Here is a 106,441-nt window from a genome sequence, read left to right as displayed (position 1 = left end):
GAGCGCGTTCCGCCAACTGATCGAGGCCCAGGGCGAAAACGGGCAGCCGCATTCCCTGCGCCAGGTGATTTTCGGCGGTGAAGCGCTGGACACGGCGATGCTCAAGCCCTGGTACGCCCGGGAACTGAATAGCGGCACGCAACTGGTGAACATGTACGGCATCACCGAGACCACGGTGCATGTGACCTATTACCCGTTGCAGGCCGAAGACGCTCAACGCCTGGGCGCCAGCCCGATCGGTAAACGCATTCCCGACCTGCAGCTCTATGTCCTTGATGCCCGTCGCGAACCGGTACCGGTGGGTGTGGTCGGTGAACTCTATGTCGGTGGCGCCGGGGTTGCCCGGGGTTATTTGAACCGTGCCGAACTGAGTGCCGAGCGTTTCCTCGACAACCCGTTCAGCGCCGAGGCGAATGCCCGCATGTACCGCACCGGTGACCTCGGCCGCTGGCTGGCCGACGGCAGCCTGGAATACTTCGGTCGTAACGACGAGCAGGTGAAGATTCGCGGTTTCCGGATCGAACTGGGTGAAATCGAAGCCCGCCTGGCCGCTCACCCAGGGGTCAAGGAAAGTGTGGTCCTTGCACGGGAAGACAACCCGGGTGAAAAACGCCTGGTGGCTTATGTCATTGCGCAGCAACCGGAAACCGTGCTGGAGATCGAAAGCCTGCGTGGCCATCTGCAAGGCGCACTGCCGGAGTACATGGTGCCAGCGGCTTACGTGCAGCTCGGTGGCGTGCCGCTGACGCCGAACGGCAAGCTCGACCGCAAGGCTCTGCCGGCGCCGGACCTCGACGCGGTCATCAGCCGTGACTACGAAGCACCCGAAGGCGAGATCGAGATTGCCCTGGCCCTGGTCTGGCAAGAATTGCTGGGCCTGTCCCGGGTCGGTCGACACGACCAGTTCTTCGAGCTGGGTGGTCACTCGTTACTGGCGATGCGATTGATTTCGCAAATCCGCCAGCAACTGGGAGTCGAGGTGGGCCTGGCGTCGTTGTTTGCCCATCCCGAGCTGACGGCGCTGGCCCAGGTGATTGCCCAGGCCGGGCGCAGCACCCTGCCGAAGATCCTGCCGGTGGCGCGGGATCAGGCCTGGCCGTTGTCCTTCGCCCAGCAGCGCCTGTGGTTCCTCGCGCAGATGGAAGGCGCCAGTGCGGCCTACCATATGCCCGCCGGCCTCAGCCTGCGTGGCACCCTCGACCGCGTGGCCCTGCAACGGGCGCTGGAGCGCATCGTCGCGCGCCACGAAGGCTTGCGCACGACCTTTGCCCTCGGTGATGACGAACAACCCTCGCAGCGGATTGCGGCGGCGGATGCCGGCTTCAGCCTGCAACTGCACGATTTGCAGGGGCTGGCGGCGGCCGAGGAGAAACTTCAGGTCCTGGCCGGCGAGGAGGCCGTGCAAGCCTTCGACCTGGAACAGGGGCCGTTGATTCGTGGTCGTCTGATCCGTATGGCCGAGGACCACCATGTCTTGCTGGTGACCATGCACCACATCGTCTCCGATGGCTGGTCGATGACCGTGCTGACCCGTGAACTGGCCGCGCTTTATGCGGCGTTCAGCCAGGGTCAGGACGATCCGCTCGCACCGCTGGAACTCCAATACCTGGACTACGCCGTATGGCAGCGTCGCTGGCTCAGTGGCGAGCTGCTGCAGCAACAATGCAGCTACTGGCAGCAGACCCTGGCGGAGGCGCCGGCACTGTTGATGCTGCCTACCGACCGGGTCCGTCCGGCGCAGCAGGATTATGCCGGCGCCGCTCTGCCGGTGGCTTTCGACGAAAACCTGACCCGTGGCCTCAAGGCCCTCGGCCAGCGTCACGGCACCACCTTGTATATGACCGTCATGGCCGCCTGGGCGGCGCTGTTGGGCCGCCTGGCCGGACAGGACGACGTGGTGATCGGTTCGCCGGTGGCCAACCGCATGCGCAGTGAAGTCGAAGGGCTGATCGGCCTGTTCGTCAATACCCTGGCGATCCGCGTTGATCTCAGCGAGCAACCGACGGCCCAGACGCTGTTGGCGCGGGTCAAGGCCGCCACCCTGGGCGCCCAGGCGCATCAGGACCTGCCGTTCGAGCAAGTGGTGGAAGTGATCAAGCCGGTGCGCAGCCTGGCCCACAGCCCGGTCTTCCAGGCGATGTTGACCTGGCAGGACATGGGCGGCGGGGATTTCGCCCTCGGTGATCTGCAACTCGAAGGCCTGGGTGCAAGCCATACCCTGGCCAAGTTCGATATTTCGCTGGACCTGGGCGAGGCCCAAGGCCGTCTGCTCGGTTCGCTGGAATACGCCACGGCGCTGTTCGACGAAAGCACCATGGTTCGTTACCTGGGTTACTTCCAGCGCCTGCTGGAAGCCATGGTTGCCGACGACCGTCAGGTGCTGGAACAGGTGCCGTTGCTCGATGCCGCCGAGCGCGAGCACCTGCTGGTGGACCTCAATGCGACCGAGGTACCTTATCCGCAGGACAGCACCATTCATCAATTGTTCGAAGAGCAGGTCCGCGCGCAACCGGACGCCATCGCGGTGGCCTTCCAGGCTCAGCGCCTGAGTTATGCCGAACTGAATCGCCAGGCCAACCGCCTGGCCCATCACCTGATCGGCCTGGGCATCGGCCCGGACGATCGGGTGGCGATCTGCGTCGAACGTGGCGTGGAGATGATGGTCGGCCTGCTCGGCGTGCTCAAGGCCGGTGCCGCTTATGTGCCGCTGGACCCGGCCTATCCGGCCGAGCGTCTGGCCTACATGATCGAGGACAGCAAGCCGTCGGCGTTGCTGACCCAGCGTGCATTGCAGGGCCGTTTGCCGGTGCTTGAGCTGCCGCTGGTGTTGCTTGACGACGATCAGCGCCAGGGCCTCAGCGAGCGTGACGACAACCCGCAACCAGCGAACCTCGGTGCGCGCCACCTGGCCTATGTAATCTACACCTCCGGTTCCACCGGTAATCCAAAAGGGGTGATGATCGAACACCGTGGCCTGGTCAACTACAGCGTCGACGCCGCACGCCTGTTCGGCTTGACCCCGGCGGACACCGTGCTGCAACAGAACACCCTGAACTTCGACCTGTCGGTGGAGGAAATTTTCCCGGCGCTGCTGGCCGGTGCCACCTTGGCGCCGAGCCAGGAGATCTTCGGCAGCGAGGGCTCTCAGGATCACGGCGTTCGCCCGACCTTCCTGCATATGACCGCTGCTCACTGGCACACCCTGGCTGCCGAATGGCACAGCCAGCCACAGGTCGCCGCGCAACGTCTGGCCGATGTGCGTTTGATCAACGTCACCGGTGATGCGCTGTCGGCGCAGAAGCTCAAGCTCTGGGATGAAGTACGTCCCGCGCATACGCGCTTGATCAACACCTATGGTCCGACCGAGGCGACGGTGTCTTGCACCGCTGCTTATGTCACCCATGATGCCGTGGCCGGCAGCGAGGGCAGCGGCAACGCGACCATCGGCAAGCCGATGGCCAACACCCGGATCTACCTGCTCGACGCTCACCAACAGCCAGTGCCGTACGGCGTGGCCGGGGAGATCTTCATCGGCGGTGACGGCGTGGCACGGGGTTACCTGAACCTCGAGCAGGTCAACGCCGAGCGCTTCCTCGTCGATCCGTTCAGCGACAAGCCCGATGCGCGCATGTACAAGACCGGCGACCTGGCGCGCTACATGGCCGACGGCCGTATCGAGTACCTGGGCCGCAATGACTTCCAGGTCAAGGTCCGTGGTTTCCGTATCGAACTGGGGGAAATCGAGTCGCGCCTCGGCAGTTGCGCCGGGGTCAAGGAGGCGGTGGTAATCGCCCGGGAAGATCGTCCGGGGGAAAAACGCCTGGTGGCCTATGTGGTCGCCCAGCCTGAAGCGAGCCTGGATGCCGCCGGTTTGCGCGCGGAACTGGCACCGCAACTGGCCGAATACATGCTGCCAGGTGCCTTCGTGATCCTCGACGCCTTGCCATTGACGCCGAACCGCAAGCTCGACCGCAAGGCCCTGCCGGCCCCGGCGGACGACGCTTTTGCCAGTCGCGAGCATGTCGCTCCGCAAGGCGCCACCGAGACGGCCCTGGCGCAGATCTGGCAGAACCTGCTGAACCTGGAACAGGTGGGGCGTCACGACCACTTCTTCGACCTCGGTGGGCACTCGCTGCTGGCCATGCGCTTGATTTCCCAGGTGCGTCATCGCCTGGGCGTCGAGCTGAGCCTGGCGGATATCTTCGCCCAGCCGGAGTTGGCGGCATTGGCCCAGGTGCTGGCGCAAGCCGCCGGCAGCAGCCAGCCGCCGATCGTGCCGGTGTCCCGTGACCAGGTCTTGCCGTTGTCGTTTGCCCAGCAGCGCCTGTGGTTCCTGGCGCAACTGGACGGCGGCAGCTCGGCCTATCACATTCCAGCCGGGCTGCGTTTGCTCGGTGCCCTGGATCGTATTGCCCTCAAGCGGGCGCTGGATCGTATCGTCGCTCGTCACGAGTCGCTGCGGACCACCTTTGTGCAACTGCAGGGGCATGATGCGGAACAACGTATCGCCCCGGCCGATATCGGCTTCAACCTGCAATTGCATGTGTTGGCCGGGCAGGCGGAGGCGGAAGAGGAACTGCTGTCCATCGCCGCCGAAGAGGCTCGCGAGAGTTTCGACCTGGTCCGTGGACCGCTGGTGCGTGGGCGTCTGGTGCGCATGGCCGAAGACGACCATGTGTTGCTGGTGACCCTGCACCACATCATCTCCGATGGCTGGTCCGCTGGAGTACTGACCCGCGAACTGGGTGTGCTCTACGAGGCCTTCCGCCAGGGCGCGGAAGATCCGTTGCCGGCCTTGCCGGTGCAGTACGCCGACTATGCGGTGTGGCAGCGCAACTGGCTGAGCGGCGAAGTGCTGCAACAGCAAGGGCACTATTGGCAACAGGCCCTGGCCGGTGCGCCGGTCCTGCTGGCCTTGCCGAGCGACCGGCCACGTCCGGCGCAGCAGGACTACAGCGGGCATCTGTTGGGCCTGGCCCTCGATGCCGAGCTGACCCGTGGCCTCAAGGCGCTGAGCCAGCGTCAGGGCACCACTTTGTTCATGACGGTCATGGCCGCCTGGGCCGCGGTGCTGAGCCGGCTGTCCGGCCAGGATGACGTGGTGATCGGTACGCCGGCGGCCAACCGCCTGCGCGCCGAGGTGGAGGACCTGATCGGGTTCTTCGTCAATACCCTGGCGGTGCGCGTCGACGTTTCGGCAACGCTGAGCGTCGAAACCCTGCTGCAACAGGTCAAGCATCAGACCCTGGCCGCCCAGGCCAACCAGGACTTGCCGTTCGAGCAGGTGGTCGAGGTGGTTCGTCCGCAGCGCAGCCTGTCCCATAGCCCGATTTTCCAGGCGATGTTGTCCTGGCAGAACACCGAGGAGGTCGATCTGGCGCTCGGTGATATGACCCTGCAAGGCGTCGCGGTGACCAGTCGCACGGCCAAATTCGACGTGCTGCTGGACATGACCGAGGTGGGTGACCGTCTGCTCGGTACTCTGGAATACGCCACGGCGTTGTTCGACGAGTCGACCATGCAGCGTTACCTGGGTTACCTGGAAGCCATGTTGCGTGGGATGGCGGCCGATGAGCGGGCGCTGATTGCGGAAATTCCATTGCTGGACGAGGAACAGCGTGGGCAGTTGCTGGAAGGTTTCAATGCGACCGCCGTCGACTATCCGCAGGATCTGACCCTGCATGGCCTGTTCGAGGCACGGGTTGCCACTGGTGGTGACGCGGTAGCGGTCGTCGATGAGAAGGGCAGCCTGACTTATGACGCGCTCAATCGTCAGGCCAACCGTATCGCCCATCGCCTGATCGGCCTGGGCATCGGTCCGGATGACCGGGTGGCGATCTGTGTCGACCGTAGCCTGGAAATGGTGGCGGGGCTGATGGGGATTCTCAAGGCTGGCGCGGCTTATGTTCCGCTGGATCCGGATTATCCGATTGATCGTCTGACTTACATGCTGGAGAACTGCGCCCCGACGGTGGTCCTCACTCAGGAAGCTTTGCGTGCGGTGCTTCCAGCAAGCAACGTACCGGTGCTGTTGCTCGATCCTGAGCATGCCGAGCGCGAAGGTTTCCTCGCACAACCAGATAGCAATCCGCTGCGGGCCGAGGTGCGTCCCGAGCATCTGGCTTACGTGATCTACACCTCGGGTTCGACCGGCCAGCCGAAAGGCGTGATGAACGAACACCGTGGCGTGGTCAACCGCCTGCTGTGGATGCAGGACGAATACGGTCTCGACGCTTCGGACAGTGTGCTGCAGAAGACGCCGTTCAGCTTCGACGTCTCGGTCTGGGAGTTCTTCTGGCCGCTGTTCAATGGCGCCCGGCTGGTGATGGCGCGTCCGGGTGGTCATCGTGACCCGGGCTACCTGCGCGAAGTGATTCGTGAGCAGAACATCACCACCTTGCACTTCGTACCGTCGATGCTCGACTTGTTCCTGGCCCATGGCGAGGCCGGGGACAGTGGCTTGCTGCGGGTAATGTGCAGCGGTGAAGCCTTGCCAGGGCATCTGGTACGGCGCTTTAAACAGCAACTGCCGGAGGTTGGCTTGTTCAACCTGTATGGCCCGACCGAGGCAGCCGTAGACGTCACGGCCTGGGATTGTGCCGGGCCGCTGGAAGAAACCCCGGACAACACGCCGATCGGCAAGCCAGTGGCCAATACGCGGATCTACCTGCTGGACGCCAACCGTCAGCCGGTACCGCTAGGTGTGGCCGGCGAGCTGTATATCGGTGGTGTGCAGGTGGCCCGCGGTTACCTGAACCGTCCTGAACTGAGCGCCGAGCGTTTCCTCGACGATCCGTTTAACACCGGCCGCATGTACCGTACTGGCGACCTGGGTCGCTACCTGCCGGATGGTACGGTGGAATACCTGGGCCGTAACGACGACCAGGTGAAGATCCGTGGTTTCCGTATCGAACTGGGCGAAATCGAAGCGCGTCTGGCCGCTTACCCTGGGGTCAAGGAAAGCGTGGTCTTGGCACGGGAAGACAACCCGGGTGAAAAACGCCTGGTGGCCTATTTCTCGGCGCAGCAGCCTGAAACGGTGCTGGAGATCGAAAGCCTGCGCGGTCATCTGCAAGGCGCACTGCCGGAGTACATGGTTCCGGCGGCTTACGTGCAGCTTGATGTTCTGCCACTGACGCCTAACGGCAAACTGGACCGCAAAGCGCTGCCGGCCCCGGATGGCGCGGCACTGATCAGCCGTGAATACGAAGCCCCGCAAGGCGAAACCGAAACCGTGCTGGCGCAATTGTGGGCCGAGTTGCTCAAGGTCGAGCGTGTAGGGCGACATGACAACTTCTTCGAACTCGGCGGTCACTCGCTATTGGCCGTGACGTTGATCGAACGTATGCGCCAGGTCGGCCTGAGCGCCGATGTACGGGTGCTGTTCGGCCAACCGAGCTTGTCGGCGCTGGCGGCGGCGGTGGGCGGCAGCACGGAAATCGTGGTACCGGCCAACCTGATCCCCGAACACTGTGAGCACATCACCCCGGACCTGTTGCCACTGGTCAGCCTGACCCAGGCGCAGATCGATCGGGTGGTGGCAGCAGTGCCAGGCGGCGCGGCGAATATTCAGGACATCTACCCGCTGGCACCGTTGCAGGAGGGGATTCTTTATCACCACCTGGCTGCGGAGCAGGGCGACCCCTATGTGCAGCAGGCGTTGTTCTACCTGGAAGACCGCGCACGGCTGCTGGCCTTTGTCGACGCCTTCGAGGGCGTGATCGGCCGCCACGATATCCTGCGCACCGCCGTGTTGTGGGAGGGCCTGGACGAGCCGCTGCAAGTGGTGCTGCGTCGGGCGCCGATGGTGCTGGAGGAATTGACCTTTGCGCCTGAGGCCGGTGATATCGCCAGCCAGTTGCGTGGCCATTTCGATCCGTTGCACTACCGGCTCGATGTGCGTCAGGCACCGTTGCTGCGCCTGGCCTGCGCCTACGACGCCGCTCAGCAGCGCTGGGTCGCCTTGCTCCTGTTCCATCACATGGCTCTCGACCACACCGCGCTGGACGTGGTGCGCCACGAGATGCAGGCCTATCTGCTGGGGCAGCAGGCGCAACTGGGTGCGGCGGTGCCGTATCGCAACTACGTGGCCCAGGCCCGCCTGGGTGTCAGTCAGGCGGCTCACGAAAGCTTTTTCCGCGACATGCTCGGCGATGTCGACGAGTCGACCCTGCCATTCGGCTTGGCCGATGTGCAGGGTGACGGCAGCGCCATCGACCAGGCCCACCTGGTGGTCGAGGACACCCTGAGCCTGCGCTTGCGCCAGTCTGCACGGCAGCTCGGCGTCAGCGTCGCCAGTCTGCATCACCTGGCCTGGGCGCAGGTGGTCGGTGCGCTCAGCGGTCGCGAGGATGTGGTGTTCGGCACCGTGTTGATGGGACGGATGCAGGGCGGCGAGGGTGCTGATCGGGCGTTGGGAATGTTCATCAACACCTTGCCGCTGCGCATCGAGGTCGGCGCACAGGGTGCCCGGGCTGGTGTCCGGGCGACCCATGCCCGCCTCAGCGCCTTGCTCGGCCACGAACATGCTTCCCTGGCCCTGGCCCAACGTTGCAGCGGCGTGGCCGCTCCGGCGCCGCTGTTCAGCGCCTTGCTCAACTACCGGCACAGCGGCGGGCAGCTCGACAGCCAAGCCGTGACGGCGTGGAGCGGGATCGAGAGCCTGGGGGGCGATGAGTGGACCAACTACCCACTGTCCCTGAGTATCGATGACCTCGGCGAAGCCTTTGTGCTGACCGCGCAAGTGGTGGCTGAAATCGGTGCCCAACGCATCTGTGGCTACATGCATGCGGCGCTGGACAACCTGGTGGAAGCGCTGGAACGCACGCCGGAAATGCCGTTGCACGATCTGTCGATCCTGCCGCTGGCGGAACGTCGGCAACTGTTGCTCGACTTCAACCGGACCGAACGTGCCTATCCCCACGGCCAACTGATTCACCAGCTGTTCGAGGCCCACGCGGCGGCGCGGCCACAGGCAATCGCGGCCCGTCAGGGCGAGTTGAGCGTGAGCTACGGCGAGCTCGATATCCGCGCCAATGCCCTGGCCCACTGCCTGCGCGAGCAGGGCGTGGTGCCGGGTACCCGGGTGGCGATCCTGCTGGATCGTTCGATTGACCTGCTGGCGAGTCTGTTGGCGACCCTCAAGTGCGGCGCCGCTTACCTGGCGCTGGATCGCCTGGCCCCCGAGGACCGCATTCGCTTCATGCTCGAGGACAGCGAGGCAACGGTGCTGCTGACCCGCAGCGACCTGTCGGCCCCCGAAGGCACGCCACGGTTGAACCTGGACATCCTGGAACCCGCAACGCTGTCGGTGAACCAGGCGCCGCCCGCACTTGAGGACAACACCCTTGCCGAGACGCCGGCCTGCATCATCTACACCTCCGGTTCCACCGGTCAGCCCAAGGGCGTGATCGTCAGCCACAACGGTCTCGCACGCCTGGTCCAGGACAATGGCTACTACGATTTCTCCCCCGAGGATCGCGTGGCCTTCTCCTCCAACCCGGCGTTCGATGCCAGCAGTCCGGAAATCTGGGGGGCTTTGCTCAATGGTGGGCAGTCGGTGATTGTCGAGCATCAGGTGCTGCTTGAGCCCCAGGCCTTCGCCGAGTTGCTGGGGCGCAACGAGGTGACGGTGCTGATCATCTCCACCGCGTTGTTCAACTTGTATGCAGGGTTGATTCCGGCCGCACTGGCGCGCTTGCGCATGGTGATGTGCGGCGGTGAGCGGGCTGATCCGGCGTCGTTCCGACGGGTGCGCGAGCATTCGTCAGCAGTGCGCCTGTTCAACGGCTACGGGCCGACCGAGGCCACCACCTGCGCCAGCCGGTACGAGGTGTTCGACGTGCTGCCGGGTACCCTCGGCCTGCCGATCGGCCAGCCCAACGCCAACGTGCGCATCTATGTGCTCAACGCCCGGCGCGAGCCGGTACCGGTGGGCGTGGTCGGCGAGATGTATATCGGCGGCGCCGGAGTGGCGCTGGGGTACCTGAACCGGCCGGAACTGACCGCCGAACGCTTCAGCGACGACCCGTTCACCGAGCATCTCGGCGGCCGGCTCTATCGCACCGGTGACCTGGCGCGCTGGCTGCCGGACGGCAACCTCGAGTATCTGGCGCGCAACGATGGCCAGGTGAAGATCCGTGGTTTCCGCGTGGAATTGGGGGAAATCGAAACCTGCCTGCATCACTGCGCCGGGGTGCGCAACGCCGTGGTGGTGGCGCGCGAGGACAGCCCGGGCGACAAGTACCTGGTGGCTTATTACACCGTGCAACCCGACGGCGAAGCACCGGAGTCCGAAGCCCTGCGGGCGCAACTGGCCGCCGACTTGCCGGAATACATGGTCCCGGGTATCTGCATGCGCCTGGATGCCTTGCCCCTGACGCTCAACGGCAAGGTCGATGTGCGGGCACTGCCGGCACCGGAGGCGGAGCGGTTCGCCACCCACGCTTTCGAGGCGCCGCACGGCGATCTGGAGCATCGTCTGGCGCAGGTCTGGGCCGAGGTGCTCGACCTGGAACGGATCGGGCGTCATGACAGTTTCTTCGCCCTGGGCGGTCATTCTCTGCTGGCGGTACGGCTGGTCAGCCAACTGGCCCTGGCCGGGTTGCCGGTGTCGTTGGCCGAGCTGTTCCAACACACCAGTGTCGCCGCGTTGGCTGCGCTGCTGGAGAACCGCACGGCCGAGGCCCGCTCGGACGAGCAACTGGTGCCGGTGCGCACCACGGGGAGCCAGCGTCCGTTGTTCCTGGTCCACGAGTTCACCGGCCTGGACCTGTACTTCCCGACCCTGGGGCAGCATATCGACAGCGATATCCCAGTCTACGGCCTGCCTGGCGTGGCTCTCGGGCAGACGCAGTTGCAGACCATGGAATGCCTGGCGACCCGTTTGCTGAACCTGATGCGCAAGGTCCAGCCGCAAGGGCCTTATCGTCTGGCCGGCTGGTCGTTCGGCGGGGTGCTGGCCTATGAGATCGCCATCCAGCTGGTTGGCCTCGACGAGGAAGTGGAGTTCGTCGGCCTGATCGACACCTATCTGCCACGCCTGGTGGATCAGGGCCGGGCCCGCTGGAATCCGGACAGCGCGCACAAACAGCATCTGCTGGAGCACTGCGAGCGGTTCTGGACTGGCCACGCCGAGGGTGCGAATCCCCTGGCGCTGCTTGAAGGGCTGCGTGCAGAACTCCAGTCCTTCGATTTCGAGGGTCTGCTACAACGCTGCCGCGAACAGGGCGTGATGCCACCGGAACTCGATGTCTCCGGGACCCTCGATCTTTGGCAGTACCTGGATCGCGAAGTCGCCCACGGTCACGCCCAGGCTCATTACACGGTGTACGCCAACAGCGTGCCGGTGCATCTGTTCACCGCCAGCGAGCGGGCCCATGACGCACTGGCCCACAGCGGCTACCTGGGTTGGGACGAGGTGCTGCCGCTGAGCCAGTTGCACAGCATCAAGGTGCCGGGTGATCACCGGAGCCTGATGCAGGCGCCGCATATCGAAGGTCTTGGGCAGGCGATCAATACGGCGTTGGCCGGTCTGGCCGGTCGTCCCTTGCCGACCCGCGTTGCCCACCAGCCGTTGCTGACGATCCAGGGCGGACGCGGCGATCACACGCCGGTGTTCTGCGTCCCGGGGGCCGGCGACAGTGTCACGGGCTTTATCGGCCTGACCGATGCGTTCGGTCCGCACTGGCCGATCCATGGTCTGCAACCGCGCGGGCTGGATGGTCGTACGGTGCCGTACAGCCTGGTGGAGACCGCCGCCGAGGCCTATCTGCAGGCGATCGACAGCGTTCATCCCGAAGGGCCGGTGCATCTGCTCGGTCACTCCTTCGGCGGCTGGGTAGTCTTCGAAATGGCCTTGCGCCTGACGGCCCGCGGTCGCGAAGTGGCTTCGCTGACCTTGATCGACAGCGAGTCGCCGGGGGGCAACGGCGTGGTGGGTAAACCTTATACGGCGATGGGCGTGTTGGAGCGCCTGATCGAGACCATGCAACTGGCTGCCGGCAAGTCGATGGAGGTCGACCAGGCCGCCTTCGCGGCGCAGGACGACGCCGGCCAGCTGCGCTTGCTGCATGCCGGGATGGTGCGGGCCGGGTTGTTGCCGCAGCGTTCGGCGGCTGACTCGATGCGTGGGCCAGCACGGGCCTTCGGTACGGCCTTGCGTACCCGTTATCAACCGTCGTCGATCTACACCGGGCCGGTTCGCCTGGTGTTGGCCGACGACCCGGTGCTGGACGCGGCGGGCAACCAGCGCGAGCAGCAGTCGATGGTCGCCGGTTGGCGCCGTTGTGCACCGGATCTCAGCGTCTGGCGTGGGCCGGGCAACCATTTCACCATTCTCAAGGCGCCCCATGTGCAGCATCTGGCGAGTTGGTGGCGATCCCACCAATAACGCGGTTTCTTCAAGCCCGGCGGCGGGTCCGTCGGGTCAACCCTCAACACATTCGTGGCTTTCTATGAAAAAGTTGAAGTTTCGCAAAGTGGTAATAGTGGTGGTGCTGCTGGTCCTGGCGGCGATCATTTTCTACAGCATGCAGGCGCCGGCAAAGCCGCCGGAGTACCTGACCGCCAAGGTCGAACGCGCGGATATCGAGAATTCCGTGCTGGCCAGTGGGGTCCTGCAAGGTATCAAGCAGGTCGATGTCGGCGCGCAGGTCTCGGGCCAGCTCAAGTCGCTGAAGGTCAAGCTGGGCGACAAGGTCAAACAGGGCCAGTGGCTGGCGGAAATCGATCCGGTGGTGTTGCAGAATGCCCTGCGCCAGGCGCAGGTCAACGAAGAGAACCTGATCGCGCAGAAACAGGCGGCCGCCTCGCAACTCAAGGATGCCAAGGCCACCTACGAGCGCTACAAGCTGCTGCGGCTGGATGACGCGATTTCCAAGCAGGACTTCGAGACCGCGCAATCGAACTTCGAGGTCAAGGGTGCCAACCTGCTGTCGCTGGAGGCGCAGGTCAGGGACGCGCGGATCCAGGTCGAGACCGCCCGGGTCAACCTGGGCTACACCCGCATCGTCGCGCCCATCAGTGGTGACGTGGTGGGTATCGTGACCCAGGAAGGCCAGACCGTGATCGCCAGCCAACTGACGCCGGTCATTCTCAAGCTCGCCGACCTGGACACCATGACCATCAAGGCCCAGGTCTCCGAGGCCGACGTGATTCATATCGTCCCGGGTCAGGAAGTGTATTTCACCATCCTCGGGGATGCCGACAAACGTTATTACGCCAAGCTGCGCGGCACTGAGCCGGCGCCGCAGAACTTCCTGGATGCCCAGGCCACCAGCGCCAGCAAGCAGAACACCGCGGTGTTCTACAACGCCCTGTTCGATGTGCCGAACCCGGATCACCGCCTGCGCATTTCCATGACCGCCCAGGTGCATATCGTCCGTGACCAGGCCAAGACCGTGCTGACGGTGCCGGTCGCGGCCCTGGGTGACAAGAACCAGGACGGTACATTCCCGGTACGGGTGGTGGATGATCAGGGCCAGGCGCAGATCCGCAATGTGCAGACCGGTATCAACAACAATGTCCGGGTCGAGATCAAGAGCGGCCTGGCCGAGGGTGACAAGGTGGTGATCGGCGAGCCGTCGGCGACGCCTGCGGTAGCGGGAGCCTGACCATGAGCCGACCCCTGCTGGAACTCAAGGGCATTACCCGGCGTTTCGTCGCCGGTGAGAAGGATTTCATCGCGCTCAATGACATCAACCTGACGATCAATGCCGGTGAGCTGGTGGCGATTACCGGTGCCTCGGGCTCCGGCAAGTCGACCCTGATGAACGTGCTGGGTTGCCTGGATCACGCCAACAGCGGCAGCTACAAGGTCGACGGGCGTGAAACCAGTACCCTGAGCGACGACGAGCTGGCGGAGTTGCGCCGCGATCACTTCGGCTTCATTTTCCAGCGCTATCACCTGTTGCCGCACCTGGGGGCGACCCACAACGTCGAGATGCCGGCGGTCTATGCCGGCACCGGCGAAAGCAAGCGCTACAGCCGTGCCCAGGAGCTGTTGGCGCGCCTGGGCCTGGCAGGACACCTGGGCCATCGGCCCAGCCAACTGTCGGGCGGCCAGCAACAACGGGTCAGTATTGCCCGGGCGCTGATGAATGGCGGCGAGATCATCCTCGCCGACGAACCCACCGGGGCCCTGGACAGCGTCAGCGGCAAGGAGGTGATGAAGATCCTGCTGGAGCTCAACAGCGCCGGGCACACGGTGATCCTGGTCACCCACGATGACAAGGTGGCGGCCCATGCCGAGCGCATCATCCAGATGCGTGACGGCGAGATCGTCAGCGACCGGGTCAACGCCAATCGCCCGGAGGTCAACGAAAAAGCGACCCAGCGCCTGCCGTCCAAGCCGAAACAGGGCAATCGCCTGATGGCGGGCCTGGCGTTGTTCCAGGAAGCCTTCGTGATGGCCTGGGTGGCGCTGATCTCGCACCGCATGCGCACCTTGCTGACCATGCTCGGGATCATTATCGGTATCACTTCGGTGGTGTCGATCGTGGCCATTGGCGAAGGGGCCAAGCGTTACGTGCTCAAGGACATCCAGGCCATCGGCAGCAACACCATCGAGATCTTCCCCGGCAGCGACTTTGGCGACAACAAATCGGGGTCCATCGAGACCCTGGCACTGTCCGATGTCGCGGCCTTGAGCGGCTTGTACTATATCGACAGTGCTTCGCCGAACATCGGGCGCAACCTGTTGGTGCGCTACCGCAACCTCGATGTGACGGCGACGGTCAGTGGGGTCAGCCCGAGTTACTTCCAGGTGCGGGGCACCAAGATGGGCTCGGGGGTGTCGTTCACCAAGGACGACGCCAGGCGCCAGGCGCAGGTGGTGGTGATCGACTACAACACCCGCATCCGCCTGTTCGGCCCGACGGTGGACCCGCTGGGCCAGGTGATCCTGGTGGATAACCTGCCGTGTACGGTGATCGGCGTGACCGAGGACAAGAAGAACATCTTCAATACCAGCAAGAACCTGAATATCTGGATGCCCTACGAAACCGCCGCCGGCCGCGTGCTGGGCCAGCGCTTTCTGGACAGCATCACGGTGCGGATCAAGGACGGCCAGCCGAGCAAGGTGGTCGAGGATAACGTCAGCAAGCTGTTGGAAAAGCGCCACGGGACCAAGGACTTCTTCACCTACAACCTCGACAGCGTGATGCAGACGGTGCAGAAGACCAGTCAGTCGCTGGCCTTGCTGTTGTCCTTGATCGCGGTGATCTCGCTGGCGGTGGGGGGCATCGGGGTGATGAATATCATGCTGGTGTCGGTGACCGAGCGGACCCGGGAGATCGGCATTCGCATGGCCGTCGGTGCACGTCAGTCGGATATCCGCCAGCAGTTCCTGGTGGAGGCGGTGATGGTCTGCCTGATCGGCGGGGTGATCGGCATTACCCTGTCGTTCGGTATCGGCTATGTGTTCTCGCTGCTGGTCAAGGAATGGCAGATGGTGTTCTCGGTGGGCTCGATTGTCACCGCGTTCATCTGCTCGACGCTGATCGGTATCGTCTTCGGCTTCGTGCCGGCGCGCAATGCCGCCCGGCTTGATCCGATCGAGGCGCTGGCGCGGGATTGAAAAGAAGGGCCCGTAAGGGCCCTTGTAGCAACTGTGTTCCTCACACCCAATGCGCGCAAGCCTGCCAGGCTGCGCGCATTCGTGCTTTCAGCCTACTGCGCTGACGCTGGAAACCCGTGCCGCGCTGCTGCGCTTGAGGGCCTGTTCGAAGCGATCGAGGACCATGCCGACTTCCGACTCGGTAATGGTCAGCGGCGGCAGGAAGCGCAAGACTGCGCTATGACGCCCACCGGTCTCGATCATCATGCCGTTGTCGAAGCATTCCAGCTTGATCGCCCGTGCCCGCGCGCCATCCCCCAGCCCCGGACGCGAGCCGCTGCCCGGCTTGACGATTTCCACCCCGAGCATCAGGCCGCGCCCGCGGACGTCGCCGATGAACGGGAAGTGCCGGGCAATATCCTCCAACCCGCTTTGCAACTGCTCACCGCGGCGCGCAGCCTGGGCCGCCAGGTCGTGCTCCTTGATGTAGCGCATGGTCGCCGCCCCGGCGACCATGGCCACCTGGTTGCCGCGGAAGGTTCCGGCATGCATGCCCGGGCCCCAGGTATCCAGGTGCTCGGCATAGACGATCACCGACATCGGGTAGCCACCGCCGATGGCCTTGGACAGCACCAGAATATCCGGCGTGATCCCGGCATGTTCGATGGCGAACAGGCTGCCGGTACGCCCCAGTCCGGTCTGCACTTCGTCGATGATCAGCAGGATTTCCTGCTCCCGGGTGATCTCGCGCAGGGCCCGGAGCCATTCGGCCGAGGCCGGGATGCAGCCGCCTTCGCCCTGGACCACCTCGACCACCACCGCTGCCGGCTTGGGTACACCGCTTTCAGGGTCACCGAGCACGGTACGGATATAGTCGATGGAGAGCCGATCGGTGTGCTCGCCATCGGTACCGAATGGGCAGCGAAAGCGGTAGGGGAACGGCAGGAAGTGGGTGCCCTGGGTCACCAGGCCGACCTTGGGGTTGAGGTTGCCCATGGCCGACAGCGCCCCGGCGGTCATGCCATGGTAACCGCCATGGAAAGCCATCAGCGGCGAGCGCCGGGTGTAATGGCGGGCCAGCTTGATCGCCGCTTCGATGGCGTCCGAGCCGCTGGGGCCGCAGAACAGGATCTTGCTGTGGTCACGCAGGCCGGCCGGCAGCGTCGTGAACAGTTCCTGGACGAACGCGTGCTTGGCCGGTGTGGCCAGGTCCAACGCCTGCTGCAGGTGATCGCTGGCGAGGAATTCGATCACCGCATCACGCACCACCGGTGGATTGTGACCCAATGCCAGGGTGCCGGCATTCGACAGGCAGTCGAGGTATTCCTGACCGTTGGCATCCTTGACCCGCATGCCCTTGCCGCTGACGAACAGGCGCTGGAATGTCGCCGCATACGTGCGCGCGTTCGACTCCAATTGCTTGAGATTACTTAACTCTTCCATAGTCGATCACTCATTGGCACAGGTGCGGATTCATTGGCTGCTCATTCCGAGCTGGGCCCGATTCTGGAAGAGCCCCGCGGCGACCGCCACTTTATCGCGCCCGGGATGTCCCCGTTTTCCACGCCAGACAGGCCGCCGCTGCTGGGGTTAAATGCGTGCCACGAAAGGACTTTATGACGCGGGAGCAGATCTCTGTTGTCGCCGTCGTCCCCCCTGCGGTACCCCGTGTCTACCCATTTTCCAGGGCCCCGGTGTTCAGGGTGCCTCAGAGAGCGTTATGCCTATCGCCAAGCCCGTTGCCCACCGCCTGCTGCCGATGCTGTTCGCGACGCTGCTGGGCGGGTGCACGCTGGGACCGGACTACCGTTTGCCAGCAGTGGCAGTGCCCGGCCAGTGGTATGCGCCGCTGCCCCATGGCGCCTCGGTGGTGGGCTTGAACGATTGGTGGCAGCAGTTCAACGATCCGGCGCTGGCGACCCTGCTGCGTCTGGCCGAGGCGGACAGCCCGTCCCTGGACCAGGCGCTGGCGCGTATCGCCCAGGCCCGGGCGACTCTGGACGGCAGCGTTGCCGACGCGCGGCCGCAACTCAACGGCGGGCTGACCAAGGCGCGGGCCGGCGTCAGCCAGCGCGGGCTGGGCAAGACCGGCACCACCTCCGGAGCCACCCTCGACGCCGCTTGGGAACTGGATCTGTTCGGCAAGCTGCGGCGCAATGACGAAGCCTCGCGCAATCAGCTGGAGGCGCGGGTCGATGACTGGCATGACGCCCGGGTGTCCCTGGCCGCCGAGGTCGGCGATGACTTCGTGCAGTACCGCGGTTGCCAGATGCTGGTGAACGCTTACCGCGACCAGGCGCAATCCCAGGAGCAGACCGCACGCCTGACCCGCCTGTCTTTCCAGGCCGGTTTCACTTCCTCCGCCGACGCCGCGCTGACCGATGCCAGCGCCGCCGCCAGCAGCGCGACCCTGATCAATCAGCAAAGTGCCTGCGATGTGCTGCTCAAGAGCCTGGTGGCCCTGACCGGCAGCCGTGAGGAACAACTGCGCGAGGTGCTTGGCCACACCCCGGCGCGCCTGCCGGAGCCGGCGCTGCTGGACGTCCGGGAAATTCCCACCGACCTGGTGCGCCAGCGTCCGGACCTGGCCTCCAGCGAGCGCGAGCTGGCCGCGGCGAATGCGCGGATCGGCGCCGCCCAGGCCGATCGCCTGCCCAGCCTGGGCCTGGTCGGCTCCTTTGCCGTGGGTAACACCTCGGGGGCCTACAGCCGGACCTGGAGCCTCGGCCCGCAGTTGAGCGTGCCGTTGTTCGATGGCGGCAAGCGGCGGGCCGCGGTGGACTCGGCCCGGGCCGGCTATGACGCGGCCCTGGCGACGTATCGGCAGACCCTGCGCACGGCGGTGATGGAGGTCGAGCAGTCGCTGGTGCGCCTGGACGCGGCGCGGCGCTCGGAAGCCGATGCGCAGCGCGCCACCGAGGGTTACCAGGAGTATTTCCAGGCCATCGACCGTAACTGGCACGCCGGCAACGCCAGTCTGCTCGATCGCGAGCTGGCCCGCCGCTCGGCGCTGTCGGCGCAGATCGAACTGATCACCTTGCAGCAGAATCAGGTGCGCTACTGGATTGCGCTGTACAAGGCCCTGGGCGGTGGCTGGCGGGACGGTCGCGACGGGCTGGCCGCTGCGGCGTCGACGCGAGGTGGGGCATGAAACCGGCTCTGGGCTATGGATTGCTGGCGGTTGCCGCGCTGATACTCTCGGGATGGCTGCTCTTCGGCCGCGCCGCACCAGTGCCGGCGGCCGCGCCCGTGCCGGCCACCAGCCTGAGTGTCGAGGCGGTTCAGCCACGCCGCGAAGACTGGCCGCAGGTGCTGGTCGCCAGCGGCGCGCTGGCGCCCTGGCAGGAAGCGGTGATCAGTGCCGAAACCGGCAGTTTGCGTATCGCCAGCCTGAACGCCGATATCGGCGATCGGGTGAAGAAGGGCCAGGTACTGGCCACCCTGGCCGATGCCAGCGTGCTGGCCGAAGAGAACAAGCAGAAGGCTGCGGTGGCCCAGGCCCGTGCACAATTGCAGGAAGCGCGTTCCAACGCGCGGCGTGCGGCGCTGGTCGGGCAGAGCGGGGCCTTGTCGGAGCAGCAGCTGGAGGAGTATCGGGTCAAGGTACAGACCGCCGAGGCCAACCTGGCCGCGACGAACGCCGACCTGCGCAGCACCCGCATCAAGCTCACGCAGACCCGCATTGTCGCGGTGGACGATGGGCTCATCTCCGCGCGCAAGGCCTTGCTCGGGGATGTGGTGGCGGCCGGCACCGAACTGTTCCGGATGATCCGTGCCGACCGTATCGAATGGCAGGCGGAGCTGGATGCACGGCAACTGCCGCGGGTGCGGGTCGGTCAGTCCACCCAGTTGGAGCTGCCGGGTGGGGCGCAGGTCGAAGGGCGGGTGCGACTGGTCTCGCCGGTGCTCGACAGCAAGACCAGCCGGGCGCTGGTCTATGTGTCCTTGCCCGCCGGGACCCCGGCGCGGGCGGGCATGTACGCCAGCGGCCGCATCGAACTGGCGCCCAGCACGGCGTTGGCCGTTCCGGACACCGCCGTGGTGCTGCGCGATGGTCGCTCCTACGTGTTCGTGCTCGGTCCGGACCTGCACGTCAGCCAGCAGGGTGTGGAAGTCGGGCGACGACGCGGGCGGGCGGTGGAGATCGTCGGCGGCCTGACGGAGCAGGCGCAGGTCGTTCGCAGTGGCGGGGCCTTTCTCAGTGACGGGGCCAGCGTGACCCTGGTCCGGGCCGAGGCGGATGCCCGATGAATATTTCCGCACTGTCGATTCGCTATCCGGTCCCGGCGGTGATGCTGTTCGTGCTGCTGAGCCTGTTCGGTGCATTCGGCCTGGACCGCCTCGGTATCCAGGACTTTCCCGACACCGACCTGCCCACCGTGGTCATCAGTGCCTCGCTGGAGGGGGCGGCGCCCGAGCAGCTGGAAACCGAAGTGGCGCGAAAGCTCGAAGACAAGCTGACGTCGCTGCGCCTGCTGCAACATGTCACCACGCTGATTACCGACGGCAGCGTGAGCATCAGCGTGACCTTTGCCATCGACAAGGACGGCAACGAGGCGCTCAACGAAGTGCGCAATGCGGTGGACAGCACCAAGGCGGAGTTGCCGGCGAACCTCGATACGCCATCGGTGTCGCGTCTGACCACCAATACTTCGGCGTTGCTGACCTATGTCGTCGAGGCCCCGCGGATGAACGAAGAAGCCTTGTCGTGGTTCGTCGACAATGAATTGAGCAAGCAGCTCCTGGCGGTTCGCGGTGTGTCGAAGATCGTTCGGGTCGGTGGCGTGGACCGGGAGGTCCAGGTCGACCTCGACCCGGCGCTGATGGCCGGCCTGGGTCTGAGTGTGACGGACGTGGCCAGTCGCTTGCGGGCGATGCAGAAGGACAACTCCGGCGGCCAGGGCGACCTGGGCAGTGGCCAGCAGGCGTTGCGCATCCTCGGCGCCATCGACGATCCGGCGGCGCTCGGGGACATCCGGATTCCCATTGGCGAGGGGCGCATGCTGGCCTTGCAGCAGTTGGCCACGGTGCGTGACACCCATGCCGAGCGCAGTACCCGGGCCTATCGCGACGGCAAGCCGCTCATCGGCTTCCAGGTGATCCGCTCCCTGGGCTTTTCCGATGTCGGGGTGACGGCGGATGTGCGCCAGGCAATGAACCGGTTTGCCCGGCAACACGCCGATATCCGGGTCGAAGAGGCGAGCAATACCGTCGCGCCGGTGCTGGACAATTATCGCGGCTCCATGGCGCTGCTGCACGAGGGCATGCTGCTGGCGGTGTTGGTGGTCTGGTGGTTCCTGCGTGATTGGCGGGCCACCCTCGTCGTTGCCACGGCACTGCCGCTGTCGATCATTCCCACCTTCGGCGTGATGTATTTTGCCGGCTTTACCCTCAACACCATTTCGCTGCTGGCCCTGGCCCTGGTGATCGGCATCCTGGTGGACGACGCCATCGTCGAGGTCGAGAACATCGCGCGGCACCTGCGCATGGGTAAAAGCCCGCGCCAGGCGGCGGTCGAGGCTTCCGGCGAAATCGGCCTGGCGGTGCTGGCCACCACCGTGACCCTGGTGGCGGTGTTCCTGCCCACGGCCTTCATGGGCGGGATTTCCGGCAAGCTGTTTCGGCAATTCGGCGTGACCGCCAGCGCGGCGCTGTTGTTTTCCTTGCTGGTAGCCCGCTTGTTGACGCCGATGATGGCGGCGTACGTGCTCAAGGCCAGGCCGCACCTAGGGCACGACGGCGGCTTGATGACCCGTTACCTGGGCTGGATCCGCATCAGCCTGACCCGACGCCGGACCACCCTGGCGCTGGTCGGCGTGCTGTTGCTCGGCTCCCTGGCGCTGATCCCGCTGCTGCCCACCAGTTTCCTGCCGGCCCAGGACAATGCGCGCAGTACCGTCAGCCTGGAGTTGCCGCCGGGCAGCAGCCTGGCGCAGACCGGCGCGATCGCTCTGCGGGCCGACGCCTACTTGCGTGCGATCCCTGAGGTGGCCCATGTGTTCGCCGTGGTCGGCAGTGGCGATATCGCCGGTGGCGGTAATCGCAAGGCGGTCCTGACCGTCGACCTGTTGCCCCGCGGCGAGCGCGGGCTGAAACAGTCCGCGGTCGAGGCCAAGATGCGTGAGGCGTTACACGGTCTGCCCGGCGTGCGGGTCAATGTCGGCGGTGACAGCAGCGGCGAACGCTTGCAGATTGTCCTCGCCAGTGATGATGGCGATTTGCTCGAACGTACCGCCAGGGCCCTCGAGCCCCAGTTGCGCCAGCTCAAGGGCATTGGCAACGTGACGTCGAGCACGGCGGTGCAGCGACCGGAAATCCAGATGCACCCGGATTTTGTCCGGGCGGCCGAGCAAGGTATCAGTAGCCAGGACATTGCTGACACCTTGCGCATGGCCACCTACGGCGAATATTCATCGGCCCTGGGCAAGATCAATCTGTCCCAGCGGCAAGTGGATGTCCGGGTGCGCATGCAACCGCAGGTCCGTACCGATCTGGACAGCATCGCCCAGTTGCGGGTCAAGGGCCGCGACGGGCAGGTCGCGCTGGCTTCCCTGGGAGAGATCGGCATGGGCAGCGGGCCGGCGCAGATCGATCGGCTGGATCGCCTGCGCAATATCACCCTGTCCATCGAACTCAATGGGCGCAACCTGGGCGAGGTGATGGAGGAGGCGAGGCAGTTGCCGGCGATGCAGCACCTGCCGGCGCAAGTGAGGCTGGTGGAGCAGGGTGAGTTGCAGTTGATGAGCGAACTGTTCGGCAATTTCAGCCTGGCCATGGCCGTCGGCGTGTTCTGTATCTACTCGGTGCTGGTGCTGCTGTTTCACGATTTCATGCAACCGCTGACGATCCTCTCGGCCTTGCCCTTGTCCCTGGGGGGGGCCTTGTTGGCGTTGCTGGTCGGTGGGATGAGCTTTTCCATGGCTTCGGTCATCGGTTTGCTGATGCTGATGGGGATCGTGACCAAGAACTCGATCCTGTTGGTGGAGTACGCGATCATGGCCCGCCGAGAGCAGGGCATGAGCCGTTATGACGCCTTGATCGATGCCTGTCACAAGCGTGCCCAGCCGATTCTGATGACCACCATCGCCATGGGCGCGGGTATGCTGCCGACGGCGCTGGGACTGGGCGGCGAGTCGAGTTTTCGCCAGCCGATGGCCGTGGTGGTGATCGGTGGCCTGCTGGCGTCGACCGTGCTGAGCCTGTTGGTGGTACCGGTGATCTTCACCTATGTCGACGATGGGCTTGAAGGGCTCAAGCGCATTTTTCGCGTACCTCGATAGTCGGCATGGGCTCCTACCGAGGTACGTGAATGAGACCGAGAGATCAGAGGGCGTTTTGCAGAGCAACGGCGTTTTCCGGGCCGGCCTTGGCGTCCGCCGAATGCATCCAACGGATCAACGAGCGACGCCCGCCGATACCCATCTTGATGGAGGCGCGCTTGAGATAGCTTTCCACGGTATTGACCCGCAGCGCCAACTGCTCGGCCAGTTCCGGAGCCGTGCGCCCGGCGAGCAGGCCGACGCAGACTTCGGTTTCCCGGGAGGACAGATTCAACCCGGACATTTCCAGGCGTTCGATAAAGCGTTGGCGCAGCGCATCCATGCCACCGTTTTCCAGTTCCTGGGTGACCGAGAAGGCTTCCAGGCGGACCGGCGCCGGTAACAGGGCCTCGATATGTTCGCCGATCATGGGCAACAGGAGGCAGGAGAACTCTTGCAGGAAGGCGCATTCCTGTGTGGAAAACCCCAGTGATGGATTGGAGCGATAGACAGACAGTGCGTAGCAGCGATGTTTAGTCCGGCAGATCAGGTGCAGGTGGTTGGGGGCGGCGGACAGCGAGGAGGCTCGCTGGCAGCAGGCCAGTTCGGTTTGCGGTGCCGGGCAGATGCCGTCGTCGCCCGGCAGGGCGGACTGCTTCACGGACGAGGCATTCATCAGCGTGTCGGTGCAAATCGGGCTGATACCCACGCCGCCGATACTCGAGGTAATCGACTGTGTGGCATTCGTGGTATCGAGCCGCAGCTCGGTGATGTGTGTGGCGTCGACGGGCAGTTGTGCAACGATCAGATCATGCAGCACGCGCGGAAAATTACGGTTGCCGGTGTGGGCAATCACTTTGCCGACAGATGGGAAAAGTCTTTGCAAGTTCATCCGCTCTCCATTTTTATTCTGGGCACAACGGCCAGCGCCGCCCACGGTTCCATGAGATTTTTTGGTAGGTATCAGTTGATTCAGGTCATCGCGTGATGGGGGGTGATTGAATGGGTCACGCCGTAGTCGACAGCAGGCCATGCAATCATTGGCAGTAGATCGTCGGTCAGGTGCTCCATATGGTTTATCTTGAGCATGTTATCGTAGATCATTGCCGTGCATTCCAGTGTGCCATAGATGACTTTTTCACCTTTGCTGCCTTGCGCAACACTTCGCCGATGGAGGATCCAGCCGGAGCGCCTTAGAACTTTTTCCATCATGGCATCGACAACAACTTCATAAGTGCCAACCTCTTGAGTCCTGGCAAATTGCAGCATGGCGAGGAACAGTGCGGCGGTGCGAAAGTCAACTTTGCTCTTGGTGAAGTCGCTGCCCGAGGTGTCTGTGCTCAACAGGGCAAATCGGGTAGCTTCCCAGCAGTCCATCGGGTTTGGCCGGGGCAGGCCATCGCTGAGCATGAAGTTCAAGGCGCCGCACATCAAGGTGGGCTTATGGGACGGACGAAGTCTGACGCAGCCGGTCACCTGCGAGCCTATGTGGGAATAGATATAGACCGAATCATCATTGTCATACTCATCGAACTCATAGTCGCTGCCCGTGTAGCTTTCAATATCCCATTTTCTCCGGTCAATAAAAGCGGTTTTACGGATGCTGAGTATTTGCTCTAATGCGCGTGAGGGGAGTTCGGAGTAGCTGGCGATGGCGACATGGATGTCGGAGAAGCTGTACGAGTGGTCGGAGAAGGTGTACGAGTGAGGGAAATAGTCAATCATAAATACGTCGCGGAGAGGAGAAAGGTGCTTATTTATAGTGATCCTGTATAAGCGCGGCAACTGTACTTAAGTGCAGGTGGCTAGCGAGAGCAAAGTGCTGTTTAATTGCCATCGTGAGACTTTTATAGCCGCCACGGGTTGATCTTTTCGCTGAAAAAATCGGGCGGTATTCATCAGGTTGAAATAAAAGCAAGGGTGTTCACGCTTTTAATAAGACGGTAGGGAAGAACGGATTTTCCAAATTGGAAAATAAGTCGACTGGAAACTGAGTCTATTCTGGAATTTTTTGGGGGCGGGTCATGTATTACATTGCAATTGCAATGCTCACGGTATTGCTGGTGCCGGGGCCGACCAATTCGCTGCTGCTGCAGTCGGGGGTCAGTCGCGGCCTGGGGCGTTATTCGGTGAAGTTGATTCTGGCCGAATGGGCGGCCTACCTGATCCAGATAACCGCTTGGGGTGTATCCATTGATGCGCTGATGGCAAACTACGGCTGGGTGGTGGTGGCGACGAAGATTCTGGCGGTGATCTTCCTGTTCTACATTTCGTTGAAACTGTGGTTCTCGGTGCAGATGGAAGCGTCTGGAAAGCCTTCTGCCATCTCGGTTTCAGCGCTGTTCCTGGCGACACTGAGCAATCCGAAAGGACTGTTCTTCGCCTCGTTCGTGGCGCCCACCGGGACCTTTGCGAACCTGGAAAGTTATCTTTCGTTCATGGCGATCTTTTCCCTGGTCATTCTTCCCGTGGGTATTGTCTGGGTGGGACTGGGGGCTGTTTTTGGGCGAAATCTTCCCTCGATAATATCGGGTAATCGAGTCAATAGATTTGTTTCATTGGTAATTGGGCTATTTGCCAGTATGGCTTTGTATAGCCTGGCCTCGAACGTGATAGTGGCGTGAAGAGGGCGAGCGAGTCCGCCTCACAAGTGTAAGGCCTGTGAGGGGGGGAGTAGGGTAGGCTGGGGGCGTAAGGTTAAAAGATATTGTGGCGAATGGCCTTGACCATGGCCTGTTTGACATTGGTGCAACCCATCTTCTCGGTGATTTTCTTGGCGTAGAATTTCACCGTCCTTTCCGTGATATTCATGATCAGGCCGATTTCCTGATAATTTTTCCCGAGGGCCAGCCAGTGGAGAAATTCAATCTCCCTGGGACTCAGCGACAACAGTTCTTCCTGGCTGGCCTCGATCGGCCGGTACTGATGGGCAATGGTGCCGATGGCCTTGATCAGGAACATATTCGACTGGACGATACGATCAAAATCAGGGTCGCCTTCGACACAGGGCAAGTGCAGCGAGCCGAAAGCGCTGCCGGGGTCATGAACGGGAATGCTGAAGCCTTGATCAATGCCATAGCGAGCGGATTGTTCGAAGACTCTGTTGGGCGCGTGAGAGCGGTCGTTTACCGCCGCCCAGAAGAACGGCTGCGAAGTGATGGCGACATTGGCCATGACCGGGTCGGACTTGTAGAGCGCCTGTCGGCGATAGGTGTCAACCCACTCGGCGGGGTAGTTGCTATGGATGGAGATATCACCATTGTCAATTAAAAGAGAATCGGCGTAGACATAGGCAAATCGTGTTAGTTCCAGTTGGTAGAATACCCAGGTCAAGACATCTACATAGGTTTTTGTGCTGGCCCCAGGAATGTTGTTCTCAACTTCTCTAACCAAGTCAAACGTATGTTTGATTGTGCGGAGTTTAGGCATGACAAGCGGGCTCCGGTTGGCTGGATGTGCTCTGCTAATTGGATCCAAATGGGGTAAGGCTGACTTATAACATCGCCTGAAAGCCATTTCAATATGTGTCAAATAGAAAGCATCCTTCGACGCAAGGTTGATTGTATCACCCGTTTTTTGACGCTTGGCCCTGTTGTCGAGTCGGCCGGGCGGTCCATTTTTCTTCGATTATTAGGGGGTATTTAGAGGGAAATCCGCCGCCCTCAGTCTCAGCTAAGTTTCCCTGGGTAGTCTTCTCCCTGCGCCGATTGTGGCGCCGTTAAGGAGACGTCCCCACATGAAAGCGCTGACCACAGCCGACTGGCTCAACAAGGTCCCGGAAGTGACGCTGTCCTTCTGGATCATCAAGATCATGTCCACTACCGTGGGCGAAACCGCTGCCGACTACCTCGCCGTCGACGCCGGCCTGGGGCAGGGCCTGACCAGTATCGGCATGGCCGTGCTGCTGGCCATCGCCTTGTTCGGCCAACTGCGCACGCGTGCCTACACCCCCTGGATCTACTGGCTCAGCGTGGTGCTGGTGAGCGTGGTCGGGACGCAGATCACCGATGTGCTCACCGACAAGCTGGGCGTCAGCCTGTACCTCAGCACGGCGATATTCTCGGTGTTGCTGGCGATCAATTTCGGCATCTGGTATGCCCGCGAACGCAACCTGTCCATCAATGAAATCGTCACCCCGCGCCGGGAGTGGTTCTACTGGACGACAGTGCTCTGCACCTTTGCCCTGGGCACGGCGGCGGGCGACCTGGCCACCGAGGCACTGGGCCTTGGTTTCACCCTCGGCTCGATGATTTTCGGCGGGCTGATCGCCTTGACCCTGGTCGCCTGGCGCCTGGGCGGCAATGCCGTCCTGACCTTCTGGATCGCCTACATCCTGACCCGCCCGTTCGGTGCGTCCCTGGGCGACCTGCTGACCCAGGCCAAGACCTACGGCGGCCTGGGCATGGGCGCCGCCTGGACCAGCGCGATTTTCCTCAGCGTCATCCTGATCCTGGTGGTCGTCGCGCAGTTCGGCGTCGGCAACCGCAAGCTCGTCACGCAATAACCCGACCCCGTTCACACACACAAGGAATTATCATGTTCAAGGTTCAAACCGTTATGCGCACCGCCGCCGTTGTTTCCATGATTGCCGTGCTCGGCCTGGCCGCCGGCTGCTCCAAACCTGCTGACGGCGCCAAGGCCGCCGCCCCCGCGGCGAGCACCGCCAGCGCGCCGGCGGCGAGCCAGGGTACGGTCTCGAAACTGGGCGACCTGTCGGCCTTCCAGGGCATTGCCGTCGATGTCGCCGCTCTGGTGCAGAAGAGCGACCTGGCGGGTGCCAAGACACGGATCAAGGATCTGGAACTGGCCTGGGACTCCGCCGAAGCCGGCCTCAAGCCCCGTGCCGCCGGCGATTGGCACGTGCTCGACAAGGCCATCGACAACGCGCTGGAAGCCCTGCGCGCCGGCAGCCCGAAACAGGCCGACTGCAAGGCGACCCTGGATGAGTTGCTGAAAACCTTCAACGCCATGCAAGGCAAATAATGACCTCGTACGACGTGGCGCTGGTTGGGCAAGCCCGATAAATCGCTTCGCCCACGCTCGGACAGGTGCTTCAATGCAGGCTCGGCAATCATCATGCAGGCGTGGTCCGGCATGATGATTGCCGGGCCCGTTTTTTTTCAGCGGAGAGGGACATGCGGATTTTACTGGTCGAAGACGACCCCATGATCGGCGAGGCGATCCGGGACGCACTGACGGATGCCAGCTACGCCGCCGACTGGGTCAACAACGGGATGAGCGCCCTCACTGCGCTGGACACCCAGCACTATGACCTGGTGCTGCTCGACCTCGGCCTGCCGGGCAAGGACGGGCTCGAAGTCCTGGGTTGTATTCGCGCCCGCGACAATGGCGTGCCGCTGTTGATCATCACCGCCCGTGACAGCCTCGACGATCGCTTGCAGGGCCTGGATGGCGGTGCCGATGACTATCTGCTCAAACCTTTCGAGATGGCCGAGTTGCTCGCGCGCATGCGTGCGGTGTTGCGGCGCAAGGGCGGCAGCGCGGTGCCGGTGCTGAGCAACGGCGTGGTGTCGCTGGACCTGATCTCGAAACAGGCCGGCACCGAGGAAAACCCCGAAGTCCAGCTTTCCAGCCGCGAGTTCGCGTTGTTGCAGGCGCTGTTGATCCGGCCCGGGGCGATTCTCTCGCGCAGCGATCTCGAAGACCGGATCTATGGCTGGGGCAACGAAGTGGAAAGCAACGCGGTGGAGTTTCTGATCCACGGCCTGCGGCGCAAGCTGGGGAGTCACGTCATCAAGAACGTCAGGGGCATGGGATGGATGGTTTCAAAAAACGCCTGAGCGAGTCGGTCCAGCTGCGGCTTTCGGTTTCCCTGTCGCTGGCGATCCTGATCGTTGCGCTGCTGGCCGGGGTGTTCGCCTTTGTCTCGGCTTTCGACGAGGCCCTGGAGATGCAGGACAACACCCTGCATCAGGTGGCCGTGCTGTTCGAGCGTCAACAGATGACGCTGGCCTATCCGAAGCCGGAAGGCGGGATCGTTGGCGACGATGAAGAGTCGCGGGTGATCGTGCAGTATCTGGGGGATGGTGGCCGAGCCGCAGCCAATGTCGAGACTGGCGGGCCGCTGCCACTACCGGCGACGCTGGCCGATGGCCTGTCGACTCTGACGGTCGCCGGCGAGCCGTTCCGGGTTCTGGTCAGGACCCTGGGCAGCGGCGCGCGTATCGCCGTGGCTCAGGAAACCGGCGCCCGTGACAAGGACGCCCGTGAGAGCGCCTGGCGCGGCCTGTTGCCGTTCCTTATCCTGTTTCCCGTGCTGTTGCTGGTGGTGGCCGACCTGCTGCGCAAGCTGTTCCGGCCCATCGCGGTGCTGGCGGCCGAGATCGACCAGCGCAGCGAGCAGGAACTGCACCCCATTGACGAAAACCACGTGCCCGCCGAGGTCCGGCCCTTCGTGCTGGCGATCAATCGCCTGCTCGGCCGGGTCGCCCAGTCGATGGACACCCAGCGCCGCTTCGTCGCCGACGCCGCCCATGAGTTGCGTTCTCCGTTGACGGCCCTGTCCCTGCAGGCCGAACGCCTGGCCGCGGCCGAGATGTCGGGCCTGGCCCGCGAGCGCCTTTTTGTATTGCGCCGGGGTATCGAGCGCGGCAAGAGCCTGATCGATCAACTGCTGGCGCTGGCCACCGCGCAAGCGAACGCGACGCGGCCCAGCGCGCCAGTGTCGGTGCACGCGGTCTACCGCCGGGTGCTGGAAGACTTGCTGCCGTTGGCTGAGCTCAAGCAGATCGATATCGGGGTCGAGGGCGAAGAGGACGCGCGGCTGGCGCTCGACGAGATCGACCTGCTGGCGGTGGTCAAGAACCTGGTGGACAACGCCATTCGTTATACGCCCGCCGGTGGACGTGTCGACCTGTCGGTGAGCCGGGAGCAGGGCGGGGCGCTGTTGCAGGTCAAGGACAGCGGTCCCGGTATTGCCGTCGAAGAACGCCAGCGGGTGTTCGATCCGTTCTATCGCAGCCTGGGCAGCCAGGAAGTGGGTTCCGGGTTGGGACTGTCCATCGTCAAGGCCATCGCGGAGCGCACCGGGGCCCGTATCCGCCTGGAATACTGCGATGAGATGGAGCAACGCGGGTTGTGTGTTTCGCTGTGGTGGCCGGTGGCGCCAGCTTAGACGCGGTTGACCTTTCATATCGATAGTCATAGGCGCTGCGGGCCATTGGCTATCATCCCTGCGCGTGTTATAGATGGCTGCGTGAAGCAGAATTTCTCCTGCTTCGATTCGCAGCCTCTGCGACATCAATTCTGTCAAAAAAATACAATAAGATAAATTTCACATACACAAATTAGGGGCATCGATGAAAGGCCAAAACGGTTTCACCTTGATAGAGCTGATGGTGACAGTGGCGATCGTTGCAATTCTGGCCTCTATTGCGTATCCGTCGTATACGAGCTATGTGAATCGCAGCAAGTTGTCTGAAGGGGCTAACGCCCTGGCGGCCTTGCAGGTAAAGATGGAATCCTACTATCAAAATACCCAGACCTACAGTAATGCGGGTGCCTGTGGGGTGCTTCCCGCTAATACGACCAATTTTACGATTGCCTGTGCCATCAATAATACTAATGGTAGTGGGCAAGGGTATACCTATACGGCCAGCGGGATAGGGTCTATAGCGGGAACGAATTACACGATTAACGAGCAAGGCAACAAGACGACCACCGGGTCTTCCAACAAAGCCTGTTGGATCATAACCGGGTCGGAGTGCTGATCTTGAATCGTCAGCGAGGGGTGACCTTGTTGGAAACCATGGTTGCCATTGCGATCATGGGTATCGTGATTGCTTGGGGCATTCCGTCTTTGAGCGATGTCATTTCCAATAACACCGTAAAATCCACGGCGGACGTGGTTTTTTCCGCTCTTCAGGAAGCCCGCTCCGAGGCGCTGAAACGCAATACAGCGGTTTCCGCTACCATCACCGCCACGGCAATCAATCTGTCGGGCAGTAATTATGCCAAGACAATAAGTTTGGCGGGTGCGGGGTCTGGGACGACGATCAGTCAAAGTACAGCCGGCGCGATTACGTTCACCTCGACTGGGCAGATTGTTGCCTCCACCTCGTATACCATCACGATTATAAATACTTCCTGCGCGGCAAATAATGCATGTCTCAATGTTGAGGCTTATGGCGGCGGTTTCATCAAAGTCTGCAACCCTTCGCAAGGTAACAGTAATGCCTCGAATTTTTGCCCATCCTCATCATAAGCAGCGCGGATTCTCGCTGATCGAGTGTTTGATAGCACTCTTGATCATGACGATTGGTCTGTTGGGCAATGCCGCCCTTCAAGCGCAACTGTCGAAAGAGTCCGCCAAGTCGGATGATCGGGTAAAGGCCACCAATCTGGCCAAGATACTCTACGGTCAAATGGTCTCGGACGCTTCGAACCTTGCCAACTATGCTTATCCGGGCAGCGGCACGGCCAGCTCGGCCGCCAGTTGGGCCGTGGAAGTCAAGAAACTGCCGGGGGCGATTGATCCCACGGTGAGCGTGGCGGCTGACGGCACTTGTCTGATCACGATTCAGTGGAGCATGCCTCAAGATAATAGTGTGAATACCTACAGTGTTCCTTTCAAAGTAGATAAAACGTTATGAGGCAAAAGGGCTTCTCGCTCATTGAAGCCATGCTGGCGATGGTCATCGGTCTGATCATGTCGCTCGCCGCCGCCTCGCTGGCGATGTCCTATGACACGGGGAGAATGAGCAACATCGCATCCAACACAGCGAACACCAACGGAACCACCGCAGCCGAGACCATCAACACGGCGCTTGAAATGGCCGGTGCCGGGCTGATCAGCAATCACAGTCAAATCTGTAGCCACCTCTATTCCACGACGGCGACGAATACGAATTCAGGCATCGAACTGGATACGATAAAGCTGGATGTGACGACAGACCCCAATTCCAACCATGTGATTTTTGCCTATGGCAGTGGGGGTAGCGCGGCTTCAATGCTCAAGGTTTCAGTGTCATTGGCCAACCCCAACGACGATATCGGCATTCCCCAGGTGGGGTCGGTGGCGACCGGAGACGATATTCTACTGGCCTATAGTTCTGCCGGGAGTGGAACGGACTGCACCTTGCGACGTGCGACGGCCCCCAACGCGGTGAACGGCAATGCCGGGATGGTGAATATCGGTTTGTCAGCAACGGCCGAACATAATCAAGCGATTGCCGGAGTGCCCACCTACGCGGCTGATTTTTATGTCATTCCTGCGCAGGTTTTCAACTACCAGGAGTGGTACTCGGAAAATGCACTGTTGAAAATCAAGGACAAAATTACCGGTAAGGTGAGCATCGTGGCCGATGGGGTGGTTTTCTTGAGAGCGCAATACGGTGTGAACAGTGGCCTTGGACTGACCTGGCAGGACCAGCTCCCCAGCCAACTCAACAACCTGAAGGCGGTGCGCACGGCGATGGTGATTCGCTCGGGGAATCGAGAAAAACAAGCCAATGCCGCTAATTGCACAAGCACAACGAATTCTACCATCAGTTTCAATGGCTGGCAGAATGCGGCAAACGGTTCAAGCTCGGTCGATGTATCGGCCCTGACCAACACCAGTGGTACCGCCCTGATTCCGGATTGGCGCTGCTATTTTTACAAGACCTACACGACGGTAACACCACTGCGTAGTTTGGCTTGGGCCACGGCCCAGTGAGAAGGCAGCGATGAAAAATAACCAGAAAGGTGCGGTTCTTATCCTCACCCTTATTTTGCTGACGATATTTTTGATCGCCTCGGTTGGATTAATCCGCTCGGTCAACATGAATGTCACCACCGTGGGGAACTACTCCTATCGGGAAGGTGCGCTGGCGGCCTCGGATAGCATATTGCCGACCGTCAAGAGCTATATCTCCGGCAAGGCCGATTTGACCGCGGCTGACCCAGGTATCTACTCCCCAACCATTCTGACCAACAGAGATGCCAACGGTTTACCCCTCCCTTGCGCCACGGGAGATGGCTGGAGTTGCCTGAACCCGGTGGTGCTTTCGAGTGCCTATTCTTCTACCTATTATATCGAGCGTCTTTGTACGGTCACCGTCGTCACGAGCACGGGAACGCAGTGCCAAGTCGAAAAACCGACAGCGGCTAACGGAGGTAGCTACAGCCTGCGGGGCGGGAATCAAGATGGTAAATCGCTCATGTCGTACCCTATTTTATACCGGGTAACGGTAAAAACCACTGGCCCCAAGGGAGCCGTGGTAACGACCCAGACAACCATTTCAAGATAAACGATAAAGTCAGTGTTGTTAAAAAAACAGGGGCTGGGGTGTATGCATAAGTGGGTGAGATCACGGGTAATATTTTTCCTGGCCGGGGTGGTCTCTCCAGCTTTTGCAGCGACGACGGACATTGCTCAGCTCCCATTGGGCATGATGAATGTGGTCGAGCCCAATATGATACTGGGGATTGACGACTCAGGCTCGATGGACACCGAAGTGTTGCTGACGAGTAACGACGGTGCCCTGTGGTATAACTCGACTTCCGGCAAGGCTGGATTTACCGGGTGGAACAGTTCCGATGTTTATAGCGCCACCAACTATGCTCCGAACTATAACTCTGCTGGAGGCACAAGCTCGACGTGGCTAAAGTATGAGTACCTATTCCCTAATAGTTCCCGAAAATACGTAGACACCGCGGCGGCCGGGGAGGGTTACGCCGCACCCTTCATCCCGAGCTACGCCTACTTGCGGGATTATGAATACAACCCCCTGTACTACAACCCCAATACGACTTATGTTCCGTGGGCCGCTGATTATTATAGTGGCACCACGACCACCTACAGCAATTCTGTTCCCACGGCGGCACGAATCCACCCTACGGAATCGCCCACTGTGACCTATGACCTGACCAATACGCTAACCAACGGTACCAGCGGATGGACGTTCAGGTTCTATACCGGGATGGTGATTCCGGGTTCAACGATTTCAGGGATCAAGAATGGCAGTACCAGCATCACCACCGATGTGACGGTGGGCACAAGCTCGGGTTACACGAACTCGTACTACGATATTACGATTCCCTATTACCCAGCCACGTATTGGGTCAAGGATGCGACGTGTACGAACGGGGCGCCTGCATGTGCAACCGCTCCCGATGGGAGCCTGCTTCGTCGATATGAAATCAAGTCGAGCAACACCTTCCCATCGGGTCGCAGCTATGCGGCGGAAATGCAGAATTTTGCCAATTGGTTCACCTATTACCGCAAGCGCCGACTGATGCTGTCCTCTGCCATGTCTGCGGTACTGCCTCAATTGACCAATCTTCGCATGGGCGCCCGCTGGATGGATTCCAGCAACGTGGCCAGTATGGTGGATCTTAACTCAACGACACCGGCTACCAATTACCAGTATCTGCTTGGATTGATCTATCGCGTGTTTGGGGCGGGTGGTACGCCTACCCGTACGCTTTTGAAAGCAATCGGTGATCTTTATAAGAACGACAGCAGCGAGACCTACATTCAGTACGCTTGCCAGCGCAATAGCATCATGATCGTAACTGACGGGTTTGCTGACGCCTCGACCACGACGCCTCCCGCTTACTCGTCCAGTCCGTGGTTCACTTCAGCGCCCTATACCACGACCTACTCAGGTACGTTGGCGGATTTGGCGGCTTCTTACTATAGCAACACCTTGGGCAGTTCCAGCTTTACAGCCGGTCGGGTGCCTTATGATCCGAATGCGACTTCGCCAAGCGCAGACAAGAACCCTAACCTGCACATGAACACGTACGGGATGACACTGGGTGCGCAGGGGACAATCTTCGGGACGGGATCCAATCAAGATAAAGACCCCTACACCTACGCCCCCACATGGCCCAACCCCAACGTGGCGCACAGCCCGACCGCTGTTGATGACCTGTACCATGCGACCATTAATGGCCGGGGCAAGATGCTGTTGGCCACCGACAGCGTGAGTGCCACCACTTCGATCAAGAGCATCATTGCCGATCTGCTGAACAAGTCGGGAGCGGGAGGCGCGATCAGCGTCTCCAACATCAATATCCAGCCGGGTGACAACACGGCCTACATTGCCAGTTTCAATGCGTCCTCTTGGTATGGCGACTTGGTGGCCGCGCCGATCGATCTCACCACGGGGAACACCTCGGCCAGCAGCTCGCTGTGGAGTTTTCAAGCAACGCTGGATGCCTTGAGCTGGACGACCAGAAAGTTTGCTTCTTACACGGGCAGCAGTGGTGCCATTTTTCCCGATGGATTGAGTTCCACACAAACGGCGCTGCTCAATTCCCCGAGCGCCACGGACAATCTCACGGTTGCCAACTGGTTGAAGGGGGATCGCTCCAACGAAGGTACCTTGTACCGTACCCGGACCCATGTCCTGGGCGATCTGGTGGATGCAGAGCCGGTGATGGTGAATAACAAACGCTCCTGGAGCATAACGACTGACAGCACTTATACGACTTTCGGTCAGACTATTGCCGGACGCAAAAGTGTCGTCTATCAGGGCGGCAACGACGGTATGCTGCATGCGATTGATGCCAGCAACGGTGGTGAGCTGTGGGCTTACATTCCAAGCCTGGTGCTTGCAAAACTCAACTCGTTATCCCAGAAAACCTACAATCACACGTTCACCGTGGACGGTACGCCGACTGTTCGTGATGTCAATTCATCAGGGACATGGAAGACCTTGCTGGTGGCAGGGCTTCGCGCGGGGGGGAATGGTTATTACGCACTTGATGTAACGAACCCGGCAGCCACCAGTTCGGCAGACCTGGCCTCGAAGGTGAAATGGGAGTTTCCCAACGCCAGCACCTCGTCGAGCGTGACCAATAACGTGGGGCTTTCTTATGGCCAGCCGTTGATTACCAATACGGCCGCCGGATATGTCGTCATGGTTTCGTCAGGCTACAACAACGGTGGGGATTATGCGGGCCATATGTTCGTTCTGAATCCTGACACCGGTGCCGTGATTCGTGACATCCCTACCGGCTATGGAACCTCACTGTCTCCGGCCGGGCTGGCCCACCTTTCAGCCTATTCCTCTGATGGGATCACCGCCTCGGCGGTCTATGCAGGCGATCTGAACGGTAATGTCTTCAAGTTCGATATCTCGGATCCAAATCCGGCGAACTGGTCTGTTGCCCGCATTGCGCTCTTGCAGGACGGCAGTGGTGCCGCCCAACCCATTACTCAGAGTGTCGAGGTGGGGCAAGTGAACAGCAAGACGGCGATCTTTGTCGGTACAGGTCGGTCCCTGGCCACGTCGGACTTCAGCTCCACTCAAATCCAAAGCGTTTACGCCTTTCTGGATGATGGGACGGTCTACACGGGTACCAGCTCGCCTCGTAGCGTGCTTGTTCCGCAGACAGTCACCGTGAATGCGGATGGGACCCGGACCATTACCAAGAATACCGTCAACTACTCAACGCAGAAGGGCTGGTACTTCGACTTGCCTGGCGGGGAGGGGGTGACGTCGGACATGCAGTTGGCTTTCGGTACGTTGGTCTTGAACTCCAACGCGCCGTCCACGACGGCCTGCAGTTCAAATAGCTATCAGTATCAAGTCGATGAAGGTTCCGGCGGACAGCTGGATAACTCGTACTTCGCCACGGGCATCACCCCCTGGGCGGGTCGGAGCTTGGGAAGCAACCTCACATCTCGCCCGGTGGTCGCTGTGCTGTCCAACGGTACGGTGATCAGCTTTAGTCACGGCTCCGATAACAGCGTGATCAGTCTCGCCTTGCTCGGAAAAGGGGCGACGGCCATGCACAAGATTTTTTGGCGGGAAGTTCGAAATTAGCGTGCAATAAGCTAATGAAACAGCGAATGAATAAAATCGCCGCCATCAAAGACCGTAGTCCCTGATGGCCAGGCGATTTGAACTCGGCGCTACTCCACGCTCCAGCCGCCCCCGAGGGCTCGGAAGGTGGCCACTGCGGCACGCGCATCGTTGGCATTGAGCTCGGCCATCTGGTTGCGTGTGCGCAGCAGTTCGCTGTCCTCGTTCAACACTTCGATCAGGCTCACCGCGCCGCCCTGGTACGCCTCGCTCGCGGCTTGTCGCGCGGTTTGCCTGGAGGTGATTTCAAGGGCCAGTTCCTGACGTTGGGCCTCGAGTTGAGTCAGGGTCACCACGGCGTTCTCCACGTCCTCGCTGGCGCGCAGCATCGACTGGCGGTATTCGGCCAGCGCCTGGGCGTTTGCGCCCTTGGCCTGGGCGACCTCGGCGTCGACACGGCCGAAATCGAACAGGCGCCAATGCAGCCCCAACAGCGCCTGCGGCTGGAAGGCCTGGGCGGTGAACAGCGAGCCGCTGTGCAGGCTGGAGAAACCCAGCAGGCCGCCCAGCGAAACCTTCGGATAGAACTCGGCAACCGCCACGCCGATACGCTCGTTGCTGGCCGCCAGGCGCCGCTCGGCGGCAATGACATCCGGGCGACGGCGCAGCATCTCCCCAGGGGCTATGTTGGCCGGGATCTGCGGAACCTTGTAATCGATTTTTTCCGGTGCCGTGCCGGCCAGGTCGCGGGCATAGGTACCGGGTGCGACGCCCATCAGCACGTCGAGGCGGTTGAGTTGCACCGCCAGTTCGGTGCGCAACGGCGGCAGGGTGGTACGCGCCTGTTGCAGCACCGCCCGGGCCTGGGCGGTCTCGCGCTGGTTGCCCAGCCCCTGGGCCAGGCGGGCCTCGACCAGGGCGAGCAGATCGCCCTGGTTCTTGATCTGCTGTTCGGTCACCTGGATACGCTGCTGGGCACCGCGAATGCGCAAGTAAGCATCCGCCGCTTCGGCGGCAACGGAAACCCGTACGCCGGCCTGGCTGGCTTGTGCGGCCTGGGCGTCGTCCAGCGCCGCCTGCTCGCCGCGCTTGAGCCCTCCCGCCAGATCCAGCTCCCAGCTCGCGCCGGCGCCGATGTTGCTCAGGGTCTGATTGCGCTCGTAGCCGGGCTGATGGCTCGCCAGTTGGCCCTCGGGGCTTTCCAGCGACTGGCGCTGCCGCACCACCTGGCCATCGAGGCTGCCTTGAGGCATGCGCGTCGCGCCGGCCTCCTGGGCGACGGCACGCGCCTGGTCCACGCGGGCCATGGCCACGGCGAGGTCGAGATTCTGCGCCAGGACCTTCTGGATCAGCTGGGTCAGTTGCGGGTCATCAAAGCCTTTCCACCAGCTTTCCAGCGCGGGGGCGGGGCGCCCGGCGTCGCGCTGTTGCAGGGCGTCCTGGGCCATGAACCGGGCGGCGGCCTGATCGGCGGGGCGCTGGTAGTCCGGGCCCACCGTGCAGCCGGCCACCGTGATGGCCAGCGCAGCCAGTACAAAGCGCCCGCGGGGAAGCATGCGATCAAGCAAGGTGTTCATCGAATAATCCTCAAGCGTGATTAATGAGCGTCGGCGGACGGTTGTTTGGGGGGCTGGACCTTGTGCATCAACGGCACCAGCAAGGTGGCGGCGACGAAGCAGACCATGATCATCAGGAAGGCGTCGGCATAGGTCAGCGTTTGTGCCTCCCGCCAGGTCAGGGCCCAGAGTTGACGCATGGCGAGCTGGCCGGCATCGATGCTGTTCTGTCCGAGCAGTTGGGCGTTCGCGGTCAGTTGGTCGAGCCAGGTATTCATGGCTTCGTTGCGGGTATTGAGGTGCTCGGCCAGTCTCAGGAAGTGCAGGTTGGTCCGGTCGTTGAGCACGGTGGCGCAGGCGGCGATGCCGATGGCGCCACCGAGGTTGCGCATCAGGTTGAACAGGCCGGAAGCCAGTTTCAGGCGTGCGGGAGCCAGTGAGCCCAGGGTGAGGGTCACCACGGGTGGCACCGCCATTTGCTGGGCGAAGCCACGCAGGGCTTGTGGCAGCAGCAGTTCCTTGGCGCCCCAGTCGTGGGTGATGGGGGAGAAGTCCCACATCGACAGGGCAAACAGGGAAAGCCCCAGCATGAGAATCCAGCGCAGGTCGATGCGGTTGGCCAATATTGCATACACCGGGATCGCCAACAGCTGGAATATACCGGTGGAAAACACCGCCAGGCCGATGTCCAGCGAGCCGTATCCACGTACCCGTCCGAGAAACAGTGGGGTCAGGTAGATGGTGGCGAAAATGCCGATCCCGGTGATAAAGGAAAACAGGCAGCCCAGGGCAAAGTTGCGATCGCTCAGCGCGCGCAGATCGACGATGGGTTCGGCAATTTCCAGGCAGCGCCAGATGAACAAGGCGCCGCTGATGCCCGCGATCCAGGCGGTGGTGGCGATGGTGCTGTCGCTGAACCAGTTCCAGCGCGGCCCTTCTTCCAGGGTGTACTCCAGGCAACCGAGAAACACCGCCATCAGGAACATGCCGATATAGTCGGCGCCCTTGAGCAAGGCCGGGTTGGGGCGGTCGACCTTGACCAGCATCGGCACGACGAAGGTCACGAACAGGCCGGGTACCAGGTTGATATAGAACAGCCAGTGCCAGGATGAAACGTCGGTGATCCAGCCGCCCACCGCCGGGCCCAGGGTCGGGGCCAGCGAGGCGATGGCGCCGATGGTGGAGGCGGCGATCACCCGCTGCTTGCCGGTGAAATACATGAATGCCGTGGTGAACACCAGCGGGATCATCGAGCCGCCGAGAAAGCCCTGCAAGGCGCGAAAGGCGATCATGCTCTGGATGTTCCAGGCCAAGGCACACAGCAGGCTGGTCAAGGTGAAACCGGCTGCCGACACGGCGAACAGCCAGCGCGTACTCATCACCCGCGAGAGCCAGCCGGACATGGGGATCACGATGATCTCCGCGATGAGGTAGGCGGTCTGCACCCAGGCCGTGTCGTCGGCGCCGGCCGAGAGGCCGCCGCCGATGTCCTTGAGCGACGCGGAGACGATCTGGATATCGATCAGGGCGATGAACATGCCGACGCACATGGTGGCGAAGGCCGCCACTTTCTGTGCCATGGTCAGTGTGGGCAGTGGGATGCTCATGGCTGGCCTGCCACTGCAGCGTTGTCGGGCTGCAACGCCTCACGGGTGTTCACTTGGGTCACCACCGACAACCCGGGGCGCAGTGCCCCCAATTGAGCATCGACACCGTCCAGACGTACCCGCACCGGCACGCGTTGGACGATCTTGGTGAAGTTGCCCGTGGCGTTTTCCGGTGGCAATACGCTGAACTGCGCACCCGTGGCCGGCGCCAGGCTTTCGATGTGACCGTGGAACTCACGGCCGGGCAGGATATCGGCCCGAACGCTGACAGATTGACCCACCTGCATGCGGGCTAGCTGGTCTTCCTTGAAGTTGGCGTCGACCCACAGTCCCTTCGCCGGTACTACCGAGATCAGTTGGCTGCCGGCGGCGGCGTAGGTGCCGACCCTGGCGCGGCGGTTACCGACGTAACCATCCACGGGGGCACGCAACTCGGTATAGCCGATGTTCAGTTGGGCCTGTTCGCGTTCGGCTTGCGCCTGTTGCAGGGCTGCCCGGGCCTGGCCGCGCTGGCTGTCGATCACGTCCAGTTGCCGGCGTGCCGCCAGCAGCCCGGCTTCGGCGCGGGCGTGGTCGGCACGCGCGGTCTTCCAGGTGGCATCGACTCGCTGGGCACTTTCGACCGATACGGCCTGGCTGCGAACCAGGTTCTGATAGCGCGCATGATCGTCTCCAGCCCGTTGCGTTTCGGCATCCGAAGCGTCGATCTGCGCCTTGGCCTGGTTGATCACCGCCTGTTGCAACTGTTCGGTCGCATCGAGATTGACCAGGGTGGCCTGCTGTGCCGCCACGGCGCCATCGGCCTTGGCCAGGGCGGCGCGGTAATCGCGTACATCGATACGGGCAAGCAGGTCGCCGGCTTTGACAAACTGGTTGTCCTGCACCGCCACCTCACTGATATAGCCCGGCACCTTGGCGCTGATGACCGTGACATCGGCGCCTACGTAGGCGTCGTCGGTGTCTTCGATGTAGCGGCTGACCAACCACCAATGGCTGCCATAGCCGACGGCGCCGATCACGGCGAGGCTCAGCAGCCCCAGGCGCAAGGCTTTCTTGCGGCTAACGCGGGTGTAGGAGACGGGGGTGTCTGCTGATTCGGGCGCAGTGCCGACTTGAGCTGTCATGGCGAAATGACCTTTTTGAGAAAAATTAATTGGGAAAGTGGCTGACCAGAGCATCGCTCTGGCGGTAGGCCTGGCCGGTACGGACACGCCATTGGGTCAATGCATCGGCATCGTGTGACACATGGACCCGGTGGCCCTCGCGGGTGATGGGTTTGCCGGTATTGGCATCCATCAACGCCAGCGCCACGGGTTGTCCGGTTGTTTCGTCCGCCAGGAAAACCTTGTCCGAGCCGCTGGCGTGGCGGGCGCCCCAGGCCATCAGCGTGAGGATCACCGGACGCAGATCCAGGCCGGCTTCGGTGAGGTGGTACTCATTGCGTGGCGGGTTGTCCTGGTAGGGACGGCGCTCCAGCAAACCGGTAGCGACCAGGTCATTCAGACGGCGGGTCAGGGTGTTCGAGGCGATACCCAGGCTGTTGAGGAACTCGTCGAAACGGCGCAGGCCGTAGAAGGCATCGCGCAGGATCAGCAGGCTCCAGCCGTCACCGATGTGCTCCAGGGCATGGGCGACCGGGCAAGGCATGGGTTGGAAGCTGGCTCTTTTCATCGGGGTCTCCGAATCGGCGTTCGTTTGTATTACGGTCATAATATTTCATAGTGAATTTCATAATGAAAGTGACTTTTGAAAAAAATCTCTGCCGATCGTCGGCTAGCGCTCGGCGCCGGGGCGGCGCGATTGCCTGCTCATTCGATGGCGTAGGGGGAGGGAGTCAGCTGGGACGGGGCTGGGCGCCCCGGTTTCAATGGGCTGGGCCGGACTTGAAAACACCGCTGAGGACAAACGCGTAGCGTTCCGGGCGGATAAAGAAGGTGGTCCGATCGCAGCAGCGGCCATCGGCGAAGTACGAGGTGCGCTCCATCACCAGCAGCGCCGCGCCACGTTTGACCTTCAGGGTCTGGGCCAGGTGCCTGTCGGCTTCCTGGGCCCGAATCGTCATGTCGGCGCGGGTGACCGGGGAGCCGATGATCGACTCCAGGATCGAATAGATCGGCCGGTGCTCGGCCTCGCGCCACAAGACATTCGCCAGTTCGGCCGGCAGGTGGCTGCGACCCAGGGCAATGGGTTCGTCGTCGACAAAGTGCAGGCGCTCCAGCAGCAGGCAGTGCCCGGCATCGGCAAACAAGCCGGATAATGCCTCGGGAACCGGCTGCAGCTGATGGTCGAGGACGCGCATGCTCGGCTTGAGACCTTGCAGCAGCAACGCCTCATGAAAACTGCGCAGGGCATCGAGACCATGCCGGACCTGCTTGGCGGCAACGAAGGTGCCTTTGCCTTGCTTGCGTTCCACCACCCCGTCGTCGCTGAGCTTGCCCACGGCCAGGCGGATGGTCACGCGGCTGACCGCGAAGCGCTGGCCCAGCGCGGCCTCGGAGGGCAGCTTGCCGCTGGGCTCGTAGGCGCCACGCTGGATCTCCTCCAGCAACTGGTGGGCGATCTGTTCGTAGAGCGAGGTGCTGCTGTCGCGAAGAATGGGCGTGGACACTGCCGGGTTCCGTGATCGCAGAAGCGCGGTGCTCCTCGTGAGCCTTAGCTTCTAAGGTTATAAAAACAGATTATTGGGACAACTTGTATTAATACGTATTATGTCAGGCAATCTCATTTTAAGCGATCTGACGACACGTGCCATGCCAGAAACCTACCTTCGTGTGCAGCCTGCGGCCGATGCGCTGAGCGTCGAGCAAATCAGCTTCAGCTACCCCAATGGGCAGCGGGTGTTTTCCTCCTTCAGCCTGGGCGCCGCTCCCGGCGAGTTTGTCGCCATCCTGGGGCCGTCCGGCTGCGGCAAGACCACCTTGCTGAACCTGTTGTCGGGTTTCGTCCAGCCGCAGGCGGGGCAGATCCGCCTGAACCAGGCCCCGGTGAGTCCGGAGCGCTCGGAGCTGGGTTATGTGTTCCAGGCGCCGCAGTTGTTTCCCTGGCTGACGGCCCTGGAAAACGTCCGTTTCGGCCTGCGCATGGCCGCCGATCTCAGCGAATCGCAACAGCGCGAACGAGCCTTGCAGTACCTGCGCCTGGTCGGGCTTGGGCAGGCCGCGCAGCGTTTGCCCCATCAGCTTTCCGGCGGCATGCAGCAGCGGGTCTCGTTGGCCCGTACCTTGGCGCTGGAGCCCGAGGTATTGCTGATGGATGAGCCGTTCGCCGCGCTGGACGCGATCAGCCGCAGCCACATGAATGAAGAAACCCTGCGGATCTGGGCCGAACTGGGCCAGACCGTCTTGTTCATTACCCACGATATCGACGAGGCGGTGTTTCTGGCTGACCGGGTCATCGTCCTCAACATCGCTCCGGGCGGTATTCACAGCGAACTGAAGATCCAGCTGCCACGCCCGCGTTCCAATCTGAAAACCCGCCGCCTGCCGGCTTTCCTCGATTACCGCAATGAGCTGATGGAGCGTATTTCCCAGGTCATGGCGCTGTCGGAGGCCCGCGTTTCCCCATCCCTTTCCCTGGTCCTTGAAACCGAGTCGATCCCATGATCAAACGTACGCTGCTTGCCCTTTCATTGTCGGTTGCCGCGGTGGCCGGCAGCCCATCGGGTGTCGCCAACGAAACCAGGCCGCTACGGGTGGGGTATGTGTTTGCCATGGCCAATGCCCCGGCGCTGATCGCCGACAAGCAGGGCTACTACCGCGATGAAGGCCTGGTGGTGGATCTCAAGGCGTTGGGCGATGGTCCGGTGATCCAGCAGGCGTTGGCCGCCGGTGAACTGGACATGGCCTATGTCGGTACGCCGCCGGTGTACCAGTGGTTTTCCCGAGGGTTGCAGAGCCGGATCCTGGCCAAGGTCAATTACGGCCAGGCGGCGGTGATCGTCGACAGCAAGAGCCCGAGCAACTCCCTGGCCGACCTCAAGGGCAAAAAACTCGCCGGGGTGAAGAAGGGCAGTGGCATGGACGTGCTGCTGAGAGGCTATGTGCTCAAGGAAAAGGCCGGACTCAATCCCGACGCCGACCTCAACATCATCGACATGCCTCCCGGCAACATGAACGCCGCCCTGGAGCGCGGCATCGTCGATGCGGCGTTTTCCTGGGAACCCTTTGTCAGCCAGTCGTTGCTGCGGGGTTCCAGTCGGGTGCTGTTCGACGTCAACCAGGCCTTGCCGCAATACCCCTGGTACGTGGTAATCGCCTTGCCGAAAACCTTGCAGGAGCGACCGGACGACGTGGTGAAACTGCTGCGCGCCCATCGCAAGGCCATCGCCTTTCTCAACGAGCATCCCGACGAGTCGAACCGAATCATCGCCGAGGCCTTCAAGCTCGAAGCCGTGCAAGGACCCGACGGCAAGACCATCGCCCCGCAAACCATCGTCGCCCAGGCCCGCACCCGGCTGGGCTGGTCGGCGGACTTGCAGGCCGCAGACATCCAGTTCATCCAGCGCCTGATGAACTACTCCCATGACCTGGGCTTTGTCGACGCCCCGCTCATGACCGAGCAACTCGTCGACACCACCTACCTGGAACGAGCTTCGCGTTGAGTCTGCCCATGTCCTTGCCAAAACCGAATTGGGGATGGGCCTCGCTGCCTTTCCTGTTGCTGATCTGGGTGGCCCTGGCCAGTCGTTTTCCCACCTACATCCTGCCGCAACCCTGGGAGGTCGCCCGCGAGACCCTGCGTTGGCTGGGCGACGGATCGCTCTGGCAGCACCTGCAAGCCAGCGTCCTGGAGGAGCTCGGCGGGTTCTGCGCGGCGGTCGTGGTCGCGGTGCTGCTGGGGGCGGCGGGCGGATTGTCCGCGCGTTTTCGCGACTTCATCGCGCCGCTCAACAGCCTGTTCATGGCCATCCCGCCGATCGCCTGGGCGCCGCTGATCATGATCATCTTCGGCCTGGGTTACCTGTCCATCGTGCTGGTGATCTTCATTGCCGCGGTGTTCCCCATGGCGGTGACGATCCAGGAGGGCGTGCAGGGCATTCGCGGTGGCGAAGTTCGCGCGGCCCGTACCCTGGGGGCCAGTCCCTGGCAATTGCTCGCCCATGTCTACCTGCCGGCCTCGCTGCCGTTCGTCACGGCGGCCCTGCGCATCGGCTTCAGCCAGGGCTGGCGGGCGCTGGTGGCGGCGGAAATGATCGGTGCCTCCCAGGGCATCGGCTGGATGGTCTCCACGGGGGGCCAGATCGGCAACAGCAGCCAGGTGCTGCTGGGCATTGTCATGATCGGGCTGATTGCCTGGTTGATGGAGAGTTTCGTGTTCCGGCGCATCGAGCGTCACTACCAGCAATGGCGCGCGCAATAAGTCGCCCGTGCCCCCTTCAAACCGTCAGTGAAACTGTACGAGGTGTCATGTGAGCAACCCGTTCGATCCCCGCGAAGCCGGGCACTACATTGCCCCGCAAGGCCTGTATGAACGCAACAAGCAGCGCCCGTTCCTGGGTTCTATCCGCTCTGACCGCAACACCCTGGTGGCCGGCCAATGGGACGAGATCACCCTGGTCTACGAGGTCGGCGGCAGCGGGCTGGCGGACGGTGCCTGGCTGAAACTGGCGTTCAAGTTCTACTCCGACTGGGCGTTGTTCCAGACCTCGAACCCGGCGGGTGCCAACTACGTCAGTGCCGAGTACCAGGCCGGGGAGTTGGTGCCGGGGCAGAGCCAGGCCACGGTGCAGCATTTGAAGGTGCGCTTCGACCAGAAGGGCCATGAGCGGCCGTTCCAGAAAGCCGTGATCATCGACATCGTCGACGGCTACCTCAATCCCGGCGATCGCATCGTTATCCGCCTGGGCGACCGGCGCCAGGGCGGCGCGGGCACCCGGGTGCAGAGCTTTGTCGAGAAGGACTTCCGCTTCCGCCTGTTCATCGACCCGCTGGGCAGCTCGAAGTTTGCCGAGGTGCCGGGTGATCCGCTGCTGGATATCGTCCCGGGACCGGCCCATGGTGTGCAACTGATCGTGCCGCGCCTGGTCAGCGCCGGCGAGGCGTTCGACGTGCTGCTGCGGGTCGACGATGCCTGGGGCAATACCTGCCGCCATCTGCCGCTCGAGGGTCTGCTGAGCCTGACCGGTCCTGAAGGCGAACAGCGGCAACAGCCGTTCCGTCTGGCGGCCGAAGGCTGGGCGGTTGCCCGGCTGGAAGGGTTGGTGTTCGGTGCGGTGGGCGAGTGGCGCCTGTCGGCCGAGGTGCAAGGGGATTTTGTCCGTGGAGCCCAGGCCTTTGTCACGGTCGATCCGGCCGGTGGCGCATTGCGCCCGCTTTACGCCGACCTGCATGTGCACTCCGACGACACCGTGGGCACCAATGACACCCTGTACAACCTCAGCTATGGGCGGGATGTCGCCGGGCTCGATGTGCTCGGCTATACCGCCAACGACTTCAACATCACCGAGCAACGCTGGGACCAGGCGGTCAGGCTGATTCACGAACTCAACGAGCCCGGTCGCTTCGTCTGCTATCCCGGAACCGAATGGTGCGGTAACTCCTGCGCCGGCGGCGACCGCAACGTAGTGTTCCTGCACGACAGGAAGCCGGAGTTTCCGTTCGACAACCAGGGGCGGTTGGTGCGCTCGTTCGAATGGAACGAGTTCACCTCCGGCACCATCAAGCCCGGCGCCTGGCCGGTGGACGAGTTGTACGCCGCTTATGCCAAGGACCCCGAGGGCCATCTGATGATGCCGCATGTGGGCGGGCGCCGTTGCAACCTGGACTGGCACCACCCGGAGCTGGAGCGCCTGATTGAAGTGGGTTCGGCCTGGGGGCAGTTCCATTGGGTCTACGCCGAAGCCTTGCAACGGGGTTATCGGGTCGGTGCTGCCGCCAACAGCGATGAGCACCAGGGCCGTTGCGGTGGCGGTGTACCGGCCACGGCGGTGTTCGGTTCACGCGGCGGGCTGACCGGGGTGATCGCCGACGGTTTCGACCGCGCCAGTGTTGGCAAGGCATTGCGTGCCCGTCGCACCTTTGCCACCACCGGTGAGCGCTCGTTCGCCAGCCTGCGCCAGGGTGCGCATTTCATGGGTGAAGTGTTCACTGCGCGGGCGGATGCGGTACTGGATTATCGGTTGCTGGGGGAGGCGGGTTGGGAGCAGGTGGAGCTGTTCGACGGCGAGCAACGGGTCTGGTCGCGCAACCTGCATGAGGAACTGGGTTTCTCTGCCCACGGCATTCGCCTGAGGCTGGGCGGCGCACGGATCAAGGACCGTTATCGCGGTGCCTACTGGACCGGCGAGATCCGCGTGACCGGCGCGGTGATCAAGGGCTTCCGGGCCTTGGGTCTCGATCATCCCGAGCAGACCGTGTGGCGCAAGGATGCGACGACGCTGGCGTTTCGCACCGACACCAATGGCGATACCGACAGTATCGAGATCGACCTGTCGCAACTGGCCGGCGCGACCTTGCAGATTCACAGCCGTATCGACAATTACATCAAGGTCGGCGACCCGTCCGAGCCGCAACCCCATGTGCATGCGCCGACGGTGCTGATGGAGTTGTCCGGTGAGCAACTGCTGGCGCAGGGGCAGGTGGTCGAGGCGTTGCCAGGGGCGGAGTTGAAGGTGTCCCTGGAGCGGACCACCGACGCGCCGCTACCGCGAGAGGTGCAAGGGCAGATCGAGCTGGCGGCGTTGCAGTTGGAAGCGGGGCGTGAGCATCCTTTGTTCATCTGTGCGCGGCAGCGCGATCAGTCCAGGGTCTGGACTTCGGCGTTGTTTTTGACGGTGTAGGTCTGGGCCAAGAAAGCGCCAGCTATAAGGGGCTGGCGCGATGGGCTGCTCTTGATGCTTGATCGTGTGGGACCTAGGCCATCCTGACTTCAGCCAGTAATTCGGGATGACGATCCAGCAGCTTCAACAGTTTCACGAGTGCCAACGGCGGTTTGGTCTTGCCATTTTCATAGCGTGAAAACGCATTGACACCCCCTCCGAAAATTTCAGCCGCTTCACGCTGATCCAATGCCAGCCGCTTGCGCACTCCGGCAATGAAGCCCGGATCGACGATCGAGGCATTGACCTGTTTATTGAACTCCAGCATCGCCGCGCTGACACGCGACGCCTGCGCGGAATCCAGCACGTTTTCTCCGCAGGCCGGACAGTAGTCGCCGGTAACGGCTGCAATGGTCGTTGATTCACCTTTGTAGGTGTAGGGTATCTCGCGGGTATCGCGCACCAACTCGGCGGCCGCGCAAACAGGGCATTTCATGCTTACAGCTCCTTGAAGGACACGATCAGTACATCGTCGACGACCGTGAGTTTCAGGTAGACCTCACCAACTGTCGTACTGGGGCGATACACATCCTGCCAGATGCGGTGGTTGGTATGGGTGGTCATGCTTTTATGGAAGTCCTGGGTTGTCAGTGCCATGACGGTCCTGATCATTTCTTCGAAACCCATACCCAGAGCAGCAGCACCGGCCAGGGCTGACGAGGTTGATCTCACTTGTCCGGCAGCAACCAGGGCTTTGACAACCGAAAGCTGGCAATGGGGTGTTTTCTTTTCCATAGAGAAATTAACCTAGTAGGTTTTATTTGGCAAGTTGGTTAATTTGGTGCCGCTCGGTTTGCGGTCTCTATGGAGGATGCTTGGGGCGTCGACAGAAGGTCTGTCAGTCGCGATCGCCAGGTTGGTGCGGTATTTTTTCTATTTGGCGTGGGTATTCTGGTGTGATGGATTGCCAGCGGTAATTCGCAGGCCGTATGCCACCGATTCTGCCCATCTGTATCTATCCGGCATCCCGGCGGGTTGATACGGTCTGCAGTTCTTTTCGGCAAGGAGTTGTTCCATGGATCTCACGGCTATCCCCTTCGGTACGACGGATTGGTCGACTATCGAGCCTGTCGCCCACCCAGGTCAGACGGGTACCGCCTATTGGCGGACCTGTCAGTTTGGCGCGACCCGTGTGCGGATGGTCGAGTACAGCCCTGGATACCTGGCCGATCACTGGTGCTGGAGAGGGCATATTCTGTTGTGTCTGGAGGGGACGTTGGACACGGAGCTTGAAGATGGCCGCCGATTTACCCTGTCTGCGGGGATGAGCTATCAGGTGGGCAACAATAACGAGGGACATCGGTCGTCTACTGCGAGCGGAGCGAAGTTGTTCATTGTGGATTGAACGTGGTCTGATGACGGACTCCGGCCTCTCGGCAGTGAGGGGAATGGTGGATTTGAAAGCGCCGCAAACCTGTAGGAGCCGGCTTGCTGGCGATAGCGGTGGTGAATGTGACATCGCCATCGCCAGCAAGCCGGCTCCTACAGGTAGCGTATTTCGTCTTGAGTGATTGTGGGTGTCAGCCAGTCACTCGACGACGATGCAGCGTATTTCCTGTCTTGCGCGAGAAGTTTAGTGTCCTGTGTATCTAGTGCCGTCAGGCGCTTGTATTGACCAAACCTTTGTCCAGTACCGAGTCCATCCACAGCTGTGCCAGCTCAATTAGATGCACCACACCCATCGCCACCTTACGGTTGGCACCGGTCTGATTGTCTGCATGCTCATAGGCTGTGGCCGCTGCGGATTGCAGGATGGAATAGGCGTTGACGAGGGCATCTTCCTGGCTCTTGGTTTCTGGCAATAGATCGCGTGGCAGCTTGGCGCGCAAAGGCGTCGAGTGGGCACCGGGCGTCAGGTTGTAGTAGGCGAATGCGCGGTCGGCTGCTTGCGGGTCGATGGTTTCAACGCCGGGTGATGCGGGCGGATTGGGTGTGATCTTGAACATGGCGAAACTCCGATATGTAAGTGGAGCTGTCACCGTTCGCTTGCACGCGAATTGAGGGTGGCAGCCGTACGCAGGTGTGCAAGACCGGGCATATCGGACCCCGGCAGACCCGAAAGTCTCCCACGCACGACCGCCATAGAGCAGAAACAGCAGGCGTCATGATGCCTGTCGATCAGCTTTTGACTGAAGGTGCTTGTGAACCGATATGAGCGGACTTGCACGTCCGTGTCACCGATTTGGCGGTGACGAACGCAAGACTAGTCGTGGGGTTTATCGGGCACAAGCGGTTTGAATTTTCTAGGAAATTTCAGGTGATTGAAAGGGAGATGTCTTACTTGGCTTGGATTCAGCCGCTCAGGACGCCTGATCCAACAGTTTGTGGTGCAATAGTGGAATGATCTACGAGAGCTGTCGCCGCAGTTACTTCGCACGCTGATCCATCACGAACCGGACAACAGCCACGGTTAACGCAGCTGCGCGCTCAAGCGTAACCAAGGAACGCAGGATGTGAAGGTCGGCTGTCGACCCTTCGCTCCTGCTTGATGCATCAACTTTCTAGATCGAAAGGATGAATCGACATTCGTCCTTCGTATTGTCTATCCAGGATTCATGTTCAACCTGGAATCCACACCGTTCAAGTACTTTCCGTGAACCAATATTATTCTTGTATACGTGAGCAACCAGTTGCGTAAGATTCCAGTGCGTCCGTGCCTCCTGGATTAGATGCTTCAGAGCCAGTGTCGCCAGTCCCTGCCCGCAAAAGCGTTGGTCAACCCGATAGCCTACTTCTGCGCAACCCTTCGGTGAGTTGATGTCTTTCAAATTGGCTCGACCCACGATTCCCTCACTGGCGTCCTCGATCACGAATGGGTGCCAGGTGCCGGTGGCAAAGCCGGACAAATAGCAATCAATATGGTCGGCAACCCCCTGCAACGAGTAGAAGGATGGGGCGCGCGCATCAATCTGAGATTCGAACCATTCACGGTTACGGATTTCGAATGTCAGCAACGCTTCAATATCAGTTTCTTCCAGCTTGCGAACGCTGAGTGTATTCATTGGGTTGCATCTCCTTGCTTAAACTGTCCTGGTTTTGAGTCTTCGCTTGCCGAAAATTTCTAGCCCTGCAGAAAATGGCTCGCAATCGTGCCATACAAAATCGGTTCCACCGATCCGGTCAGCACTACGCCGCCGACTCCATCCCATTTCACCTGCACCGTCCCGCCATCACATTCCACCTCGACGGTGTCGTCCAGCAGGCCACGCCGAATCCCGCCAACGACCGCGCCACAACAGCAGGAGCCCGAGCCGAGCGCAATACCGCCGCCACGCTCCCAGATGCGCAAACGGATATGACCGCGGTCGATGACCTGGACGAAATGCACATTGGTCTTCCTGGGGAAAAGCGGGTCGGTTTCGATCCCGGGTCCAACGGCCGCCACATCGACCGTTGCCAGGTCCTCGACGAAGAAGGTGCAATGCGGATTGCCCATGCTGCAAGCCGTGGGGCTTCCAGGCAGAGGCAGCCGACTGGTGTCCACTTCTTCGGCGAGCGGGATATCCCGCCAATCGAGCAGGGGCTTGCCCATATCCACCGATACCCGCTGACCCGGCTCGCGTACGCAGGTCAGCAAGCCACGATTGGTCCTGAGCATGATTGAAGAGGTGTCAGCCTCACGCATGAGCTTATCGGCAACGCCACGAGTCGCGCTGCCACAGGTGTCGAGCCTGGAACCATCCGGATTCCAGAACAACAACCGCGCCGCCGCATCCTCACAGTCCAATACCACGGCCAATTGATTGAAGCCGATGCCTCGATTCCGATCGCCCAGGCGACGGGCCACCTCACTGGTGATCGGATCGACTTTGCCGCGCAGGTCGACAATCACGAAATCGTCGCCGTGAGCATGCATCTTCACGAAGCTCAGCGTCATACGGAGGCCTGTTTCTCTCGCTTTACTTTATCTTGGGCATATGGAGTATGGATCGGATGAAGGTGTCGTCGGCGCCGTCCATGAGTTCGTAGACGAACCATTCGCCTTTTACCTGTCTGAAGCCTACGTACAATCCCACTAACGCCCCGTCGTCGCGTTCGATCAGATAAGTTCTGTTTTCAAACACTTCACCTTTGGTTTCTTTGGGGCTCAGATGCACTTTGTAGAGGTCGTGTTGCCCGATCCAGGCTGAAAGTACGCTTTGGCTTTTGGAGATCAGTTCCTTCTCCTTGGATTGCGACGGGTCAAAGTGCCCGGAAAAGACTTTGTCCCAGCAGCCCTCCGCCAGCTTGCTTTGAATGCACTGAACGTATTGGTTCTCGAACTCGTCTTTGTAGGCAATGGCTTCGTTGGCACAGGCGGAGCCTGCGATTGCCAGGAGTGACAGGCAAAAAACAGCTTTTTTCAGCATTCTGGTCTCATCTTGAATTTAGGGACTTACCTGTCGGTTAAACCCTGTGTTGCTTAGCCATTGGCGTGCAGCCGCCAATGGGTCACGCGTGTTCGCTTACAGTACCGCAGTAGGTTCGAGAGTGGATAGTAGGCCTGCGAAGCCCGTGACGACCGCACACCTGGCGCGATCGCACGGACCCGGGTGAAGCGGACTGATCAGGCCACGTTGGCCTCTTTCTTCAGGCTGTTCATGTCAATCACGAAGCGGTATTTGACGTCGCCCTTGAGCATGCGCTCGTAGGCCTCGTTGATGTCTTGAATGGCGATCATCTCGATATCCGAGACAATCCCGTGCTTGGCGCAGAAATCCAGCATGTCCTGGGTTTCCTGGATGCCGCCGATCAGCGAGCCGGCCAGCTTGCGGCGCTTGAAGATCAGGTTGAACACCGAAGGCGAGGGGTGGGGACTGTCGGGGGCGCCAACTAAGGTCATGGTGCCATCGCGCTTGAGCAGCGCGAGGAACGGGTCCAGATTGTGGGGAGCGGCCACGGTGTTGAGGATGAAGTCCAGGCTGTTGGTGACCCAGGCCATTTCATCCGGGTTGCTGGACACCACCACTTCATCGGCGCCCAGGCGCAGGCCGTCTTCACGCTTGTTCGGCGAGGTGGTGAACAGCACCACATGGGCGCCCATGGCATGGGCGATTTTCACCGCCATGTGCCCCAGGCCCCCCAGACCGACCACGCCGACCCTTGTGCCCGGGCCGACTTTCCAGTGGCGCAGCGGCGAATAGGTGGTGATGCCGGCACACAGCAGTGGCGCCACCGCGGCCAGGTTGGCATCGCCGTGGGAGATGCGCAGGACGAACTTCTCCTTGACGACGATGTTGTCCGAATAGCCACCGAAGGTGTTCGCGCCACCGAATACCGGGCCGTTGTAGGTGCCGGTGAAGCCGTTCTCGCAATATTGCTCTTCACCTTCGGCGCAGGACGCACACTGCTGGCAGCTGTCGATCATGCAGCCGACACCGGCCAGGTCGCCGACCTTGAATTTGCTGACGCTGGCGCCGACCGCGGTCACTCGGCCGACGATTTCATGCCCCGGCACCGAAGGGTACAGCGTGTTATGCCATTCGTTGCGCGCGGTGTGCAGATCGGAGTGGCAGACGCCGCAGTAGAGGATGTCGATCTGCACGTCATCGGCACCGGGAACCCGTCGGTCGAAGGTGAAAGGTTTGAGTGAATCCTTGGGATTCTGGGCCGCGTAGCTATAGGTCTTGGTCATGGAATCGTCACCTTGGTTTCATGGGACAGTAAATAGCTTGACCAGCATAGCCACTGAATCGTTCCGCTGGATGACGATCCCGAGACAAGGGGGCAGACCAGGCTGCCGCACCTGGGAACCCCCGATGGGATTCAGCCCAGCCACATGGACAGTTCGACATCCTCGGCGAACGGCGTGGACAGGTAACCCTCGGCGCGATTGCGCACGCGGGCCAGGTAGTCGGGGCTATGGTCGGCATTGTCGGCGATGATCAGCGCGCCCGGCCGGAGGCGGCCCTGCAGCAGGCCGAGGATCTCGGGATAGAGTGCCTTGGCGCCGTCGAGAAGCACCAGGTCGATGCTTTCCGGGAGATCGACCGCGAGGGTCTGCAGGGCATCCCCCACTCGAATCTCCACCAGGTCGGCAAGCCCGCCGGCCAGCAGGTGTTCCCGGGCCCGCAGCACTTTGGACGGCTCAAACTCGCTGGTGATCAGGCGGCCACCGCCATTGTCCCGCAGCGCGGCGGCGAGGTGCAGGGTCGAGAGGCCGAACGAGGTACCGAATTCGACAATTGTCCGCGCAGCGCTATTGCGCGCCAGCATGTAAAGCAATGCTCCGGTCTCTCGCGAGACCGCCAGCGCAAAGTCCTTCAGACGACTGTAGAAGTCCAGGTAGTCGGTCTTGCTGCGCATCAGGCGCTCGCGTTCTTCTTCCGAGATGTCGCCAATGGCGGCACTTAACGTCGACCAGGTTTGCGGGGCCTCTGCGAACAGGCGATCGAGCAAGGGCGCGAGCGGTGCTTGAGTCAGCGTGGTCATGGGGTTTTCCTTGTGAGGTCAGTGAGGGTTTATAATGCGAATAAACCTTCATGTTTTCTATTCGCATTGCGAGCCCACCCATGACCGATCGGCCAAGTGCACGGATTACCTCACGCAAACAGCCCAAGCAGGCACGCTCCAATGACCTTGTCGCGTCGATTCTGCAAGCAGCTGTTCAGGTTTTGGCGAAGGAGGGCATGCAACGCTTTACCACCACGCGGGTGGCCGAAAGGGCCGGTGTCAGCGTCGGATCGGTGTACCAGTATTTCCCGAACAAGGCGGCGATCCTCTTTCGCCTGCAGAGTGATGAGTGGCGCGAGACCACCGAGATGCTGCGCGGCATCCTCGAGGACACCCGCCATCCACCTCTTGAACGGTTACGCCTGCTGGTCCACGCCTTCATTCGCTCCGAATGCGATGAGGCCGAGGTCCGCGGGGCACTCAATGACGCCGCGCCTTTCTATCGCGATGCACCTGAGGCGCGGGAAGTGAGGGCTTCGGGAGAGCGGATTGTCGAGGTCTTCATGCGCGAGGTACTGCCCGATGCCACGGACGCAACGCGTGCCGTGGTCGGCGATCTGATCAAAGTGACGCTCAGTTCGGTGGGCAAGCGGTTTTCGGAAAGTCCGCGAACCCCCGTGCAGATCGAAACCTACGCGGACGCCATGGCCGATATGTTTTGCGCCTACCTGCGAGGTCTCGGACACGGCTGAGGGCTGTTCGGGCAATCAGCGCCGTTGCAAATATTATCCGGGTGATATTGCGAAATTGTTTTTATCCGGGTATTAATTGGCTTCCACACCCAAGGGGCTGATTCCATGTCCGACCTTCTCTCAAAACCTGTCACGGCCTTTGAATCCCACCGATTGCTGCGGTCCGGACCGCTGGCTGAAGTGGCGCTGGCGATCAAGACGGCCATCGAAAATGGCTCGGCGAATACCCATCTGGTTTTCGACGATGCGACTGGCCGCGTCATCGATCTGGACCTGCGCGGTACCGAGGCCGAGATCCTCGAACGATTGTCCCTGCCGCCCCAGGCCAGCGCCGGGCGTTATCGGCCAGGGCCGGGCGAGCCTGCGCAACCTGCGAAGGATGAAGCGGCGGAGCCGAGGGGAAGAGGTCGGCCAAGACTAGGGGTGGTCTCCCGGGAAGTGACCCTGTTGCCAAGGCAATGGGATTGGTTGGCCGCCCAACCCGGCGGTGCATCCGCGGTACTCCGGCGCCTGGTGGATGACGCCCGGCGAAACGGCGGGGCGCTCCAGCAACGCCGGGCCGCCCAGGAGGCCACCTATCAGTTCATGTTGGCGATCGCCGGTGACCTGCCCGGCTACGAAGAGGCAACACGCGCGCTGTTCGCCGACGATCGGGCAGCCCTGGAACAGCGCATCGAGACTTGGCCCGAAGATATCCGGGCTCATGTCATGCGTCTGGCGCCTGACGCGCAGGACTACCCCGCCTGATCCAGCACCTGGTCGTCCCGTTCGGTGTCCGTATCATCCGCGACCGAACCCCGGTCGAGAAACAGAAACACCACGGCCGCCGTCAGTACGGTGATCGCTGTCAGCACCCGCAGCAAGGTACTGAACGCGGCACTGTAACCCTCGGCCAGCGCGGCGTGTCCGGCGGCGGGCAGCCGTTGCGCGGCACCGGCCAGGTCGCCAGTGGCCAGATGCTGTGCGGCACCGACGATGTCCGGCGTCGCGGCATTACCGAGATGACCTGCGGTGAACGCCGACAGCAGTGCGGTGACGACGGCAATGGCCACGCCTTCACCCGCCACCCGGGTCGTGCTGAAGATACCGGTGGCCATGCCGGCGCGTTCCTTGGGTACCACGCTGACCGCCATGCCATCCATCAAGCCCCAGGGCAGGCTGATGCCGGCACCGATCACCAGCATTGGCCAGGCCAGTTCGGTCGCCGCGCTACCCACCGGCACATGGCTCAACCAGAACAACCCGGCGGCACACACCAGCAGACCGCTGCCGCACAAGGTGGAAGGTGACAGCCAACGGGTCAGGTAGCCGGCAACAACCGGCAGTACCAACAGCGGTGCCGATAAAGCGATCAGTAACCAGCCGGCCGCGACCTCGCTCATGCCTTCGATGCCGACGAAGCGGATCGGCAGCAGTATCAGCAACACTACGAAGGAATAGGCCGGCGCGGCTGCCAGCAGTTGCACGCCAACGAAGCGTGGGAAGCGGAACAGCGTCAGATCGAGCATGGGCTGGGCGACATGCTGTTCGATCATGACGAAGGCCACGAAGGACAGCAGCGCGACGGCGAACAGCCCGAGCACCAGCGGATCGCTCCAGCCGCTTTCCGGCGCTTTGAGGATGGCATAGGTGAAGATACCCAATGCCCAGGTGAAGGTGATCGCACCTGGCCAATCGACTCCGGCTGCATCGGGGTTGCGTGATTCCCGCATATAGCGGGAGGCCAGGCTCAACGAGATCACAGCCAGCACGGTGATCAGCGGGAAGACCAGGTGCCAGTCAAAGGCTTCGACGATGGCGCCGGCCACTACGGGGCCGAAGGCCAGGCCGATACCAAAGCTGGTCCCGACGAAACTGAACGCGCGGATGCGCCCCGGTCCGTCGAAGACTTGCGCCAGGGCGGACATACCGCCGGAGAAGGCCGCCGCAGCAGCCAATCCCTGGGCCGCCCGCAGGACATCGAACAGTGCCAGGCTGGGGGCGAGGGGCAAGGCGGCAGCGAGCACGGCAAAAGCGCTGACGCCACCGAAGAAGATTCTCTTGCGGCCATAGTTGTCAGCCAGTGCGCCGGCCAGCATCAGGCAACTGCCGAAGGTCAGCATGAAGGCATTGGTGACCCAGTTCAGCTCCATCGGCGAGCCACCGAAGGTGCGGCCGATGGCGGGCAGGGCAACGGCCGGCGCGGTGAAGTTGAAGGGCATGCTGATGGCCGTGATGCACACGGCCAGCAGGATCAGTCGCTGTTGCAGCAGGAGCGGGATGGACATCGGTCGGATCCTTGTATCGGGCGTGGCTGTGTGCCCCTTGGATGAGTGTGAAATGGCCGCGCTTCGGTGGTTTACCGGGGGCGGCGGAACATGCAAGGATCTTAAAGAGCGGGTAATCGAGTTAAAAACGGTAAAAATTCCGCCCATATCGGAACAAAAGGATCGAATAGGAGAGGCAGGTGGATCGACTGAGTGGTTTGATGTCCTTTGTCCGCACGGCCGAGCTGGGCAGTTTCGTCGAGGCGGGCAGGGCGCTGGGGCTGTCGGCGTCGGCCGTTGGCAAGGGGGTGACCCGGCTTGAACAGCAATTGGGCGTGCGCCTGTTTCAACGCTCGACCCGCAGCCTCAGCCTGACCGACGAGGGCCGGGTGTTCCAGGAGCGCTGCCGGCGTATCCTCGATGAGCTGGACGACGCCCAGGCGACCTTGTCGCAGTCCACGGAAGTCCCGCGCGGACGTTTGCGCATCAGCATGCCGGCGGCCAGCTATCAGCTCTTCCAGTCCGTGCTGATGGCGTTCATGGAGCTGTACCCCGATATCGAACTGGACCTCGACTTCAGCGACAAGCTGGTGGACCTGATCGAGGAGGGGATGGATATCGCCATTCGCAGCGGCGAGCTGCCGGATTCGCGCCTGATGAGCCGACGCCTGCCCGGCGTGCAACCGGTGCTGTGCGCCGCGCCGGCGTACCTGGAGCGCTACGGCACGCCGCAGACGCCGGCGGAACTGGACGATCACCTGGCGGTGCGTTTTCGCTACTTCAAGAACGGCAAGTTGCTGGACTTTCCTCTGTTGCGCGAGGAGGGTGCGAGGGAGCCTCGGACCCGCACAGTGATGGTCAGCAACAACATGGAGATGGTCCGTGGGGCGCTGGTCAAGGGCTTCGGGCTGGGCACCATCCCCGACTTCCTGGCCCGCGAGGCCCTGGCTGACGGCTCGTTGCGCTGTCTGCTGCATGGCTATCTGATCCCGCCGGACACCATGAGCATCGTCTGGCCTTCGAGTCGCCAGCTGTCGCGCAAGATTCGCGTGTTCGTCGACTTCATGTGTGAACGGTTGGAGCAGGAGGCTGCGCAGCTGCGGGCGACCCTCACGCAGGAGTGTCTTTTTTCCCGCAGAAGCAGCAGCCAACTGGCTCGCGATGGCGGTTGACGATAACGTGGGAACCGCCGATCCCGGGGCGTCCTCCGCTGATCGGGGAGAGGGCGTGACAACGCCGGAAGGCGGTTATTATAATTTGATTAACATAGGTGGCCGCAGGGCGTCGATACTTCCATGGAAAGCAAGACCGCACGACTGACCGTACTCATTGATCCGGTCAAGAAAAAGGCCCTTGAGGAGCTTTGTGCCGCTCAGGACCTGACGCCGTCGCAGGTGGTTCGCCAGTTGATTCGAGATTATCTGGAAACCCACGGTGTTTCCTATTCGACCAGAAGCAAGGTGGTCGGCAAGGAGCAGTAAGGCAACCGGTCGACGCCGGGCAGGCAGGTGTTACTGTCCGGAGGGGCTGGCGGCGCTCAGTGCCGAATGGAAATCGGCATGATAATGCCCAGGCCCCAGCGCCTGGAGTATCCCGGCCTTGCGCAGCTTGCCCAGGACCTTCTCGTTGGCCTCGCACAGCTTCACGACAATGTTGCGATTGCGCAGCTGCTCGATGACTTCGAGCAGGGTCTGCAAACCCGTGATGTCCATGAAGGGCACGTGATTCAGGCGAATGATCAGGGTCCCGGGGTCGGTGTGGGTCTGCGCCAGCACCCGTTCGAAGGTTTCCGCCGCACCGAAGAACAACGGCCCCTCGATGCCATACACCAGGACATTGGCCGGCAGTTCGACCTGGCCGTTGAGGCGCAGTTCGACCTCCAGGTCCTTGCCGACCATTCTCTGCACCTCCACCGAAGACGCCATCCGCCGCATGAATTGCAGCATGGCGAGAATGACGCCGATGTTCACGGCAATGGTCAGGTCGCTGAAGACCGTCAGCATGAAGGTGACCAGCAGTATCGCGATATCGGCACGCGGTGCTCGCTGGAGCATGCGCTTGAAGTGTTTCAACTCGCTCATGTTGTAGGCCACGACGAACAGGATGGCCGCGAGGGTGCACAGCGGGATATCCGAAGCCAGCGGTGCCAGGAAAGACACCAGCAGCACCAGCGTGAGCGCATGCACCAGGCCGGCGAGCGGGCTGTTGCCGCCGTTGCGGATATTGGTGGCGGTTCGGGCGATGGCTCCGGTCGCGGCAAAGCCGGCGAACAACGGACTGATCAGGTTGGCGATGCCCTGGCCGATCAGCTCCTGGTTGGAGTCATGGCGGGTGCCCGCCATGCCATCGGCCACCACGGCCGACAACAATGACTCGATGGCGCCGAGCATGGCGATGGCGAATGCCGGACCAATCAATTCGATGATCCGCGGCAGCGTCACCTCAGGCAGGCTCAATGTCGGCAACCCCTGGGGTATCCCGCCGAAGGCACTGCCGATCGTGGCTACACCGGGGAACTGGAAAACCGCCTGTATGACGGTTGCGACGACCATGGCGAGCAAGGGACCGGGAACGCGTTTCATGCCGGGGAGCCTGGGCGTGAGCAGGACCAGCAGCAGGCTCAGGAGCGCCAGCAGGGTCGTCGTCGGGTGAAGGTTCGGGAGTGCTTCAAGCAGGTGCCAGAGCCGCTCATGGAAATGACCGTCGGCGACTTTCGGCAGGCCGAAGAAGTCTTTCCATTGCCCCACCCAGATGATCACGCCGATGCCGGCGGTGAACCCGACGATCACAGGGTCAGGTATGAACTTGATGATGGCTCCCAACCGGGTGATCCCGAGTAGCAGCAGGATCGCCCCGGCCATGAAGGTCGCTATCTGTAGGCCGTCGATTCCGTAGCGGGCGGTGACGCCGGCCAGGATCACGATAAAGGCGCCCGTGGGACCCGCGATCTGCAGGCGGCTGCCGCCGAACAAGGACACCAGGAGCCCACCGACAATGGCGGTGTAGATGCCTTGTTCGGGCTTGACTCCCGAGGCGATGGCAAAGGCCATGGACAAGGGGAGCGCCACGATGCCCACGATAACGCCCGAGACCAGGTTGCGAGGCCAGTGCTTGCGGCCAAGCAGTCCTGATTTCCACGCCTCTCGTATCGCAATCATGATGCTGACTCCCTGGGATCATGTGCATAACATTAACATGCAGTGATAACCAAAGAGCAATAGGCCTCCTTAATGTGAGCCCTACCTGGATCGCGTGCCGGTCGGCGTCCTGGATCAGCCGGTTGATCCGCCGGCGTGGCCGGAAATCAGCCGCAGCCAGGGTGGCAGATGGAAGGCGCCCATGATCAGGTACATGGTCACCATGCCGTCGAAGGCAAAAGTGCCGTGCAGGGAGGAACACATCAAGTCCGTGCCTGCACCGGCGGCCGTGAGCAACGCCATGCCGGCGAAGGTGGGCGTGGCCGCCAGGCACAGCCAGTCGGCAATGCCCAGTGCATGGCCGCCTGGCATTCGCGCCGGTGGGTTTTCCTTCAGCCGACTGGACGAGAGCATGCGGGTCACTCCTGGCCGTATTTGTCGTGGTGGCGCCACCAGATGCCCTGTTCGTTGCGGCCCTTGGGCGCGCGGTCGAGCCACTGGTACATGCCCCAGAGGCCGTCCAGTCCGCGGGCATAGGCGGAGTAGGTGTGGTAGACCTCGCCGTCTTCGAGCACGAAGGCGCTGACCCCGGGCCTGTCACGTATGAACGTGGCGATGTCGGTTCCGGTCATGGCGGCGGCCCGGGAAATCGGACTTTCGCTGCCCTGCAACTGCCATTCCCGGACGGTCTGGCCTCTCTGGGGGCCCGCCAGAGGCGCCTCGCGGAGATAGTTGTAGACAATGTCGCCCTCGCGCTGCTGCTCCTCGCTGAACCAGACGCTGAAGTCGCTGTTGAAATCGCTGCCGAACGAGCTGGCCCAGTCAAAGCTCCAGCCCATGCGCTGCTTGAACGCCTGCAGCTTGGCCAGCGGTGCCCGCGAGATGGCGGTGAAGGCGACGTCATGGTTTTCGAGATGGACGACGATGCCATTGAAGCCATCGGCGATCGAGGAGCAGGAAGGGCAGCCGGCGCTGTAGTCGGGCCCGAACATGAAGTGGTAGACCAGCAGCTGCGAGCGGCCCTTGAACAGCTCCTGCAGCGAGGCGCTGCCGGTGTCGGTGTCGAAGCGGTAGGCCTTGTCGATCCGTACCCAGGGCAGGGCCTGCCGTTGCTGGGCCAGGGCGTCGCCGCGGCGGGTCAGTTCTTTTTCATCTGCCAGCAGCTTGAGCCGCGCCGCCAGCCATTCTTCGCGGGTGCCTATCATGTGTGTGGTCATGATGGTTCTCCATTTGCCATGGCTCGTCGTACCATCGGTCGTACGAGCGGTTACCGGGTGGTCGTGAACAGACTAGGGCGGAGGCGCACCAGGGTGGGAGTGACAAGTTTGACGGGATCGGCATGGACGCGATGATCGGCGCAGCGGCGCGGCTGCTCGCCACCGGCGATGTGCTTGGTGCCTTGAAAAGGGTTGCCCTGCGCGATGACGGGCCGGCACTTGCGCTGCGCGGTATCGCCATGGCGCAGCTGGGTGATCTGGTTCGCGCCAGGGCTCTGCTGAAGATGGCCGTCCGTGCCTTCGGGCCGCTGGAGGCGCTGGCGAGGGCGCGTTGCATCGTTGCCGAAGCCGAGATCGCGCTGGTCTCGCGTGACCTGGCCTGGCCGGCCAAGACACTCGCGGGTGCGCGGGCGGTTCTCGAGGCACAGGGGGACCGCCTGAATGCCGCGCATGCGTGTCACCTCGAAGTCCGGCGCCTGCTGTTGACCGGTCATCTCGATGAGGCCGAGCTTCGGCTGAGCGCGCTTGAGCCGACAATGCTGGCGCCGCCATTGAGGACCGCCTACGAGTTGGCCCGCGCCGGGATTGCCATCCGGCGGTTGCAGACGGGGGCGGCGCGGACTGCGCTGCGGCGGGCGGAAGAGGCCGCGCGCAAGGCGGGTATTGCCGCACTCGCTGCCGAAGTCGAGAGCGCCTTCCAAACGTTGAGTAGGCCTGCCGCGCGTCTGCTCGTGCGGGGTGAGGAGCGTTTCCTGCTGCTGGAGGAAGTCGAGGCACTGTTCGCCTCGCCAGCACTGGTGGTGGATGCCTGTCGTTACGCGGTGCGTGAGGCGAACAGGTCGGTATCGCTGACGAAGCGGCCGGTGTTGTTCGTGCTGCTGCGCGTGCTCGCCGAGAGCTGGCCAGGAGGTGTTTCACGACAGGCCCTGATCGCCCGCGCATTCCGGGGCAAGGAGGCCGATGAATCGCACCGGGTCCGGCTGCGGGTCGAAATCGGACGGCTACGGGGCGAGATTCACGCATTGGCGCAGGTGAGGGCGACCCGGGAGGGCTTCGTGCTCGTGCCGCGGCAGGCCCATGAGGTGGTTATTCTGGCGCCGCCGGTCGAGGAGCCGCATGGCACGCTGCTCGCTTTCCTGGCCGATGGCGAGTCGTGGTCGAGCTCGGCGCTGGCGATCGCACTGGGGACCAGCCCGCGCACGGTGCAGCGGGCGCTCGATGCATTGGCGGCGACAGGCAAGGTGCATGCTTTCGGGCGCGGGCCGGCACGTCGTTGGACGCTACCGTCCGTGCCGGGATACCCGTCAACTTTGTTACTCCCAGGTCCGCTGACCAGCGGCTAGGATACGGTCATGAAACATTCTCAAGCTGAAATCCTTCGTGAATATGGGCCTTTTCCAGATGCCGAGCATGTGGCCGGGGTTACCTATGACGGCCAGCACGTCTGGTTCGCCTCGGGCGACAGGCTCAACGCCCTCGACCCGGCCAGTGGGGCGATCGTGCGCTCGATCGATGTCGCCGCCCAGGCCGGTACCGCCTTCGATGGCCGCTACCTGTTCCAGATCGCCGAGGGGCGTATCCGGAAGATCGACCCGCAGACCGGTGAGGTGCTCAAGACCCTGCCGGCGCCGGGCAATGGTGGTGATTCCGGGCTTGCCTGGGCTGAGGGCGCGCTCTGGGTCGGGCAGTATCGCGATCGCCGGATTCATCAGGTCGACCCCGAGACCGGGGCGATCCTGCGCATTATCGAGTCGGACCGTTTCGTTACGGGCGTCACCTGGGTCGATGGCGAGCTTTGGCATGCGACCTGGGAAGACGACCAGAGTGATATCCGGCGGGTGAATCCTGAAACGGGAGAACTGCTGGAACGCATCGATATGCCCGCGGGCCTGGGCGTATCGGGGCTTGAGTCCGATGGCGAGGATCGGTTCTTTTGTGGTGGTGGCAATAGCGGCAGGATCCGCGCCGTTCGCCGACCAGGATAAAGGCTGGGCTACTCGGCACTTTCAAGCGTGCGCGGAACCTAGGGGCATCACGCCAGGATGATTTCCTTGATCCCGGCCTTCAGTGCGCCGAATGCCGCCTCTTCACTGGCCCGCTGATTGGTGACCAGCACGTCGATACGTTCCGGCGCGCAGAAGCTGATACGGCTCTGCACGCCGAGCTTGCTGTAGTCGGCCAGGATGACCACCCGTTCGGCGTGCTCGGCCATGGCGCGGGCCACTTCGCTCTCACGCTGGTCGTAGTTGCTGGCGCCATGACGGGCGTCCATTCCCACCGGCGAGAGCAGCGCCAGGTCGGCGCGATAGCGGCCGATTTCCGCCACCGTGGTCGCGCCCACCGTGGCCGGTGAGCGGTCGCAGAGCGAGCCGCCGAGGACGATCACCTCGTTGTGCAAGCTGCCGGAAACGTTGCTGCCGCGCAGTTGCAACGCCACGTTGAACGAGTTGGTGATCACGGTCAGCCCGCCGAGCCTGGCCAACTCCTGGGCGAGGATTTCGGTGGTGGTGCCGGCGTCGATGAACACCGTCTGCCCATGGCTGAGCAGGCTGACCGCGGCACGGGCCAGGTCACGCTTGAACTTGACGTTGATATGGGCCCGTTCGGCAATCGGCGCCTCATCCTCGACGGTGATTGCGCCGCCGTGGATACGTTTCAACTCACCCAGGGCTTCCAGCGCCACCAGGTCGCGGCGCACCGTCTCGCGGGAAACATTCAATTCCGTGACGATGCGGTCGGTGGTCACGCGCTGCAAGGTTGCCAGCAATGCGCGGATTCGCTGGTAACGCTCTTCTTGCCACATGCCTCATGTCCTTGCTGTTGGGATTACTCGCCGAGCTCGCATTGTGGGAGGTGCCCGGGCGCTGTCAAGTTCGGTATCTCCGTTACCGTTGGTCGGTAAGTGGCCGGGTGCCATAAATGTGTAATATTGTGGCATTGTTGTATTTATATGCATTTGGCGCTAGCCTCATCGCCGGGCGGCCCGTCCCCCTGCGCCCTTGTCTTGAAACACGCTCTCACCGTCGCCCCGTTTGTGACCATTCTTCTAAGTACAGGAGTTATGCCATGCAGCGTCGCCAGTTTCTGAACACCCTTGCCGCCGTTTCCGTTGCCAGTCCCTTGTTGTTGAGCACCCGTTTGGCCCAGGCCGCCGCCCCCAAGGCCGCGCCAAGCGAACTGGACCCGGCGCGCTGGTCGCCGCTGAACCAGAAGCGCCTGCAGGCGGTGATCGACCAGCACGGTGTGAAGAGCGCGTCCTATCACCCGGACAAGCGCCCGTACGCGGTGTTCGACTGGGACAACACCTGCATCATGAACGACTGCGAAGAGGCGCTGCTGGTCTACCAGATGAACCATTTGCAGTACAAACTCAGCCCCGACGAGTTTGCTGCCGTGCTGCGCCAGGACGTGCCGAACGGCCCGTTCATGAAGGATTACGTCACCGTTGACGGCAAGCCGGTGAACATGGAGGACATCGCCGCCGACGTCGAAGCCGACTACCGCTGGCTGCACGCCAACTACCAGGGCCTGGCCGGCAGCAAGAGCCTGGAGGAAATCCAGGCCACCGATCAGTTCAAGGACTTCTTCGTCAAGCTCTACTTCATGTACGACGCGATCTGCGACAGCTATCCGGTGGAGATCGGCTACAAGTGGATCATCTACTTCTACAAGAACATGACCACCGCCGAGTTGCAGGCGATGGCCGAGGCCTCCAACAACCACGACCTCGGTGACGGCCTGCGCAAGGTCAAGTACGAGAGCCCGCGCAGCCTGCCGGGCAAGGCCGGGGTGGTGGCCGATTCGCACTTCCATGGCATCCGTATCCACGAGGAGATCCGTGGCCTGATGCACACACTGCGGGCCAACGGCATCGACGTCTATGTCAGCACCGCGTCCATCGACGACGTGGTCCGGGTGTTCGCCGGTCATCCCAACTACGGTTACGGCGTGCCGGCGGAAAACGTGATCGGCCTGCGTTTGGCCATGAAAGACGGCAAGTACGACAGCAGCTACCTGCCGGGCTGGCACTTCAACTATGGCCCGGGCAAGACTGTCGGCATCAAGAATGTGCTGGTGGCGAAGAAGGGCTATGGCCCGGTGCTGGTGGCCGGCGACAGCGACGGCGACGCCTGGATGCTGCGTGACTTCAAGGACACCGCCGTGGGCGTGATCGTCAACCGCATGAAAAAGGGCGAGATCGGTGCCGACAGCCAGAAGGCCGCCGAGCAGTTGGGCAAGGCCGACGCGCGCTTTGTCCTGCAGGGCCGTGACGAACAGACCGGCCTGATGATCCCGGATGAGAAGTCGATCAAGTACGGCAAGACCGAGCGCAAGCTGCTGGCCTGAGTCCGTTGGCTCGCGGGTGGTGCAAGGCTGCCCGCGAGTCGCGCTATATCGAGCTTGTTAATCCTGGTGCTGTTCAGGGGTGCCAATCAGTGGATTGGCGCCTCTCCAAAATGCCGTTCAACGTGCACTATCCCGCTACGACTTCTCCTCGATTGACCGTTGTTACAGTGCCCCCTCGAGCGCAAGTGCCATTACTTGTCGTTAGGTCATCAACAACAGTTTTTTTCTATTTATCGAGAGTCGTATTCATGAATACCGATGCAGCCGTCAGCAACTCCGCGCTTATCCTGCTTGAGGGCAGGAGCGATATCTCCAGCCTTGGCGATCTCCCCACCCATAAAGTACCCGCCTCCGATCTTGTCACGGTCGTGACCCTGCGCGATGTGACTCACCCTGATCAACCGGTGACGCTGGATACGAGCCGGCAAAAGGGAGCGCTGTTCAGTATCAAATACGCATTGTGTCAAAGACAGGCCAGGGGTAGGTATGAACTGTTCTGCCGAGTGTATTCCGGCGACACCATTACCGATGAGGGACACCACCCGGTGACACTGGGCGATCAGGATCAAAGGGGCATTGTCGTTCGCGTGGAGCCCCGGACCAGTCCACCTCCCGTGGCGATTACCCAGTTGGTGATGCTTGAGGGGACTGCCGATTGGACAACCAGGGAGCTTCGTGATCCAAATCGGCTGACGGAGGTCAAACTGCTGGATATCACCGATCCCGCCCAGCCCATCATTATGGATGTGAGTAAAAAAACAGGAAGTGAGTTCGAAATAAAATATGCCCACTGTCAAGTTCGGCCAGGGCATGTCTATCGATTGTCAGGTCAGACTTACCAGCAGGGTCAAATCACTCATATCGGAAGTATGGGGATTACCCTGGATGGCAATGGGCACAAAGGCCTGTCTATAGAACTCACTAAATTAGAGCCCATTGGATTTATTGATCGCGACCCGACGTAGCCCCGGGGGCACTGAGACCGACCTTTTGCGGGGGACGGACTACACTGGTGGGGTGATTGGCGTCCCCCACCACTGAACGTGAATCACACCTGATTGCACGATTTTCACAGTAGCGCGCCTGCGGCAAGGCGCTTCAAGGTGATTGGAAACCAGGATGCCGATCATGCTGAGACAGATAAAGGTGAGCGATCTTCGTGTCGGCATGTATGTGCAATCCTTCTGTGGCTCCTGGATGGATCATCCTTTCTGGCGCAGTCATTTCCTGCTCGATGACCCACAGGACCTGGAAAAGATCCGCTCCTGCGGCATCGCCGCACTCTGGATAGACACGAGCAAGGGACTGGACGTGCAGGTCGAGGAGCAGCCTTCTGCCTCTGAACCTTCGCTGGAACCGCTGGCCATTCCTGCCCAGGAGCGATCGCGCAATCGTCCGCGGATTGCCATGAGCGATGAGGTGATCCATGCGCTGAACCTGTGCGCCCGGACCAAGGCCGCCGTGTTGAATATGTTCAGCGACCTGCGGATGGGCAGGGCGGTTTATCCCGAGCAGATTTCCCAGCTGGTTGCCGATATCTCGGATTCACTGATGCGCCATCCCGATGCGTTGATCAGCCTGGCACGACTCAAGACCAGCGATGAATACACCTACATGCATTCGGTGGCGGTGTGTGGCCTGATGATGAGCCTGGCCTACCGCTTGAACCTGCCCGACAGCCTGGTCAAAGAGGCCGGTATCGCGGGCATCCTGCATGAAGTGGGCAAGGTGTTTGTGCCGGTCGAGTTGCTCAACAAGACCTCGCCCCTCAGCGAAGCCGAGTCCGAGAGCCTGCGCCGCCATCCCGAGGTGGGGGCGAAGATGTTGCTGGACACCCGCCATTTCAGCCCGAGGGTGGTGGATGTCTGCCTGCATCATCACGAGAAAATCGACGGCAGCGGTTATCCCCACAAGCTGTGCGGGACGCAGATCAGCCTGTTTTCGCGGATGGCCGCGGTGTGTGACACCTACGACTCGGTGACCTCCAATCGGCATGGCAAGGAGGCGTGGGCGGCGGCCGAGGCCATTCGCAAAATGGCCGGTTGGACGGGCTATTTCGATGAGCAGGTGTTTCACGCCTTTGTCCGCTGCGTCGGGATCTATCCCGTGGGCGCCCTGGTCCTGTTGAAAAGCGGACGCCTGGCGATCGTCATGGAGCAGCATGAGCAGTCCTTGCTGAGCCCCAGGGTGAAGGTGTTCTACTCCGCGCAACTGCGCATGCCCATCGCCCAGCGTGTCATCGATCTTGCCGTTGCCGGCGAACAGGATTCGATCGCCAGCCTGGAATCCGTGAAAAAGTGGGGTTTCAAGCACCTGGACGAGCTGTGGTCGGGTATCTCGATCGGCAAGCAGTCGATTTTCAGCACCGCCTAGGTGTTCAGACCGTGGTGTGCACCGCCAGCGCCTTCACCAGGAACTCGATAAAGGCCCGGGTTTTCTGTGGCACCCGGCGCGACGAGGGATAGACCGCGTTGATGCTGATCGCCGGCGCCTGCCATTCGCACAGGACCGGGACCAGGGTACCGGCAGCCAGGGCGTCCTCGACGATAAAGTCCGGTAGCAGGGCGATGCCCATGCCGGCCTGCGCCGCCTGGGCCAGCAGGTCGCCGTTGTTGGCGTGCAAGGGGCCGGTGACGTTCACCCGCTGGGTCTCCTTGCCATTGCTCAGTTGCAGGCTGACGCCGCTTTGCAGGTAGCCATAGTTCAGGCACTGGTGGCTCGTCAGGTCCTTCGGTGTCCGAGGCGTGCCGGCCCGCGCCAGGTAGGCGGGCGAGGCCACCATGATGCGCGGCGCCGGGGCCAGCAGGCGGGCGACCAGGGAGGAGTCCGGCAGGCTGGCAATCCGGATGGTGACGTCGAAGCCGCCGCGCACCGGGTCGACTTGCTGGTCGCTGAGCACCAGTTGCAGTTCCACGTTCGGATGCTGCTGGTGAAACAGCGGAATCAGCGGCCCCAGCCGCCGCAGGCCGAAGGACATGGGCGCGTTGACCCGCAGCACGCCACGCAGTTCACCGACGCCATCGCGGGCCCGTTGCTCGGTTTCGTCCAGGGACGCCAGCAGTTCGCGGGCCGCTTCGTAGTATTCGGCGCCGGCTTCGGTCAGGTGCAGGCTGCGGGTGGTGCGTTGCAGCAGTTGCACGCCGATCGCCTCTTCCAGCGCCTGGATCTGCTTGCTGACTTTCGAGCGTGGTACATCCATGGCCCGGGCCGCCGCGGCAAAGCCATTGGCGCCGACGGTGGCGACGAACGCGCGCATACAGTCGATACGGTCCATATTGTCCCTTTTTAAGAATCAATGCTCGGCGAATTCTAGGGCGTTGTATCGAGTTTATCCAGCATCCGCAAGGGCGGGTGCCGGCGGTTTTCTCGAATGGATCTTCCTGTAAAAAATTTCATCCTGCGGGGAACAGGCTGCAATGCACCGCTCGATAGGATGAGCCCAAGTCAGCAAGAACGGCTGCTGACGAACTCAAACTATTGGAGAGTGACTGATGAAATCCCTGAAAGCGTTGTTGATCGTGACCCTGATGACGGCCTCCGTTGCAGCCATGGCCGAAGGCGGCGGTGAGAAAGTCATGGCGCGGATGGAGGCGGCTCGCGATTCCTCCATGGCGCATTACCAGCAGTCTGAAAAGGCCCAGGCCGTGGCGGCGAGTAAACAGGCGCCGTCCGATAGCGTCGAACGCACCAACTGACGGTGGGGTTCGGCGGTCGGGCCGCAAGGCCGGCCGGTTCGCCCCACCGGCGTTTGACGCCTGGCGAGGGGCGCCGGGCCAGGAAGGAAGTACTATCAAGCGGGTCGCTGACTGGCCGTGTGGCAGCAGGACCCGACATGATCAATATCCCGGGTAGCTTCGTTGCCGACTGCCCGGGTTGTCTTGTTACCGGCCCAGCAGGGCTTCGAGTTTTTCCTGGTCACGGGCGAACTGGCGAATACCTTCGGCCAGTTTCTCGGTGGCCATGGCGTCTTCGTTGGAGGCCCAGCGGAACTGCGCTTCATTCAGGCTCAGGCGCGCTTCGCCCGCGGTGCCCGGCACCAGCCGACGCTCCAGCTTGCCTTCATCCTGGGACAGCTTTTCCAGCAGTTCGGGGCTGATGGTCAGGCGGTCGCAACCGGCCAGTTGCTCGATCTGGTTGAGGTTGCGGAAGCTCGCGCCCATGACCACGGTCTTGTAGTCGTTGGACTTGTAGTAGTTGTAGATGCGGGTCACCGACTGCACGCCCGGATCGTCGGCACCGCTGTACTCGTTGCCGGTGGACTTCTTGTACCAGTCGTAGATACGGCCCACGAACGGCGAGATCAGGAACACCCCGGCATCGGCGCAGGCCGCGGCCTGGGCAAAGGAGAACAGCAGGGTCAGGTTGGTCTGGATACCGTCCTTTTCCAGCTTCTCGGCGGCGCGGATGCCTTCCCAGGTGGACGCCAGCTTGATCAGCACGCGGTCACGGCCCACGCCGGCCTTGTCGTACAGCTCGATCAACTGGTGGGCCTTGCCCAGCAACGCAGCCTCATCGAAGGACAGGCGCGCGTCGACTTCAGTGGAAATACGCCCTGGGATCGCCTTGAGAATGCCACTGCCCACGGACACCGCGAAATGGTCGCAGGCCAGGCCCACATCGCCCTTGGCGTGGGACACGGCGGCCTTGAGCAGGTCGGCGTAGCCTGGCAGTGCCGCGGCCTTGAGCAGCAGCGAGGGGTTGGTGGTGGCGTCGACCGGCTTGAGGCGGGTAATGGCGTCGAGGTCGCCGGTGTCCGCGACCACGGTGGTGAACTGCTTGAGTTGTGCAAGCTTCGAAGTCATGAGCGTCTCTGTCGGGAAGGGCGTGGGTCCATGCACTGATTGAGTGCGGCTGAGGTGAAAAGTTCTGTCAGTGGGATGCCTTCAAGAATGCCGTCGAACCAGGGCTTTATGCAACCCAAACCGTAGGGCGGTTCAGCTTTACGCGCTGGGCATCAGCGCGGCGATCAGGGCACGGATGGTGCCGGGCAGGGCTTCGAGTTCGCGCACCAGAATGCTGCGTTCGCGAATCGCCCAGGGCTCGTCCAGCGCCACGGTCGCCAGTTCCATGGTCCGACTGTGCCGTACGGCCGCAGACAGGGGAATGATGCCGATACCCACGCCGGCCTCGACCATGCGGCAGATCGCCTCGAAGCTCGAGACCTGGATCCGCAACGACAGGGTCTTGCCGAGCCGTTCGACATGTTCGCGTAGAAAGCTCAGCAGGGTGCTGCCTTCATGCAGGCCGATGTGCTGGAACGCCAGGGTCTGGTCCAGGGTCACGGACTGCTGGGCCGCCAGTGGGTGCTCCACCGGCACGATCAGCGCCAGTCGGTCGGTGCTGAAGTGCATCACCTGCAGGCCGCTGGCTTCCACGGGGCCGGCGATGATGCCCATGTCGGTGGTGCCGTCGAGCACGCCCCGGACGATGTCCCGCGACAGGCGCTCCTGCAGGTCCACCGTCACCCCGGGACGCCGGGAGAGGAAACCGGCCAGCACTTCCGGGAGGAATTCGGTCACCGCCGTGGTGTTGGCGAAGATGCGGATATGCCCGGCCGAATCGCTGCCGTAGCGGGTGAACTCGCTTTTCAGGTAGTCGACCTGGCGCATGATCAGCCGGGCATGTTGCAGCAGCCGCTGGCCGGCCGGGGTGACTTCCACGCCACGGCTGTCGCGATAGAGCAGACGGGTGTCCAGTTGCGCTTCGAGGGCCTTGATCCGCGCGCTGGCGGCAGCCGGCGAAAGGAAAGCGCGCCGGGCGCCCTGGGTCAGGCTCGGCGATTCGGCGATATGGATGAAGAGGCGTAGATCCGCCAGGTCGAAATGCATGGGGGCGACTCCGCTCAAGGCCAGCTATCGGCAGAATGACAGCGTTCAGCATAACCGAACGCCGGCTTATGGAAATGCAAATTCTCGGAACGGGCGACACCTTGCATCATCGGTTCATGACAACAACCGGTAAGGGGACCCCTTCAATGAGTGCGACGGATCTGAGTGCCTGGCTGGGACGGACCGAAGAAGCCCATGACCAATTGAGCCGCAACCTGCTCAAGCGCATCGCCGCGACGTTCGGCGAACCGGCTCCGGCCCATGGCGAGGCGTTGCCGCCGCTGTGGCAATGGTGTTTCTTCCAGGAGCCGCTGGCCGAAACCCTTTTGGGCGGCGACGGTCATCCGGCCCGTGGCGGCTTCCTGCCGCCGGCGGACAACCGCAATCGCATGTGGGCCGGTGGGCGCCTCGAGTTTTTCGAGCACCTGCGCGCCGGTCACGATGCCACCCGGCTGTCGACCATCAGTCATATCGAGGAAAAGCAGGGCCGTACCGGTGCCTTGCTGTTCGTCACGGTACGGCACGAGTACTCCCAGGATGGCCGGTTGGCGATTCGCGAAGAGCAGGACATCGTCTACCGCGAGCCCACGCCGCCCAAGCCGGGCAGTGGCGAAGCCCTGCTCCAGGGGGACTGGCGCGAAGCCGTGGAGCCCACGTCGACCTTGCTGTTCCGCTACAGCGCGGTGACCTTCAACGGCCACCGCATCCATTACGACTTCCCCTACGTCACCGAAACCGAAGGCTATTCGGGCTTGGTGGTGCACGGCCCGATGATCGCCACCCTGAACCTGCGGGCATTCTGCCGGGCCAACCCGCAGGCGATCCCGCGACGCTTTTCCTATCGCGGTGTGCGCCCGTTGATCGCTCCACAACCCTTCGAAGTCGGCGGACGAATTGTCAGCCCCGGGGTTGCCCAGTTGTGGGCCGGCAACGCGGGCGGCCTGGCCCAGCAGGCTGAAGTGCATTTCGACTGACAATAAAAAAGGCAATCACCTGATGAATCCGAATCACAACGAAGAGCTCAACGCCATTCGCGAGGGCGTACGCGCCCTGTGCGGCGAATTCGATGCTGCCTACTGGCGCAAGGTCGATGAAGAAAAAGGTTTCCCCGAAGCCTTCGTCAAGGCGCTGACCGCGGCCGGTTGGCTGGCGGCGATGATTCCCACCGAATACGGCGGTTCCGGCCTGGGGTTGGCCGAAGCCTCGGTGATCCTCGAAGAGGTCAACCGTTGCGGCGGTAACTCCGGCACGGTGCACGGCCAGATGTACAACATGTTCACCCTGTTGCGCCACGGCAGCGAGGCGCAGAAACGCTTCTACCTGCCGAAGCTGGCCAGTGGCGAGTTGCGCCTGCAATCGATGGGCGTCACCGAGCCCACTACCGGCACCGACACCACCAGGATCAAGACCACTGCCGTGCGCAAGGGCGACAAGTACGTGATCAACGGTCAGAAGGTCTGGATCTCGCGGATCCAGCATTCGGACCTGATGATCCTGCTGGCGCGCACCACGCCCCTGGCCGAGGTGCAGAAGAAGTCCGAGGGCATGTCGATCTTCCTGGTGGACCTGCGCGAGGCCATCGGCAACGGCCTGACCGTGCAGCCCATCGCCAACATGGTCAACCACGAGACCAACGAGCTGTTCTTCGACAACCTGGAAATCCCCGTCGACAGCCTGATCGGCGAGGAGGGCAAGGGCTTTCGCTACATCCTCGACGGCCTGAATGCCGAACGCACCCTGATCGCCGCCGAATGCATCGGCGATGGCCGCTGGTTTATCGAGAAGTCCGCGCAGTACGCCCGTGACCGCGTGGTATTCGGCCGGCCCATCGGGCAGAACCAGGGTGTGCAGTTCCCGATTGCCGAAGCCCATATCGAGATCGAGGCTGCCGACCTGATGCGCTGGCGCGCCTGCGAGGAATACGACAGCGGTCAGAACGCCGGGGCCAGCGCCAACATGGCCAAGTACCTGGCGGCCAAGGCGTCCTGGGAAGCGGCCAACGCCTGCCTGCAGACCCATGGCGGTTTCGGTTTCGCCTGCGAATACGACGTCGAGCGCAAGTTCCGCGAGACCCGCCTGTACCAGGTCGCGCCGATCTCCACCAACCTGATCCTGTCCTACGTGGCCGAGCACCTGCTCGAACTGCCGCGCAGCTTCTGAGGAATCGAGCATGAGCCATACCCAAGCCCTGTGCGAATTCCTCGCCGGCCTGCGTTACGAGCAGGTGCCGCCGTCGGTGTTCGAACGGACCGAAGACCTGTTCCTCGACTGGCTGGCCTCGGCCCTGGCCAGCCAGGGCGCCCACCCGATTCCACTGTTCGAAGCCTACGCCCGCAAGATGGGGCCGGCGAATGGCCCGGCGCGCATCCTGGTCAATGGCCATGGCAGTTCGGCGTATTTCGCCGCCCTGGTAAACGCCGCATCCTCCCATCTGGTGGAGCAGGACGACCTGCACAACAGTTCCGTGCTGCACCCGGCCACGGTGGTATTCCCGGCAGCCCTGGCGGCGGCCCAGGATCTGGGCAAGTCCGGCCGCGAGCTGTTGCTGGCCTCGGTGGCCGGCTATGAGGCGGGTATCCGTATCGGTGAGTTCCTCGGGCGCTCGCACTATCGGATCTTCCACACCACGGCCACGGTCGGCACCTTGGCGGCGGCTGTCGCCGTGGGCAAGCTGATGGACTTCGATCAAGCACAGTTCAGCAATCTGCTGGGCAGTGCCGGTACCCAGGCGGCCGGGCTCTGGGAGTTCCTGCGTGATGCCGCCGATTCCAAGCAGTTGCACACCGCCAAGGCCGCGGCGGACGGGCTGCTGGCCGCCTACCTGACGGCGGATGGCCTGACCGGGGCGCGAAATATCCTCGAAGGCGACCAGGGCCTGGCCGCCGGCATGTCCAGCGATGCCGATCCGGCGAAGCTGTCTGATCGCCTGGGCAGCCGTTGGGCCCTGGTGGAAACCTCGTTCAAGTTCCATGCGTCCTGCCGCCATACCCATCCGGCCGCCGATGCGCTGCTGGAATTGATGTTGCAGGAAGGTTTGAGCCACGAACAGATCCGGCATGTGGAGGCCCGGGTCCACCAGGGCGCCATCGATGTGCTGGGGCGGGTCAAGGTGCCACAGACCGTGCACCAGGCCAAATTCTCCATGGGCACCGTGCTGGGCCTGATCGCCGTGCACGGCAAGGCCGGCCTGCGGGAGTTTCACCAGTTTTCGTTGACCGATCCGGCCGTGTCGGTGTTTCGCGAGAAGGTCGGCATGACGCTCGACCCCGCAGTCGACGGCGCCTATCCCCAGCGCTGGCTGGGTCGGGTCAACGTCACCACGGTGGATGGGCGGACCTTGCACGGTGCCATCGACGAGCCCAAGGGCGACCCCGGTAACAGCCTGTCGCGGGCCGAACTGGAAGATAAATTCCGTCGTCTACTGCAGTTTTCCGGCGCCCGCTCGCCCGAGCAGGCCGAGAGCTTGATCCGCCAGGTCTGGGACCTGCGTAACACCACTGACTTGAAGGAGCTGCGCTGATGAATACGGCAGCAGGCAACACCCTGGCCCCGCGTCCGCTGGATGGCATCACCGTGATCAGCCTCGAACACGCCATCGCCGCGCCGTTCTGTACCCGGCAACTGGCGGACCTGGGCGCGCGGGTGGTGAAGATCGAGCGCCCCGGCAGCGGCGACTTCGCCCGTGGCTACGACCAGCGCGTCCGGGGCCTGGCCTCGCACTTCGTCTGGACCAACCGCTCCAAGCAAAGCCTGACCCTGGACCTCAAGCAGGGCGCGGCCGATGACATCCTCCAGTCGTTGCTCGGTCAGGCCGACGTGCTGGTACAGAACCTCGCGCCGGGGGCCGCGGCGCGAATGGGCTTGTCCTTCGAGGCGCTGCACGAGCGGTTTCCACGGCTGATCGTCTGCGATATTTCCGGTTATGGCGAAGGCGGTCCTTATGAAAAGAAAAAGGCCTACGACCTGCTGATCCAGAGCGAGGGCGGCTTTCTTTCGGTGACCGGCGGCCCGGGTGAGGACGAACTGGCGAAGGCCGGCTGCTCCATCGCCGATATCTCCGCCGGCATGTACGCCTATAGCGGCATTCTCTCGGCGTTGCTGCTGCGGGAGAAAACCGGGGAGGGCAGCCGCGTCGACGTGAGCATGCTGGAAAGCCTGGTGGAGTGGATGGGCTATCCGATGTATTACGCCTTCGACGGTGCCACACCACCGCCGCGTGCCGGTGCGGCGCACTCGACCATCTATCCCTATGGCCCGTTTCCGGCGGGGGATGGTGGCACGGTGATGTTGGGTTTGCAGAACGAGCGCGAATGGGCGGCGTTCTGCGACAAGGTGCTGCTGACCCCGGAGCTGGCGGTGGACGAGCGCTTTTCGGCCAACTTCAAGCGTTCGGCCAATCGGGAGGTGTTGCGCCAGATCATCGTCGACCGCTTTGCCCGGCTCAGCACCGCACAGGTGATTGCCCGGCTGGAAGAGGCGCAGATCGCCAATGCCTGGGTCAATGACATGCAGGGGGTGTGGGATCACCCGCAGCTCAAGGCCCGCGATGGCTGGCGCGAGGTCGACAGCCCGGCGGGGAAACTGCCGGCGTTGCTGCCGCCAGCCCGCAATGCGGCGTTTGAACCACGCATGGATGCGGTACCGGGGTTGGGCGAGCACACCGGGGCGATTCTCGGCGAGCTGGGCTTTGGCGCCGAGGCCATCGACCGGTTGCGCGCTGCGGGTGTGGTTTGAATGAGGCCTTGAAGGCATCGCACCCCTTGTAGGAGCCGGCTTGCTGGCGATGAGGCCAGTGAGCCCTGTATCGCCCGATCGGTCGCGATCGCCAGCAAGCCGGCTCCTACAGTGACCGTGTCGCGACGGTCTTGCTCTCTCTTCCAGAAAAACAAGGAACTCAGCATGTCTTCATTCATTGCCCGCTCCGCGCTCTTTGTCCCCGGCAGTCGTCCCGAGCGTTTCGCCAAGGCCCTGGCCAGTGGCGCCGATGCGGTGATCGTCGATTTCGAGGACGCCGTCGAGGAGCCCCTCAAGCGGATCGCCCGCGACAACCTCGGGCAATTCCTCACCAACAACTCCCTGGCCCGGGTCCTGGTGCGCGTCAATGCCCCGGATCACCCCGAACATGCGGCTGACCTGGCGTTCTGTAAACAACATCCCGGGGTCAGCGGCGTGCTGCTGCCCAAGGTCGAGAACGCGCTCCAAGTGGCCGCCGCGGCCGCGACCGGCAAAGCGGTCTGGCCGATTATCGAAAGTGCCCGGGGTTTGCTGAACCTGGCTGAAATCGCCGGCGCCCCCGGCGTCGAGCGGCTGTCCTTCGGCGGCCTCGACCTGGCCCTGGACCTGAACCTCTCCAGCGGCTCGGCGGCCGCCGGGTTCGCCCTCGACCAGGCGCGCCTGGCGCTGATCGTGCATTCGCGTGTCGCTGGCCTGGTCGCCCCCCTGGATGGCGTGCATCCGGCCATCGACGACCCCGAAGGTTTGCACGGGTCGATCCGTCATGCCTATGAAATGGGCTTTGCCGGCGCGCTGTGCATTCATCCCCGGCAGGTGCCGGTGATCCACGCGGCCCTGGCGCCGAGCGCCGAAGACCTGGCCTGGGCCCGGCGGGTAGTGGAGGCCGGGAGCGGCGGCGCCGGGGCTTACCAGGTCGACGGCCAGATGGTCGACGCGCCGGTGCTGTTGCGGGCGCGGCGGTTGTTGGCGCTGGCGTAGGCCATAACCGCAGGCACGACCGGCAGATCCCTACTCGCTGATCGGACGCCTCGTCGTACCCGTCATGCGGCAACGAACCTAGGGTTTAGGCAGCGTTCATCCGGACCGAACGCAGGTACTCGGAATTCGAAATTCTCTATACGCATGGCTTTAGGCAACCTCCCTACCACACAACAATAAGAAGGTGACTCACATGTTCAAGCTGACCCGGGCGCTGTTCTGCGCCGCCACCTTGCTCGCCGCCGGCCTTGCGCAGGCGGCCGAGCCCATCGTGATCAAGTTCGCCCACGTCGTCGCGGAAAACACGCCCAAGGGGCAGGGCGCGTTGCTGTTCAAGAAACTCGCCGAAGAACGCCTGCCGGGCAAGGTCAAGGTCGAGGTCTACCCCAACTCGTCGCTGTTCGGCGATGGCAAGGAGATGGAAGCCTTGTTGCTGGGTGACGTGCAGATGCTGGCGCCGTCCCTGGCCAAGTTCGAGCAGTACACCAAGCAGATCCAGATCTATGACCTGCCGTTCCTGTTCAATGACCTGGGCGCCGTCGACCGCTTCCAGGCCGCCCAGGGCAAGGCGCTGCTGACCTCGATGCAGGGCAAGGGGATTCTCGGCCTGGCCTATTGGCACAACGGCCTGAAGCAGATTTCCGCGAACAAGGCGCTGCACATTCCGGGTGACGCCCGCGGCCTGAAGTTCCGTGTCCAGGCTTCCAGCGTGCTGGAAGAGCAGTTCAAGGCCATTCGCGCCAACCCGCGCAAGATGAGTTTCGCCGAGGTCTACCAGGGCTTGCAGACCGGCACCGTCAACGGCACCGAGAACACCTGGTCGAACTATGAAAGCCAGAAGGTCAACGAGGTGCAGAAGTACTTCACTGAGTCCAACCACGGCCTGATCGACTACATGGTGATCACCAACAGCAAGTTCTGGGATGGCCTGCCGCCGGACATCCGCGGCGAGCTGGAAAAGGTCATGGCCGAGGTCACCGTCGAAGTGAACAAGCAGGCCGAAGCCCTGAACCAGAGCGCCAGGCAGAAGATCGTCGACGCCAGGACCAGCGAAATCGTCGAACTGACGCCGCAAGAGCGTGGGCAATGGCGCGAAGCGATGAAGCCGGTATGGAAGAAGTTCGAGGGTGAAATCGGCGCCGACCTGATCGAGGCGGCGGACAAGTCCAACCAGCCCTGACAGGCGCGGCGTGCAGGCGTTTGGCTTGCGAACACCGAACACCTGTGGGAGCCGGCTTGCCGGCGATGACGGCCGATCAGGCGATGCAAGGCTTACGGGCCCCATCGCCGGCAAGCCGGCTCCTACAAGGGACCGCGTTCAACCTAGATATATCCTTTTCCTCTCGCGGAGTCCTGTCCATGCAAACGCGATCGTTGCGGCGCATCTGGGAACATTTCGAGGAAGGCTTCATTGCCTTCCTGCTGGCGGCCATGACGCTGGTGACCTTTGTCTACGTGATGGCCAACAACATCTACACGCTGTTCTTCAACCTGGCGGACCGCTGGGCCTGGAGCAGCGGCTTCTTCAGCACCCTGGGCGACGCCACCATGACCGTGGCCCAGGAGATGACCTGGAGCGTGGCCCTGACCAAGGCCATGTTCGGCTGGCTGATCTTCTTCGGTATTTCCTACGGCGTGCGTACCGCCGGCCACCTGGGAGTGGACGCGCTCGTCAAGCTGACGCCACGCCCGGTGCAGCGCTACCTGGCGCTGCTCGCCTGCGCCTGCTGCCTGGCCTACGCCGGGCTGTTCATGGTGGCCAGCTACAAATGGCTGGGCGCGGTGCTCAGCGCCGGCATCGGCGCCGAGGACCTCGACCAGTACGGGGTCAAGGTCGGCTACATCGTGGTCATCGTGCCGCTGGGCTTCGCCCTGGTCCTGATCCGCTACCTGGAAATCTTCTACCGCATTTTCACCCGTCGCCAGACCGGGCTGGGCCTGGCCGATGAAGCCGGCGAAGCGAGCAAGCTGGCGGGCGAAGACAAGGAGCAGCACTGATGACCGTCCTCTGTCTGTTTCTGCTGTTGTTCACCTTCATGTTTCTCGGCGTGCCCATCGCGATTTCCCTGGGCCTGTCGGGTGCCGTGTCGATCCTGATCTTCAGCCAGGACTCCCTCAGTTCCCTGGCGATCAAGCTGTTCGAAACCTCGGACGCCTACACCTTCCTGGCGATTCCGTTCTTCCTGTTGTCGGGGGCCTTCATGACCACCGGCGGGGTGGCCAAGCGCCTGATCGATTTCGCCAATGCCTGTGTCGGGCATATTCGCGGCGGCCTGGCGATTGCCGCCGTGCTGGCCTGCATGCTGTTCGCGGCCTTGTCCGGCTCCTCGCCGGCGACGGTGGCGGCGGTGGGTTCCATCGCGGTGGCGGGCATGGTGCGCTCGGGTTATCCGAAGGCATTCGGCGCCGGCATCATCTGCAACGCCGGGACCCTGGGCATCCTGATTCCGCCGTCGATTGTCATGGTGGTGTACTCGGCGGCCACGGAAACCTCGGTGGGCAAGCTGTTCATGGCCGGGGTGATTCCCGGGCTGCTGCTGGGCCTGATGCTGATGGTGGCGATCTACATCGTGGCGCGGATCAAGAAGTTGCCGGCCCAACCGCGCGCGACCTTTCGCGAGTGGTTGACGGCTGCGCGCCGGGCCTTCTGGGGCCTGCTGTTGCTGGTGATCATCCTCGGCGGGATCTACAGCGGCCTGTTCACCCCGACCGAAGCGGCGGCGGTGGCGGCGGTGTATTCGGCGTTTGTCGCCTTGTTCATCTACAAGGACATGAAGATCGGCGATTGCCCCAAGGTACTGATGGAGTCGGGCCGGTTGGCGATCATGCTGATGTTCATCATTGCCAACGCCATCCTGTTTGCCCATGTGCTGACGACTGAGCAGATCCCACAGCAGATCACCAACTGGGTGGTGTCCGAGGGGCTGACGCCGATCGGTTTCCTGATCATGGTCAACGTGGTGCTGCTGGTGGCGGGCAGTTTCATGGAACCATCCGCTATCGTGCTGATCCTGGCGCCGATCTTCTTCCCGATTGCCGTGAAGCTGGGGATCGACCCGATTCACCTGGGTATCGTCATGGTGGTGAACATGGAAATCGGCCTGGTGCATCCACCGGTGGGGCTGAACCTGTTCGTGACCTCGGCGGTGACCGGGCTGAGCCTGGGGCAGACCATTCGCGCGGCGTTGCCGTGGCTGATGATCCTGCTGGCGTTCCTGATCCTGGTGACCTACGTGCCGATGATCTCGCTGACGCTGCCGCACTGGTTGGGCATGCCCTGACTTGTGCGCGTCAGGTCCGGACGCCGGGGCGGCGGGTCATTGTGGTTCCGATGAGGGGCATGGTGATGAACTTCGGGGGCTTTCAGAGTTTGTGCCCTCAAGCAGGGGCTAGTGCTGGAAGTCGATGCTATGGGCCAGTTGGCAGCCGAGCAGATCGATAAAACCTTGCAGCGCCGGCAGCTCGAAATGGGCTTGCAGCGCGGCGGGGGATTGCCAGTGGCCTGTCACGATCCAGTCGTTGGCATCGCTACACCCTGTCACCGAGTAGTCGAGGCAGCCTGGTGTCGAGCGCAGGGTTTCGACCAGTTCGTTCAAGCGTTGCCCCAGGGCTTCGCTACGACCCGGGACGGCCTCCAGTCGAACGATATTGATCACATGAGTGGACATTCTGGGGCTCCTGTGTGCAGGCCACCCCGGGAAGCGGGGGGCGTGAACAAGAATAGGCGGCGGGTATGGCCTGATCTATAGCCAATTCCCGGGAATTCCCCAAGGCCAATTCCGCAGCGTATCGGCCAGGCGCAGGCCGTCTGCAATGGCCTGCGGCCTTGGTTCAACTGTCCCTGTGGGCGCCCGTTACCGGCAGGCGACTGCCCAGGCGATAACGCGATGATGGGTGGGTCAGGCGAACGTAGGTGACGATCTTGTTCTGGCTCCAGGTACGCCGTACCAGGATCAGGCAGGGCTCAAGGGCGTCGATCTGCATGTGCCTGCTTTCGTCGCTGCTGGGGTGGCCGGCCTCGACGATATGTTCCATCTCATCGGGGCGAATGACCTGCAGCAGGTAGCGCGCCGGTTGCAACTGTTCGCCGAAGTCCTGTTGCAGGAACTCCGGCACCAGTTCGGGGTTGACGTAGCGGTCCTCGAACTGCACCGGCACGCCTTCTTCGCTGTGTACGCAGGTCAGGTGAAACACCGACGAGCCGGTGGGCAACGCCAGGGCGGCGGCCACCGGCATCGAGGCGGCTTCGCGGCCCAGGTGCAGGACGCGACAGGAGTAGCGGTGCCCCCGGGCGATGATTTCGTCGGCGATATTGGTGATGCGCAGCAGGTTCGATTGCGGCTTGCTTTCGGCCACGAAGGTGCCGACGCCGGAGATCCGCAGCAGATGGCCTTCTTCCGTCAGCTCGCGCAAGGCGCGGTTGACGGTCATGCGCGAAATGCCCAGCTCCTGCACCAGGCGATTTTCCGACGGAATCAGGTCTCCGGGCTTCCATTCACCGCTGCGCAGTTTGTCTTGCACAAAGTCCTTCGCGCGCCGATAGAGGGCTTGCGGTGCATTTTTGATCATGGGTCAGTCCGCATCTTTTTGAGCGGCAAGAACACTTGCCAGGGCCTTGAGAAAAAGGTCGTTATCCTCACAGCTACCGATGGATACGCGCAAGTACTGTGTGTACCCATTTTCACGCCAGGGTTTGACGATCACGCCTTTGCGCAGCAAGGCCTGATTGAGGGTTTCAGCGGGATACGGTGTGCTGAAGTAGAGGAAGTTGGCCATGGACGGGGCGGTATCCAGGCCCAGGTTGTGCAGGGCTGTCACCATGTGCCGCCGTTCGTGGGCCACGTGGGCGAGTCCGGCGTGCAGATGCTCTTCGTCCGCCAGCGCGGCAACGGCTGCGGCCTGGGCCACGCGATTGATATTGAACGGCGTGCGCAGACGATCGATCAGGTCGGCCAGCAACGGGTCGCTGACGATACCGTAGCCGATCCGCAACCCGGCCAGGGAATACGCCTTGGAGAAGGTGCGCAGCAGGATGAACGGCTTGCCGCTGGCCTGGATCAGCCCCAGGCAATCGGGATAGCCCTCCTCGAATTGCGCGTACTCGTAATAGGCCTCGTCGAACACCAGCAGGCACTGCGGCGGGAGTGCCGCCAGCAGCTGTTGCAATTCGTCGGCGTCGAGGGTGCAGCCAACCGGGTTGGAGGGGCAGGAAAACATCAGCAGGCGGGTTTTCGGCGTCAGCGCCCGGATCATGGCCGGTACGTCGAAGCGGACTTCGTCGGTCATCGGCACGCCGGTTACTTGGGCGCCGGCGGCAATAGGGTAGATGAAGTGCAGGCCGAACGCGGGCACCACCGTGACCACTTCATCGCCCTGGTCGAGGAACACCCGGCTGATGATGCTCAGCAAATCTTCCGAACCATTGCCGAATACCAGTTGATTGCCCGGCACGCCAAGCTTGGCGCTGAGGGCGGCACGCAGCTCCAGGCAACTGGCATCCGGGTAGAGGGCGATGCTTGAACAGGCCTGGGCCATGGCGGCGGCGACCGCGGGGGCCGGCCCCAGGGGATTTTCGTTACTGCCCAGCTTGGCCACCCGGGTCAGCCCGAAGCGCTTGCTCACCGCTTCCGTACCGAGGCCGGCGTTGTAGCTGGCGAGGTCGCGTACTTGTGGGCGGGCGAGGAGTTGCAGTTCAGCAGCGGTCATACCAGGGAAACCTCTTGGTTGTCTTGCCAGAACGCATTGCGATCCAGATAGTTCTGCAGAAACTGCTGCAGGCGCGGGTGTTCGGTGTCGTGGAAGATCTGCTGCGGCGTGCCCTGGGCGACCACCTGACCCTGATCGAGGAACACCACCGAGTCGGCGACTTGTGCGGCGAAGCCCATCTCATGGGTGACCACCACCATGGTCATGCCTTCCCTGGCCAGGGCCTTCATGACCTGCAGGACTTCGCCCACCAGTTCCGGATCGAGCGCCGAGGTCGGTTCGTCGAACAACATGATGTGCGGCTCCATGGCCAGCGCCCGGGCAATCGCCACGCGCTGTTGCTGGCCACCGGAGAGCTGGATCGGATAGACGTCGGCCTTGTGCGCCAGGCCGACTTTGTCGAGCATCGCCAGGGCGCGCTGACGGGCCTCGGCAGGCGCCAGTTTGCGCACCCGCAGCAAGGCTTCGCTGACATTGCCCAGTGCGGTCATGTGCGGCCACAGGTTGAACTGCTGGAAGACCATGCCGACATTGCGCCGGACCTGGTTGATCCGGGCTTGCGCGGCGCGTTTGCGCCCCTTGCCGTTATCCGCCACATAACCGAGCAACTGGCCTTCGATATGGATCTCTCCCTCGTCATACTCCTCGAGGAACGCCATGCTGCGCAGCAGGGTGCTTTTGCCCGAGCCGGAAGGGCCGATCAGGCACACCACTTCGGAACGCCGGACTTCCAGGTCGATCCCCTTGAGTACACGCAGGGTGCCGAAGCTCTTGCCGACATTGCGCAGGCGCAGCATGGGTTGCGGGTCGTCGGGGTGTTGCTCGGGTGTTTTCATGGGGTCACCTGGTTTCGCGACAATGGGTTTCAGAGGGTGTTGTGCGTCGTTCATAGCGGCTGCCTGCTCATGAAGCGCCCGACCCGCGTCTCCAGGTACATCCCCAGGCGCGAGCAGAACTCGACCAGCAGCAGGTAGCCGATACACAGCACCAACAGGGTTTCGACGAAGGCGAAGGTTTGTGAGCCGATGCCGGTCATGACCATGGTCAGTTCCGGGATGGTGATGATCGACAGGACCGCGGTTTCCTTGCACAGGATCGTCACCAGGTTGACCAGCGCCGGCAGGATGATCACCAGCATCTGCGGTAACTGGATGCGCAGGATGCATTGCCAGCGGGTGATGCCCAGGCAGTCGGCCGCTTCCAGTTGACCGCGGGCCACCGATTGGAAACCGGTTCGGAAGATCTCCGCGAAGTAGACACTGCCGTAGATGCCCAAGCCGAGGACCCCGGCGGGAATCGGCTCCAGGCTGAATCCGAAGGACGGGCCGCCGTAGTAGACCAGGAACAGCTGGACCAGAAACGGTGTGCTGCGGATCACTTCGATGAACGCCCGCAGCGGCGCGCGAATCAGCTGATTGCCAAACAACTGCGCCACGGCGATCAGCAAGCCGAGGAACAACCCCAGGACGACGCCGGCGGACCAGGTGCCGAGGGTGACCATGAGGCCTTGGGCGATATCGTCGAGGTGCTCGGTAATGATCCGGTGATCGAAGATCATATGCGTTGCTCCTTCAGGCGGCGTTCCAGCTGGCCGCCGCAGAACGCCAGTGGGATATTGATCAGGCAATAGAAGCCGGCGAGCATCAGGTAGTCCTGAACGAACAGGTAGTCGCTGGCCGCCAGGTTCTGTGCGGTGCGGGTCAGGTCGGCGAGGCCGACCACCGACACCAGCGAAGACGCCTTGATCAGCAGGATCATTTCGTTGACCAGGGCCGGCAGGGTCAGGCGCACGGCTTGTGGTACGCGGATGCGGACCAGCATCTGCCGGGTACTCAGGCCGAGTAGCCCGGCGGCTTCCAGCTGGCCGCCGGGGATGGCGAGAAAGCCACCGCGCAGGATCTCGGCGATGTAGGCGCCGGCGCACAGCGACAGGCTGATGATCGCGGCCGTCAGCGGCGACACGTTGGGCAAGCCGACGCGGGGCAGGAAGTAATAGACGAAGAGCAATTGCACCAGCAGCGGAATGCCGCGGAACACGAAGATGTAGGCGCCCCCCAGGCGTCTGCACAACGGCAGCGGCGACAGGCGCAGGCTGGCGACCAGGATGCCGATGAAAAAGCCGATCACCAGGGCCGCGGTGGAGACCTCGAGGGTCACCAGCAGGCTGGTCAGCAACAACGGCAGGTTCTGCAAAAATAAGGGCCAATCGAACATCGCGGCGACTCCGACTCAGTTGATCGCCGGCCAGGGCCGGCGATCAGGCGCGTCAATGGGCAGGCGGATTTACCAGGCCGGGGTGAAGTCGGCTTTCGGCACATCCATCTCGGCGCCCAGCCATTTTTTCTGCAGCGCGGCGAGGCGCCCGTCGTCATGCATCTTCAGCAGCCCGGCATCGAGGGCGGCGATCAAGCTGTTGGCGTCGTCATCCTTGCGGCCCAGGTAGGCGAAGTAGGATTTTTTGCCGAACGGTGGCTGGATCACTTTGAAGGCCTTGCTGCGCTCGGCGGCGACGTACGAGATGTTCGGCAGCGAGTTGGCGACGGCGACGATGCGTTTGGCCGCGAGGTCGGCGTAGGCCTGGTTGTTGTCGATGTATTCACGGATCGTGACTTTCTCCGGCAGCGTGGCGGCGAAGGTCTTGAGTTCTTCGAGTTGCGCCGAGCCTTTGCCCGCGCCCACGGCCTTGCCGGCAATGTCTTGCGGTTTGCTGATGCTGTTGTCGCCGGCGCCAGCCATCAAGGCAACGGTCGCTTCGGCGATCGGCAACATGAAGTGATAACGCTCCTTGCGGGCCTGGGTCACGATGATAGGGCCGGCGACCATGTCGAATTTCTTCGCTTCAAGCCCTGGCAACACACTGGGCCATGGCAGGTCGATGAACTTCACCTTGACCCCCAGCTCCTTGCCCAACTGATCGAACAACTCGGCGTTCAGGCCTTTCTGCTTACCGTTATCGGTGAAATCGAAAGGTGCAAATTGCAGTTCGGTACCCACCACCAGCTCACCGGCTTTTTTTACATCCGCCAGTTGATCGGCATGGGCTGTCAGGGACGCGACCGTCAGAGTCAGGGCGAGGCACAGGCCGTTGAAGCGTTTGCTCACTAGAGAATCGACTTGCATGGTGTCACTCCTTCAGGGGATGCAGCGAGGTTGGGTGTGTGATTCCTGCGGTGATTCGGGATTGCATCAGCAGTTAACGTGCCACTCCGGTATATACAGCTCTTCAGACGAAAATCTTGCCCGGGTTGAGAATGCCGTTGGGGTCCAGGCAGTCCTTGAGCTGGTGCATTACCGCGAGAGCTTCGGGACCTACCGAGTGATGGAGAAACTCGCGCTTGAGCAGGCCGATGCCATGTTCGGCGGAGACCGAGCCACCCAGTTCGCCGACGGCGCTGTACACCAGTTCTTCGATGTCGAGGATCGGCGCGGGTTGGGGCAGGGAGGTGCAGTCCACGGTCAGATGCAGGTTGCTGTCGCCGATGTGGCCGAAATACACGCTGTGATTGCCCGGCCAGTGCTGTTCCAGGCGTGTGCGACAACGCTCGACGAAGTCGCCGATCAGGCCGATCGGCAGGCTGACGTCGAAGTTCAACGGGGTCATGCGCAGTGGAAACTCAGCGGTTGCTTCGCGGATTTTCCAGAGTCCGCGGGCCTGGGCCTGGGAGCCGGCGAGTACCGCGTCGAGCACTTCGCCGTCGGCGAACGCCTGCTCAAGCAAGGTTTCGAGCGGCTCCCCGGGGACGGCGGACTCGAGCAGCACATACAGCGGATAGTCCAGCGACATCGGCGCTGTCGGGTTTTCCAGCCAGCTCACACCGAGGCGAAAAAAGTCCTGCCACATCAGCTCATAGGCCTGGGGCGTGCCGACGCTGCGTTGAATCCGCCGCAGCAGGCTGACGGCGCTGGCGTAGTCGGGCAGGGCACAGAGCAGGGTGCTGGTCGGGCCCGGTTGCGGCGCGAGTTTCAAGACCGCACGGGTAATGACGCCCAAGGTGCCTTCGCTGCCGATAAAGCACTGTTTCAGGTCATAACCGCAGTTGTTCTTGATCATCTTGTTGCGCAAATCGAGCACCCGGCCATCGGCCAGGACCACTTCCAGCCCGAGCACCAGGTCGCGGGTCATGCCGTAGCGAATCACCGCATTGCCCCCGGCATTGGTGGCGATATTGCCGCCAATCTGGCATGAGCCGCGGGCTCCCAGGTCCAGTGGAAAGACAAAGCCTGCGTTGAGCGCCGCCTGCTGGATGTCCTCCAGCGGGGTGCCGGCCAGGACGCTGACGGTGGCCGCCGCCGGGTCGAGCTCTTCAATGCCGCGCAGGCGTTCCAGGGACAGGGCGATATCGCTTGCCCGGGGTACGGCACCGCCGGCCAGCCCGGTCATGCCGCCTTGGGGAACCACCGGTTGTCTGGCGGCATTGCAGATGCGCAGGGCACTGGCGACGTGCGCGGTGGTCCGTGGCAACAGCAGCGCGGCTGGGCAGGCCGGCGCATGGCCGGTCCAGTCGCTGTAGTGACGCTGACTGATGTTCGTCCCGGTGACGACCGCGTCATCACCTAACGCCTGGCGCAACTGTTCGAGGGTTTGTGCTGGATCGCTCATCGGCTCAACTCACGGTCAGGGAAGGTGGCGGAGGCTCATACAGGGTAGATCGCCTCCGCCAATCCGGCTTCAATCAGGCATACAGGCGTTCGGCGGGCATCCAGCGCTCGAAGGCGGCGGATTCGACCCAGGCCCTGGCTGCCGCGATGTCGGGCGCGAAGTAACGGTCTTCGTCGTAATGCGCGACCTCGCTGCGAATCATCGCCATGACCTCGCCGAGTTTCTTCGAGGTCTTGAGCGGAGCATGCAGGTCCACACCCTGGGCCGCCCCCAGCAGCTCGATGGCCACCACGGCGCTGCTGTTACCGGCCATATCCAGCAGGCGGCGGGCGGCAAAGGTGGCCATCGACACATGGTCTTCCTGGTTGGCCGAAGTCGGCAGGCTGTCCACCGACGCCGGGTGGGCCAGGGTCTTGTTTTCCGAGGCGAGGGCGGCGGCGGTCACCTGGGCGATCATGAAGCCCGAGTTCAGGCCCCCTTCGCGCACCAGAAAGGCCGGCAGGCCGGAGAGCGCGGGGTCGACCAACTGGGCGATCCGCCGTTCGGAGAGGGCCCCGATTTCGGAAATCGCCAGGGCCAGGACGTCAGCGGCCATCGCCACCGGTTCGGCGTGGAAGTTGCCACCCGAGAGCACGTCACCGTCGGCGCTGAACACCAATGGGTTATCCGAAACCGCGTTGGACTCACGCAGGAACACGCCGGCGGCAAAGCGCAAGTGGTCCAGGCAGGCGCCCATGACTTGTGGCTGGCAGCGCAGCGAGTAGGGGTCCTGGACCCGGGCGCAATCGATATGCGATTGACGAATCTCGCTGTCGGCCAGCAGTTCACGATAGTACTGGGCCACGTCGATTTGCCCGAGTTGACCACGGACTGCCTGGATGCGCGGATCGAAGGGCACGTCGGAGCCCTTCAAGGCTTCCACGCACAGGCTGCCGGCGACCACGGCGGCGCTGAACAGCTTCTCGGCGGCAAACAGCCCGCGCAGCGCCAGTGCGGTGGACACCTGGGTGCCGTTGATCAGCGCCAGGCCTTCCTTCGGTCCCAGTACCATGGGTTCCAGGCCGGCAATCGCCAAGCCTTCGACGGCATCCATTTCACGTCCTTCATGACGCACGCGACCGACGCCGATGAGCACGGCGGACATATGCGCCAGGGGTGCCAGGTCGCCCGAGGCGCCCACCGATCCCTGGGACGGGATGCACGGATAGACCTTGGCGACATACAGCCGGACCAGCGCCTGGATCACTTCCCAGCGCACGCCGGAGAAGCCACGGGCCAGCGAGCCGATCTTCAACGCCATGATCAGGCCGACACTGGCGTCATCGAGCAGCGGACCGGTGCCGGTGCAGTGCGAGAGCAGCAGGTTGCGCTGCAGCTTGGCCAGCGACTCGGTGGCGATCGAGGTTCTGGCGAGCAGGCCGAAGCCGGTATTGATGCCGTACACCGTGCGCTGGTTGGCGATGATTGCGTTCACGGTGCGTGTGCTCGCATCGACGGTTTCGCGAGCGGCGGGGTCCAGTTCGATCGCGCATTGCTTCCGATAGATGACGCGCAATTGATCGAGGGTGAGTTGGCCGGGCTTGAGCAGCAGAGGTGTGTGCATTGCAGTGTCCTGAGGTGGAGGGTGGGTGGACCAGGTTGCTATATATTCCTGTATATACAGGATGAGCAATATGCGGGCCAAGGTCGCTATTCCAGTCAGAGAGTGGCGTTGCAGAGCCGATTCAAGGCGGTCGCGAAAAGAACACCACGATGTGTTGAACCCTGAATGTGTAACCAAAAGTCGCACCACAAGCGTTCCCTTCGCACCCTGTTGGGGCGAAGGGAAACCAATGGTTGAGGGAGTTTCCGGTGCTCAAGGCGACTGCGCTACGATGAGTCGCCTTGGCGTGCCGGCTGTCGCTGGAAGGACGAAGGGCAGGACTGCAGGGGAATTTTTATCTGTATATACAGGTTGGATGGGTTTCACCCGAAACGACGATCACCTCCTGCTTCCGGATCGGCGCCCAGCGCCGGTGCCGGGCTCGACGAGCCTTGGCCCCTGACTCCAGCCAGTTTCATCACCACCACAAAGAACACCGGTACGAACAGCACCGCCAGCGTCGCCGTGATCATCCCGCCGATCACCCCGGTGCCGATGGCCTGCTGGCTTGCCGAACTGGCCCCGGTGGCAATCGCCAGCGGCACCACGCCGAGGATGAAGGCCAGGGAGGTCATGATGATCGGGCGTAATCGCAGGCGAGCCGCCTGCACCGTTGCGTCCAGCAGATCATGGCCCTCGTCGTAGAGGCTCTTGGCGAACTCGATGATCAGGATCGCGTTCTTCGCCGACAGGCCGATGATGGTGATCAGGCCGACCTTGAAGAACACATCGTTGGGCATCCCGCGCAAGGTCACCGCCAGCACTGCGCCGAGCACCCCCAGCGGCACCACCAGCAGCACCGAGGTCGGGATCGACCAGCTTTCATACAGTGCCGCCAGGCAGAGGAACACCACCAGCAGCGACAGCCCCAGCAGCATCGTCGCCTGGGATCCGGACAAGCGTTCCTGCAACGACAATCCGGTCCATTCCAGGCCAAGCCCGCTCGGCAGTTGGGTCACCAGTCGCTCCATTTCCGCCATGGCCTGCCCGGTGCTGTGTCCGGCCTTGGGCTCGCCGGAAATGGCAATGGCCGGATAGCCGTTGTAGCGGGTCAGTTGCGCCGGACCCTGGGTCCAGTGGGCCTGAACAAAGGCCGACAGCGGCACCATTTTCCCGCTGCTGTTGCGCACATGGATCTTCAGCAGGTCGGCCACCTGGCTGCGCTGGTCACCTTCGGCCTGGATCACCACCCGTTGCATACGCCCCTGGTTCGGGAAATCGTTGACATAGGCCGAGCCCAGCGCGGTGGAGAGCAGTGCGCCGATGTCGGCAAACGATCCCCCCAGCGCGTTGGCCTGCTGGCGGTCGACCTGCAGTTGCACCTGCGGCGCTTCGGCCAGGGCGCTTTCGCGGACGTTGGCCAGCACCGGGCTGTTTTCCGCTGCCGCCAGCAACTGGCTACGGGCTTTCATCAGCGCCTCATAGCCGATGCCGCCACGGTCCTGCAAGCGGAACTCGAAGCCGCTGGAGGTGCCGAGGCCATCCACCGGCGGCGGCAGGATGGCGTAGGCCACGGCGTCCTTGATGTCGCCCAGGGCCAGGTTGGCGCGGTCGGCAATGGCTTGCGCCGAGTCCTGGGCGCCGCGTAGCGACCAGTCCTTCAAGGTGGTGAAGGCCAGCGCGGCGTTCTGGCCGCTGCCGGAGAAGCTGAAGCCGAGGATCATGGTGGTGTCGCCGACCCCCGGTTCCGTGGCGTTATGGGCCTCGATCTGTTCCACCACCTTGACCGTGCGGTTCTGGCTCGCGCCAGGTGGCAACTGGATATCGGTGATGGTGTAGCCCTGGTCTTCCACCGGCAGGAAGGAGGCGGGCAGGCGCATGAAGCACAGCCCCAGCAGTACCAGCAGCAGGCCATAGACCAGCAGGTAGCGGCCGCTGCGTTTCAGCGCATACACCACCCAGCCTTCATATTTATTGCTCAGTTGCTCGAAACGCCGGTTGAAGGCACCGAAGAAGCCGCCCTTGGCATGATGTTCACCCTGGGCAATGGGCTTGAGCAGGGTGGCGCAGAGTGCCGGGGTCAGGGTCAGGGCGAGGAAGGCCGAGAACAGGATCGAGGTCGCCATGGACAACGAGAACTGCTGGTAGATCACCCCCACCGAGCCCTGCATGAAGGCCATGGGAATGAACACCGCCACCAGCACCAGGGTGATGCCGACGATGGCGCCGCTGATCTGGCCCATGGCCTTGCGGGTGGCGTCCCGTGGCGACAACCCTTCGCTGGCCATGATCCGTTCGACGTTCTCCACCACCACGATGGCGTCGTCCACCAGGATGCCGATGGCCAGCACCATGCCGAACATGGTCAGCACGTTGATCGAGAAACCCAGGGCGAGCATGGTTGCGAAGGTGCCCATCAGCGCCACCGGCACCACCAGGGTCGGGATCAGGGTGTAGCGGATGTTCTGCAGGAACAGGAACATCACCGCGAACACCAGCAACATGGCTTCGCCCAGGGTGTAGACCACCTTGGTGATCGAGACCTTGACGAACGGCGAGGTGTCGTAGGGAATCTTGTATTCGACCCCGGCCGGGAAGTAGCGCGACAGCTCGTCGAGCTTGGCGCGCACCAGCGTCGCGGTGTGCAGGGCGTTGGCGCCGGGGCTCAGCTGGACGCTGAAGGCGGTGGACGGCTTGCCGTTCAGGCGGGTGCCGTACTGGTAGTCCTGGCTGCCGATTTCCACCCGGGCGACATCGCCGATGCGCACCGTGGAGCCGTCGGGATTGGCCCGCAGGACGATATCGGCGAACTCCCGCGGTGTGCTCAACTGGCCCTTGACCAGCACCGCGGCGTTGATTTCCTGGGTCGGGCGGGCCGGCAGGTCGCCGATGCTGCCCGCCGAGACCTGGGCGTTCTGCCCGGCCACGGCGGCGCTGACGTCCGCCGGAGTCAGGTTGAAACCCACCAGCTTCTGCGGGTCGATCCAGATCCGCATGGCCCGTTCGGCGCCATACAACTGGGCCTTGCCGACACCGTCGAGACGCTTGATCTCGTTCATCACGTTGCGCGCCAGGTAGTCGCTGAGGGCGCTTTCGTCGTACTTGCCGTCGCTGGAGGTGAGGGTGGCGAGCAGCAGGAAGCCGGCGGAGACCTTCTCCACCTTCAGGCCTTGCTGGGTCACGGCGGCCGGCAGGCGCGGCTCCACGGCTTTCAAGCGGTTCTGCACATCCACCTGGGCCATTTCCGGGTTGGTGCCCGGCTGGAAGGTGGCGGTGATGGTGGCGCTGCCCAGGCTGCTCTGGGATTCGAAGTACAACAGGTGGTCGGCGCCATTGAGCTCCTGCTCGATCAGGCTGACCACGCTTTCATCCACGGTCTGGGCCGAGGCGCCCGGGTAGACCGTCTGGATTTCCACCTTGGGTGGCGCAACGTTGGGGTACTGCGCCACCGGCAACTGCGGGATGGCCAGGGCGCCGGCCAACAGGATGAACAAGGCGACCACCCAGGCGAACACCGGGCGGTCGATAAAGAAATGCGGCATGCTCACTGTCCTTTGGACTGGGCGAGGGGAAGGGGGCTGTCGTCGATCTGCACCTGCTCGCCGGGACGGGCGTGTTGCAGGCCTTCGACGACGATACGGTCGCCGGGCTTGAGGCCTTCGGTGACGATCCAACGATCGTTCTGCACCGATCCCAATTGCACCGGCTGCTGGCTGATCCGCTGTTCGGCGTCCACCCGCAGCACCTGGGCGATCCCGGCGCTGTCACGCTGGATGGCGCGTTGCGGCACGGTGATGGCTTCGCGGTTCACCGCCTGCTCGACGCGGACCCGGACGAAACTGCCGGGCAGCAGGTCGAGGTCCGGGTTGGGGAATTCGCTGCGCAGGATCACCTGGCCGGTGCCGGGGTCGACGCTGATGTCGGTGAACAGCAATTTGCCCGGCAGCGGATAGGCGCTACCGTCGTCCTGGATCAGCGTGGCCTTGGCCTGGTTCTGCCCGACCTGCTGCAACTGCCCGGCCCGCAGGGCGCGGCGCAGCTCATTGAGCTCGCGGGTCGATTGGGTCAGGTCGGCGTGGATCGGATTCAACTGCTGGATCAGCGCCAGGGCGGTGGTCTCGTTCTGGCCCACCAGGGCGCCTTCGGTCACCAGTGCCCGGCCGATGCGCCCGGAAATCGGCGCGGTGACGGTGGCGTAGCCGAGGTTGAGCCTGGCCCGCTGCACGGCGGCCTTGTTCGCGGCGACGTCGGCGGCGCTCTGGCGCGCGGCGGCTTCGGCGTTGTCGTAGTCCTGGCGGCTGATGGCATGGCTGTCCACCAGCTCACGGTAGCGCTGGTGCTGCAGGCGGGTCTGGAAGGCATTGGCCTCGGCCTTCTGCAGGCTGGCGACCGCGCTGTCGAGGTCGGCCTTGAACGGCGCCGGGTCGATGCGGAACAACACGTCGCCCTGTTTCACGTCGCTGCCTTCGCGAAATACCTGCTGCAGCACCACGCCGGCGACCCGCGCGCGGACTTCGGCGATGCGCGGCGCGGCGATGCGGCCGCTCAACTCGCTGTTGATGGACAGGCTCTGGCTCGTGAGCGTCTCGACCCGAACCTTGGGCAGCGGCGGTGTCTGCGCGGTGTTCGCGGCTTTGTCACAGGCGCTCAGGGCCAGCACCAGGGCCGACAGGCATAGCGGGGCAAACAGCTTCTTCAACATAACGGAGTCCCAATAATGACCCTCGCATGCTAAGGGCCGTGCTCACGCGCTGCTGTGAAGCTCTGTAGGGTGTTGGTGAAAAAGTGTGAAGCTAATGCGCTCAGGTGCGCGTGGGCGTATATCCTTCACGGTTTTCCGCTTTGTAAATTTATCTATGCCTACCATTTTGCTGGTCGAAGACGACAGCGCCCTCAGTGAATTGATCGCCAGCTACCTGGAGCGCAACGGCTACCATGTCAATGTATTGGCCCGTGGCGACCAGGTGTGTGAGCGCGCGCGACAGAACCCGCCGGACCTGGTGATCCTCGACCTGATGCTGCCGGGCCTCGATGGCCTGCAGGTGTGCCGCCTGCTGCGCGCCGATTCGGCGACACTGCCGATCCTGATGCTCACCGCCCGCGACGACAGCCATGACCAGGTGCTGGGCCTGGAGATGGGCGCTGACGACTACGTGACCAAACCCTGCGAACCCCGGGTGCTGCTGGCCCGGGTGCGGACCCTGCTGCGCCGCAGCAGCCTGGCCGATCCGCAAGTGGCCAGCGACCGGATCCTGATGGGCAACCTGTGCATCGACCTGTCGGAACGCAACGTGACCTGGCGCGAGCAGCCTGTGGAGCTGTCCAGCGGCGAGTACAACCTGCTGGTGGTGCTGGCCCGGCATGCCGGCGAAGTGCTCAGTCGCGACCAGATTCTCCAGCGTCTGCGCGGTATCGAGTTCAACGGCACCGACCGCTCGGTGGACGTGGCGATTTCCAAGTTGCGCCGCAAGTTCGACGACCATGCCGGCGAGGCGCGCAAGATCAAGACCGTCTGGGGCAAGGGCTACCTGTTCAGCCGCTCCGAGTGGGAGTACTGAAACGATGCTGAAGATCCTGGTGCGGCTGTACCTGATCACCATCGTCACCTTCAGCGCGGCGATCTACCTGGTGCCTGAACTGGTGATCGGGGTCTTTCACGAGCGCTTCATGCGCTACAACCTGGAGCAGTCCCGGGGCTCGCAGAGCTTGTTGCTCGAACAGTTTCGCCAGGTTCCGAAAGACCAGTGGCCGGCAATAGCCGCAGGACTGGACCAGCGTTTCGCGCCGTTGCAGGTCAGCTTGGTCGGCATCGATGAGACAAGCTTCAGCGTGTCCGAGCAGCAACGCCTGCGCGGCGGCGAGGAAGTGATGCGCCTGGGGGAGTGGGGCACGCCGGACCTGGAGGTCTCGCCACTGGATGAGCAATGGGCGGTGGCGCTGCGGGTCCCGCCCGATCCGTTGGACATGAGCCTGTTGTACTGGAGCATGAATGTGCTGGTCGGTGCCGCGCTGCTGGCCTGCCTGCTGTTCTGGCTGCGCGCGCACTGGCGCGACCTGGAGCGCCTCAAGCAGACCGCCCGGCATCTTGGCCAGGGACAACTCAGCGAGCGCACGAATATTTCGCCACGCTCCAATATCGGCGAACTGGCGGCGGTGTTCGACACCATGGCCGCCGACATCGAAGGCCTGCTCAACCAGCAGCGAGACCTGCTCAACGCGGTGTCCCATGAGCTGCGCACCCCCTTGACCCGCCTGGATTTCGGCCTGGCCCTGGCCTTGTCCGAAGAGCTTCCGCCGGCGCCCCGCGAGCGTCTGCAAGGATTGGTGGCGCATATCCGCGAGCTGGACGAGCTGGTGCTGGAATTGTTGTCCTATAGCCGTTTGCAGAACCCGGAACGGCTGCCGGAACGGGTCATGGTGTCGATGGACGAGTTCGTCGACAGTATCCTCGGCAGTTTCGACGAGGAACTGGAGGCCCCGGAGACCGTGCTGGACGTGTTGATGCACGGTTCGCTGGACCGCTTTGTCCTCGATCCGCGCCTGACCGCGCGGGCGGTACAGAACCTGTTGCGCAACGCCATGCGTTACTGCGAGCGGCGGATCCAGATCGGCGTCAGGGTCAGTCCGGAAGGCTGCGAGCTATGGGTCGATGACGACGGTATCGGCATTCCCGAGCCGGACCGGGAGCGGATTTTCGAGCCGTTCTATCGCCTGGACCGCAGTCGCGATAGGGCTACCGGCGGCTTTGGCCTGGGCCTGGCCATCAGTCGTCGGGCGCTGGAGGCCCAGGGCGGAACCCTGACCGCCGAGCAGTCACCGTTCAGCGACGCTGCGCCAGCACCTGCTTCACCCCCTCCAGCACCAACACCACCACCGCCAGCCAGATCGGCAGGTAGGTCAGCCATTCTCCGGGGCCGATGCTTTCCCCCAGCAACAGGGCGACGATCACCAGCAATACGGGCTCCACATAGCCGAGCAAACCGAACAGCCCGAAGGCCAGCATCCGGCTTGCCAACAGGTAGCAGATCAGCGCCGCGGCACTGATCAGCCCGAGCAACGGAATCAGCCCATACAGCGCCGGCCGCAGATTGACCACGGCAAAGCCCTGTTCACCGTGTTGCACGAACCACCACGCCACCGGCAGTAGCAACGCCATGTCAAGCCAAAGGCCGCCGAGGTTGTCGGTGCCGTTGCGCCGCCGCAGCACGAAGTAGATCGGATAGCCGATGGCGACCAGCAAGGTGGTCCAGGAAAAGCTGCCGACCCGATACAACTCGTTGAGCACGCCACACAGGGCGAGCAGGGCCGCCAGGGTTTGCAGACGCGACAGACGCTCGCCGTAGACGATGCGTCCGGTGAGCACCATGGTCAGTGGCAGGAGGAAGTAGCCGAGGGCGGTATCCAGGCTATGGCCGTTGAGCGGCGCCCAGAGGAACACCCACAACTGGAAGCCGAGCATCACCGAGGACAGCAGCAACTTGAGCGGCAACAGCGGTTCGCGGCGCACCCGGGCGAGGATCGCGGGCACGCGTTTCCAGTCTCCGGACACCAGCATGAACAGCGTCATGCAGGGCACGGTCAGGAGCATGCGCCAGCCGAAGATATCTTCACCGTTGAGGGGCGCCAGCAGGGACGTATAGAAATACATGACGGCGAATAGGCAGGACGCCGACACCGATAAAACAATACCTCGGGACACAACGGCCTCACGAAACGGTGGATTCGATTTTTTCCGGCAGGATAGCACCCTGCTTGAACAGCAAGGCCTTCAATCCGCTTTCGGCGTCGATATCGGGAAACTCCGGCGGGTTGTCCAGGCGGCGTTCGAACACCAGCCCCGGCGCTTCACGGGTGACGCCATCGATGAGAAAGTCCGAGCCCACGGCCGGGTCGTTCATGCAGGCGAGGACACAGCCGTCGGGGGTGAGCAATTCCGGTAGACGGCGCAGGACGCGCTGGTAGTCCTTGCCCAGCAGGAAACTGCCTTTCTGGAAGGAGGGGGGGTCGATGATCACCAGGTCGAAAGGGCCGCTGTTGATGACCTTGCCCCAGGACTTGAACAGGTCGTGGCCGAGAAAGCTCACCTTGCTCAGGTCGTGCCCGTTCAGGCGATGATTGTCGCGTCCACGGCTCAGGGCCGCGCGGGACATGTCCAGGTTGAGCACATGCGCGGCGCCGCCGGCGATCGCCGCCACGGAAAAGCCGCAGGTGTAGGCGAACAGGTTCAGCACCCGCTTCCCCTGGGCATTGGCTCGGACCCAGTCGCGGCCATAGCGCATGTCGAGGAACAGGCCGTTGTTCTGTTTCTTGCCGAGGTCGACCTGATAACGCAGCCCCCCCTCGGTGATCACCCACTCGTCAATGGCCTCGCCCACCAGCCATTCGGCGGGGCTCTGGGGCAGGTAGCGATGGTGCAACAGCAAGGTCCGTGCGCCGCTGGCCTGCCAGGCGGGCGACTGGCTGATCGCTGCCAGCAGGTCCTTGAGGGCTTGCAGTTGTGCCGGCTCCGGTTCCTTGAACAGCGAAACCAGCACCACGCCCTGCAACCAGTCGACGGTCAGTTGCTCCAACCCCGGCCAGCAGCGGCCCCGGCCGTGGAACAGGCGCCGGGTTTCCGCCGGGGCGCTCGCCAGGGCCGTGAGCAGGTGGGTGTGGAGGATGGACAGGGCGTGGGGGTTCATCAGGCAGTGCCGGCAAGGAAAAGGGCCGGCATTCTAACCCTATCAACGGTGAAAAAAACGGCGGGTTATTGATCCGCGCCCGCGCGTTTGAGCAGCCGTTTGCAGCGCTCGGACAAGTGAAAGACGTGCAGGTGCTTGCCGGCCTTCTCGTAGCGCTCGCGCAGGGTCTTCAACGCGGCGATGGCCGAGTAGTCGACGAAGTTCAGATGGCGACAGTCGAGGGTTACCTGGGGCGGATCGTTGGCGGGGTCGAACTGGTTGAGAAAGGGCGTCGTCGAGGCAAAGAACAGGGTGCCATGCAGGCGGTAAAGCTTGCTGCCGTCGGCCTCCAGATGGGTGTCGGCGTAGAGTTCCCGGGCCTGCTGCCAGGCGAAGTTGAGCGCGGCGATGACGATGCCGCAGAGCACGGCGATGGCGAGGTCGGTGAACACGGTAATGGTGGTTACCGCGATGATCACCAGCACGTCATTGAATGGCACCTTGTTGAGCACCCGCAGCGAGGCCCAGGCGAAGGTCTGTTGCGCGACCACGAACATGACGCCCACCAGGGCGGCCAGCGGGATGCGCTCGATAAAGGGTGACAGGAACAGGATGAACAGCAGGATCATCACCCCGGCGACGACCCCGGACAGCCGACCCCGGCCGCCGGAGCTGAGGTTGATCATGGTCTGGCCGATCATGGCGCAGCCGCCCATGCCGCCGAGCAGTCCGGAGACCATATTGGCCACGCCCAGTGCCGCGCATTCGCGGTCCGGGTAACCGCGGCTTTCGGTGATCTCGTCGGTCAGGTTCAGGGTCAGCAGGGTTTCCAGCAGGCCGACCAGGGCCATCAATATCGCGTAGGGGGCGACGATCCGCAGGGTTTCCAGGTTCCACGGCAACTGCGGCAGGGCCAGCACCGGCAGGCCGCCGGCAATATGCGCCATGTCGCCGAGGGTCCGGGTCGGCAGGTCGAGCAGGTACACCGCCAGGCCCACGCCGAGGATCGCCACCAGTGCCGGCGGCACGCTGCGGGTCAGGCGCGGCAGCAGGTAGACGATGGCCATGGTCAGGGCCACCAGCCCGCTCATCAGATAAAGCGGCGTGCCGCTCAGCCAGGATTCGCCGCTCTTGAAGTGTTCCAGCTGGGCCAGGGCGATGACGATCGCCAGGCCGTTGACGAAGCCGAGCATCACCGGATACGGCACCATGCGCACCAGCTTGCCCAGCCGCAGCATGCCGAAGGCGAGCATGATCAGCCCGCCCAACAGGACCGTGGCGAGCAGGTACTGCACGCCGTGCTGCACCACCAGCGCGACGATCACCACCGCCATCGACCCGGCGGCGCCGGAGATCATGCCAGGGCGCCCGCCCAGCAGCGCGGTCAGGGTGCAGATGATCACGGCGCCATACAGCCCCATCAGCGGATTGAGGTGGGCGACCAGGGCGAAGGCGATGCATTCGGGCAGCAGGGCGAAGGCGGTGGTCAGTCCGGCCAGGGCGTCGGCGCGCAGGCGTTGGGGTTTCATGGCGTACCTGAAAAACGAGCCGGCAGGGCCGGCGGCGAAAAGAGGGGGCGGATGGTACGCAATTGAATGCGCCTGGGCCAGTTACCGAAGCTCGGCTAGGCTCGCCTGGATCGACTCGGACAGTTGCCGGACCGCGGCTGTCGGCGCTTCCCGGGCCTGGTGAAGGACATAGCCAAGCATGGGCAGCGGGGGCAGGTCTTCAATGACCGCAAGATGAGCGGGCAGGCCGATGCGGGTGCGCAGGGTGACGCCGAGCCCCGCCGATACGGCAGCCCAGATGCCACTGACACTCGGGCTGGTGAGTGCCACTCGCCAGGGAATGCGCGCCTGGTCCAGCGTGCGGGTGGCGGCGCTGCGCAGAATGCAGGGCGCATCGAACACCACCAGGGGCAAGGGCTGGTTGTCGGAACGAGGCAGCGCCGGCAGATCGCGCGGGCCGATCCAGTGCATGCGGGTTTCACCGAGGCGCAGGGCGTACGGCGTGCTTGAGTCGGTTTCCCAGGCCAGCGCCAGGTCCAGGCGGCCATTCTCGATCTGCGCCAGCAACTCGGCGTTGCGGGCAATGCTGACCTCCAGGCTGACCAGCGGATGGACCCTGGAAAAGCGCCGTAGTACGTCGCTGAGCAGGTGTTCGGCGAAATCGTCCTGCAAGCCGATGCGCACCGTGCCTGCGATGCGGGCGTCCCGCAGACTGGCGAATATCTCGTCGTTCAGTTCCAGCAGGCGCCGGGCCTGGCTGAACAGCGACTCGCCGGCCGGTGACAGGATCAACCCGCGCCCCGACTTCACCAGCACGGCGCTGCCGACCTGGCTTTCAAGCTTCTTGAGCTGGGCGCTGACCGCCGAGGTCGAGCGCCCGAGGCGGTCGGCGGCCTTGGCAAAGCTGCCGAGCTCGACTCCGGCGACAAAGGTGCGCAGTACATCAAGGTCGAAGGTGGGATGGCGCATGGGAAATCATCCACTTATTCGGGAGTATTGATTCTGTTTAATCTGATATTCGGAACTATCGTGGCGACTTAACCTGCCTCCGTCAAATCAGCAGCTTTGGAGGTCGTATGCCTTTCGCCCGTATTTCCCTGCATCGGGGCAAGTCCCCCGAGTACCTTCGCCTGTTGTCCGAAGGGCTGCATCAGGCCCTGGTGGAGACCTTCGAGGTGCCGGCCACTGACCGCTTCCAGGTCATTCACCAGCATGAGGTGGGGGAGCTGATCTTCGATAGCCACTACCTGGGCGGCCCCCGCAGCGCGGACTTTGTCCTGATCGCCATTACGGCCGGTCGCCCTCGGGATACGGCCACGAAACAACGCTTTTATCGGCGATTGGTGGAGCGCCTGAGCGTGTCGCCGGGCATCGATCCGGAGGATGTCATGGTGGTGATCAGCACCACCCAGGCGGATGAGTGGTCCTTTGCGGGAGGACGGGGTAATTGATGACATGAGTGGCGCCGATCTCACCTTGTGGAACCTCCGGGTGTTCTCCTCAAGTGTTGAAGCGGGTTTGATCGGGACGGTCCGGCGCCGTCGACAGTCCGCTCGTGAAACTAGCGAGCCCCGTGTCATAACGGTTCCATGTGTGGCTTTTAAGAAACACAAAAAGATGGGTTGAATGGATGTACACAGGCTAACGTAGCTTATGCTACATTTTTGTAGTGACTGATACATCGAGCAGTGTGTGAGGCAACCAGCGCAACTGCTGGCAGAGCTTTGGTGTGTCGGTGCATGACCTCAACCGGAATCGTGACCATGACTGACGCAGCCAAGCCCACTTACAGCCTATGGCAACTTACCCTGTATTTTCTGCGCCTGGGGACGCTCGGCTTTGGTGGGCCAGTGGCGTTGGTCGGCTACATGCATCGAGATCTGGTGGAGCGGCGCGGCTGGATCAGCGAGGCGGATTACAAGGAAGGGCTGGCGCTGGCGCAAATCGCTCCCGGACCGCTGGCGGCACAACTGGGCATCTACTTAGGTTACTTGCATTATCGCATCCTCGGCGCAACGGTAGCTGGGTTCGCCTTTGTGTTGCCATCCTTCCTGATGGTGCTGGCGTTGGGCTGGGCGTATGTCGGGTTCGGCGGACTTTCGTGGATGCAATCGGTCTTCTATGGCGTGGGGGCCGCGGTCATCGGCATCATGGCGATCAGCGCGCACAAACTCGCCAGCAAGAACATCGGGAAGAGCAAGCTGTTGTGGGGCATCTTCATTCTGTTAGCCGCCGTGACCATCGTCACGCAATCGGAAATCGCCTGGCTGTTCATTGCAGCGGGTGTGCTGGTGTGGCTGATTCGCTGCAAGCCGAAATTCAGCGCGTCGAATCTCGCGATGGCGCTGCCAACGGCTATGCCCAATGTAGCCCTTGCGGTCGCCACCGATGGCAATACGCTGTTGCAGATCGCGCTGTTCTTTACCAAGGCCGGTGCTTTCGTGTTCGGTTCGGGCCTGGCTATTGTGCCTTTTCTCTACGGCGGCATTGTCACTGAGCATCATTGGCTGAACGACAAGCAGTTCGTGGATGCTGTGGCGGTCGCCATGATTACCCCCGGTCCGGTGGTGATCACGACCGGCTTCATCGGTTATTTGATTGGTGGTTTGCCAGGCGCCTGCCTAGCGGCCGTGGCGACATTTTTACCGTGCTATCTGGTCACGGTGATCGCGGCACCCTACTTCAATAGGTACGGCAAGTTACCCGCGCTGATCGCGTTCGTCGATGGCATCACCGCAGCGGCCGTCGGTGCCATTGCCGGCTCGGTGGTGGTGCTGGCGCAGCGTTCGATCACCGATGTGCCCACTGCTTTGTTGGCCTTGGGAACGGCTGGTCTGTTATGGAAAATCAAGAAACTGCCAGAACCCGTCATCGTGATCTGCGCGGCGTTGATCGGGTTGCTGGTTTATCCCTTATTGCATCACTAAGACCTGGTGACATCAGGTGCTCGGTTCATGACCGAACCATTAGGTGATGGTGGACCAGCGTTACCGTACTGCCCATGCCCACATTTGACCACTGAGGATTTAGAGGGGCGATATGTTTGATTACAGCAAGCGTTTACAGGGCTGTGTTTTCCTGGGGCTCGCAATTCTACTGACAGTTTCATCGGCAGCCTTCAACCACTCCTGCGCAAGCGAGCGTCTCCCGCTGTCAACCGTCGCCGATGTTCCGCTTTCCGGACACACGACACGCTGGGACTACGCAAGCCTTGATCCCAATTCTCATCTGTTGTTCATCGCGCACTTGGGCGACAGTGTGGTCACGGTGTTCGATACACAACAGCAGAAGGTTGTCGCGGATATTCCGGACGTCAACCAGGCCCACGGTGTGCTCGCCATTCCGGAACTGGGCCGTATTTACGCCTCGGCCACCGGGACGAACGAAGTGGTGGTGATCGATGCGAAGACCTTCAAGATCACCGCACGAATACCGGCCGGTGGCTATCCAGACGGTATGGCCTACGCCCCAGAGGTTCACAAACTCTATGTTTCGGATGAGCGCGGCGGTACCGACACAGTGATTGATGTCCGCTCGAATATGCCAGTCGCCACGATTCCGCTAGGTGGTGAAGTCGGGAATACGCAATATGACCCCGTCTCGAAACACATTTTCGCCAACGTGCAGTCGCGTCGGCAGCTTATCGAAATCGACCCGACGACAGACGAGGTAGTGGCTCGGACGGATTTGCCAGGCGCGAAAGGAAACCACGGCCTGTATATCGATGCCCCGACTCACCTTGCCTTCATCGCCTGCGAAGGCAACCACAAGCTGCTCGTGTTGGATCTGTCGAGTCGGCAGATCCTCTCGGCTTTTGACGTGGGGAACGTACCTGATGTTCTGGCGTACGACGCATCGCTCGGATGGCTCTACGTCGCCAGTGAGGTGGGAGAGGTGACCCTTCTCAAGGTGCAGGAACACGCGGTGAGTCTGCTTGGCTCCGCGTGGCTTGGGCCGAATGCCCATGTGGTTGCGGTGGACCCAGAGTCTCATCGGGCCTATTTCCCACTCAAGTCCTTGGAGGGAAAACCTATGCTGCGCATTACCCAGGCAAAGCTTTGAGGTCGGCGATATCAATGGCACTGGCAGGGGAAGTAGATGTGGACACGTCGTCGCCCATTCGGTGGATTTGAATCAATCTCCAGATAAATGTTGTGAGTAGTGCAAAGTGAAATTTATCGTTCTCATTCTGTCCCTGCCTACCGAGAACGCCACGGCGCGAATGCGTATATGGCGAGCCCTCAAAGCCTCGGGTGCGGCCGTATTGCGCGACGGTGTCTATCTGATGCCCGAGCGGGAGGTGTGTCGAACAACAATGGATGGCTTGGCGGTCGATGTGCGCAATGGGGGGGGGACCGCATTGGTACTGAGCACCGAGGAGCCGGAAGGTGCGAACTTCATCGACCTGTTTGACCGTAGCGAGGACTTCGCAGCGCTACTGAGCGAAGTGACGCAGGCGCGTGACGCGCTAACCACGGAGTCCGTACAGGACATACTCAAGCAGGCCCGCAGGCTGCGAAAGTCCTTCGCCAGCCTATCGGATATCGACTTCTTCCCCGGCGAGGCACAACTCCAGATCAACAGCGCGCTGAAAGAATTAGAGCTGGCCTGTTCCCGTACCTTGTTTCCAGATGAGCCGCACGGGGTCGAAGGCGCCATCGCAAGGCTGAGTATGGCCGACTACCAGGGTCGCACCTGGGCGACGCGGCAACGACCGTGGGTGGATCGATTGGCCAGTGCGTGGTTGATCCGACGTTTTATTGATCCCCAAGCCAAGCTCCTTTGGCTATCCAGCCCGGACGAATGTCCAGCCAATGCGCTCGGCTTTGACTTCGACGGTGCGAGGTTTGGCCATGTCGGCAGTCGAGTGACCTTCGAAGTCCTATTGGAGAGTTTTGCGCTGGAACAACTCGGGCTCACAAGAATTGGCCTGCTCGTGCATTACCTCGACGTCGGTGGCGTTCAACCCCCGGAAGCCACGGGGGTGGAAAGTGTACTGGCCGGACTACGCGAAGCGATCACCGACGATGACCAACTGCTGGTTGTGGCATCTGCCGTCTTTGACGGCCTGTTGGCCAACTTCAACAAAGGCGTCCCGCTGTAGGAGTCAACCCGCAGCGTAACGAAAGAGAGGTCAATTCATGAAATGGATTACCCGTGAGCGGCCGAAAATCGACCGCATTGCTTGCCCCATCGAGGCCGCCCAGCGGGTGGGACGAGCATGAGCACCGGAAAAAGTACCGCATGTTGGGTTAAATGAACTCGCCGGTCCTTTCCCGTCTGCTATGCGTGCGGGGCTTGCGGGCATTCGCCGACGGTTACGTCAGCTTGCTGCTGCCACTTTATCTGCTGGCATTAGGCATGCAGCCGCTTCAAGTTGGGATGATCGCCACCGGCACGCTGTTAGGCTCAGGCGTATTGACGCTCCTGGTTGGCCTCTATGCTCATCATTTTACCTACCGCCTGTTGCTGCTGATGGCCGCGCTGCTCATGACGGCAACCGGTTTTGGTTTTGCGGCGTTCACTGATTTCTGGCCTTTGCTGGTGATTGCCATTGTCGGGACATTGAATCCGTCCAGCGGCGATGTCAGCGTATTCTTGCCGCTAGAGCACGCCGTGCTCTCCGGCTTGGTGGACGAACGTCGGCGCACGGCGGTGTTTGCCCGCTATAGTCTGACCGCTGCGTTGGCTGGCGCATTGGGGGCACTGTTCGCGGGTGCGCCTGATTGGATAGTCGCGACATCCAGGCTGGATAAGAAAGGCGCGCTACAAGCGATGTTTATCCTTTACGGTGTATTGGGATTGGCATCGGCGTTGATTTATTCCAGGCTGCCTCGGGAGATTGGCACAGACGAGCACAAGGCATCGGCCGCACCGTTACAAAAATCGAAACGGGTCGTTTATACCCTCGCAGCCTTGTTCAGCCTGGATGCGTTCGGGGGCGGCTTTGTGGTGCAGTCGATGATCGCCTTGTGGCTTTTCCAGAAGTTTCAGCTTTCCACCACGGTCGCAGGCGAGATTTTTTTCTGGACTGGAGTCTTGACGGCGTTTTCATATCTGGCGGCGAATCGCATTGCCGATCGGTTCGGACTCGTGAATACGATGGTGTTTACCCACTTACCCTCCAGCCTGTTCCTGATTCTGATCCCTCTGATGCCGACATTGAGCCTGGCAATCATCCTGCTGCTTGCACGCAGCGCGTTGTCGCAAATGGATGTGCCGACCCGTAGCTCCTACATCATGGCAATCGTGCCGCGTGAGGAGCGGGCAGCTGCAGCCAGTATTACGACGGTCCCACGTAGCCTGGCTTCAGCGTTGAGCCCGCTGCTTGCCGGTTATTTGCTTGGCTTATCGACCTTTGGTTGGCCATTGGTAATAGCCGGCGGTTTGAAGATCACCTACGACTTACTGCTGCTGGGTATGTTTCGGAATATACGGCCGCCAGAAGAAAGCGGCCAGAAGCGCTAGATCCGACCTGGACAAGAGCGAGCACGAAGCCTTCGGTCAACGGGTTGAAAATCGGATGTAAAATGATTTCTCGGTACAGAGGGCCCGAGACATGAAACCGATTATCTACTTGATCATTGGAGTGCTTGCGTCCCTGTTCACTCCCGTGACCTTTGCCCAGGACCAGTTTGCCTACACCGCTTCCAACAGCGTCCTCAGAACCGGCCCGGACCTCGCCTATCCGCCCATCGTGACCGTACCTCGGGGCTCGAGGCTGACGATCTATGGTTGCCTCAGCGACTGGCAGTGGTGCGATGTCAGCTGGCATGGCGAACGCGGTTGGATAGCGGGCAACTTACTTGAGTACGATTACGCCGGACGGCGCGTGGTAGTCCCCGACTATGGCGCCCAGATAGGTATGCCCATTCTGATCTTCGGCTTCGACAGCTACTGGAGTCGTCACTACCGCGATCGGGACTGGTTCCGCCATCGTGCTCACTGGCGTCACATACACAGGCTTTCACGACCGCAGCAGCCGCAACAGAGACTGCTCCAACAGCGACACGAGGCGGGACAGTTACTGCATCAGCCGCAGCAACAACCGCAGCCGCTGCCGCAACAGAGACAGCCCCAACAGCGGCACGAGTCGGGACAGCTACCGCATCAGCCGCAGCAACAACCGCAGCCGCTGCTGCAACAGAGGTTGCCTCAACAGCAGCATGAGACGGGACAGCTGCCGCATCAGTTGCAGCAACAACCGCAGCTGCTGCCGCAAC

At 62.4% G+C, this 106,441-nt stretch carries 87 protein-coding genes and 1 pseudogene; 48 read left to right on the top strand and 40 right to left on the bottom strand.

From position 1 onward, the window contains the following. The 3 genes from UCMB321_RS12320 to UCMB321_RS12310 form a co-directional block, all read left to right on the top strand. A partial coding sequence (locus UCMB321_RS12320; protein WP_157015937.1) for an amino acid adenylation domain-containing protein occupies positions 1-12,391 on the top strand: 12,391 nt, incomplete at its 5' end. Positions 12,392-12,455: 64 nt separating this feature from the next. Further along, complete coding sequence (gene macA, locus UCMB321_RS12315) at positions 12,456-13,613, top strand: macrolide transporter subunit MacA (RefSeq protein ID WP_040066995.1); 1,158 nt, start codon at positions 12,456-12,458, stop codon at positions 13,611-13,613. A 2-nt stretch (positions 13,614-13,615) separates the two neighbouring features. Beyond that, positions 13,616-15,577: a MacB family efflux pump subunit gene (locus UCMB321_RS12310; protein WP_040066993.1), complete on the top strand. Its 1,962-nt coding sequence runs from the start codon at positions 13,616-13,618 to the stop codon at positions 15,575-15,577. An 87-nt stretch (positions 15,578-15,664) separates the two neighbouring features. On the opposite strand, the gene UCMB321_RS12305 is transcribed toward UCMB321_RS12310, so the two are convergent. After that, on the bottom strand, positions 15,665-16,999 hold the full coding sequence (locus UCMB321_RS12305; protein ID WP_040066990.1) for a diaminobutyrate--2-oxoglutarate transaminase family protein: 1,335 nt from the start codon (positions 16,997-16,999) through the stop codon (positions 15,665-15,667). A gap of 277 nt (positions 17,000-17,276) precedes the next feature. On the opposite strand from UCMB321_RS12305, the gene UCMB321_RS12300 reads away from it, so the two are divergent. The 3 genes from UCMB321_RS12300 to UCMB321_RS12290 are packed head-to-tail and all read left to right on the top strand — an operon-like array spanning position 17,277 to position 22,836. Then, on the top strand, positions 17,277-18,707 hold the full coding sequence (locus UCMB321_RS12300; protein ID WP_040066979.1) for an efflux transporter outer membrane subunit: 1,431 nt from the start codon (positions 17,277-17,279) through the stop codon (positions 18,705-18,707). Continuing rightward, a complete protein-coding gene (locus UCMB321_RS12295) occupies positions 18,704-19,807 on the top strand; it encodes an efflux RND transporter periplasmic adaptor subunit (RefSeq protein WP_157015936.1) in 1,104 nt (367 codons plus the stop codon). Before UCMB321_RS12300 ends, UCMB321_RS12295 begins: the two co-directional genes overlap by 4 nt. Continuing rightward, a complete protein-coding gene (locus UCMB321_RS12290) occupies positions 19,804-22,836 on the top strand; it encodes an efflux RND transporter permease subunit (protein WP_040066977.1) in 3,033 nt (1,010 codons plus the stop codon). The genes UCMB321_RS12295 and UCMB321_RS12290 overlap by 4 nt, the downstream gene beginning before the upstream one ends. Before the next feature lie 43 nt (positions 22,837-22,879). Here UCMB321_RS12290 and UCMB321_RS12285 read toward each other — a convergent pair whose 3' ends face one another. Then, on the bottom strand, positions 22,880-23,707 hold the full coding sequence (locus UCMB321_RS12285) for a helix-turn-helix transcriptional regulator (RefSeq protein ID WP_040066975.1): 828 nt from the start codon (positions 23,705-23,707) through the stop codon (positions 22,880-22,882). A gap of 80 nt (positions 23,708-23,787) precedes the next feature. Beyond that, positions 23,788-24,540: an acyl-homoserine-lactone synthase gene (locus tag UCMB321_RS12280; RefSeq protein ID WP_040066973.1), complete on the bottom strand. Its 753-nt coding sequence runs from the start codon at positions 24,538-24,540 to the stop codon at positions 23,788-23,790. Positions 24,541-24,839: 299 nt separating this feature from the next. Between UCMB321_RS12280 and UCMB321_RS12275 the strand changes: the two genes are divergently transcribed. Beyond that, positions 24,840-25,439, top strand: coding sequence for a LysE family translocator (locus tag UCMB321_RS12275; protein ID WP_040066970.1), 600 nt, complete (start codon positions 24,840-24,842; stop codon positions 25,437-25,439). Between the two features lie 73 nt (positions 25,440-25,512). Here the strand turns inward: UCMB321_RS12275 and UCMB321_RS12270 are convergent, their stop codons facing one another. Next, complete coding sequence (locus UCMB321_RS12270; RefSeq protein WP_167337437.1) at positions 25,513-26,244, bottom strand: helix-turn-helix transcriptional regulator; 732 nt, start codon at positions 26,242-26,244, stop codon at positions 25,513-25,515. Positions 26,245-26,551: 307 nt separating this feature from the next. Here UCMB321_RS12270 and UCMB321_RS12265 point away from each other — a divergent pair, with 307 nt between their 5' ends. The 10 genes from UCMB321_RS12265 (at position 26,552) to UCMB321_RS12225 (ending at position 36,593) form a co-directional block, all read left to right on the top strand. Then, positions 26,552-27,319, top strand: a complete 768-nt coding sequence (locus UCMB321_RS12265; protein ID WP_040066965.1) for a COG4705 family protein — start codon at positions 26,552-26,554, stop codon at positions 27,317-27,319. 32 nt (positions 27,320-27,351) lie between these two features. After that, positions 27,352-27,798: a hypothetical protein gene (locus tag UCMB321_RS12260; protein WP_040066963.1), complete on the top strand. Its 447-nt coding sequence runs from the start codon at positions 27,352-27,354 to the stop codon at positions 27,796-27,798. A 152-nt stretch (positions 27,799-27,950) separates the two neighbouring features. Further along, positions 27,951-28,616 carry a response regulator gene (locus tag UCMB321_RS12255; RefSeq protein WP_040066961.1) on the top strand — a complete coding sequence of 222 codons (666 nt, stop codon included), beginning with the start codon at positions 27,951-27,953 and terminating at the stop codon, positions 28,614-28,616. Beyond that, a complete protein-coding gene (locus UCMB321_RS12250) occupies positions 28,592-29,950 on the top strand; it encodes a sensor histidine kinase (RefSeq protein WP_040066960.1) in 1,359 nt (452 codons plus the stop codon). Before UCMB321_RS12255 ends, UCMB321_RS12250 begins: the two co-directional genes overlap by 25 nt. 184 nt (positions 29,951-30,134) lie before the next feature. Next, the gene (locus UCMB321_RS12245) at positions 30,135-30,545 is read left to right on the top strand and encodes a type IV pilin protein (protein WP_040066959.1); all 411 of its coding nucleotides are present in this window, start codon (positions 30,135-30,137) and stop codon (positions 30,543-30,545) included. 2 nt (positions 30,546-30,547) lie between these two features. Continuing rightward, on the top strand, positions 30,548-31,039 hold the full coding sequence (locus UCMB321_RS30035) for a pilus assembly FimT family protein (protein ID WP_084614950.1): 492 nt from the start codon (positions 30,548-30,550) through the stop codon (positions 31,037-31,039). Then, a complete protein-coding gene (gene pilV, locus UCMB321_RS29475; RefSeq protein WP_052451157.1) occupies positions 31,008-31,427 on the top strand; it encodes a type IV pilus modification protein PilV in 420 nt (139 codons plus the stop codon). The genes UCMB321_RS30035 and pilV overlap by 32 nt, the downstream gene beginning before the upstream one ends. Beyond that, positions 31,424-32,491 carry a PilW family protein gene (locus UCMB321_RS12235; protein WP_040066958.1) on the top strand — a complete coding sequence of 356 codons (1,068 nt, stop codon included), beginning with the start codon at positions 31,424-31,426 and terminating at the stop codon, positions 32,489-32,491. The genes pilV and UCMB321_RS12235 overlap by 4 nt, the downstream gene beginning before the upstream one ends. Before the next feature lie 10 nt (positions 32,492-32,501). Further along, complete coding sequence (locus tag UCMB321_RS12230; RefSeq protein ID WP_040066956.1) at positions 32,502-33,065, top strand: hypothetical protein; 564 nt, start codon at positions 32,502-32,504, stop codon at positions 33,063-33,065. A 42-nt stretch (positions 33,066-33,107) separates the two neighbouring features. Continuing rightward, positions 33,108-36,593, top strand: coding sequence for a pilus assembly protein (locus UCMB321_RS12225; RefSeq protein WP_157015929.1), 3,486 nt, complete (start codon positions 33,108-33,110; stop codon positions 36,591-36,593). Between the two features lie 89 nt (positions 36,594-36,682). Here UCMB321_RS12225 and UCMB321_RS12220 read toward each other — a convergent pair whose 3' ends face one another. The 5 genes from UCMB321_RS12220 to UCMB321_RS12200 all read right to left on the bottom strand — a co-directional run bounded on the left by UCMB321_RS12220 (position 36,683) and on the right by UCMB321_RS12200 (position 42,343). Further along, positions 36,683-38,149 carry an efflux transporter outer membrane subunit gene (locus UCMB321_RS12220; protein WP_052451156.1) on the bottom strand — a complete coding sequence of 489 codons (1,467 nt, stop codon included), beginning with the start codon at positions 38,147-38,149 and terminating at the stop codon, positions 36,683-36,685. A 20-nt stretch (positions 38,150-38,169) separates the two neighbouring features. After that, entirely contained in the window at positions 38,170-39,735 is a 1,566-nt protein-coding gene (locus tag UCMB321_RS12215) for a DHA2 family efflux MFS transporter permease subunit (protein ID WP_040066954.1), read from the bottom strand. Further along, entirely contained in the window at positions 39,732-40,859 is a 1,128-nt protein-coding gene (locus UCMB321_RS12210) for an HlyD family secretion protein (RefSeq protein ID WP_040066953.1), read from the bottom strand. Before UCMB321_RS12210 ends, UCMB321_RS12215 begins: the two co-directional genes overlap by 4 nt. A gap of 25 nt (positions 40,860-40,884) precedes the next feature. Beyond that, the gene (locus UCMB321_RS12205) at positions 40,885-41,406 is read right to left on the bottom strand and encodes a winged helix-turn-helix transcriptional regulator (protein ID WP_040066952.1); all 522 of its coding nucleotides are present in this window, start codon (positions 41,404-41,406) and stop codon (positions 40,885-40,887) included. A 193-nt stretch (positions 41,407-41,599) separates the two neighbouring features. Then, positions 41,600-42,343, bottom strand: coding sequence for a GntR family transcriptional regulator (locus UCMB321_RS12200; RefSeq protein WP_040066951.1), 744 nt, complete (start codon positions 42,341-42,343; stop codon positions 41,600-41,602). A 142-nt stretch (positions 42,344-42,485) separates the two neighbouring features. Here UCMB321_RS12200 and UCMB321_RS12195 point away from each other — a divergent pair, with 142 nt between their 5' ends. The 4 genes from UCMB321_RS12195 to UCMB321_RS12180 are packed head-to-tail and all read left to right on the top strand — an operon-like array spanning position 42,486 to position 47,512. Further along, on the top strand, positions 42,486-43,337 hold the full coding sequence (locus tag UCMB321_RS12195) for an ABC transporter ATP-binding protein (protein ID WP_084614945.1): 852 nt from the start codon (positions 42,486-42,488) through the stop codon (positions 43,335-43,337). Next, positions 43,334-44,335 (top strand): ABC transporter substrate-binding protein, encoded by a 1,002-nt coding sequence (locus UCMB321_RS12190; protein WP_040066949.1) that lies wholly within the window; start codon positions 43,334-43,336, stop codon positions 44,333-44,335. Before UCMB321_RS12195 ends, UCMB321_RS12190 begins: the two co-directional genes overlap by 4 nt. Positions 44,336-44,343: 8 nt before the next feature. Continuing rightward, entirely contained in the window at positions 44,344-45,093 is a 750-nt protein-coding gene (locus UCMB321_RS12185; RefSeq protein WP_040066946.1) for an ABC transporter permease, read from the top strand. A gap of 49 nt (positions 45,094-45,142) precedes the next feature. Continuing rightward, positions 45,143-47,512 (top strand): hypothetical protein, encoded by a 2,370-nt coding sequence (locus UCMB321_RS12180; protein WP_040066943.1) that lies wholly within the window; start codon positions 45,143-45,145, stop codon positions 47,510-47,512. Positions 47,513-47,585: 73 nt separating this feature from the next. On the opposite strand, the gene UCMB321_RS12175 is transcribed toward UCMB321_RS12180, so the two are convergent. Together UCMB321_RS12175 and UCMB321_RS12170 are read right to left on the bottom strand one after the other, a co-directional pair. After that, positions 47,586-47,987 carry a type II toxin-antitoxin system MqsA family antitoxin gene (locus UCMB321_RS12175; RefSeq protein WP_040066941.1) on the bottom strand — a complete coding sequence of 134 codons (402 nt, stop codon included), beginning with the start codon at positions 47,985-47,987 and terminating at the stop codon, positions 47,586-47,588. A gap of 2 nt (positions 47,988-47,989) precedes the next feature. Then, positions 47,990-48,286, bottom strand: coding sequence for a type II toxin-antitoxin system MqsR family toxin (locus UCMB321_RS12170; RefSeq protein ID WP_040066938.1), 297 nt, complete (start codon positions 48,284-48,286; stop codon positions 47,990-47,992). A gap of 280 nt (positions 48,287-48,566) precedes the next feature. On the opposite strand from UCMB321_RS12170, the gene UCMB321_RS12165 reads away from it, so the two are divergent. Beyond that, positions 48,567-48,896 carry a DHCW motif cupin fold protein gene (locus tag UCMB321_RS12165; protein WP_040066936.1) on the top strand — a complete coding sequence of 110 codons (330 nt, stop codon included), beginning with the start codon at positions 48,567-48,569 and terminating at the stop codon, positions 48,894-48,896. A gap of 253 nt (positions 48,897-49,149) precedes the next feature. On the opposite strand, the gene UCMB321_RS12160 is transcribed toward UCMB321_RS12165, so the two are convergent. From UCMB321_RS12160 to UCMB321_RS12135, 6 genes are all read right to left on the bottom strand, one after another. Then, positions 49,150-49,497: a DUF6124 family protein gene (locus tag UCMB321_RS12160; RefSeq protein WP_040066933.1), complete on the bottom strand. Its 348-nt coding sequence runs from the start codon at positions 49,495-49,497 to the stop codon at positions 49,150-49,152. A 555-nt stretch (positions 49,498-50,052) separates the two neighbouring features. Then, positions 50,053-50,553, bottom strand: a complete 501-nt coding sequence (locus UCMB321_RS12155; protein ID WP_040066931.1) for a GNAT family N-acetyltransferase — start codon at positions 50,551-50,553, stop codon at positions 50,053-50,055. Between the two features lie 59 nt (positions 50,554-50,612). Continuing rightward, complete coding sequence (gene dapF / locus UCMB321_RS12150; protein ID WP_040066929.1) at positions 50,613-51,428, bottom strand: diaminopimelate epimerase; 816 nt, start codon at positions 51,426-51,428, stop codon at positions 50,613-50,615. A gap of 22 nt (positions 51,429-51,450) precedes the next feature. Beyond that, positions 51,451-51,900: a hypothetical protein gene (locus UCMB321_RS12145; RefSeq protein WP_040066927.1), complete on the bottom strand. Its 450-nt coding sequence runs from the start codon at positions 51,898-51,900 to the stop codon at positions 51,451-51,453. Positions 51,901-52,097: 197 nt separating this feature from the next. After that, on the bottom strand, positions 52,098-53,165 hold the full coding sequence (locus UCMB321_RS12140; protein WP_040066925.1) for an NAD(P)-dependent alcohol dehydrogenase: 1,068 nt from the start codon (positions 53,163-53,165) through the stop codon (positions 52,098-52,100). Positions 53,166-53,296: 131 nt separating this feature from the next. Beyond that, complete coding sequence (locus UCMB321_RS12135; protein ID WP_040066923.1) at positions 53,297-53,962, bottom strand: O-methyltransferase; 666 nt, start codon at positions 53,960-53,962, stop codon at positions 53,297-53,299. Positions 53,963-54,042: 80 nt separating this feature from the next. On the opposite strand from UCMB321_RS12135, the gene UCMB321_RS12130 reads away from it, so the two are divergent. Together UCMB321_RS12130 and UCMB321_RS12125 are read left to right on the top strand one after the other, a co-directional pair. Beyond that, complete coding sequence (locus UCMB321_RS12130) at positions 54,043-54,675, top strand: TetR/AcrR family transcriptional regulator (protein ID WP_040066921.1); 633 nt, start codon at positions 54,043-54,045, stop codon at positions 54,673-54,675. Positions 54,676-54,780: 105 nt separating this feature from the next. Then, entirely contained in the window at positions 54,781-55,422 is a 642-nt protein-coding gene (locus tag UCMB321_RS12125; protein WP_040066919.1) for a DUF2239 family protein, read from the top strand. Here the strand turns inward: UCMB321_RS12125 and UCMB321_RS12120 are convergent. Further along, a complete protein-coding gene (locus UCMB321_RS12120) occupies positions 55,410-56,942 on the bottom strand; it encodes an MFS transporter (protein WP_040066916.1) in 1,533 nt (510 codons plus the stop codon). The genes UCMB321_RS12125 and UCMB321_RS12120 overlap by 13 nt on opposite strands. A gap of 179 nt (positions 56,943-57,121) precedes the next feature. Between UCMB321_RS12120 and UCMB321_RS12115 the strand changes: the two genes are divergently transcribed. Next, on the top strand, positions 57,122-58,093 hold the full coding sequence (locus tag UCMB321_RS12115; protein ID WP_040066913.1) for a LysR family transcriptional regulator: 972 nt from the start codon (positions 57,122-57,124) through the stop codon (positions 58,091-58,093). 123 nt (positions 58,094-58,216) lie between these two features. Next, positions 58,217-58,402, top strand: coding sequence for a ribbon-helix-helix protein, CopG family (locus UCMB321_RS12110; RefSeq protein ID WP_040066911.1), 186 nt, complete (start codon positions 58,217-58,219; stop codon positions 58,400-58,402). Between the two features lie 30 nt (positions 58,403-58,432). Here the strand turns inward: UCMB321_RS12110 and UCMB321_RS12105 are convergent, their stop codons facing one another. The 3 genes from UCMB321_RS12105 to UCMB321_RS12095 all read right to left on the bottom strand — a co-directional run bounded on the left by UCMB321_RS12105 (position 58,433) and on the right by UCMB321_RS12095 (position 61,275). After that, the gene (locus tag UCMB321_RS12105) at positions 58,433-60,079 is read right to left on the bottom strand and encodes a SulP family inorganic anion transporter (RefSeq protein ID WP_040066909.1); all 1,647 of its coding nucleotides are present in this window, start codon (positions 60,077-60,079) and stop codon (positions 58,433-58,435) included. Between the two features lie 114 nt (positions 60,080-60,193). After that, positions 60,194-60,472, bottom strand: coding sequence for a hypothetical protein (locus UCMB321_RS12100; protein ID WP_040066907.1), 279 nt, complete (start codon positions 60,470-60,472; stop codon positions 60,194-60,196). Between the two features lie 5 nt (positions 60,473-60,477). Further along, positions 60,478-61,275: a DUF899 domain-containing protein gene (locus tag UCMB321_RS12095; RefSeq protein WP_040066905.1), complete on the bottom strand. Its 798-nt coding sequence runs from the start codon at positions 61,273-61,275 to the stop codon at positions 60,478-60,480. A 122-nt stretch (positions 61,276-61,397) separates the two neighbouring features. On the opposite strand from UCMB321_RS12095, the gene UCMB321_RS12090 reads away from it, so the two are divergent. Together UCMB321_RS12090 and UCMB321_RS12085 are read left to right on the top strand one after the other, a co-directional pair. Then, positions 61,398-62,618: a DNA-binding protein gene (locus tag UCMB321_RS12090; protein WP_040066902.1), complete on the top strand. Its 1,221-nt coding sequence runs from the start codon at positions 61,398-61,400 to the stop codon at positions 62,616-62,618. Positions 62,619-62,627: 9 nt separating this feature from the next. Next, the gene (locus tag UCMB321_RS12085; RefSeq protein WP_040066899.1) at positions 62,628-63,260 is read left to right on the top strand and encodes a Vgb family protein; all 633 of its coding nucleotides are present in this window, start codon (positions 62,628-62,630) and stop codon (positions 63,258-63,260) included. A 47-nt stretch (positions 63,261-63,307) separates the two neighbouring features. On the opposite strand, the gene UCMB321_RS12080 is transcribed toward UCMB321_RS12085, so the two are convergent. Further along, positions 63,308-64,078 carry a DeoR/GlpR family DNA-binding transcription regulator gene (locus UCMB321_RS12080; protein ID WP_040066897.1) on the bottom strand — a complete coding sequence of 257 codons (771 nt, stop codon included), beginning with the start codon at positions 64,076-64,078 and terminating at the stop codon, positions 63,308-63,310. Between the two features lie 263 nt (positions 64,079-64,341). Between UCMB321_RS12080 and UCMB321_RS12075 the strand changes: the two genes are divergently transcribed. From UCMB321_RS12075 to UCMB321_RS12065, 3 genes are all read left to right on the top strand, one after another. Next, positions 64,342-65,622, top strand: a complete 1,281-nt coding sequence (locus tag UCMB321_RS12075) for an HAD family hydrolase (protein ID WP_040066895.1) — start codon at positions 64,342-64,344, stop codon at positions 65,620-65,622. Between the two features lie 248 nt (positions 65,623-65,870). Beyond that, complete coding sequence (locus tag UCMB321_RS12070; protein WP_040066893.1) at positions 65,871-66,587, top strand: hypothetical protein; 717 nt, start codon at positions 65,871-65,873, stop codon at positions 66,585-66,587. Positions 66,588-66,750: 163 nt separating this feature from the next. Next, positions 66,751-67,995 (top strand): HD-GYP domain-containing protein, encoded by a 1,245-nt coding sequence (locus UCMB321_RS12065; protein WP_040067003.1) that lies wholly within the window; start codon positions 66,751-66,753, stop codon positions 67,993-67,995. 4 nt (positions 67,996-67,999) lie between these two features. On the opposite strand, the gene UCMB321_RS12060 is transcribed toward UCMB321_RS12065, so the two are convergent. Then, on the bottom strand, positions 68,000-68,896 hold the full coding sequence (locus UCMB321_RS12060; RefSeq protein ID WP_040066891.1) for a LysR family transcriptional regulator: 897 nt from the start codon (positions 68,894-68,896) through the stop codon (positions 68,000-68,002). A 217-nt stretch (positions 68,897-69,113) separates the two neighbouring features. On the opposite strand from UCMB321_RS12060, the gene UCMB321_RS12055 reads away from it, so the two are divergent. Next, positions 69,114-69,317: a co-regulatory protein PtrA N-terminal domain-containing protein gene (locus UCMB321_RS12055; protein WP_040066890.1), complete on the top strand. Its 204-nt coding sequence runs from the start codon at positions 69,114-69,116 to the stop codon at positions 69,315-69,317. Between the two features lie 186 nt (positions 69,318-69,503). Here the strand turns inward: UCMB321_RS12055 and tal are convergent, their stop codons facing one another. Beyond that, positions 69,504-70,424: a transaldolase gene (tal, locus tag UCMB321_RS12050; protein WP_040066888.1), complete on the bottom strand. Its 921-nt coding sequence runs from the start codon at positions 70,422-70,424 to the stop codon at positions 69,504-69,506. Positions 70,425-70,562: 138 nt separating this feature from the next. After that, a complete protein-coding gene (locus UCMB321_RS12045) occupies positions 70,563-71,450 on the bottom strand; it encodes a LysR family transcriptional regulator (RefSeq protein WP_040066886.1) in 888 nt (295 codons plus the stop codon). Between the two features lie 146 nt (positions 71,451-71,596). Between UCMB321_RS12045 and UCMB321_RS12040 the strand changes: the two genes are divergently transcribed. The 8 genes from UCMB321_RS12040 (at position 71,597) to dctM (ending at position 80,443) form a co-directional block, all read left to right on the top strand. After that, complete coding sequence (locus UCMB321_RS12040; protein ID WP_040066884.1) at positions 71,597-72,424, top strand: HTD2 family dehydratase; 828 nt, start codon at positions 71,597-71,599, stop codon at positions 72,422-72,424. A 22-nt stretch (positions 72,425-72,446) separates the two neighbouring features. Beyond that, complete coding sequence (locus UCMB321_RS12035) at positions 72,447-73,610, top strand: acyl-CoA dehydrogenase family protein (RefSeq protein ID WP_040066881.1); 1,164 nt, start codon at positions 72,447-72,449, stop codon at positions 73,608-73,610. A gap of 10 nt (positions 73,611-73,620) precedes the next feature. After that, positions 73,621-74,970: an MmgE/PrpD family protein gene (locus UCMB321_RS12030; protein ID WP_040066879.1), complete on the top strand. Its 1,350-nt coding sequence runs from the start codon at positions 73,621-73,623 to the stop codon at positions 74,968-74,970. Beyond that, on the top strand, positions 74,970-76,184 hold the full coding sequence (locus UCMB321_RS12025; protein ID WP_040066876.1) for a CaiB/BaiF CoA transferase family protein: 1,215 nt from the start codon (positions 74,970-74,972) through the stop codon (positions 76,182-76,184). Before UCMB321_RS12030 ends, UCMB321_RS12025 begins: the two co-directional genes overlap by 1 nt. Positions 76,185-76,349: 165 nt before the next feature. Then, positions 76,350-77,162, top strand: a complete 813-nt coding sequence (locus tag UCMB321_RS12020) for an HpcH/HpaI aldolase/citrate lyase family protein (RefSeq protein WP_040066874.1) — start codon at positions 76,350-76,352, stop codon at positions 77,160-77,162. 193 nt (positions 77,163-77,355) lie between these two features. After that, positions 77,356-78,342, top strand: coding sequence for a TRAP transporter substrate-binding protein (locus UCMB321_RS12015; RefSeq protein ID WP_040066872.1), 987 nt, complete (start codon positions 77,356-77,358; stop codon positions 78,340-78,342). Between the two features lie 179 nt (positions 78,343-78,521). Continuing rightward, entirely contained in the window at positions 78,522-79,160 is a 639-nt protein-coding gene (locus tag UCMB321_RS12010; protein ID WP_040066870.1) for a TRAP transporter small permease, read from the top strand. Next, positions 79,160-80,443, top strand: coding sequence for a C4-dicarboxylate TRAP transporter large permease protein DctM (dctM, locus tag UCMB321_RS12005; protein WP_040066868.1), 1,284 nt, complete (start codon positions 79,160-79,162; stop codon positions 80,441-80,443). Before UCMB321_RS12010 ends, dctM begins: the two co-directional genes overlap by 1 nt. A 108-nt stretch (positions 80,444-80,551) precedes the next feature. Here dctM and UCMB321_RS12000 read toward each other — a convergent pair whose 3' ends face one another. The 11 genes from UCMB321_RS12000 to UCMB321_RS11950 form a co-directional block, all read right to left on the bottom strand. Continuing rightward, positions 80,552-80,830, bottom strand: coding sequence for a putative quinol monooxygenase (locus UCMB321_RS12000; protein ID WP_040066865.1), 279 nt, complete (start codon positions 80,828-80,830; stop codon positions 80,552-80,554). A gap of 163 nt (positions 80,831-80,993) precedes the next feature. Continuing rightward, a complete protein-coding gene (gene hutC, locus UCMB321_RS11995; protein WP_040066862.1) occupies positions 80,994-81,731 on the bottom strand; it encodes a histidine utilization transcriptional repressor HutC in 738 nt (245 codons plus the stop codon). Between the two features lie 3 nt (positions 81,732-81,734). Beyond that, positions 81,735-82,868: a histidinol-phosphate transaminase gene (gene hisC, locus UCMB321_RS11990; RefSeq protein ID WP_040066860.1), complete on the bottom strand. Its 1,134-nt coding sequence runs from the start codon at positions 82,866-82,868 to the stop codon at positions 81,735-81,737. Beyond that, positions 82,865-83,665: an amino acid ABC transporter ATP-binding protein gene (locus tag UCMB321_RS11985; RefSeq protein ID WP_157015939.1), complete on the bottom strand. Its 801-nt coding sequence runs from the start codon at positions 83,663-83,665 to the stop codon at positions 82,865-82,867. The genes hisC and UCMB321_RS11985 overlap by 4 nt, the downstream gene beginning before the upstream one ends. Before the next feature lie 89 nt (positions 83,666-83,754). After that, entirely contained in the window at positions 83,755-84,426 is a 672-nt protein-coding gene (locus UCMB321_RS11980) for an amino acid ABC transporter permease (protein WP_040066854.1), read from the bottom strand. Beyond that, on the bottom strand, positions 84,423-85,082 hold the full coding sequence (locus UCMB321_RS11975) for an amino acid ABC transporter permease (RefSeq protein ID WP_040066852.1): 660 nt from the start codon (positions 85,080-85,082) through the stop codon (positions 84,423-84,425). The genes UCMB321_RS11980 and UCMB321_RS11975 overlap by 4 nt, the downstream gene beginning before the upstream one ends. A gap of 69 nt (positions 85,083-85,151) precedes the next feature. Then, positions 85,152-85,988: a transporter substrate-binding domain-containing protein gene (locus UCMB321_RS11970; RefSeq protein WP_052451154.1), complete on the bottom strand. Its 837-nt coding sequence runs from the start codon at positions 85,986-85,988 to the stop codon at positions 85,152-85,154. A 103-nt stretch (positions 85,989-86,091) separates the two neighbouring features. Continuing rightward, positions 86,092-87,468 (bottom strand): FAD-binding oxidoreductase, encoded by a 1,377-nt coding sequence (locus UCMB321_RS11965; protein WP_040066850.1) that lies wholly within the window; start codon positions 87,466-87,468, stop codon positions 86,092-86,094. Between the two features lie 73 nt (positions 87,469-87,541). Continuing rightward, positions 87,542-89,071, bottom strand: a complete 1,530-nt coding sequence (gene hutH, locus UCMB321_RS11960) for a histidine ammonia-lyase (RefSeq protein ID WP_040066848.1) — start codon at positions 89,069-89,071, stop codon at positions 87,542-87,544. A 362-nt stretch (positions 89,072-89,433) separates the two neighbouring features. After that, positions 89,434-92,592 (bottom strand): efflux RND transporter permease subunit, encoded by a 3,159-nt coding sequence (locus UCMB321_RS11955; protein WP_052451153.1) that lies wholly within the window; start codon positions 92,590-92,592, stop codon positions 89,434-89,436. A 2-nt stretch (positions 92,593-92,594) separates the two neighbouring features. Beyond that, positions 92,595-93,752 (bottom strand): efflux RND transporter periplasmic adaptor subunit, encoded by a 1,158-nt coding sequence (locus UCMB321_RS11950; RefSeq protein ID WP_040066846.1) that lies wholly within the window; start codon positions 93,750-93,752, stop codon positions 92,595-92,597. 154 nt (positions 93,753-93,906) lie between these two features. Here UCMB321_RS11950 and UCMB321_RS11945 point away from each other — a divergent pair, with 154 nt between their 5' ends. Both UCMB321_RS11945 and UCMB321_RS30030 read left to right on the top strand, forming a co-directional pair. After that, the gene (locus UCMB321_RS11945; protein WP_040066844.1) at positions 93,907-94,608 is read left to right on the top strand and encodes a response regulator transcription factor; all 702 of its coding nucleotides are present in this window, start codon (positions 93,907-93,909) and stop codon (positions 94,606-94,608) included. A 4-nt stretch (positions 94,609-94,612) separates the two neighbouring features. Beyond that, positions 94,613-95,881 (top strand): annotated as a pseudogene (locus UCMB321_RS30030) (ATP-binding protein); the annotation flags it as partial. On the opposite strand, the gene rarD reads toward UCMB321_RS30030, so the two are convergent. The 4 genes from rarD to UCMB321_RS11920 form a co-directional block, all read right to left on the bottom strand. Further along, on the bottom strand, positions 95,871-96,749 hold the full coding sequence (gene rarD, locus UCMB321_RS11935) for an EamA family transporter RarD (protein WP_040066839.1): 879 nt from the start codon (positions 96,747-96,749) through the stop codon (positions 95,871-95,873). The pseudogene UCMB321_RS30030 and the gene rarD sit on opposite strands and share 11 nt — an antisense overlap. A 7-nt stretch (positions 96,750-96,756) precedes the next feature. After that, positions 96,757-97,731, bottom strand: a complete 975-nt coding sequence (locus tag UCMB321_RS11930) for a class I SAM-dependent methyltransferase (protein WP_052451152.1) — start codon at positions 97,729-97,731, stop codon at positions 96,757-96,759. A 65-nt stretch (positions 97,732-97,796) separates the two neighbouring features. Then, positions 97,797-99,239 carry a SulP family inorganic anion transporter gene (locus tag UCMB321_RS11925; RefSeq protein WP_040066837.1) on the bottom strand — a complete coding sequence of 481 codons (1,443 nt, stop codon included), beginning with the start codon at positions 99,237-99,239 and terminating at the stop codon, positions 97,797-97,799. 81 nt (positions 99,240-99,320) lie between these two features. Beyond that, positions 99,321-100,187 (bottom strand): LysR substrate-binding domain-containing protein, encoded by an 867-nt coding sequence (locus UCMB321_RS11920; RefSeq protein ID WP_040066836.1) that lies wholly within the window; start codon positions 100,185-100,187, stop codon positions 99,321-99,323. 107 nt (positions 100,188-100,294) lie between these two features. On the opposite strand from UCMB321_RS11920, the gene UCMB321_RS11915 reads away from it, so the two are divergent. From UCMB321_RS11915 to UCMB321_RS29470, 6 genes are all read left to right on the top strand, one after another. Next, a complete protein-coding gene (locus tag UCMB321_RS11915; RefSeq protein ID WP_040066833.1) occupies positions 100,295-100,669 on the top strand; it encodes a tautomerase family protein in 375 nt (124 codons plus the stop codon). A gap of 312 nt (positions 100,670-100,981) precedes the next feature. Next, the gene (locus UCMB321_RS11910) at positions 100,982-102,145 is read left to right on the top strand and encodes a chromate transporter (RefSeq protein WP_040066831.1); all 1,164 of its coding nucleotides are present in this window, start codon (positions 100,982-100,984) and stop codon (positions 102,143-102,145) included. A gap of 112 nt (positions 102,146-102,257) precedes the next feature. Continuing rightward, positions 102,258-103,280, top strand: a complete 1,023-nt coding sequence (locus tag UCMB321_RS11905) for a beta-propeller fold lactonase family protein (protein WP_040066829.1) — start codon at positions 102,258-102,260, stop codon at positions 103,278-103,280. A gap of 160 nt (positions 103,281-103,440) precedes the next feature. Then, positions 103,441-104,322, top strand: coding sequence for a chromate resistance protein ChrB domain-containing protein (locus UCMB321_RS11900; protein ID WP_052451158.1), 882 nt, complete (start codon positions 103,441-103,443; stop codon positions 104,320-104,322). A gap of 152 nt (positions 104,323-104,474) precedes the next feature. Then, positions 104,475-105,686, top strand: a complete 1,212-nt coding sequence (locus UCMB321_RS11895) for an MFS transporter (RefSeq protein WP_040066823.1) — start codon at positions 104,475-104,477, stop codon at positions 105,684-105,686. Positions 105,687-105,777: 91 nt separating this feature from the next. Next, positions 105,778-106,441: SH3 domain-containing protein (locus UCMB321_RS29470; RefSeq protein ID WP_157015927.1), on the top strand; the 664-nt coding region annotated here is incomplete at its 3' end.

It is taken from the genome of Pseudomonas batumici, assembly GCF_000820515.1.
Classification (GTDB): Bacteria; Pseudomonadota; Gammaproteobacteria; order Pseudomonadales; family Pseudomonadaceae; genus Aquipseudomonas; species Aquipseudomonas batumici.
This window is presented reverse-complemented; position numbering and strand designations above follow the sequence as displayed.

Bases quoted from the DNA above. Each gene is read 5' to 3' on its own strand.
- macA (WP_040066995.1), top strand. From the start codon at position 12,456: ATGAAAAAGTTGAAGTTTCGCAAAGTGGTAATAGTGGTGGTGCTGCTG.
- UCMB321_RS12310 (WP_040066993.1), top strand. From the start codon at position 13,616: ATGAGCCGACCCCTGCTGGAACTCAAGGGCATTACCCGGCGTTTCGTC.
- UCMB321_RS12305 (WP_040066990.1), bottom strand. From the start codon at position 16,999: ATGGAAGAGTTAAGTAATCTCAAGCAATTGGAGTCGAACGCGCGCACG.
- UCMB321_RS12300 (WP_040066979.1), top strand. From the start codon at position 17,277: ATGCCTATCGCCAAGCCCGTTGCCCACCGCCTGCTGCCGATGCTGTTC.
- UCMB321_RS12295 (WP_157015936.1), top strand. From the start codon at position 18,704: ATGAAACCGGCTCTGGGCTATGGATTGCTGGCGGTTGCCGCGCTGATA.
- UCMB321_RS12290 (WP_040066977.1), top strand. From the start codon at position 19,804: ATGAATATTTCCGCACTGTCGATTCGCTATCCGGTCCCGGCGGTGATG.
- UCMB321_RS12285 (WP_040066975.1), bottom strand. From the start codon at position 23,707: ATGAACTTGCAAAGACTTTTCCCATCTGTCGGCAAAGTGATTGCCCAC.
- UCMB321_RS12280 (WP_040066973.1), bottom strand. From the start codon at position 24,540: ATGATTGACTATTTCCCTCACTCGTACACCTTCTCCGACCACTCGTAC.
- UCMB321_RS12275 (WP_040066970.1), top strand. From the start codon at position 24,840: ATGTATTACATTGCAATTGCAATGCTCACGGTATTGCTGGTGCCGGGG.
- UCMB321_RS12270 (WP_167337437.1), bottom strand. From the start codon at position 26,244: ATGCCTAAACTCCGCACAATCAAACATACGTTTGACTTGGTTAGAGAA.
- UCMB321_RS12265 (WP_040066965.1), top strand. From the start codon at position 26,552: ATGAAAGCGCTGACCACAGCCGACTGGCTCAACAAGGTCCCGGAAGTG.
- UCMB321_RS12260 (WP_040066963.1), top strand. From the start codon at position 27,352: ATGTTCAAGGTTCAAACCGTTATGCGCACCGCCGCCGTTGTTTCCATG.
- UCMB321_RS12255 (WP_040066961.1), top strand. From the start codon at position 27,951: ATGCGGATTTTACTGGTCGAAGACGACCCCATGATCGGCGAGGCGATC.
- UCMB321_RS12250 (WP_040066960.1), top strand. From the start codon at position 28,592: ATGGATGGTTTCAAAAAACGCCTGAGCGAGTCGGTCCAGCTGCGGCTT.
- UCMB321_RS12245 (WP_040066959.1), top strand. From the start codon at position 30,135: ATGAAAGGCCAAAACGGTTTCACCTTGATAGAGCTGATGGTGACAGTG.
- pilV (WP_052451157.1), top strand. From the start codon at position 31,008: ATGCCTCGAATTTTTGCCCATCCTCATCATAAGCAGCGCGGATTCTCG.
- UCMB321_RS12235 (WP_040066958.1), top strand. From the start codon at position 31,424: ATGAGGCAAAAGGGCTTCTCGCTCATTGAAGCCATGCTGGCGATGGTC.
- UCMB321_RS12230 (WP_040066956.1), top strand. From the start codon at position 32,502: ATGAAAAATAACCAGAAAGGTGCGGTTCTTATCCTCACCCTTATTTTG.
- UCMB321_RS12225 (WP_157015929.1), top strand. From the start codon at position 33,108: ATGCATAAGTGGGTGAGATCACGGGTAATATTTTTCCTGGCCGGGGTG.
- UCMB321_RS12220 (WP_052451156.1), bottom strand. From the start codon at position 38,149: ATGAACACCTTGCTTGATCGCATGCTTCCCCGCGGGCGCTTTGTACTG.
- UCMB321_RS12215 (WP_040066954.1), bottom strand. From the start codon at position 39,735: ATGAGCATCCCACTGCCCACACTGACCATGGCACAGAAAGTGGCGGCC.
- UCMB321_RS12210 (WP_040066953.1), bottom strand. From the start codon at position 40,859: ATGACAGCTCAAGTCGGCACTGCGCCCGAATCAGCAGACACCCCCGTC.
- UCMB321_RS12205 (WP_040066952.1), bottom strand. From the start codon at position 41,406: ATGAAAAGAGCCAGCTTCCAACCCATGCCTTGCCCGGTCGCCCATGCC.
- UCMB321_RS12195 (WP_084614945.1), top strand. From the start codon at position 42,486: ATGCCAGAAACCTACCTTCGTGTGCAGCCTGCGGCCGATGCGCTGAGC.
- UCMB321_RS12190 (WP_040066949.1), top strand. From the start codon at position 43,334: ATGATCAAACGTACGCTGCTTGCCCTTTCATTGTCGGTTGCCGCGGTG.
- UCMB321_RS12185 (WP_040066946.1), top strand. From the start codon at position 44,344: ATGTCCTTGCCAAAACCGAATTGGGGATGGGCCTCGCTGCCTTTCCTG.
- UCMB321_RS12175 (WP_040066941.1), bottom strand. From the start codon at position 47,987: ATGAAATGCCCTGTTTGCGCGGCCGCCGAGTTGGTGCGCGATACCCGC.
- UCMB321_RS12170 (WP_040066938.1), bottom strand. From the start codon at position 48,286: ATGGAAAAGAAAACACCCCATTGCCAGCTTTCGGTTGTCAAAGCCCTG.
- UCMB321_RS12165 (WP_040066936.1), top strand. From the start codon at position 48,567: ATGGATCTCACGGCTATCCCCTTCGGTACGACGGATTGGTCGACTATC.
- UCMB321_RS12160 (WP_040066933.1), bottom strand. From the start codon at position 49,497: ATGTTCAAGATCACACCCAATCCGCCCGCATCACCCGGCGTTGAAACC.
- UCMB321_RS12155 (WP_040066931.1), bottom strand. From the start codon at position 50,553: ATGAATACACTCAGCGTTCGCAAGCTGGAAGAAACTGATATTGAAGCG.
- dapF (WP_040066929.1), bottom strand. From the start codon at position 51,428: ATGACGCTGAGCTTCGTGAAGATGCATGCTCACGGCGACGATTTCGTG.
- UCMB321_RS12145 (WP_040066927.1), bottom strand. From the start codon at position 51,900: ATGCTGAAAAAAGCTGTTTTTTGCCTGTCACTCCTGGCAATCGCAGGC.
- UCMB321_RS12140 (WP_040066925.1), bottom strand. From the start codon at position 53,165: ATGACCAAGACCTATAGCTACGCGGCCCAGAATCCCAAGGATTCACTC.
- UCMB321_RS12135 (WP_040066923.1), bottom strand. From the start codon at position 53,962: ATGACCACGCTGACTCAAGCACCGCTCGCGCCCTTGCTCGATCGCCTG.
- UCMB321_RS12130 (WP_040066921.1), top strand. From the start codon at position 54,043: ATGACCGATCGGCCAAGTGCACGGATTACCTCACGCAAACAGCCCAAG.
- UCMB321_RS12125 (WP_040066919.1), top strand. From the start codon at position 54,781: ATGTCCGACCTTCTCTCAAAACCTGTCACGGCCTTTGAATCCCACCGA.
- UCMB321_RS12120 (WP_040066916.1), bottom strand. From the start codon at position 56,942: ATGTCCATCCCGCTCCTGCTGCAACAGCGACTGATCCTGCTGGCCGTG.
- UCMB321_RS12110 (WP_040066911.1), top strand. From the start codon at position 58,217: ATGGAAAGCAAGACCGCACGACTGACCGTACTCATTGATCCGGTCAAG.
- UCMB321_RS12105 (WP_040066909.1), bottom strand. From the start codon at position 60,079: ATGATTGCGATACGAGAGGCGTGGAAATCAGGACTGCTTGGCCGCAAG.
- UCMB321_RS12100 (WP_040066907.1), bottom strand. From the start codon at position 60,472: ATGCTCTCGTCCAGTCGGCTGAAGGAAAACCCACCGGCGCGAATGCCA.
- UCMB321_RS12095 (WP_040066905.1), bottom strand. From the start codon at position 61,275: ATGACCACACACATGATAGGCACCCGCGAAGAATGGCTGGCGGCGCGG.
- UCMB321_RS12090 (WP_040066902.1), top strand. From the start codon at position 61,398: ATGGACGCGATGATCGGCGCAGCGGCGCGGCTGCTCGCCACCGGCGAT.
- UCMB321_RS12085 (WP_040066899.1), top strand. From the start codon at position 62,628: ATGAAACATTCTCAAGCTGAAATCCTTCGTGAATATGGGCCTTTTCCA.
- UCMB321_RS12080 (WP_040066897.1), bottom strand. From the start codon at position 64,078: ATGTGGCAAGAAGAGCGTTACCAGCGAATCCGCGCATTGCTGGCAACC.
- UCMB321_RS12075 (WP_040066895.1), top strand. From the start codon at position 64,342: ATGCAGCGTCGCCAGTTTCTGAACACCCTTGCCGCCGTTTCCGTTGCC.
- UCMB321_RS12070 (WP_040066893.1), top strand. From the start codon at position 65,871: ATGAATACCGATGCAGCCGTCAGCAACTCCGCGCTTATCCTGCTTGAG.
- UCMB321_RS12065 (WP_040067003.1), top strand. From the start codon at position 66,751: ATGCTGAGACAGATAAAGGTGAGCGATCTTCGTGTCGGCATGTATGTG.
- UCMB321_RS12060 (WP_040066891.1), bottom strand. From the start codon at position 68,896: ATGGACCGTATCGACTGTATGCGCGCGTTCGTCGCCACCGTCGGCGCC.
- UCMB321_RS12055 (WP_040066890.1), top strand. From the start codon at position 69,114: ATGAAATCCCTGAAAGCGTTGTTGATCGTGACCCTGATGACGGCCTCC.
- tal (WP_040066888.1), bottom strand. From the start codon at position 70,424: ATGACTTCGAAGCTTGCACAACTCAAGCAGTTCACCACCGTGGTCGCG.
- UCMB321_RS12045 (WP_040066886.1), bottom strand. From the start codon at position 71,450: ATGCATTTCGACCTGGCGGATCTACGCCTCTTCATCCATATCGCCGAA.
- UCMB321_RS12040 (WP_040066884.1), top strand. From the start codon at position 71,597: ATGAGTGCGACGGATCTGAGTGCCTGGCTGGGACGGACCGAAGAAGCC.
- UCMB321_RS12035 (WP_040066881.1), top strand. From the start codon at position 72,447: ATGAATCCGAATCACAACGAAGAGCTCAACGCCATTCGCGAGGGCGTA.
- UCMB321_RS12030 (WP_040066879.1), top strand. From the start codon at position 73,621: ATGAGCCATACCCAAGCCCTGTGCGAATTCCTCGCCGGCCTGCGTTAC.
- UCMB321_RS12025 (WP_040066876.1), top strand. From the start codon at position 74,970: ATGAATACGGCAGCAGGCAACACCCTGGCCCCGCGTCCGCTGGATGGC.
- UCMB321_RS12020 (WP_040066874.1), top strand. From the start codon at position 76,350: ATGTCTTCATTCATTGCCCGCTCCGCGCTCTTTGTCCCCGGCAGTCGT.
- UCMB321_RS12015 (WP_040066872.1), top strand. From the start codon at position 77,356: ATGTTCAAGCTGACCCGGGCGCTGTTCTGCGCCGCCACCTTGCTCGCC.
- UCMB321_RS12010 (WP_040066870.1), top strand. From the start codon at position 78,522: ATGCAAACGCGATCGTTGCGGCGCATCTGGGAACATTTCGAGGAAGGC.
- dctM (WP_040066868.1), top strand. From the start codon at position 79,160: ATGACCGTCCTCTGTCTGTTTCTGCTGTTGTTCACCTTCATGTTTCTC.
- UCMB321_RS12000 (WP_040066865.1), bottom strand. From the start codon at position 80,830: ATGTCCACTCATGTGATCAATATCGTTCGACTGGAGGCCGTCCCGGGT.
- hutC (WP_040066862.1), bottom strand. From the start codon at position 81,731: ATGATCAAAAATGCACCGCAAGCCCTCTATCGGCGCGCGAAGGACTTT.
- hisC (WP_040066860.1), bottom strand. From the start codon at position 82,868: ATGACCGCTGCTGAACTGCAACTCCTCGCCCGCCCACAAGTACGCGAC.
- UCMB321_RS11985 (WP_157015939.1), bottom strand. From the start codon at position 83,665: ATGCTGCGCCTGCGCAATGTCGGCAAGAGCTTCGGCACCCTGCGTGTA.
- UCMB321_RS11980 (WP_040066854.1), bottom strand. From the start codon at position 84,426: ATGATCTTCGATCACCGGATCATTACCGAGCACCTCGACGATATCGCC.
- UCMB321_RS11975 (WP_040066852.1), bottom strand. From the start codon at position 85,082: ATGTTCGATTGGCCCTTATTTTTGCAGAACCTGCCGTTGTTGCTGACC.
- UCMB321_RS11970 (WP_052451154.1), bottom strand. From the start codon at position 85,988: ATGCAAGTCGATTCTCTAGTGAGCAAACGCTTCAACGGCCTGTGCCTC.
- UCMB321_RS11965 (WP_040066850.1), bottom strand. From the start codon at position 87,468: ATGAGCGATCCAGCACAAACCCTCGAACAGTTGCGCCAGGCGTTAGGT.
- hutH (WP_040066848.1), bottom strand. From the start codon at position 89,071: ATGCACACACCTCTGCTGCTCAAGCCCGGCCAACTCACCCTCGATCAA.
- UCMB321_RS11955 (WP_052451153.1), bottom strand. From the start codon at position 92,592: ATGCCGCATTTCTTTATCGACCGCCCGGTGTTCGCCTGGGTGGTCGCC.
- UCMB321_RS11950 (WP_040066846.1), bottom strand. From the start codon at position 93,752: ATGTTGAAGAAGCTGTTTGCCCCGCTATGCCTGTCGGCCCTGGTGCTG.
- UCMB321_RS11945 (WP_040066844.1), top strand. From the start codon at position 93,907: ATGCCTACCATTTTGCTGGTCGAAGACGACAGCGCCCTCAGTGAATTG.
- UCMB321_RS11930 (WP_052451152.1), bottom strand. From the start codon at position 97,731: ATGAACCCCCACGCCCTGTCCATCCTCCACACCCACCTGCTCACGGCC.
- UCMB321_RS11925 (WP_040066837.1), bottom strand. From the start codon at position 99,239: ATGAAACCCCAACGCCTGCGCGCCGACGCCCTGGCCGGACTGACCACC.
- UCMB321_RS11920 (WP_040066836.1), bottom strand. From the start codon at position 100,187: ATGCGCCATCCCACCTTCGACCTTGATGTACTGCGCACCTTTGTCGCC.
- UCMB321_RS11915 (WP_040066833.1), top strand. From the start codon at position 100,295: ATGCCTTTCGCCCGTATTTCCCTGCATCGGGGCAAGTCCCCCGAGTAC.
- UCMB321_RS11910 (WP_040066831.1), top strand. From the start codon at position 100,982: ATGACTGACGCAGCCAAGCCCACTTACAGCCTATGGCAACTTACCCTG.
- UCMB321_RS11905 (WP_040066829.1), top strand. From the start codon at position 102,258: ATGTTTGATTACAGCAAGCGTTTACAGGGCTGTGTTTTCCTGGGGCTC.
- UCMB321_RS11900 (WP_052451158.1), top strand. From the start codon at position 103,441: ATGCGTATATGGCGAGCCCTCAAAGCCTCGGGTGCGGCCGTATTGCGC.
- UCMB321_RS11895 (WP_040066823.1), top strand. From the start codon at position 104,475: ATGAACTCGCCGGTCCTTTCCCGTCTGCTATGCGTGCGGGGCTTGCGG.